This is a genomic window from Micromonospora sp. NPDC049662, assembly GCF_040675055.1.
GTDB lineage: Bacteria > Actinomycetota > Actinomycetes > Mycobacteriales > Micromonosporaceae > Micromonospora.
Genome location: NZ_JBFAOC010000011.1, coordinates 1 through 115343 on the forward strand (window position 1 = coordinate 1; position 115343 = coordinate 115343).

80 protein-coding genes, 1 tRNA gene and 3 pseudogenes (1 of these 84 running past the window's edge) are annotated in these 115343 nt (G+C 70.8%); 36 read left to right on the top strand and 48 right to left on the bottom strand.

The window, feature by feature from the left end; genetic code table 11:
- Positions 1–287 precede the first annotated feature (287 nt).
- The 5 genes from AB0J36_RS11270 (at position 288) to malQ (ending at position 6890) form a co-directional block, all read left to right on the top strand.
- On the top strand, positions 288–1580 hold the full coding sequence (locus AB0J36_RS11270; protein ID WP_357392371.1) for an ABC transporter substrate-binding protein: 1293 nt from the start codon (positions 288–290) through the stop codon (positions 1578–1580).
- Entirely contained in the window at positions 1577–2560 is a 984-nt protein-coding gene (locus tag AB0J36_RS11275; RefSeq protein ID WP_363660449.1) for a sugar ABC transporter permease, read from the top strand. Before AB0J36_RS11270 ends, AB0J36_RS11275 begins: the two co-directional genes overlap by 4 nt.
- Before the next feature lies 1 nt (position 2561).
- Positions 2562–3398: a carbohydrate ABC transporter permease gene (locus AB0J36_RS11280; RefSeq protein ID WP_357170963.1), complete on the top strand. Its 837-nt coding sequence runs from the start codon at positions 2562–2564 to the stop codon at positions 3396–3398.
- Positions 3399–3408: 10 nt separating this feature from the next.
- Positions 3409–4596, top strand: a complete 1188-nt coding sequence (gene ugpC, locus AB0J36_RS11285) for a sn-glycerol-3-phosphate ABC transporter ATP-binding protein UgpC (protein ID WP_357128272.1) — start codon at positions 3409–3411, stop codon at positions 4594–4596.
- A 164-nt stretch (positions 4597–4760) separates the two neighbouring features.
- On the top strand, positions 4761–6890 hold the full coding sequence (gene malQ, locus AB0J36_RS11290) for a 4-alpha-glucanotransferase (RefSeq protein WP_363660450.1): 2130 nt from the start codon (positions 4761–4763) through the stop codon (positions 6888–6890).
- Positions 6891–6950: 60 nt separating this feature from the next.
- On the opposite strand, the gene AB0J36_RS11295 is transcribed toward malQ, so the two are convergent.
- Positions 6951–8054, bottom strand: coding sequence for a winged helix DNA-binding domain-containing protein (locus AB0J36_RS11295; protein WP_363660451.1), 1104 nt, complete (start codon positions 8052–8054; stop codon positions 6951–6953).
- A gap of 124 nt (positions 8055–8178) precedes the next feature.
- Here AB0J36_RS11295 and AB0J36_RS11300 point away from each other — a divergent pair, with 124 nt between their 5' ends.
- Positions 8179–8571 carry a DUF4190 domain-containing protein gene (locus tag AB0J36_RS11300; protein ID WP_355047644.1) on the top strand — a complete coding sequence of 131 codons (393 nt, stop codon included), beginning with the start codon at positions 8179–8181 and terminating at the stop codon, positions 8569–8571.
- A gap of 53 nt (positions 8572–8624) precedes the next feature.
- Here the strand turns inward: AB0J36_RS11300 and AB0J36_RS11305 are convergent, their stop codons facing one another.
- A complete protein-coding gene (locus AB0J36_RS11305) occupies positions 8625–9575 on the bottom strand; it encodes a chlorophyllase (protein WP_357392375.1) in 951 nt (316 codons plus the stop codon).
- A gap of 157 nt (positions 9576–9732) precedes the next feature.
- On the opposite strand from AB0J36_RS11305, the gene AB0J36_RS11310 reads away from it, so the two are divergent.
- The 4 genes from AB0J36_RS11310 to wrbA all read left to right on the top strand — a co-directional run bounded on the left by AB0J36_RS11310 (position 9733) and on the right by wrbA (position 12366).
- Positions 9733–10296, top strand: a complete 564-nt coding sequence (locus tag AB0J36_RS11310) for a TetR/AcrR family transcriptional regulator (protein ID WP_357128598.1) — start codon at positions 9733–9735, stop codon at positions 10294–10296.
- Positions 10297–10322: 26 nt separating this feature from the next.
- On the top strand, positions 10323–11081 hold the full coding sequence (locus AB0J36_RS11315; RefSeq protein WP_357392376.1) for a HipA family kinase: 759 nt from the start codon (positions 10323–10325) through the stop codon (positions 11079–11081).
- Positions 11078–11446 carry a DUF3037 domain-containing protein gene (locus AB0J36_RS11320; RefSeq protein ID WP_357128287.1) on the top strand — a complete coding sequence of 123 codons (369 nt, stop codon included), beginning with the start codon at positions 11078–11080 and terminating at the stop codon, positions 11444–11446. Before AB0J36_RS11315 ends, AB0J36_RS11320 begins: the two co-directional genes overlap by 4 nt.
- A gap of 302 nt (positions 11447–11748) precedes the next feature.
- The gene (gene wrbA / locus AB0J36_RS11325; protein ID WP_355047649.1) at positions 11749–12366 is read left to right on the top strand and encodes an NAD(P)H:quinone oxidoreductase; all 618 of its coding nucleotides are present in this window, start codon (positions 11749–11751) and stop codon (positions 12364–12366) included.
- A 97-nt stretch (positions 12367–12463) separates the two neighbouring features.
- Here the strand turns inward: wrbA and AB0J36_RS11330 are convergent, their stop codons facing one another.
- The gene (locus AB0J36_RS11330; RefSeq protein WP_357128290.1) at positions 12464–14377 is read right to left on the bottom strand and encodes an anthranilate synthase family protein; all 1914 of its coding nucleotides are present in this window, start codon (positions 14375–14377) and stop codon (positions 12464–12466) included.
- Positions 14378–14640: 263 nt separating this feature from the next.
- Between AB0J36_RS11330 and AB0J36_RS11335 the strand changes: the two genes are divergently transcribed.
- From AB0J36_RS11335 to AB0J36_RS11345, 3 genes are all read left to right on the top strand, one after another.
- The gene (locus AB0J36_RS11335) at positions 14641–16053 is read left to right on the top strand and encodes an FGGY family carbohydrate kinase (protein ID WP_357170971.1); all 1413 of its coding nucleotides are present in this window, start codon (positions 14641–14643) and stop codon (positions 16051–16053) included.
- A 99-nt stretch (positions 16054–16152) separates the two neighbouring features.
- On the top strand, positions 16153–18699 hold the full coding sequence (locus AB0J36_RS11340; protein WP_357170973.1) for a nitrate- and nitrite sensing domain-containing protein: 2547 nt from the start codon (positions 16153–16155) through the stop codon (positions 18697–18699).
- Between the two features lie 5 nt (positions 18700–18704).
- Positions 18705–19118, top strand: a complete 414-nt coding sequence (locus AB0J36_RS11345; RefSeq protein ID WP_197281421.1) for a roadblock/LC7 domain-containing protein — start codon at positions 18705–18707, stop codon at positions 19116–19118.
- A gap of 77 nt (positions 19119–19195) precedes the next feature.
- Here AB0J36_RS11345 and AB0J36_RS11350 read toward each other — a convergent pair whose 3' ends face one another.
- Positions 19196–20539, bottom strand: a complete 1344-nt coding sequence (locus tag AB0J36_RS11350; RefSeq protein ID WP_357128299.1) for a GH1 family beta-glucosidase — start codon at positions 20537–20539, stop codon at positions 19196–19198.
- 851 nt (positions 20540–21390) lie between these two features.
- Here AB0J36_RS11350 and AB0J36_RS11355 point away from each other — a divergent pair.
- Together AB0J36_RS11355 and AB0J36_RS11360 are read left to right on the top strand one after the other, a co-directional pair.
- Positions 21391–24288: a glycoside hydrolase family 48 protein gene (locus AB0J36_RS11355; RefSeq protein WP_357128601.1), complete on the top strand. Its 2898-nt coding sequence runs from the start codon at positions 21391–21393 to the stop codon at positions 24286–24288.
- A gap of 485 nt (positions 24289–24773) precedes the next feature.
- On the top strand, positions 24774–25661 hold the full coding sequence (locus AB0J36_RS11360; RefSeq protein ID WP_357128604.1) for a phosphatase PAP2 family protein: 888 nt from the start codon (positions 24774–24776) through the stop codon (positions 25659–25661).
- A gap of 21 nt (positions 25662–25682) precedes the next feature.
- Here the strand turns inward: AB0J36_RS11360 and AB0J36_RS11365 are convergent, their stop codons facing one another.
- A complete protein-coding gene (locus AB0J36_RS11365; protein WP_357128302.1) occupies positions 25683–26546 on the bottom strand; it encodes a DUF1028 domain-containing protein in 864 nt (287 codons plus the stop codon).
- 89 nt (positions 26547–26635) lie between these two features.
- A complete protein-coding gene (locus AB0J36_RS11370; protein ID WP_357128305.1) occupies positions 26636–27856 on the bottom strand; it encodes a low temperature requirement protein A in 1221 nt (406 codons plus the stop codon).
- Positions 27857–28009: 153 nt separating this feature from the next.
- Here AB0J36_RS11370 and AB0J36_RS11375 point away from each other — a divergent pair, with 153 nt between their 5' ends.
- A complete protein-coding gene (locus AB0J36_RS11375) occupies positions 28010–28993 on the top strand; it encodes an LLM class F420-dependent oxidoreductase (RefSeq protein WP_357128607.1) in 984 nt (327 codons plus the stop codon).
- The gene (locus AB0J36_RS11380) at positions 28990–29796 is read left to right on the top strand and encodes an SDR family oxidoreductase (protein ID WP_357128308.1); all 807 of its coding nucleotides are present in this window, start codon (positions 28990–28992) and stop codon (positions 29794–29796) included. The genes AB0J36_RS11375 and AB0J36_RS11380 overlap by 4 nt, the downstream gene beginning before the upstream one ends.
- Before the next feature lie 50 nt (positions 29797–29846).
- Here the strand turns inward: AB0J36_RS11380 and AB0J36_RS11385 are convergent, their stop codons facing one another.
- The 5 genes from AB0J36_RS11385 to AB0J36_RS11405 all read right to left on the bottom strand — a co-directional run bounded on the left by AB0J36_RS11385 (position 29847) and on the right by AB0J36_RS11405 (position 39849).
- The gene (locus tag AB0J36_RS11385; RefSeq protein ID WP_363660452.1) at positions 29847–32234 is read right to left on the bottom strand and encodes a transglutaminaseTgpA domain-containing protein; all 2388 of its coding nucleotides are present in this window, start codon (positions 32232–32234) and stop codon (positions 29847–29849) included.
- Complete coding sequence (locus AB0J36_RS11390) at positions 32210–33364, bottom strand: DUF58 domain-containing protein (RefSeq protein WP_357392379.1); 1155 nt, start codon at positions 33362–33364, stop codon at positions 32210–32212. Before AB0J36_RS11390 ends, AB0J36_RS11385 begins: the two co-directional genes overlap by 25 nt.
- 14 nt (positions 33365–33378) lie before the next feature.
- Positions 33379–34374, bottom strand: a complete 996-nt coding sequence (locus tag AB0J36_RS11395; protein ID WP_357128317.1) for a MoxR family ATPase — start codon at positions 34372–34374, stop codon at positions 33379–33381.
- A 27-nt stretch (positions 34375–34401) separates the two neighbouring features.
- A complete protein-coding gene (locus AB0J36_RS11400; RefSeq protein WP_363660453.1) occupies positions 34402–37020 on the bottom strand; it encodes a fibronectin type III domain-containing protein in 2619 nt (872 codons plus the stop codon).
- A gap of 201 nt (positions 37021–37221) precedes the next feature.
- The gene (locus tag AB0J36_RS11405) at positions 37222–39849 is read right to left on the bottom strand and encodes a tetratricopeptide repeat protein (protein ID WP_357392380.1); all 2628 of its coding nucleotides are present in this window, start codon (positions 39847–39849) and stop codon (positions 37222–37224) included.
- Between the two features lie 208 nt (positions 39850–40057).
- Between AB0J36_RS11405 and AB0J36_RS11410 the strand changes: the two genes are divergently transcribed.
- Positions 40058–40141: transfer RNA gene (locus AB0J36_RS11410), tRNA-Leu, on the top strand.
- Between the two features lie 603 nt (positions 40142–40744).
- On the opposite strand, the gene AB0J36_RS11415 is transcribed toward AB0J36_RS11410, so the two are convergent.
- From AB0J36_RS11415 to pucL, 9 genes are all read right to left on the bottom strand, one after another.
- Positions 40745–41020 carry a hypothetical protein gene (locus AB0J36_RS11415; protein WP_357174189.1) on the bottom strand — a complete coding sequence of 92 codons (276 nt, stop codon included), beginning with the start codon at positions 41018–41020 and terminating at the stop codon, positions 40745–40747.
- Positions 41021–41038: 18 nt separating this feature from the next.
- Positions 41039–41365 carry a hydroxyisourate hydrolase gene (gene uraH, locus AB0J36_RS11420; protein WP_281593054.1) on the bottom strand — a complete coding sequence of 109 codons (327 nt, stop codon included), beginning with the start codon at positions 41363–41365 and terminating at the stop codon, positions 41039–41041.
- The gene (uraD, locus tag AB0J36_RS11425; protein WP_281593052.1) at positions 41365–41874 is read right to left on the bottom strand and encodes a 2-oxo-4-hydroxy-4-carboxy-5-ureidoimidazoline decarboxylase; all 510 of its coding nucleotides are present in this window, start codon (positions 41872–41874) and stop codon (positions 41365–41367) included. Before uraD ends, uraH begins: the two co-directional genes overlap by 1 nt.
- Positions 41871–43298 carry a guanine deaminase gene (locus tag AB0J36_RS11430; protein WP_357128414.1) on the bottom strand — a complete coding sequence of 476 codons (1428 nt, stop codon included), beginning with the start codon at positions 43296–43298 and terminating at the stop codon, positions 41871–41873. The genes uraD and AB0J36_RS11430 overlap by 4 nt, the downstream gene beginning before the upstream one ends.
- Positions 43295–44146: a xanthine dehydrogenase accessory protein XdhC gene (gene xdhC / locus AB0J36_RS11435; RefSeq protein WP_281593050.1), complete on the bottom strand. Its 852-nt coding sequence runs from the start codon at positions 44144–44146 to the stop codon at positions 43295–43297. The genes AB0J36_RS11430 and xdhC overlap by 4 nt, the downstream gene beginning before the upstream one ends.
- Positions 44139–46532, bottom strand: a complete 2394-nt coding sequence (gene xdhB / locus AB0J36_RS11440; RefSeq protein WP_357128421.1) for a xanthine dehydrogenase molybdopterin binding subunit — start codon at positions 46530–46532, stop codon at positions 44139–44141. The genes xdhC and xdhB overlap by 8 nt, the downstream gene beginning before the upstream one ends.
- A gap of 19 nt (positions 46533–46551) precedes the next feature.
- Positions 46552–48180 (bottom strand): FAD binding domain-containing protein, encoded by a 1629-nt coding sequence (locus AB0J36_RS11445; RefSeq protein ID WP_357128424.1) that lies wholly within the window; start codon positions 48178–48180, stop codon positions 46552–46554.
- A complete protein-coding gene (allB, locus tag AB0J36_RS11450; RefSeq protein ID WP_357128426.1) occupies positions 48177–49514 on the bottom strand; it encodes an allantoinase AllB in 1338 nt (445 codons plus the stop codon). Before allB ends, AB0J36_RS11445 begins: the two co-directional genes overlap by 4 nt.
- 87 nt (positions 49515–49601) lie before the next feature.
- The gene (gene pucL, locus AB0J36_RS11455) at positions 49602–50507 is read right to left on the bottom strand and encodes a factor-independent urate hydroxylase (protein ID WP_091606513.1); all 906 of its coding nucleotides are present in this window, start codon (positions 50505–50507) and stop codon (positions 49602–49604) included.
- Between the two features lie 357 nt (positions 50508–50864).
- On the opposite strand from pucL, the gene AB0J36_RS11460 reads away from it, so the two are divergent.
- The gene (locus tag AB0J36_RS11460) at positions 50865–51515 is read left to right on the top strand and encodes a TIGR00730 family Rossman fold protein (protein WP_091606509.1); all 651 of its coding nucleotides are present in this window, start codon (positions 50865–50867) and stop codon (positions 51513–51515) included.
- 320 nt (positions 51516–51835) lie between these two features.
- Here the strand turns inward: AB0J36_RS11460 and AB0J36_RS11465 are convergent, their stop codons facing one another.
- Positions 51836–52480: a 4'-phosphopantetheinyl transferase superfamily protein gene (locus AB0J36_RS11465; RefSeq protein WP_357128433.1), complete on the bottom strand. Its 645-nt coding sequence runs from the start codon at positions 52478–52480 to the stop codon at positions 51836–51838.
- Positions 52481–52602: 122 nt separating this feature from the next.
- On the opposite strand from AB0J36_RS11465, the gene AB0J36_RS11470 reads away from it, so the two are divergent.
- The 3 genes from AB0J36_RS11470 to AB0J36_RS11480 all read left to right on the top strand — a co-directional run bounded on the left by AB0J36_RS11470 (position 52603) and on the right by AB0J36_RS11480 (position 67528).
- Positions 52603–63099, top strand: coding sequence for an amino acid adenylation domain-containing protein (locus AB0J36_RS11470; RefSeq protein ID WP_363660454.1), 10497 nt, complete (start codon positions 52603–52605; stop codon positions 63097–63099).
- A gap of 270 nt (positions 63100–63369) precedes the next feature.
- Entirely contained in the window at positions 63370–64101 is a 732-nt protein-coding gene (locus AB0J36_RS11475; protein ID WP_357128439.1) for a kinase, read from the top strand.
- Positions 64102–64453: 352 nt separating this feature from the next.
- A complete protein-coding gene (locus tag AB0J36_RS11480; protein WP_357128442.1) occupies positions 64454–67528 on the top strand; it encodes a BTAD domain-containing putative transcriptional regulator in 3075 nt (1024 codons plus the stop codon).
- Positions 67529–67681: 153 nt separating this feature from the next.
- On the opposite strand, the gene AB0J36_RS11485 is transcribed toward AB0J36_RS11480, so the two are convergent.
- From AB0J36_RS11485 to AB0J36_RS11500, 4 genes are read right to left on the bottom strand one after another with little or no spacing between them, the layout of a single operon-like run.
- Positions 67682–68743, bottom strand: a complete 1062-nt coding sequence (locus tag AB0J36_RS11485) for a GntG family PLP-dependent aldolase (RefSeq protein WP_281593044.1) — start codon at positions 68741–68743, stop codon at positions 67682–67684.
- Positions 68727–70961, bottom strand: coding sequence for a pyridoxal-phosphate dependent enzyme (locus tag AB0J36_RS11490; RefSeq protein ID WP_357174176.1), 2235 nt, complete (start codon positions 70959–70961; stop codon positions 68727–68729). The genes AB0J36_RS11485 and AB0J36_RS11490 overlap by 17 nt, the downstream gene beginning before the upstream one ends.
- Complete coding sequence (locus AB0J36_RS11495) at positions 70951–72432, bottom strand: lyase family protein (RefSeq protein WP_357392384.1); 1482 nt, start codon at positions 72430–72432, stop codon at positions 70951–70953. The genes AB0J36_RS11490 and AB0J36_RS11495 overlap by 11 nt, the downstream gene beginning before the upstream one ends.
- A complete protein-coding gene (locus AB0J36_RS11500) occupies positions 72429–73658 on the bottom strand; it encodes a Zn-dependent hydrolase (protein ID WP_281594089.1) in 1230 nt (409 codons plus the stop codon). Before AB0J36_RS11500 ends, AB0J36_RS11495 begins: the two co-directional genes overlap by 4 nt.
- Before the next feature lie 550 nt (positions 73659–74208).
- Between AB0J36_RS11500 and AB0J36_RS11505 the strand changes: the two genes are divergently transcribed.
- Entirely contained in the window at positions 74209–74685 is a 477-nt protein-coding gene (locus AB0J36_RS11505) for a hypothetical protein (RefSeq protein ID WP_141714744.1), read from the top strand.
- 69 nt (positions 74686–74754) lie between these two features.
- Here the strand turns inward: AB0J36_RS11505 and AB0J36_RS11510 are convergent, their stop codons facing one another.
- From AB0J36_RS11510 to AB0J36_RS11540, 7 genes are read right to left on the bottom strand one after another with little or no spacing between them, the layout of a single operon-like run.
- Complete coding sequence (locus AB0J36_RS11510) at positions 74755–75006, bottom strand: phosphopantetheine-binding protein (protein ID WP_357128455.1); 252 nt, start codon at positions 75004–75006, stop codon at positions 74755–74757.
- 1 nt (position 75007) lies between these two features.
- Positions 75008–75889, bottom strand: a complete 882-nt coding sequence (locus tag AB0J36_RS11515; protein ID WP_357392385.1) for a 3-hydroxyacyl-CoA dehydrogenase NAD-binding domain-containing protein — start codon at positions 75887–75889, stop codon at positions 75008–75010.
- Positions 75890–75916: 27 nt separating this feature from the next.
- Positions 75917–77116, bottom strand: a complete 1200-nt coding sequence (locus AB0J36_RS11520; RefSeq protein WP_091606468.1) for a hypothetical protein — start codon at positions 77114–77116, stop codon at positions 75917–75919.
- Positions 77117–77156: 40 nt separating this feature from the next.
- Entirely contained in the window at positions 77157–78311 is a 1155-nt protein-coding gene (locus AB0J36_RS11525; protein WP_357128461.1) for an acyl-CoA dehydrogenase family protein, read from the bottom strand.
- Positions 78296–79579, bottom strand: a complete 1284-nt coding sequence (locus AB0J36_RS11530; protein WP_357128464.1) for an acyltransferase domain-containing protein — start codon at positions 79577–79579, stop codon at positions 78296–78298. The genes AB0J36_RS11525 and AB0J36_RS11530 overlap by 16 nt, the downstream gene beginning before the upstream one ends.
- Positions 79580–79608: 29 nt before the next feature.
- Positions 79609–79803: an MbtH family NRPS accessory protein gene (locus AB0J36_RS11535; RefSeq protein WP_091606459.1), complete on the bottom strand. Its 195-nt coding sequence runs from the start codon at positions 79801–79803 to the stop codon at positions 79609–79611.
- A gap of 16 nt (positions 79804–79819) precedes the next feature.
- Positions 79820–81649, bottom strand: a complete 1830-nt coding sequence (locus AB0J36_RS11540) for a non-ribosomal peptide synthetase (RefSeq protein WP_091606456.1) — start codon at positions 81647–81649, stop codon at positions 79820–79822.
- Between the two features lie 128 nt (positions 81650–81777).
- Between AB0J36_RS11540 and AB0J36_RS11545 the strand changes: the two genes are divergently transcribed.
- Together AB0J36_RS11545 and AB0J36_RS11550 are read left to right on the top strand one after the other, a co-directional pair.
- Entirely contained in the window at positions 81778–89424 is a 7647-nt protein-coding gene (locus tag AB0J36_RS11545; RefSeq protein ID WP_357392386.1) for an amino acid adenylation domain-containing protein, read from the top strand.
- A gap of 3 nt (positions 89425–89427) precedes the next feature.
- Positions 89428–90198 (top strand): alpha/beta fold hydrolase, encoded by a 771-nt coding sequence (locus AB0J36_RS11550; RefSeq protein ID WP_091606449.1) that lies wholly within the window; start codon positions 89428–89430, stop codon positions 90196–90198.
- A 39-nt stretch (positions 90199–90237) separates the two neighbouring features.
- Here the strand turns inward: AB0J36_RS11550 and AB0J36_RS11555 are convergent, their stop codons facing one another.
- The 5 genes and pseudogenes from AB0J36_RS11555 to AB0J36_RS11575 all read right to left on the bottom strand — a co-directional run bounded on the left by AB0J36_RS11555 (position 90238) and on the right by AB0J36_RS11575 (position 95078).
- Positions 90238–91506, bottom strand: a complete 1269-nt coding sequence (locus AB0J36_RS11555) for an MFS transporter (RefSeq protein WP_176730629.1) — start codon at positions 91504–91506, stop codon at positions 90238–90240.
- 83 nt (positions 91507–91589) lie between these two features.
- Positions 91590–92183: a helix-turn-helix domain-containing protein gene (locus tag AB0J36_RS11560; protein ID WP_357128476.1), complete on the bottom strand. Its 594-nt coding sequence runs from the start codon at positions 92181–92183 to the stop codon at positions 91590–91592.
- Positions 92184–92267: 84 nt separating this feature from the next.
- A pseudogene (locus tag AB0J36_RS11565) lies at positions 92268–92573 on the bottom strand (transposase); the annotation flags it as partial.
- A gap of 809 nt (positions 92574–93382) precedes the next feature.
- Positions 93383–94171 (bottom strand): ABC transporter permease subunit, encoded by a 789-nt coding sequence (locus tag AB0J36_RS11570; RefSeq protein ID WP_357128479.1) that lies wholly within the window; start codon positions 94169–94171, stop codon positions 93383–93385.
- Positions 94164–95078 (bottom strand): ABC transporter ATP-binding protein, encoded by a 915-nt coding sequence (locus tag AB0J36_RS11575; protein ID WP_357128482.1) that lies wholly within the window; start codon positions 95076–95078, stop codon positions 94164–94166. The genes AB0J36_RS11570 and AB0J36_RS11575 overlap by 8 nt, the downstream gene beginning before the upstream one ends.
- Positions 95079–95162: 84 nt before the next feature.
- On the opposite strand from AB0J36_RS11575, the gene AB0J36_RS11580 reads away from it, so the two are divergent.
- From AB0J36_RS11580 to AB0J36_RS11595, 4 genes are all read left to right on the top strand, one after another.
- Positions 95163–95615, top strand: a complete 453-nt coding sequence (locus AB0J36_RS11580) for a MarR family transcriptional regulator (RefSeq protein WP_357128484.1) — start codon at positions 95163–95165, stop codon at positions 95613–95615.
- A gap of 133 nt (positions 95616–95748) precedes the next feature.
- On the top strand, positions 95749–96543 hold the full coding sequence (locus AB0J36_RS11585; protein WP_357392387.1) for a potassium channel family protein: 795 nt from the start codon (positions 95749–95751) through the stop codon (positions 96541–96543).
- A 222-nt stretch (positions 96544–96765) separates the two neighbouring features.
- Positions 96766–98202 carry a hypothetical protein gene (locus tag AB0J36_RS11590; protein ID WP_357392388.1) on the top strand — a complete coding sequence of 479 codons (1437 nt, stop codon included), beginning with the start codon at positions 96766–96768 and terminating at the stop codon, positions 98200–98202.
- On the top strand, positions 98199–99179 hold the full coding sequence (locus AB0J36_RS11595) for a hypothetical protein (RefSeq protein WP_357174158.1): 981 nt from the start codon (positions 98199–98201) through the stop codon (positions 99177–99179). Before AB0J36_RS11590 ends, AB0J36_RS11595 begins: the two co-directional genes overlap by 4 nt.
- Positions 99180–99335: 156 nt before the next feature.
- On the opposite strand, the gene AB0J36_RS11600 is transcribed toward AB0J36_RS11595, so the two are convergent.
- From AB0J36_RS11600 to AB0J36_RS11615, 4 genes are all read right to left on the bottom strand, one after another.
- On the bottom strand, positions 99336–100019 hold the full coding sequence (locus AB0J36_RS11600; RefSeq protein WP_357128496.1) for a TrkA family potassium uptake protein: 684 nt from the start codon (positions 100017–100019) through the stop codon (positions 99336–99338).
- Positions 100012–101361 carry a potassium transporter TrkG gene (locus AB0J36_RS11605; RefSeq protein ID WP_357128499.1) on the bottom strand — a complete coding sequence of 450 codons (1350 nt, stop codon included), beginning with the start codon at positions 101359–101361 and terminating at the stop codon, positions 100012–100014. The genes AB0J36_RS11600 and AB0J36_RS11605 overlap by 8 nt, the downstream gene beginning before the upstream one ends.
- A 167-nt stretch (positions 101362–101528) precedes the next feature.
- Positions 101529–103157 (bottom strand): hypothetical protein, encoded by a 1629-nt coding sequence (locus AB0J36_RS11610; RefSeq protein ID WP_357392389.1) that lies wholly within the window; start codon positions 103155–103157, stop codon positions 101529–101531.
- Entirely contained in the window at positions 103154–104041 is an 888-nt protein-coding gene (locus AB0J36_RS11615; RefSeq protein ID WP_357128505.1) for an ABC transporter ATP-binding protein, read from the bottom strand. Before AB0J36_RS11615 ends, AB0J36_RS11610 begins: the two co-directional genes overlap by 4 nt.
- 223 nt (positions 104042–104264) lie before the next feature.
- Here AB0J36_RS11615 and AB0J36_RS11620 point away from each other — a divergent pair.
- Positions 104265–104576, top strand: a pseudogene (locus AB0J36_RS11620) (cation:proton antiporter); the annotation flags it as partial.
- A 478-nt stretch (positions 104577–105054) separates the two neighbouring features.
- On the opposite strand, the gene AB0J36_RS11625 reads toward AB0J36_RS11620, so the two are convergent.
- Positions 105055–105600, bottom strand: a complete 546-nt coding sequence (locus tag AB0J36_RS11625; RefSeq protein ID WP_357128508.1) for a helix-turn-helix domain-containing protein — start codon at positions 105598–105600, stop codon at positions 105055–105057.
- Between the two features lie 177 nt (positions 105601–105777).
- Here AB0J36_RS11625 and AB0J36_RS11630 point away from each other — a divergent pair, with 177 nt between their 5' ends.
- From AB0J36_RS11630 to AB0J36_RS11645, 4 genes are all read left to right on the top strand, one after another.
- Positions 105778–106620: an oxidoreductase gene (locus AB0J36_RS11630; RefSeq protein ID WP_357128511.1), complete on the top strand. Its 843-nt coding sequence runs from the start codon at positions 105778–105780 to the stop codon at positions 106618–106620.
- A 123-nt stretch (positions 106621–106743) separates the two neighbouring features.
- Complete coding sequence (locus tag AB0J36_RS11635) at positions 106744–107634, top strand: SDR family NAD(P)-dependent oxidoreductase (RefSeq protein ID WP_363660455.1); 891 nt, start codon at positions 106744–106746, stop codon at positions 107632–107634.
- A 61-nt stretch (positions 107635–107695) separates the two neighbouring features.
- Positions 107696–109144, top strand: a complete 1449-nt coding sequence (locus AB0J36_RS11640; RefSeq protein WP_357361519.1) for an aldehyde dehydrogenase — start codon at positions 107696–107698, stop codon at positions 109142–109144.
- A 249-nt stretch (positions 109145–109393) separates the two neighbouring features.
- Entirely contained in the window at positions 109394–109687 is a 294-nt protein-coding gene (locus AB0J36_RS11645; RefSeq protein ID WP_363660456.1) for a hypothetical protein, read from the top strand.
- Here the strand turns inward: AB0J36_RS11645 and AB0J36_RS11650 are convergent.
- The 4 genes and pseudogenes from AB0J36_RS11650 to AB0J36_RS11665 all read right to left on the bottom strand — a co-directional run.
- Positions 109644–110159 (bottom strand): alcohol dehydrogenase catalytic domain-containing protein, encoded by a 516-nt coding sequence (locus tag AB0J36_RS11650; RefSeq protein ID WP_363660481.1) that lies wholly within the window; start codon positions 110157–110159, stop codon positions 109644–109646. The two genes, AB0J36_RS11645 and AB0J36_RS11650, sit on opposite strands and share 44 nt — an antisense overlap.
- 177 nt (positions 110160–110336) lie before the next feature.
- Positions 110337–111158 carry an alpha/beta hydrolase gene (locus AB0J36_RS11655; RefSeq protein WP_363660457.1) on the bottom strand — a complete coding sequence of 274 codons (822 nt, stop codon included), beginning with the start codon at positions 111156–111158 and terminating at the stop codon, positions 110337–110339.
- Positions 111155–111583, bottom strand: coding sequence for a TetR-like C-terminal domain-containing protein (locus tag AB0J36_RS11660; RefSeq protein WP_363660458.1), 429 nt, complete (start codon positions 111581–111583; stop codon positions 111155–111157). The genes AB0J36_RS11655 and AB0J36_RS11660 overlap by 4 nt, the downstream gene beginning before the upstream one ends.
- Positions 111584–111724, bottom strand: a pseudogene (locus tag AB0J36_RS11665) (TetR family transcriptional regulator); the annotation flags it as partial. It lies immediately after the preceding gene.
- A gap of 534 nt (positions 111725–112258) precedes the next feature.
- Here AB0J36_RS11665 and AB0J36_RS11670 point away from each other — a divergent pair.
- Entirely contained in the window at positions 112259–112810 is a 552-nt protein-coding gene (locus AB0J36_RS11670) for a hypothetical protein (protein ID WP_357128532.1), read from the top strand.
- A gap of 265 nt (positions 112811–113075) precedes the next feature.
- Here the strand turns inward: AB0J36_RS11670 and AB0J36_RS11675 are convergent, their stop codons facing one another.
- On the bottom strand, positions 113076–114281 hold the full coding sequence (locus tag AB0J36_RS11675; protein ID WP_363660459.1) for an FAD-dependent monooxygenase: 1206 nt from the start codon (positions 114279–114281) through the stop codon (positions 113076–113078).
- Positions 114282–114386: 105 nt separating this feature from the next.
- On the opposite strand from AB0J36_RS11675, the gene AB0J36_RS11680 reads away from it, so the two are divergent.
- A complete protein-coding gene (locus AB0J36_RS11680) occupies positions 114387–114899 on the top strand; it encodes a MarR family transcriptional regulator (RefSeq protein ID WP_357128612.1) in 513 nt (170 codons plus the stop codon).
- A 54-nt stretch (positions 114900–114953) separates the two neighbouring features.
- On the opposite strand, the gene AB0J36_RS11685 is transcribed toward AB0J36_RS11680, so the two are convergent.
- On the bottom strand, positions 114954–115343 hold the 3' portion of the coding sequence (locus AB0J36_RS11685) for a class I SAM-dependent methyltransferase (protein WP_363660460.1). The gene runs 471 nt beyond the window's last position; the window shows 390 of its 861 coding nt (coding positions 472–861); the start codon falls outside the window, past its right edge; the stop codon is at positions 114954–114956.

Consider the following 115343-nt stretch of genomic DNA (forward strand, 5'->3'; position numbering starts at 1 on the left):
AGCAACACGCGGTGTGCGCCTCCACCGCCTTCTACCCCGCCCCAAACCTCTTGATCAACAGGGCTGAGAGGGGGGTTGGGGTGGGGGTGGGGTGGGGGTTGGGGGTTTGGTGGGGGTGGGAGCCTGCCGTGTTGCCGGCAGGTTTCGCGGCGTGGGGAGTGGGGCAGTGTAGCCGCACGGAGTACCCGAGCGGGGCGTTTTCGCAGCTCCTGGGCTCGGAGACAGCTCACCGTGCGCCGGGGCACGGATGCCCTCCCCGGTCCGTTGTGCACGAGAGGGGGAAGGCGATGACGGACCCCGAAACGGCCCGACACCGACACCGACGCCGGCCGGTTGCCCGGGTCGGGGCGGCTGCCGCCGCGCTGGCGCTGGTCGCGCCGCTCGCCGCGTGTGGCGCAGCCGATGACGGTGGACCACCGACGCTCAACCTGTACTACCCGCCCGAGCAGAACCTGCAGAAGGTCGTCGACGACTGCAACACGCAGGCCCAGGGACGGTACAAGATCGCCTACCGGGTGCTGCCCCGACAGGCCGACGACCAGCGGGTACAGATGGTGCGCCGGCTTGCCGCCGAGGACACCGGCATGGACATCCTCGGCCTGGACGTCACCTGGACCCAGGAGTTCGCCAGCGCCGACTGGATCCGCGAGTGGACCGGCCAGGACAAGGCCGAGGTCGAGCAGGGCACCCTCGCCGGGCCGCTGGCGACCGCCCGCTACGAGGACAAGCTCTACGCCGCGCCGAAGAACACCAACGTGCAGTTGCTCTGGTACCGCAAGGACCTGGTGCCGCAGCCACCGACCACCTGGGACCAGATGATCACCGCTGCCCGGCAGCTCAAGGACCAGGGCAAGCCGTACCAGGTGCTCACCATGGGCGCGCAGTACGAGGGTCTGGTCGTCCTCTACAACACCCTGGCCGAGAGCGCGGGCGGCAAGGTCCTCTCCGACGACGGCAAGAAGGCCGTGATGGACGACGGCACGGTCCGGGCGCTGGAGCAGTTGCAGAAGTTCGCCACGTCGGGCGTCACCTCGCCGTCGTTCAGCAACGCCACCGAGGACCCGGTCCGGCTGGAGTTCCAGTCCGGGTCGGGCGCGTTCCAGGTGAACTGGCCGTTCGTCTACCCGGCCCTTCAGGAGGCCAACCCGGAGCTGGCCAAGCAGGTCGGCTGGGCCCGCGTGCCGGGCGTCGACGAGGGCACCCCCAGCAAGGTCACCATCGGCGGGGTGAACCTGGCCGTCAGCTCGTACTCGAAGCACCCGGAGCTGTCGTTCGAGGCCGCGCGGTGCCTGCGCAGCGCGGAGCACCAGAAGTTCTCCGCGATCAACGACGGCGTGCCGCCGACCATCGAGGCCGTCTTCGACGAGCCGGAGATGGCCGAGGCGTACCCGATGAAGGACACCATCCTGGAAGAGCTGAAGGACCCGGCGACCCGCCCCCTGACCCCCGCCTACCAGAGCATCTCCACCGTCATGTCGGCGATCCTGTCGCCGCCGTCCGGGATCCGCCCGCAGCAGACCGCCGACGAGCTGCGCGACGCCATCGCCGACGCCCTGGAATCGAAGGGGGTGCTGCCATGACCCGGCCCGCCACCACTGAGTCGACCGAGGCGACCGAGGTGACCGACGGCCAGCGCGCCGCCGTACCCACCCAGCGCGGCGGTCGCCGCAAGCCGCCGCTGAGCGAGAACAAGAAGGCCGAGCGCCGGCTCGGTTGGCTGCTCTGCGCGCCCGCCGCGCTGGTCATGGTCCTGGTGACCGCGTACCCGATCATCTACTCGGTCTGGCTGTCGTTGCAGCGCTACGACCTGCGCTTTCCCGACCAGCGCGAGTTCGTCGGGTTGGAGAACTACGTCACCGTGCTCAGCAACGAGTTCTGGTGGACGGCGTTCGGGGTGACCGCGCTGATCACGGTGGTCACCGTGGCCGTCGAGCTGGTGCTCGGCATGGGGCTGGCGCTGATCATGCACCGTACGCTCGTCGGGCGGGGCATCGTCCGTACCGCGGCGCTCATCCCGTACGGCATCGTCACGGTCGTCGCCGCCTTCTCCTGGCGGTACGCCTGGACACCCGGCACCGGCTACCTGGCCGACCTGTTCAGCGACGGCGCTCCGCTCACCGAGCGGGCCAGCTCGCTGGCGATCATCATGCTGGCCGAGATCTGGAAGACCACGCCGTTCATGGCGCTGCTGCTGATGGCCGGGCTGGCCCTGGTGCCGGACGACCTGCTCAAGGCCGCCTCCACCGACGGCGCGACAGCCTGGCAGAAGTTCACCAAGGTGATGCTGCCGGTGATGAAGCCGGCGATCCTGGTCGCGCTGCTGTTCCGCACGCTCGACGCGTTCCGCGTGTTCGACAACATCTTCGTGTTGACCGCCGGAGGCAACGAGACCTCGTCGGTGTCGATGCTCGCCTACAACAACCTCCTGCGGGGTCTCAACCTCGGCATCGGCTCGACGATGTCGGTGCTCGTCTTCCTCACCGTGGCGATCATCGCGTTCGTCTTCGTGAAGCTGTTCGGTACCGCTGCCCCCGGTAGCGACGATGGGGAGAGGCGCTGACATGGCCGCGGAAACCACCACCCGCGCGAAGCTGCGCTGGGGCCTGCTGGACATCCTCGTGGTCGTCTTCGCGCTGGTCCCGGTGCTGTGGATCGCCTCGCTGTCGTTCAAGACGCCGGCCACCCTCACCGACGGGAAGTTCATCCCCCGCGAGTGGACGCTGGACAACTACCGGACGATCTTCGACACCGACCAGTTCGTCCGAGCGCTTGTCAACTCCATCGGCATCGCACTGATCGCCACGCTGATCGCGGTGGTCCTCGGTGCGATGGCCGCGTACGCCATCAGCCGGCTGGATTTCCCGGGCAAGAAGCTGCTGGTCGGTATCTCCCTGCTGATCGCGATGTTCCCGCAGGTGTCACTGGTGTCGCCGCTGTTCGAGATCGAACGGCAGCTCGGGATCTTCGACACCTGGCCCGGACTGATCCTGCCGTACATCACCTTCGCGCTGCCGCTGGCGATCTACACGCTGTCGGCGTTCTTCAAGCAGATCCCGTGGGACCTGGAGAAGGCGGCGAAGATGGACGGCGCCACGCAGGCCCAGGCGTTCCGGCGGGTGATCGCCCCGCTGGCCGCGCCCGGCCTGTTCACCACGGCGATCCTGGTCTTCATCTTCTGCTGGAACGACTTCCTGTTCGCCATCTCGCTGACCTCCACCGAGCGGTCCCGCACGGTGCCGGCGGCGCTGTCGTTCTTCACTGGCGCGTCCCAGTTCGAGGACCCCACCGGGGCGATCTGCGCCGCCGCCGTGGTGATCACCGTACCGATCATCTTGTTCGTCCTCTTCTTCCAGCGCCGCATCGTCTCCGGCCTGACCTCCGGCGCAGTCAAGGGATAGGTGGGTAGTCATGGCTGACATCGTGCTCGACAAGGTGAGCAAGAGTTTCCCGGACGGGACCGTCGCCGTGCAGGACGTCGACCTGGAGATCGCCGACGGCGAGTTCGTGATCCTGGTCGGCCCCTCCGGCTGCGGAAAGTCCACCACCCTCAACATGATCGCCGGGCTGGAGGACATCAGCTCCGGCGAGCTGCGCATCGGCGGCCAGCGGGTCAACGACAAGGCGCCGAGGGACCGGGACATCGCCATGGTGTTCCAGTCGTACGCGCTGTATCCGAACATGACCGTGCGGGAGAACATGGCGTTCCCGCTGCGGCTGGCGAAGCTGGACAAGGAGACGATCAACTCCAAGGTCGACGAGGCCGCCAAGGTGCTGGAGCTGACCGCGCTGCTGGACCGTAAACCCGCGAACCTTTCGGGTGGTCAGCGGCAGCGGGTGGCGATGGGCCGGGCGATCGTCCGCCAGCCCAAGGCGTTCCTCATGGACGAGCCGCTGTCCAACCTCGACGCGAAGCTGCGGGTGCAGATGCGCACGGTGGTGTCCCGGTTGCAGAAGCAGCTCGGCACCACCACCGTCTACGTCACCCACGACCAGACCGAGGCGATGACCCTCGGCGACCGGGTGGTGATCATGCGGGGTGGCGCGGTGCAGCAGGTCGGCCCTCCGCAGGAGCTGTACGACCACCCGCGCAACCTCTTCGTGGCGGGCTTCATCGGTTCGCCGTCGATGAACTTCCTGCACGCGGCGGTGCAGGACGGCAGCCTGCGGACCGCCCTGGGCGACGTGCCGCTCGACGACCGGTTGCGCCGGGAGCTGGAGGCGGCCGACGCGCCCCGCGAACTGATCCTCGGCATCCGGCCCGAGCACTTCGAGGACGCCGAGCTGGTCGACGACGAGACCCGCCGCCGGGGTCTGGAGTTCGAAGCCCCGGTGGAGATCGTCGAGTCGATGGGCTCGGACAAGTACGTGTACTTCACCGTGGAGGGTGAGCGGGCCAGCGCCGCCGAGTTGGAGGAGTTGGCCGCGGACGCGGGTGCGGGCGACTTCGCCGGCGGCGGCGGCAACCTGGTGACCCGACTGTCCGCCGAGTCCGGCGCCGCCGAAGGGCAATCCCGCCGAGCCTGGTTCAACCTGGAAAAGATCCACCTCTTCGACCCATCCACCGGCCGCAACCTAACCCTCGACAAGTCCCACTAACCCGGCCCCGGCCCCGGCCCCGGCCCCGTCGATCTTGCACTTTGTGTCGTCGACATGGAGGGGAAGGTCCTTTATGTCGCCGCAGAAAGTGCAAGATCGCGGGAAGGGGAGCGGGGGCGTGTGGTGCTGCGGCACGGGGGTGGGCGTGGCAGGGTGGGTTGGTGATGGATCGGGGACTTGTGGCGTTGGCCGCCGCGCACGGCGTGTCCACCTGGTACGAGGACTGGCGGCACCGCCGCGTCGAGGTCGCGTCGGAGACGGTCGTCGGCGTGCTCGGGCTGCTCGGCGTGGACGCCACCAGCCCCGCCGCGATCGCCGACGCGCTCGCCGCCGCCCGCGCGGTGGACCGGACCGCGCTGCCGCCGACCCTGGTGCTTGCCGAGGGCGCGACACACGTGCTGCCCGGCCCGGGTGTGGTGTCCCTGGAGGACGGTGGTCGCCGGACGGTTGACGCGCAGCTGCCCGCTGACCTGCCGCTGGGCTGGCACCGGCTGGCCTGTGACGGGCGGGACGTGACCCTCGTCGTGGTGCCCCGGCGGCTGCCCGTGCCGCCCCGCACCTGGGGTTGGATGCTCCAGCTCTACGCGCTCAGCTCCGAGCGGTCCTGGGGCATGGGCGACCTCGGCGACCTGGCCGACTTCACCGGATGGGCGGGCGGAACGGGCGCCGGACTGGTGCTGCTCAACCCGCTGCACGCGGTCGGACCGGCGCACCCGGTGGCCGCGTCGCCGTACTCGCCGGCCAGCCGACGCTTCGTGAATCCGCTCTACCTGCGCGTCAGCGACACCACCGCGTACACGGCGGCGGACCCGGCCACCCGGGCGGTGGTCGACGCGTTACGCCCCGACCGCCGGGACCTGATCGACTACGACGAGGTGTGGGCCGCCAAGCGGCACGCGTTGGAGCTGCTGCACCCGTACGCCCCGGCGGTGGACCTCGACGCGGACCCGGCGCTGACCAGCTTCGCCACCTGGTGCGCGCTGGCGGAGCGGCACGGCAACGACTGGCGGGCGTGGCCGGCGGAGCTGCACCACCCGGACGCCCCGGCGGTCGCCGAGCAGCGTCGCCAACTCGCCGACCGGGTGGCGTTCCACGCCTGGCTGCAACACCTCTGTGACGAGCAGCTCGACGCCGTGACGGCGGCGGCCCGGTCGACGGGCATGCCGGTCGGCGTGGTGCACGACCTGGCCGTCGGCATCGACCCGGGCGGCGCGGACGGCTGGCAGCTCGCCGACGTCCTGGCCCAGGGGGTACGGGTCGGCGCGCCCCCGGACGACTTCAACCAGCTCGGCCAGGACTGGGGCCTCGCCGCGTGGCGACCGGACCGGCTCGCCGAGACCGGGTACGCGGCGTACCGGGACATGCTGCGGCGGACCCTGCGGCACGCGGGCGGCCTGCGGGTCGACCACGTCGCCGGGCTCTGGCGACTGTGGTGGGTGCCGCCGGGCGCCGGGGCCGCCGAGGGCACCTACGTGCGGTACGACGCCGAGGCGATGCTCGGCATCCTGGCGCTGGAGGCGCACCGGGCCGGCGCGGTGGTCGTCGGCGAGGACCTGGGCACGGTCCAGCCGGCGGTGACCCGCGGGCTGCGTGGGCGCAACATGCTCGGCTCGACGGTGCTGTGGTTCGCCCGGGACGACGACGGCGAGTTCACCCCACCGACCCGCTGGCCCACGAACGCCCTCGCCACGATCAGCACCCACGACCTGCCGACCGCCCCGGGATTCCTGACCGGCGAGCACGTGCGGGTGCGTGACGAGTTGAAGCTGCTCGGCACCGACGTGGCCGTCGAACGCGCCCGGGCCGCCACCGACCGCGAGCGGCTGCTGGCGATGCTGCGCAACGAGGCGCTGCTGCCCGGCTCGCGCGCCGCCGAAGCAGGGGCCGCCGCCGGGGCCGAGGCCGCCGCCGAAGCAGAGGCCGCCGCCGGGCCCGAGGTCGGTTCCGGGGCGGGGGCCGACGGTGACCCGGCCGACGGTGACGTGGTGGTGGCGATGCACGCCGCGCTCGCGGCCAGCCCGTCACGACTGCTCGGCGTGTCCCTCTACGATGTGCTGGGGGAGGTGCGCCAACCCAACATGCCGGGCACCGTCGACGAGTATCCGAACTGGCGGCTGCCGCTGCCGGCCAGCGTGGCGCAGATCCGGACGGACCCCGGCGTGGCCCGGATCGTCCACCTGCTCACCGCCGCCCGTCCCCGGACGACCCCGCCCGACCGGGCCGGGGAGAAGGCCGGTCGGCGGACCACCCCGGACCCGGTCGGAGATAGGCCACCCGACCCGGCCGGCCCGTAGGCCACCCGGTCAGGCCGGCCAGTAGGCCGCCCCACCCGGGTCGGCCAGTAGCCCGCCCGTTCAGGTCAACCAGTCGAACCGTGGTGGCAGTCCGAGGAAGTCCGCGTACCGGGTCAGCGCCCGCTCGACCTCGACCCGTTCGGCGGCGGTCATCGGCACCAGCGGCCGTACCGTCAGGGTGACGGCCTGCCGGCCGACCTTGCGCTTCCACACGCCGACCACGCGACCGGCGCGGACCACGGTGGCCTGGAAGATGCCGTTGTTACCCGGCACCACGGCCGCCCGGTGCGCGGGGTCGAGCATCAGCGTGCGGTCCCGGTAGCCGAGGAGGTACTCGTCGAAGCCCGGCAACGCGAGCACCTCGGGCGCCGGGGCGCGCGGGATGTCGGCCAGTGCCGCGTCCACGTACATCGGCTCGCCGTCGACGCGTACCGTGCTCAGCAGGTCGGCGGCGGCGGTCAGGCCGCGCCGCGCGTCGGTCAGGGTGAGGCCGCTCCACCCGGCGAACTCGCGGTCGGTGACCGGCCCGTGGCCCCGGACGTAGCGGTGGGCGAGCAGCGCCAACGCCTCGTCCCGCTCCGGGCGGCGTTGCTCCGGCGCCCACTCGTCGAGCAGGACGAACGTCTGCTCGGTGCCGATGGTGGGCGCCACACAGGTCACCCCGCGCACGCTCGCGTACCAGAGCAGGTGGTAGCCGCGCTGGCCGTCGGTGCCGATGCCGGCCGCGCGCAGGGTGGCGAGACACTGCGCCCGGCTGAGCCGGCCGCCGCCGGCCAGCGCGACGCCGAGTACGTCGAGCGCCCGCGCCTCGTCGGCCTCGGTCAGCCCGAGCTGTACGCGCCGGGTCGCCGAGCCCGCCAGCGCGCGTACGCCGGTCAGCTCCAGCATCCAGCAGGTGTCGGCGGGCGGGATGAGGTGCACGGTGCCCCGCATCGGCCAGGTGCGCAGCGCCTCGCGGCGTTCCAGCGCGCCCTGCACGTCGGTCACCGTCCACCCCGGCAGCCGGGCGCCGAGCGACCACAGCCCGCTCGCCAGGTCCTGAGCCTGCATCGCCCCGAACCACTCGACCACCTCGGCGACGGTGCCCGGCCCGCCGGGCGGACGCAGCAGCAGGCTGGTCATCCGCAGTGCCAGCGCTTCGGCCGCGCTGAGGTCGGCAGTCATCGCACTCCTTCCGGTCGCCACGCCGCAGCCTAGGCCCGAGGACCGACACGCACGGTTAACCGCCGCGCCGGTGGGAATGCGGCCGGCCGGAAGTACGCGCGCCGCGCGTACGGAAGGGAGTCTCATGACTGCCGCAAGCCAACCGGCCCGCGGTGCCGGCGTACCGGCCGATTCTCGGGCCCATCGGGCGTCCACCGGCGCCAAGACCAGCGCGGCCGCCACCTTCGCTCTGGTCTTCGGTGTGGCCGGCCTGTTCAGCGTGTTGACGGCCATCCTCGCCTGGGTCGGACTGGTGCTCGGCATCATCGGCATCGTCCTCGGCATCGTCGGGCTGAAGATGGCCCGCCGGCCGGGCGTGACCGGCCGGGGCGTGTCCATCGGCGGCCTGGTGCTGAGCATCCTGGCGGTCCTGATCGGCCTGGGCCTCGCTGCGGGCATCACCACGTTCGTCAACAACAAGGGCGCGGTGGACCGCCTCCAGAACCAGGTCGACGACCTACGGGACAAGCTCGACTGACACCGGGCCCGGGTGGCTGGGGGCCAGGGCGTGCCGCTGGCCCCCACCCCGGCCTATTTGGACTCGACCCGTCCGACCGCGTCGACCCCCGAGGTGAGCGCCGCGCGGGTGGACTGCCACGCGGGATCTCCCGGGTAGAGCGTGCTGCGCAGGTACGCCGCGGTGAGCGCCGCGACCGCCGCCACCCGTCGCGGGTTCTCGTCGGTGGTCTCGGCGGCGTCGTAGCCGGAGATCCCGCCGAGACCGTGCTCCGCCTCGAAGAGGGTCAGGAGCGACTTGGGGGCGGGGGACAGGACGTACGGGTCGGCGTGCCACTGCGCGCCCCGCACCGTCAGGTGCTCGGAGGTGTCCCGGTCGCCGGCCACGACGAGCGCGGGCGTCGTCATCGCGGAGAAGTCCGTGGTCTGGAAGAACCCGTAGCTCCGGGCGAACTCGCTGAGCGCGTCCCCGCCCCGGCCGGGGGCGGCGAGGAGCACCCCCGCGCTGATCCGGGGTTCGGTCAGGTCGACGGGCGTCCCGTCGTGCGGGTCGGTGAGCCGCGCGCCCAACAGCAGGCTGGCGGTGTGCCCGCCCATGGAGTGCCCGGCCACGGCGACCCTGTCCCGGTCCAGACGGCCGTGCAGTTGTGTGACGGCGGCCTCGATCGTGTCGAGCGCATCGAGGATGCGCGTCATGTCGTGGGCCCGTGAACGCCAGTAGAGCGGTGCCTCGTTGTCGCCGGGGTTGAGGCTCAGGGTCTTCGAGTCCAGATGGGTCGGCTGGATCACGACGAAGCCGAGTGCCGCCCAGTGGTTGGCGAGGGGCCCGTAGCCGTTGAGCGAGGAGAGGTTGTTCGAGTGCCCGTGGCCGTGCGAGAGCAGGATGATCGGCAGCCGGGTGCCGGTCATCGGCGCGGAGACGCGTACCTGCAGGTCCACGGCGCGGCCGGGGGCCGGCAGCGTGATCGGGCCGACGGACACGATCGGGGTGCTGATGGTGTCGGCGACGAGGGTCGATGTGGTCATGGTTGCCTTCCCGTGGTGCGGAGGTGGCACGGCAGGGGTGTCCCCGCCTCCGCTACAGTTGAAGCGGATCGCCGTTCCACTAATATACGGAACGCTGATCCGTTTTCCAAACGGCGTGTGGAGGAGAACCGTGTCGGCGACGAGCCAGTCCCCGGAGATGCCGGCCCGAGGCCGCCGCGCCGACGCGGTGCGCAACCAGCAGACGCTCCTGACGGCAGCCGCCGCGGTCTTCGTCACCTCCGGCGTCGAAGCGCCGATCCGGGAGATCGCGGCCCGCGCGGGGGTCGGCATCGGGACGATCTACCGGCACTTCCCGACCCGGGCGGACCTCGTCGTCGCCGTCTACCGCCACCAGGTCGAGGCCTGCGCCGAAGCGGGCCCGACCCTGCTGGCGAACGCCGCCTCCCCGCTGGCGGCCCTCCGCCAGTGGGTCGACCTCTTCACCGACTTCCTGGTCACGAAGCACGGCCTGGCGAGCGCGCTGCAGTCGGACGCCGGCGGCTTCGACACGCTGCACGCCTGGTTCCTCGACCGCCTCGTGCCGGTCTGCGGGCAACTGCTCGACGCCTCCGTCGACGCGGGCGAGATCACCCCCGGCACGCGCCCGTACGAATTGATGCGCGGCATCGGCAACCTCTGCGTCAGTCGCGACAACGACCCGGACTACGACCCCCGCCGCCTCGTCGACCTGCTGCTGCGCGGCCTCCAGCGACCCCGCTGACCGGAGATCACAGTAGGGTGGGCGGCGTGCTCCGCCAGGTCACCGCGATCCGCTACGTCACCCCACTGCGGGAGGGTGGCTCACTGCCGGGCGTCGTGGAGGCCGACGACCTCGGCACGTACGTCGCGAAGTTCACCGGTGCCGGGCAGGGACCCAAGGCGCTCGTCGCCGAGGTGATCTGCGGCGAGCTGGCCCGCCGGCTGGACCTGCGGGTGCCGCCGCTGGTGGTCCTCGACATCGACCCGGTGATCGGCCGGGCCGAGCCCGACCAGGAGGTACAGGAGCTGCTGCGCAACAGCGGCGGCGCCAACTTGGGGATGGACTTCCTGCCGGGCGCGCTCGGCTTCGACCCGGTGGCGCACCCCGTCGATCCGCTGCTGGCCTCCCGGGTGCTGTGGTTCGACGCGTACGTGGAGAACGTCGACCGGAGCTGGCGCAACCCCAACCTGCTCATCTGGCACCGGGAGCTGTGGCTCATCGACCACGGCGCCGCGCTGTACTTCCACCACAACTGGCCCCGCGCCGACGCCGCCGTGCACCGCGCCTACCGGGCCGAGGATCACGTGCTCGCGCCGTACGCCGACCGGGTTGCCGAGGCCAACGACGAGCTGGCCGCCCGGGTCACCCCCGACCTCCTCCGGGAGGTGTTGGCGCTGGTGCCGGCCCAGTGGCTGACCGCCGCCGACTTCGACTCGGCCGACGAGGCGCGCGAGGCGTACGTGTCGCACCTGTCGCGGCGGGTCGCCGACCCGGCGGACTGGCTGCCGGCGGGGAGCGCGGCGTGAGGCATCCCTTCGAGTACGCCGTCATCCGGCTGGTGCCCCGCGTCGAGCGCGGCGAACAGATCAACGTGGGTGTGCTGCTCTACTGCCAGCAGCGGGACTTCCTGGCCGCGCGGACGCACCTGGACGCCGACCGGGCGCGCGCCCTGGCGCCCGACGTCGATCTGCCGGCCGTCGCCGCGGTGCTGGAGTCGCTGGACCGGACCTGCTCCGGCGACGGGCCGGCCACCCGTATGCGGCTCGGTGAGCGCTTCCACTGGCTGGTCGCGCCGCGCAGCACGATGATCCAGGCCGGTCCGGTACACACCGGCCTCACCGCCGACCCGGCGGCCGAGCTGGACCGGCTGATGACGATGCTGGTCCGCTGACCGGCCGGTGGGCTGAGCGGGCGGGGCCTTCGATGACGGCGGACCCCTGATCGCGCTGCGCCAGCGCCGTTGCCGGCGGAGCGCGATCCCCCGTTCAGGCGCCGGTGCCAGGGGGCGGCAGGATCGCACGCCGGCACCGGTTGGCATCAGGATCGCCGCCCGCGCGGACGGCCGGATCGGAACGTCCGGGAACTTGCGGAAAACTTGAACCCGGACGACCGGAACACCGCGATCCGTCGTTTGTCTCCGCACCGCCGGGGTAGTCGCGGGAGCTGACCCGAGACGAGAAGGGGACAACTCTGATGGCTGCCCAGACGAAGGTGGCGGTGATCTACTACAGCGCCACCGGCATCACCTACCAGATGGCGCAGGCCGCGTGTGAGGCCGCCGGGGAAGCCGGCGCGGAGGTGCGCCTGCGCAAGGTACGGGAGCTCGCGCCGGACGAGGCGATCCGCTCGAACTCCGGTTGGCAGGCGCACCATCTGGAGACCCAGGACGTTCCCGAGGCGATGATCGACGACCTGGCCTGGGCCGACGTGACGATCTTCGGCTCGCCCACCCGGTACGGCATGATCGCCGCGCAGTTGAAGCAGTTCATCGACACCACCGGCCCGCTGTGGGCGCAGGGCGCGCTGGCCAACAAGGTGTACGCGGCCTTCACCTCCACGGCGACGTCGCACGGTGGTCAGGAGACGACGTTGACGTCGCTCTTCAACGTCTTCTACCACTGGGGTGGTGTGGTGGTCCCTCCCGGCTACACCGACTCCAGCCAGTTCATCGCCGGCAACCCGTACGGCGCCTCGCACACCAGCAACAACGGGGAGATCGCCCCGGACGCGGTGGCGCTGGGCGCCTGCGCCCTCACCGCCCGCCGTGCGGTGCTGATCGGCACGGCGCTCAAGCAGGGCCTGGGCGGCTGAGGCGACCGGTGGCGCGGACGGGGGCTCTCGACCCGCCCGCGCCACCGGTCGCCTCAGCCCTACCCCGGGACGACGGTGACCATGCCGTGGCCGGGAGCTAACCCTGGCCGACCGGGCGTGACGCCGGCAGCAGGTCGGTCAACACCTCGGTCAGCACGGTCAGTCCGTCCGGGCTGAGCACCGACTCCGGGTGGAACTGCACCCCGGCGAAGCCCTGCCCACGCAGGGCGTGCACGGACCCGTCGCGGACGTCCCGGGCCAGCTCCACGGTCCCGTACGCGGTGTCCAGCCGGTCCACCTGGGCGCGGGCGGTGAACGAGGAGTAGAAGCCGACCCGGCGGGACCGGCCGAACAGCGTCACCTCCCGTTGCAGCCCCTGGTAGGGCGCGTCCCTGCGGTGCAGGGGCAGCCCCAGCAGCCCGGCCAGCACCTGGTGCCCCAGGCAGACCGCGAGGGTGGGTCGACCGGACGCCAGCAACTCGCCGAGCAGGTCCCGCAACGCCGCCATCTTCGGATCGTCCGGGCTGCCCGGGTCACCCGGGCCGGGCCCGGCCACCACCAGGTCGTACCCGTCGACCGGGCCGCCGGCGTGCCACGGGCGCAACGTGACCGCGAGACCCAACGCGCCCAGTTGGTGCGCCAACATGCCGGTGAAGGTGTCCTCCGCGTCCACGATCAGGGCCCGCAGCCCGGCCAGGCCGGGCAGCCCGGACGCGTCGGGCGAGCGCTGGTCCAACCAGAACCGGGCCAGCGGCGTGTTACGCGCGGCCAGCGCGTCGCGTACCTCCGGGTCGTCGGCCAGCCGCACGACCGGCCCGCGCTCGCCGGTGGACGCCGCCGGGCCGAGACCCAGCGCGGCCAGCACCCCGGCCGCCTTGGCGTGGGTCTCGGCCACCTCACCGGCCGCCGTCGAGTGCCGGACCAGGGTGGCGCCGACCGGCACCCGCAGCCGACCGGACGGGGAGATCTCGGCGGTACGGATCAGGATCGGCGCGTCCAGCGTCTGCCGGCCGGCGTCGTCGTGGCCGAGCAGCGCCAGCACGCCCGCGTAGTAGCCCCGACCCCGGCGCTCGTGCCGGGCGATCACCCGGCAGGCGTTCTCCATCGGACTGCCGGTCACGGTGGGCGCGAACATCGTCTCCCGCAGCACCTCCCGCACGTCGCGGGTGCCCCGGCCGGCGAGCAGGTACTCGGTGTGGGCCAGGTGCGACATCTCCTTGAGATAAGGGCCGATGACCTGGCCGCCGTGCTCGGCGACGGTCGCCATCATCTTCAGCTCCTCGTCGAGCACCATGTACAGCTCCTCGATCTCCTTCGGATCGGCGAGGAACCGCAGCAGCGCCGCCCGGTCCGGGATGCCGCCGGTGGGCCGGAAGGTGCCGCTGATCGGGTTCATCATGACGAGCCCGTCGTCGACGCTGACGTGCCGTTCCGGGCTGGCCCCGACCATGGTGCGGGCGCCGGTGTGCACCACGAACGTCCAGTAGGCGCCGCGTTCGGCGACCAACAGCCGGCGCAGCGCGGCCAGCGCGGCCACCAGCGGCGCACCCAGCACGGTGGCGTGCAGGGTGCGGTGGATGACGAAGTTGGCGCCCTCGCCGCGACCGATCTCGTCGGTGAGCACCTGCTGCACGATCCGCGCGTACTCCTCGTCGCTGACGTCGAAGGCGGCGTCCCGGGTGCGGACCGGCTCGTCGGGCAGCGCGGCAAGCGCCTCGGCCAGCGGAATCCGATCGTGTTCGCGGACCTGGAGACACTCCAGCGGGGCGTCGTCGTCGACGCAGGCGAAGCCGCGCTCGGCGATCTGCCGGTACGGCACCAGGGCCAACGTCCGCGCCCCGGGCTCACCCGGGGTCAGCGGGATGTCCGCCAGCCGGTCGACGGTGCCGACCGGGCCGGTGAACAGTTCCAGGTCGTCGGCGCCCTCGCGGCGCAGCAGCGCGAAGGGGCCGGGATCGTCGCCCCGGGAGATGGCGGCGAGCAGGTCGGTCAGGGGGTTCTGGCTGGTCATCGTGGTCTCCGTGGGCGCTGGGCGCCGCCATCGGGGGCGGCCATCCGGGCCGGAGATCCGGCGGCCGCCTCGGTGGCGGCCGCGTGGATGAAGCTACGCGCGGGGGGTGGCCGCCGGGTCGGCGGGCCACCAGGAGGTTGGGTGCGCGAGCATGCGCATCACCTTACGCGGTCGAGGCCTCACTCGGGACCCCTTCCGGCGTACGGGTGTGCCGGGCCGGACCCTCGTCCCGGCGCGGCCGGCACCGGGTAACTTGACCGGCGATGAACATTCTCGCGCTCGACCTGGGCACCTCCTCCGTACGCGGGCTGGTGCTGGACGGGGAAACCCGGCCGCTGCCCGGCGCCCTGGCCCGGCGCAAGGTCAAAATCGCCATCGGGGACGACGGCACGGGCACCCTCTCCGGCCCCGACTACCTCGCCAGCCTCGTCGAGTGTCTGGACGAGTTGGCCGAGGCGGGGCACCTGCACGACGTGGGCATGGTGGCGACGTCCGCGCAGTGGCACTCGGTGCTTCCGCTCGACCGTGACGGCACCCCGCTGGGCCCGGTCGTCACCTGGTTGGACACCCGGCCCGCGCCGGTCGGCGACACGTCCGGCCCGGCCGACCCGGACGGCTTCCACCAACGCACGGGCTGCTGGTGGCACCGCTCCTACTGGCCGGTGCGCCTGCCCTGGCTGCGGGACCAGTCGGGCACGCCGATCACCCGGTTCGTCGGCCTTCCGGAGTACGTGCTGGGCGAGTTGCTCCAGACGGCGCCCATGTCGATCTCGCAGGCCTCCGGCACGGGCCTGCTCGATCTCGTCACCCTGCGCTGGGACGAGGAGGCGCTGACGCTGGCCGGCGTACGACCCCGCGACCTGCCGCCGCTGGGCGAGTTGGACTGGCACGGCCGGCTCCGCCCCGACCGGGCCCGCCGCTGGCCGCAGTTGGCCGAGGCCCGGTGGGCGCCGCCGGTGGGCGACGGTGGCGCGTCCAACGTCGGCTCGGGCTGCGCCGACCCGAGCCGGGCCGCCGTCACGGTGGGCACCTCCGCGGCGGTACGCCTGATGCAGCGCATCCCGGCCGGCGAGCCGCTGCCGCGGCTGCCCGAGCGGCTCTGGCGCTACCGGGTCGACCACGACCACGTGGTGACCGGGGCGGCGTACTCCAGCGGTGGCAACCTGTTCGCCTGGGCGGACCGGGAGCTGCGGCTGCCCCACGGGGACGAACTGGACGCGGCGCTGGCGCTGGTGCCGGTCGGTGGTGGCCGGCCGGCCGATCCCCGGTTCGGCGGCGACCGGGCGCCCGGGTTGGCCCCGGCGGGCACCGGCGAGCTGCGCGGTCTGAGTTTCAGCACCACGGCGGTGGACATCCTGGCCGGGCTCATGCAGGGGCTGTGTGAGCTGGTCGCCGAGGACCTCGCGGTGCTGGAGTCCACAGTCGACAAGCCGGTCGGGGTGGTGCTGGGCGGCGGCGCGGTGGCCGCGTCGGTGTGGTGGCGGCAGGCGTTCGCCGCCGCGCTCGCGCCGCGACCGGTGTCGCACCAACGCAACCCGGAGATCGGCGCCACCGGAGCCGCTTTGGTGGCCCTGGGTCACTTTGATGCGGCGGCGGCGCTCGCCGACATCGGCCGGACGGACGAACTGGTCTCACCGACCACGACAGGACGTTCCCACCCGCAGTATCCTTCCTGAACTTTCGCCCTGCCCGGGCCGTTGACAGCGCCACCGAGCCTGGTTGGATGGACTCCGCTCCCCGGGTCGCGGTGGACGCGGCAGGACGGAGGAGGCAGGGTGGCGGCAGGTCCCGACCCGTCGATCGGTGCGGTGTCGAACCACCGTCGGCGTCGCTTCGACGTCCGGGTCGTCCCGCATCGACGCCGCTCGCCGTTCCGGCTGCGGGACTGGCGGATGAGCACCAAGCTGGCCACCGTGCTGCTGGTGCCGTCGATGGCGTTCCTGGTGCTGGCGGGCGTGCAGACCAGCGCGCTGGTCGGTCGGACGGCCACGTTGAACGACTTCTCCCGGCAGGTCGGCATCGGTCGGCAGATCACCGCCGTGGTCGACCAGCTCCAGCAGGAGCGGGACCGTTCGGCGGGTGAGCTGGGCGAGTTGCGCCGCGGTGGCGACCGCGAGGCGGCGGCCACCGCCCTGCGGCCGTTGCAGTCGGCCACCGACCGCGCCGTCGAGGACCTCCGGCGGGCGGCCGAGCCGTTGGCCGACGCCGACGCCTCCTGGCGGGTCGCCTACTCCGAGGTGCTCGAGGCGTACGACCAGGTCGTCGACATCCGACCGGCCATCCCGCCGGCGGTGCTCAGCAACGACACCATCCTGAGCAACTACCACCGGGCGGTCGACGCGCTGCTGGACCTGCTCGCCGAGCCGACACCGGGCCAGGACCGACCGGGGCTGAGCGACGCGGTGCTGCGCTACGTCCAGATCGCCAGGGTCAAGGAGCTGTCCTCCCGGGTCCGGGCGCAGCTCTACGGCGCCGGCCGGGCCGGCCGGTACGGCACCGAGGACCGGGTGATCCTCTCCGACCTGCGTGCCCAACAGCTCACCGCGCTCGGCGCGTTCCGGGTGTCCGCCACCAGCGACCAGATCCGCCGGTACGACGAGACCTCGGTGAACCCGGGGTTCCAGGTCGCCACCCGCCTGGAGGAGCGCAGTCTTCCGGTCGGCGACGCGGCGCCGGAGGTGCTGCCCTCGGAGCAGTGGTGGTCGGCGAGCCAGCAACGCCAGGAGCTGCTGCGGCAGGTCGAGGCGAGTGTGCTCGACGACGCGGTGCGCCAGGCCGACGACGCGAGCAGCGGCCAGCTCCGGACCACCCTGCTGGTGGTCGGCGGCGTCGTGGCGGTGCTGCTGGTCGCCCTGCTGATCTCTCTGCTGGTCGGTCGCTCCGTCGCCCGGTCGATGCGCCTGCTGCGCAGCCAGGCGCTGCGGATCGCGCAGGTGGAGCTGCCCGACGCGCTGGACCGGCTGCGCACCGTCACCGGTGGTGTGCCGACCATCGACGTGTCCCCGGCGGTCGTCCGTTCGCTCGACGAGATCGGCGAGCTGGCCGAGGCGTTCGTCGCGGTGCACCGCAGCGCCGTGACGGTCGCCGTCGAGCAGGCGCTGATGCGCCGCAACGTCAACGCGATGTTCGTCAACCTCGCGCGCCGCAGCCAGGTGCTGGTGGAGCGGCAACTGGAGCTGCTCGACGACCTGGAGCGTGAGGAGAGCGACCCGGACCAGTTGGAGAACCTCTTCAAGCTCGACCACCTGGCCGCCCGCATGCGCCGTAACGACGAGAGCCTGCTGGTGCTGGCCGGCACGGACTCCACCCGCCGGTGGAACCGTCCGGTGGGCCTGGGCACCGTGCTGCTGGCGGCCGCCGCCGAGATCGAGCAGTACCAGCGGGTACGGCTTGAGTCGATGGGTGCCGTCAACGTGGTCGGGCACGCGGTCGGCGAGCTGGTGCACCTGCTGGCCGAGCTGCTGGAGAACGCCACGGCCTTCTCCCGTCCGGACACCTTCGTCGTGGTGACCGCGCGGGTCGAGGCGTCGACCGCGCTCATCGAGATCGTCGACGACGGTCTGGGCATGAGCCCGTCCGCGCTCGCCGAGGCGAACGCGGTGCTGGCCAGCCCGCCGGCCGCGGACGTCGCGGCGGTCGAGCGGATGGGCCTGTTCGTGGTCAGTCACCTGGCCAGCCGGCTCGGTGTGCGTGTGCAGCTCGACGGGCGCCACAGTGGCCTCGTCGCGCGGCTCGTGCTGCCGGCGACCCTGCTGGCGCCCGGCGGCGCGGTCGAGTTGGATCCGCCGGCGTCCGCCCGGATGCTGGCGTCGAACGCGGCCCGGGGCGCCGCGGCGCAGCGTGGGGCGGGTGTGCCCCCGTCCGGCTCCGTCCACGGGACAGCGACCGCGCCGCTGGACCTTCCGGTGGCCGGTCGTCCGCCGGCCGCGGCCGTGCCCCGCCAGACCCGACCCGTGCCGGTACGCGCCGAGGACGTGTTGGCTCCGGCTGCCGCTTCCGCCGGCGACGGCGGTGGCTGGTGGTCCCGGCAGGGGCCGACCGCGTCGGCGGCCCCGGTCCAGCCCGTGCCGCCCGCGACTCCGGTGACGGCCGGCACGAACGAGCGGGGCCTTCCGGTACGCGTACCCATGGCGCAGCTCTCCGCGGTCACCCGCCCCGCCCAGCCGGAGTCGTCGCCGCGGCGCGCCGACCTCGACCCGGACGCGGTCGGCGGCATGCTTTCCCGGCTCTACAGCGGGGTACGGCGTGCCGAGGCCGAGGACACCACCGAGATACCGGTGCCACCCTCGTGGGGGCACGACGAAGGAGGACGACGACAGTGACGACGTTGAGCCAGGAGGCACGTGACCTGAGCTGGCTGGTGAGCGCGTTCGCGGAGCGGGTGCCGGGCGTGGCGCACGCGGTGGTGGTCTCCTCCGACGGGCTGCTGGTGGCGATCTCCGACCACCTGCCCCGCGACCACGCGGACAAGCTCGCCGCGGTGACGTCCGGGCTGATGAGCATCACGGCGGGCGCGGCGCAGATGTTCGACGGCGACATCGTCAAGCAGACGGTGGTCGAGATGGGCCGGGGCTATTTCCTGGTGATGCAGGTGCGCGACGGGTCCATCCTGGCCACGCTCGCGGCCGGGGACGCCGACATCGGCGTGGTGGGCTACGAGATGGCCCGGTTGGCGAAGCAGGCGGGGGAGATGCTCACCCCGGCGCTGCGAGCGGAGTTGCAGCAGGCGCTGCCCCGCTGAGTCTTCCGGCCGTGACCCGGACGGTCACCGGCTCACCCGAGCCGAGCCGTCCGGGCCCGGCCGTCCGGGCGAGCCGTTCAGAAGCCACCCTCGGTGATGACGGAGCGGTACCAGTGGGCGCTGCGCTTGAGCACGCGCCGTTGGGTCACGTAGTCCACGTAGACCAGGCCCCAACGCTGCTCGTATCCCTCGTCCCATTCGAAGTTGTCGAGCATCGACCAGACATGGAAGCTCTCCAGCGGCACCCCGTCAGCGATGGCGCGGTGCGCGGCGGCCAGGTGGTCGCGCAGGAAGGTGATCCGGCCACTGTCGTCGACGGTGTCGTCCGCGGCCAGGGTGTCGGGGGTGGGCAGACCGTTCTCGGTCACGGTGAGCGGGATCGGGCCGTAGTCGCGGGTGACCCGGGTCAGGATGTCGTACATCCCGTCGGGGTAGATCTGCTGCCAGCCGGCCTCGGAGGTGGGCCAGCGGTGTTCGGTGCTGCCGTCGGCGGCGACGTAGATGGGCGTGTAGTACTGCACGGCCAGCAGGTCGACCGGTGACGAGATCACCGCCAGGTCGCCGTCGCGGATGCCCCGGACCATCCGGCTCTGCGGGCCGAGGTCGGCCAGGACGTCCTGCGGGTAGCTGCCCTTGAGCACCGAGTCGAGGTAGAGGCGGTTCTCGTAGCCGTCGTAGAGGTGCGCGGCGGCGGCGGCCTCGGCGGAGTCGTCGGTGGGGTAGCAGGGGTGCAGGTTGAGCGCGGGGCCGATCCGGGCGGTGCTGTCCGAGGCCCGTAGCGCGCGCACCGCGAGGCCGTGCGCGAGCTGCAGGTGGTGGGCGACGAGGTAGGCGGCCTCCGGGTCCTGTCGACCGGGCGCGTGGTGGCCGGTGAGGTAGCCGTTCTGTACGACGGTCTTGGGCTCGTTGATGGTGAGCCAGACCGGCACCCGGTCGCCGAGGGCGCTGAAGACGGCGTTGGCGTAGTCGGCGAAGCGCAGGGCGGTGTCGCGGGACTCCCAGCCACCGGCGTCCTGCAACGCCTGCGGCAGGTCCCAGTGGAACAGGGTCGCCATCGGGGCGATGCCGCGTTCGTGCAGACCGTCGAGGAGGCGACGGTAGAAGTCGAGCCCACGCTGGTTGGGCGCTCCGCTGCCGTCGGGCTGGATGCGGGGCCAGGAGATGGAGAAGCGGTAGCTGCGCAGACCCAGGTCACGCATCAGGTCGAGGTCTTCGACGTACCGGTGGTAGTGGTCGGCGGCCACGTCGCCGGTGTCGCCGTTGCGGGTACGACCGGGGATGCGGCTGAAGGTGTCCCAGACCGACTCGCCGCGGCCGTCCTCCTTGGCGGCGCCCTCGATCTGGTAGGCAGAGGTGGCCGCGCCCCAACCGAAGTGGCGGGGGAAGCGCAGCGGGCCGGCGGGCCCGGTAGGTATCGACATGGATTCTCCTCGTGGATACGGGGCCCACCGCCCAGATTCGGGAGCGCTCCCAGGATAGGCCAGAAGCGCTCGACCCGGTGAGCCGGCCGTCACGGCGGCCGACGATGGCGGGTTGAGGCGGTTGAGGGCCCCGGACAGCGAACGAGGCCGACCGGGCGGCGCTTCGCGCCTGTCCCGTCGGCCTCTTTTCCCATCGTGTACGGGGGTTTAGTGTGGGGACGGGGGAGGGCAACCCCCGTCCCCACCGTAACTGCACACACACGGGCGGAATTGGGTCCTGCCGTGCGTGTCGCGCGGGAGCCGGGCCACGCGAGTGGCTCTGGTTCCACCTCCCTCCCTGTGGCGGGATGATGGCTGACGGCGGCGTCCGGGCTGGCCCGCCGTCGGCCTTCGGATGGTTCCCCGGGCCCGCCACGAGGACGGTCCCGGCGATCTTCCAGTTGGAACCTTTGTCGATGGAAGCGCTCCCATCGACCGATGTTGCGACTGTAACGCCCGTCACGCCTTTGTGAAAGACCCAAAACGAGATCGAAACAAGTGGGTGAACCAGCTCGCTCCGCGCTTGTTGTGGGAGCGCTTCCATGGCACACTGTCGATTCAACGCGACAGGAGCCAGATCGCGTGGGCGCGGGACCGCCGAGGGCAGCCGGAGCACCACCTCCGGTCACGGCACCCGAGCGAGCCGGCGGGACCCCCTCCCGCGCGGGCCGCATCGCCGCACCCCGGCCGGGCCCGGGGCTACCACCTTCCCGGGCGCCTCGAATCCCCCGCGTACCACCACCACCTGCGGGCAGGCGCCTCGCCGGGAACCACCCGGCCTGGTCCGAGGAGACACCGCGCACATGAGACATCTGGCACGACGCCGTCGAGTGGCGATCCTCGCCGCCGCCGCGCTCGCCGTCGGCGGGGTGATGCTGCCCGCTGGCGCCGCACAGGCCGCACCGGCCTGCGACGTGGTCTACGCGACCAACGACTGGAACACCGGCTTCACGGCCAACGTGACCATCAAGAACCTGGGCGACCCGATCAGCAACTGGACGCTCAAGTGGACCTTCCCGAACAGCGGACAGCGGGTCACCCAGGGCTGGTCGGCCCGGTACAGCCAGTCCGGCAGCGAGGTCACCGCGACCAACGAGTCGTACAACGGCAACCTCGGCACCGGGGCCTCCACCACCATCGGCTTCAACGGCTCCCACACGGGGAGCAACCCGAAGCCCACCTCGTTCACCCTGAACGGCACCCCCTGCAACGGCACCCCGGCCAACCAGCCGCCGACCGTCTCGCTGAACCTGCCCTCCGGGCCGTTCACCGCGCCTGCCGACGTGCCGCTGACCGCGACCGCCAGTGACCCGGACGGGACGATCAGCAAGGTCGAGTTCTACCGCAACGGCCTGCTCATCAACACCGACACCACCGCGCCGTACTCCTACACGCAGGAGGACCTGCCGGCCGGCAGCTACACCGTGCAGGCCAAGGCGTACGACAACGCCAACGGCATCGGGGTCGCCGAGAAGTCGTTCACCGTCGGCGCCGCCAACGGCCCGACGCTGGTCGCCACGCCGTCCGCGGTGAGCGTCAACGAGGGTGGCACGTCCACCTTCAACCTCAAGCTCAGCGCCGCGCCGACGACCAGTGTGCCGGTCACCCTCACCCCCTCGGGCGACAGCGACATCACGGTCTCGCCGAGCACCGTCACGCTGACCCCCACCAACTGGAACACCGGGGTCACCGTCACGGTCGCCGCGGCCGAGGACACCGACACCGTCGGCGGTAGCGCCACCATCACCGCCGCCGCCACCGGTCTCGCCTCGCTGGCGGTCGCCGCCACCGAGATCGACAACGACACCCCGGGCGGCGACAACGCCTACATCAAGAAGTTCCTCGACCAGTACGGCAAGATCAAGAACTCGGGCTACTTCAGCCCCGAGGGCGTGCCGTACCACTCGGTCGAGACGCTGATCGTCGAGGCGCCCGACTACGGCCACGAGACCACCTCGGAGGCGTTCAGCTTCTGGATCTGGCTGGAGGCCCAGTACGGCCGCGTCACCCAGAACTGGGCGCCGTTCAACAACGCCTGGACGGTGATGGAGAAGTACATCATCCCGTCGCACGCCGACCAGCCCACCGCGGGCTCCGCCGGCACCCCGCAGTACGCCGCGGAGTACAACCTGCCCAGCCAGTACCCGTCGGCCCTGAACCCGAACATCTCGGTCGGGCAGGACCCGCTGCGCTCGGAGCTGCAGTCCACCTACGGCACCGGCGACATCTACGGCATGCACTGGCTGATGGACGTCGACAACACATACGGCTTCGGCCGCTGCGGCGACGGCACCACCAAGCCGGCGTACATCAACACCTTCCAGCGGGGCACCCAGGAGTCGGTGTGGGAGACCATCCCGCAGCCGTCCTGTGACACCTTCAAGCACGGCGGTCAGTACGGCTACCTCGACCTGTTCGTCAAGGACACCGGCGCTCCCGCCAAGCAGTGGAAGTACACCAACGCGCCGGACGCCGACGCCCGTGCGGTGCAGGCCGCCTACTGGGCGCTGACCTGGGCCAAGGCGCAGGGCAAGCAGGCCGACGTCGCCGCCACCGTGGCCAAGGCCGCCAAGATGGGCGACTACCTGCGGTACGCGATGTTCGACAAGTACTTCAAGAAGATCGGCAACTGCGTCGGGGCCAGCACCTGCCCCGCCGGCAGCGGCCGGGACTCGGCGCACTACCTGCTGTCCTGGTACTACGCCTGGGGTGGCGCGTACGACACCAGCCAGAACTGGTCCTGGCGGATCGGCTCCAGCCACAACCACTTCGGCTACCAGAACCCGTTCGCGGCCTGGGCGCTGACGAACACGCCGGAGCTGAAGCCGCAGTCGTCGACCGCGGTCTCCGACTGGACCAAGAGCTTCGACCGGCAGCTGGAGTTCTACACCTGGCTGCAGTCCTCCGAGGGCGGCATCGCCGGCGGCGCGACCAACAGCTGGGACGGTAGCTACGCCCAGCCGCCGGCGGGCACCAGCACCTTCTACGGCATGTTCTACGACGTCGACCCGGTCTACAACGACCCGCCGTCGAACCAGTGGTTCGGCATGCAGGCGTGGTCGATGCAGCGGATCGCCGAGCTGTACCTGCAGACCGGCAACACGAAGGCCAAGGCGCTGCTGGACAAGTGGGTGCCGTGGGCGATCGCCAACACCACGCTCGGCACCAACTGGTCGATCCCGTCGGACATGAAGTGGACCGGCCAGCCGACCACCTGGAACCCGAGCAGCCCGCAGCCCAACACCAACCTGCACGTCGAGGTGATCAGCAAGGGCCAGGACGTCGGCGTCGCCGCCTCCTACGCCCGGATCCTGATCGCGTACGCGGCCAAGTCGGGCAACGCGGCGGCGAAGACCACCGCCAAGGGTCTGCTCGACGCGCTGGACGCCGCCAGTGACTCGAAGGGTGTCTCCACCACCGAGACGCGTGGCGACTACAAGCGCTTCGACGACGTCTACGACGCCTCCAGCGGTCAGGGCCTCTACGTCCCGCCGGGTTGGACCGGGAAGATGCCCAACGGCGACGCCATCTCCGCCGGGAAGAGCTTCCTGGACATCCGGTCGTTCTACAAGAACGACCCGGACTGGCCGAAGGTGCAGGCGTACCTGAACGGTGGCCCGGAGCCCACGTTCAACTACCACCGCTTCTGGGCGCAGGCCGATGTGGCCATGGCGTACGCCGACTACGGGAGCCTTTTCCCGAACGGCTGAGAGCGACCCGGGGTGGGTGGAGTGCCCCGCCCACCCCGGGGTTCGGCCGGGTCCGGGGGAACGACGGGACCCGGCCGGCGGACGGCCTGACACCCACGGTCAGGCCGGGGTGGGCCGGTCATCTGGTCAACGCAGCGGGTCGACCGGCCCACCCCACCGCCCGGACTGAAGACTGCCGCGAAAAAGCCCAGAAATTCCGGCTGTCACGGGATCACACCAAGGACGTTCACGGAGTAACGTACGTCACCGGAGAGGCCGCTCCCCCCGTGGCGGCCTCTCCACTTTTATGCCCGAGCGCGGCCGGTCACCCCGCCGCGGTCGTACGCCGGCCACGCCGACGCCGACGGCGAGCGCCGGGCCGGGCTCGACCTGGCCGGACTCGCGTTCCGGTGTGTCGCTCACCGCCACCTCCTGACCCCCGCCACAACCTGACCGCCAACAGCCGGTGGGCCACCGACCGCCCGGTCCGGTCCGGCCGCTACGGTGTGCGGATGCGCGCGACGGCACGGGGTTGGACCGCGGTCTGGTTGGTCGTACTGGCCCTCGTCCAGGCGGCCGCCTTCCTCGCCGTGTGGCGGGTTGCCGTGCACACCGAGATCGGTCAGTGGGTCGACACGGTGGCCCTCACCGGCAACGAGATCGGTCACGACCGCATCGACGGGCCGGTGGACCGGATCCTGAACGCGATGTCGGTGGTGTCGCTGCTCGCCGCCACCGCGATGATCGGCTTCATCGCGCTCATCCGGGGGCGGATCGCCCTGGCCGTCACCGCGACCCTGCTCATCGCCGGGGCCAACGTCTCCACCCAACTACTCAAGTACGGGCTGAGCCGGCCCGACTTCGGCGTCGACCCGGAGCGGGCCGCGGTGGGCAACAGCCTCCCCAGCGGGCACACCGCGGTGGCCGCGTCGGTGGCGGTCGCGCTGATGCTCGTCCTGCCCCGCAAGGTGCGGGCCGTCGGAGCCTTCGTCGGCGCGCTCTACGCCGCCGTCGCCGGGGTGGCCACCCTCTCCGCCGGTTGGCACCGGCCCAGTGACGCGGTCGCCGCCTATCTGGTGGTGGGTGTCTGGGCGGCGCTGGCCGGGCTGCTCCTGCTGATCACCCAACGGGAGCAGGCCCAGATCGAGCCCGGCGACGCGCACCGCGTCGCCGCCGCCGTGCTCGGTGTCGCCGGAGTGCTCGCCCTGATCGCCTCCGGGCTGGCGCTCACCTGGCTGGTGGATCTGCGCGGGACCGGCCCGGAGGAGTTGGCCCGCCGACCGCTGTTCGCCGGGTACGCGGGCAGCGCCGCCGGCATCGCCGGGACGATGGCGGTGGTCATGGCGCTGGCGCTGACCGTCGTGCACCGGCTGGTACCCCGCGTGAAGGGTTGACCCGGCGAGCGTCCAGTGTGATCAGGCGCCCTGGCGGGGCGCGGGCACGTGCGGGGCGACGCCACGCAGGTGGGTGAGCACCACCGGATCGATCCGCCCCGGCACCAGGCGCTCCTCCAGATTCTCCAGCCCCGCCCAGGAGACCAGCGCCGCCTCCGGCCCGGCGTCGCCCACCGGGTGACCCAGCGCGGTGAGCAGCGCCGCCACCTCGTCGGCGAGCGCGCCACTCAGGTCGAGCAGCGTCGCCGGGTCGGGCCGGCTGAACAGCATCGTGTGCACGGTCAGCAGCCGACCGAGCTCGGCGACCGGGTCCGGATGGTCGTCCACCCGCAGGTCGACGACCACGTCGCTGGTGCCGCCGTACCCGCCGCCGCGCTCGACCACCAGCAGGCCGGCGCTCTGCCGGCCGCGCCGGTCCCCGCCGGCCTCGTCACCGGCCCGCAGCGCGGCGACCAGCCGCTCGGCGAACGGCAGCGCCGAGGCGCCCTGCCACGTCTCGCCCATCGCGTCGACCACCTCGGGGCCGGCCAGGATGTTGCCCTGCGCGGCCCAGCCGTCGCCGACGCGTCCGCCCGCCCAGGGATGGCAGGCCGGCCCGGTCCAGCTCGCGCCCGGCCCGCTGACGCCCACCACGGCGAGCTGCCGGTGCTGCCGCTCGGGGTCGGCGGCGACCAGGCCGGCCACCACGTCGGCGGCGGGCACCCCGGTGCGCAACAACGCGAGCCCCTGCGGACGATAGGCCAGGTTGACGTGCGCCTGGGTGGCCAGCGCGCCGACCTCTGCCGCGGCCGCCGGCACCAACGCTCCGGCGGCGAGGAACTTGCTGGCCACGACGACGCCGTGGCGGCGGCCGTCGGCGGAGCGGGCGACGAGGGAGAAGGTCACCCGCCGAGACTAGGGCGTGTGTCCGGTTCCTCGGCCGGCCAGGGGCTGTGAGACTCGACCCAACCGACCTGGTCGCGTACACCGGTGCTTCAGAACGGCGTCGCGGCGGCCTCCGGCGGCGCGCCGCGCGCCCGACGGGCGTCCGCGACCGCGACGCCGCCGAGCACGATCGTCCCGGTGGCGGTGGCGACCACCCCCGGCAGGAACAGCAGCGGTACGACCGCCGCCGCGAGCGCTCCGATGGCGATCCACCGGGACGGCGACACCCGCCCGAAAACCTCGTACTCGAAGCGGGCCCGGCCGGCCAGGAACAGCGCGGGTCCGCCGAGCACCATGACCACCCACGGCGCCGGGGCGTGGCCGAGTGGATGCTCGATCACCAGTTCGTAACCGATCGCCGTCGCGGCCAGACCGATCACCATGATCAGGTGAGTGTCGGCCGCCGAGCGGCCGATGTTGGCGGGGTGACGGGCCATCTGCACCGCCTCGCCCAGGATCTGCCCGGCGCGTTGCACATAGATCCGCCACAGCATGATCGACGTGGCCACCGCGAACGCGAACGCCCACAGGTGCCCCGACCCGTACGGACCCTTGCTGTACGCGAAACCGGCCACCAGGATCGTCTCGCCGAGCGCCACGAGGAAGAACTGCTGGTACCGCTCCGCCAGGTGCTCCCCGGCGATCTCCCACTTCGAGACCGTGGAGCGGCCCAGCCCCGGCACCGGCCAGCCGCACCGCGCGGCCAGGTACTCGGCCGCCAGGGCCACCGACCAGAGCACCACCTGCGTGTTGGTGTCCAGCAGCGCCCCGCTGATCCAGAGCACCCCCGTGACGGCGAACACGACCGCCATGCGCACCTTCAGCCGGCGGTACGGGTGCGGCCCCAACGCGATCGACAGGATCACCGGCCGGGTCACCTGCGCAACCACGTACGCCGTGGCGAACATGAGCGACGTCTCGGAGAACGCCCGAGGAACCGCCACCCCCATCACCATGCTGCTCACGAGCGCGGTCAACACGACGATCTGCAACGGCGCGCGGTACGGGTCGTAGCGGCTGGTCGTCCACGCGGTGCCCTGCCAGACCGACCAGAGCGCCAGCAGCAACAGCAGCGTCTTGCCGCTGCCGGTGATCGCCGCCGCGGCGTGGTCGCGGGCCGGCTCCCGGCTCAGATCCTCGAACGCCCGCGCGGAGATCCGGGTGAGCGCGAAGACGTACACCAGGTCGAAGAAGAGTTCCAGGAACGTCGCCCGGCCGGGCGCGGCCGCCGCCGGGACCGGCTCCAGGTGTCCTGCCGCCCTGGAACCCATGGTCAGCGGCCTGCGCCGGTGCTCCGGTCCACCTCGCAGTGGTAACACCTTCGCGGGCTGGGGCGCGGCGAACCGGCGATTAGGCCCACTAAGGGGATCTTGCTCAGGGGCGCCGTCACCAGGCAGGATCGATCGGTGACGAATCGATGGGGCATGACGGTGCCGTTGGGCGGAATTCCGCTGGCCGAGCACCAGGGGGTCTACGCGACCCTCGAGCGATCCGGGTTCACCGACGTGTGGTCGTCCGAGGTCGCCGGGACCGACGCGTTCACCCCGCTGGCCCTCGCCGCGGCGTGGCAGCCGCAGCTACGGCTGGGCACCGCGATCACCCCGGTCTTCACCCGTGGACCCGGGCTGCTCGCGATGAGCGCGGCGGCGCTGGCCGAGGCGGCACCGGGCCGGTTCGCGCTCGGCATCGGCGCGTCCTCCCCGGTGCTGGTGCGGGACTGGAACGCGGCGCGGTTCGACGAGCCGTTCCGGCGTACCCGGGACGTGCTGCGTTTCCTGCGGGCCGCCCTGCGCGGTGAGACGGTGGACGAGGTCTACGACACCTTCACCGTGCGCCGGTTCACCCTCGAACGCCCGCCCACGGCGCCGCCGCCGATCCTGCTCGCCGCGCTGCGCCCGGGGATGCTCCGGCTGGCCGGCGCCGAGGCCGACGGGGTCATCCTCAACTGGCTCAGCGCCGACGACGTGCCGCGAACCCTGGCCGAGCTGGGCGAGCGCCGGGCCGGCTTCGAGGTCGCCGCGCGGATCTTCGTCTGCCCCACCGAGGACGCCGCGTACGCCCGTACCCTCGGCCGCCGGCTCATCACCAGCTACCTGACGGTCCCGGCGTACGCCGAGTTCCACCGCTGGCTCGGCCGCGACGAAACGCTCGGGCCGATGTGGGCGGCGTGGGCGGCTGGCGACCGCCGCGCGGCCAGCGCGGCCGTGCCCGACGAGGTGGTCGACTCCCTGGTGCTGCACGGCTCACCCGAGCGGTGTCGGGCCCAGGCGCGGCGCTACGCCGAAGCCGGCGTGGACGTGCCGATCCTCGCGCTGCTGCCCACCCCGGAGGTGACCGCCGGGGGTGCCGCCGCGCTGACGACCCTCATCGCCCAACTCGGCGCCGAGCCGGCGGGAGCGTCCGCGTGAACCTGACCGACCGGGTCGTGGTCGTCACCGGAGGCGCCGGTGGCATCGGAACGGCCCTCGCGCGCCGCTTCGCCACCGAGGGCGCCGCCGCCGTGGTCGTCGCCGATCTGGACGCCGAGGCCGCGCGCGCCGTTGCCGAGGGCATTGGCCCGGTGGCGCACGCCGTCGCCGTCGACGTCACCGACGAGACCCAGGTACGGGCGCTCGTCGACGACACCGAACGGCGGTTCGGCCGCATCGACCTGTTCTGCGCCAACGCCGGGGTCACCACCGGCGGGGGAGTGGAGGTCGACGACGCGGGCTGGGACCGGGCGTGGCGGGTCAACGTGCTCGCCCACGTCTACTCGGCCCGTGCCGTGCTGCCCGGCATGCTCGCTCGCGGTGGCGGTCACCTGCTGCACACCTGCTCTGCGGCGGGGGTGCTGACCGCGGTGGGCGACGCCGCGTACACCGCCACGAAACACGCCTCGGTGGGCTTCGCCGAGTGGCTGGCCATCACCTACCGGGACCGGGGCATCCGGGTCAGCGCCCTCTGCCCGCAGGGGGTGGACACCCCGATGCTCGCCGACGGGATCGCCGAGGGGCACCTCGGCGCCCGGGTGATCACCGCCTCCGGCGCGGTGCTCACCCCGGACCAGGTCGCCGACGCGGCGATCGCCGGGCTCGCCGAGGAGCGGTTCCTGATCCTGCCGCACCCGGAGGTCGCCGACTACGCCCGCCGTCGCGCCGAGGACCCCGACGGCTGGCAGGCCGGCATGCGCAAACTCATCCGCCGTCTGACCGCCCGACAGTCTCCGAGTTGACCAAGAGGTTCGCGTCAGAAAGACGTCCACCGATGACGCGAACCTCTTGATCAGCGCCGGAGCCGGCGGGCGCGCCGGAGCCGGCGGGCGCGGCGGAGGGGATCGGGGTGGATGGACCAGAGCAGGCGACGCCACCACGGACGGGCCTCCCGCAACGTCGTCACGTAGGCGGTGGCCACCTCGGCGGCGCGGACCGCCTGGTCGGCCGTCGCGGTGCCCGGGGCGAAGCCCACCTGGTTGAGCAGCGTCGCCAGCTCGTCCACCGCCGGGTCGGTCGTCACCTCCGGTGGCGAACCAGCCGTGCGACGGGCGTCGACGAGGGCCTGCCGGGCGCGTCCGGCCACCTCGGTGGCCGCCAGGTCGTCGCCGACCGGCCGACCGGCCAGCCGCAGCGCGTCGGTCACCTCCCGCCAGGCGCCCGCGATCCGTTGGCCGGGGTCACCCCGCACCAACCGGCCCCGACTCAGCGAGCGGCGCATCGCCAGCAGGGTGAGCAGCAGCGCCCCCACCAGCAGCAGCAGCGACCCGCTGCCGCCAGCGACCAGCACCGGCCTGGACACCCCACCGCGCGCCGGCGGCCCGTCACCAGCGGCCACCGGCTCCGGCGACGCGCTCGGCTCCGCGGTGGGCGCGGGCACCTCCGACGGCGGCGGATCCTCGGGCGTGGGGCGGAAGTCCTCCTCCACCGGCCGCGGCTCGTTCTCCGGGCGGGGCAACGGGTCGAACGCCACCCAACCCAGCCCGTCGAACAGCACCTCCGGCCAGGCGTACGCGTCACCCGCCCGCACCGGCCCCTGACCACCCGAGGAGAAACCGACCACCACCCGCGTCGGCAGCCCGGAGAGCCGGCCGAGCACCGCGAACGCCGCCGCGAACTGCTCCGACGTGCCCCGCTGCCCGCCACCGTTGCGCGGGCCGAAGAGGAAGAAGGCCAGGTTCGGGTACGCGTGCCCGCTCGGCGCGTCCGCCACCACCCGGTAGTGCTCGGCCAGGAACTGCTCGATCGCCGCCGCCCGCGCGTACGGGGCGCCGTTCTCCTCGGCGAGCTGGGTCGCCAGCCGGCGCAGCGGATCCGGCACACCGTCCGCGACCCGCAGCACCCGGGCCACCTCCTCGCCGGCGGGCACGTTCGCGGTCGCCAGCAGGTTGTTGTCCGGGCGCTCCCGGACCGACGTCACCTCGTACCGCAGCCCCGGCGTCAACCCCTCCGGCCGGATCAGCGTCCCCGTCGCCGGGTCGTACGCCACCCGCGCGCCGCTGACCTCACGCGGCGTCGCCACGGCCGGGAGCAGCCGCCCCGTCAGCTCGGCCACGGTGATCTGCTGCCGGACGGTCTGCACCGTGCTGTCCCGGGCCGGCTCGCCGGCCGGCAGGATCCGCCCCGCGTTGCGGTACGTCGCGCCGACCCGCCAGGTGATCCCGTCGTAGTCACTGAGCACCGCCAGCCGGATCCGCACCCCGGCCGCCCTCGGCTCGTCCGCGTCGCCGGCCGGAGCGGTGGCGCCCGACGTACTCACGTCGAGGAGCTTCTGTTCCGGGTGCAGCGCCCACCCCGAGATCCGGATCAGCGGGTTCTCGTCGAGCGTCTCGACCTGCGGCGGCTCCACATAGCGGCGCGGGTCGACCGGCCGCCCGTCGACCTGACCGGCGACCACCGGGCCGAGCAGCGCCACCAGCCCGATCACCAGGACGACGCCGAGCGCCGCCGACGCCGCCAGCCGAAGTCGCACGGCCGCCCGTACCCCGGGGGCGAGACCGGCCGCCGGGTCGCCGCCGGCCGGTGACGCGCCGGTCGGCACGGCCAGCCCGACCGCCGCGACCGCGACGAACGCCACCGTCGCGCCGATCGCCGGTTCGGCGTTCGGGCCGACCACGTAGAGGGCCGCCGCGTAGAGCCCCGCCGCCGGCAGGTAGCCGAGCAACACCCGGCCGGTGCGCAACGCCACCTCCGCCCCGGCCAGACCGGCGAGCCAGGCCGCCACCACCGGCACCAGCACCGTGTCCGGAGTGGGCTCCACCGGGATCATCGCGGTGAGCAGGCGGGGAATGCCGTTGCGCGCCGCGTCCGCGCTCACCTCGAGCAGGCTGCCCGGCAGGTCGGCGCGGGCGGCGGCCAGGCGCAGCGACCACAGTGTCCACCCGGCCAACGCCACCATCGACACCGGCGCCACCAGCCACGACGGCAGCCGCCGGGCAGCCACGCTGGCCAGCACCGAACCCACCGCCGCGCCGATCACCAGCCGGGTCAGCAGGTCGCCCGCGTACACCCGGCCGAGCACCACCCCGGCGAGCGCGATGAGCGCGATGAGCGCCAGTGGCACGACGGCCGCCCGCAGCGCGCGCACCACCCGCCCCGCCGCGCTCGGGCCGCCCGCAGTCGCCTCCTGCGCCTCGCGCCGCGGCGCGAGGCCCGTCACCACCGGCGTACCCCGTCCCACTCGGCGGCGAACTGCGCGCCGTCCACCGCGTCGACCACCACCAGGCCGCCCGTGCCCGCCGGCGTCGGCTCCGCCGCGCCGAACACCCCGACCACCACCGACGGGTACGCGCCGCGCAGCGCACCGACGTGCCCCAGTCCGTCCCGCCCACCGGGGCCGGTCAGGAAGATCAGCGTGTCGCCGAGCCGGTCCTGACGCAGCCGGGTGGTGACGGCGCGCAGGGCGTCGTCGGAGTCGGACAGTTCGGCGGCGGCGAGCCGGTCCAGCGGCCCCACCCCGGCCGGCCCGCCCTCGATCGGCTCCGGGCCGACCAGCAGCAACAGCACCGGCAGGTCCGCGCGGTGCGCGGCGGTGACGACCGACGCCGCCGCCTCGCACGCGGACTCGAACGACTCCGCCACCCCGCCCGTGCGGTGCGGATGCGCGGCCGACCGGTTGTCCAGGAGGACGACCAGACTGGGCAGGCTGGTGTCCACGTTCTCCCGCACCATCAGCTCACCGACGCGGGCGCTCGTGCGCCAGTGCACCCGCCGCAGCTCGTCGCCGACCACGTACTCCCGCAGCGAGTCGAACGTGATCGACCCGTGCGGCACCCCGTCCACCCGACCGTCGAGGCTGCGCCCCGCACCGGTCGGCACCGCCGACAGCGGGTGGATCCGAGGGTGCACCCAGACCGGTGCCGTCTCCCCGTACGGTCGGGCGAGCGCCACCAGACCCAACGGGTCCCGCCGGGTCACCCGCAGCGGACCGACCGCCACCACCCCACGACGGTCGGTCGGCACGTCGTAGCGGACCTCGGTGTCCCGACCGGGACGCAGGCGCAGCAGCGGCACCGGCACCGCGCGGCTCCCGCACCGATCCTCGGCCAGCAGGTTCGCCGAGCGCAGCCGGCCGGCGTTGCGGACCGTCAACGTCATGCTCGCCGGTTCGCCGCGCGCCACCCGATCCGGGTCGGCGCGGCGCGCGACCACCAGCCGGGGCCGCCAGGCCGCCGTCAGCGCCGCGTAGCCGACGGCCGCGCCGGCCGCCGCGCCCAGCAACGTCAACTCGGGGTACGCGAACCGGAAACCGGTCCCCAGCAACACGACGGCGGCGACGAGCAGCCCGACCCCTCGGGCGGTGATCCCCATGGCGCTGCTGCCGGTCAGCCCTGCACCGGGGCCGGCTGCCCCGACGGCAGCGGCACCGGCACCGAGGCGATGGCCTGGCGCAGCACCTCCCCGGCGGTCATCCCGCGCACCTGCGCGTCCGGCGTCAGCAGCAGCCGGTGCGCGAACACCGGTTCGGCGAGCGCCTTGAGGTCCTCCGGCATGATCCAGCCCCGCCCGTCGATCAGCGCGTACGAGCACGCCGCCCGCGTCAACGCGATCACACCCCGAGGGCTCACCCCGACCCGTACCTGCGGATGGGTGCGGGTCGCGGCGGCCAGCCGGACCGCGTACGCGTACAGCGGCTCGGCGATGTGCACCCGACGCGCCATCCGGACCATCTCCCCGACGGTCGCCGTATCGGTGATCGGGGCGAGCGCCTCGGGGGAGCGGACCGTCGCGCCGCGCAGCACCTCCACCTCGACCGCCTCGTCCGGGTAGCCGACGGACAGCTTCACCAGGAAACGGTCGAGCTGCGCCTCGGGCAGCCGGTACGTGCCGTCCATCTCCACCGGGTTCTGGGTGGCGACCACCAGGAACGGCGCCGGCACCGGGTGTCGGACCCCGTCCACGGTGACGGTGTGCTCCTCCATCACCTCCAGCAGCGCCGACTGCGTCTTCGGCGACGCCCGGTTGATCTCGTCGGCGATCACGATGTTGGCGAACACCGGCCCCGGGTGGAACTCGAACTCCCTGCTCGCCTGGTTGAAGATCGTCACGCCGGACACGTCCGACGGGAGCAGGTCCGGGGTGAACTGGATGCGCCGCCACTGACCCTGCACCGTCGCGGCGATGGCCCGTGCCAGCGTCGTCTTACCGACCCCCGGCACGTCCTCCAGCAGCACGTGCCCCTGGGCGAACAGCGCCGTCAGCGCCAGCCGGACCACCTGCGGCTTGCCGAGCACCACCGCGTTGACGTTCTCGGCCAGCCGGGCGGCCAGGGCGGCGAAGCCCTGGACCTCCGGTTGGGTTAGCGGCTCGTGGGTGTTCACGGTCGGTGGTGCTCCTCGCCTGGTGGTTCAGCAGGTGGGCAGGACGTTGATGTTGTCGCCGCCTTCCAGGTTGAGCCAGGCCCAGGGGATGTAGTTCTTCCCCTTGTAGTCCACCTGCACCCACCAGGTGCTGCGCTTGTCGTTGTTGTAGATGTACGCGTAGACCTCTTCACCCGACTTCTTGCAGTACGCCTGCAAGCGTTGCCCGTTGGGCACCCAGCCGGCCTGCCGGTCGTTGTCCTGCCGCGGCACCTCGAAGATCTCGTTGCCGTTGCGTTCGCCGGGGATCTCCCGCGTGCAGTAGCTCGCCTCCGGGCCGGACGCGCCGTTGCGGCACGTCGCGATCCCGTACAGCGCCTGGGTGGTCTGCGCCCGCTTGGCGGTGCTACTGCCGGCGGCGTTGGTCGCCGTCACCGTGAACGTGTACGCCGTGCCCGGCGTCAGACCCGACATCGTGATGCTGGAACACGCCCCGGCCTTCGCCGGCTCACCCGACGTGCTCAGCGAGCAGGTGGCCCTGCCGCCGCCCGCGTCCACGGTGAACGTGACGGTCGCTCCCGTCGCCGTCGCCGACGAGCCGGTCACCGTCACCCGGGGCGCCGCGACCGTGCGGGCCGTGGCGGTGGCCTCCGGGCCCGGCCCGGCCTCGTTGACCGCCTTCACCTTCACCGTGACGTTCTGGCCGTTGCCCAGACCGGTGACGGTGGTGCGGGTCTCGGTCACCTCGGTGGTCTTGCCACCGACGTCCACCTGGTACTTCGTCACCGGTCGACCGTTCGCCTCGGCCGGCGACCACTGCACCGTGACCGCGCCCGGCTGGTCGGCGACCGTGCCGGCCTGCAGGTCGAGCGGACGACCCGGCGCCGCGAACGGCACCACCGTGTTGCTGACCGGCGAGGCCGCCGAGCCGGCGCCCTTGTCGTTGACCGCCACGACGGTGAACGCGTACTGCGTCCCGTACTCCAGCTCACCCGCCGGAACCACCAGCTCGGTCTTGGTCGACTCGCCGGCCGGCGCGTTCGTCCCCGCCGACGTGGCCGTCACCGCGTACTTGGCGATCTTGTTGCCCTGGGCGTTCGCGGCCGGCCACTTGACCACCACCGTGCCGTCCGGCCGCTCCTGCGCCGTGATGCTGGCCGGCGGATCGGGCACCGCGGCGGTCGGAGTGACCGGGTTGCTGCTGCGCGGCGGGCCGTCACCCTTGGCGTTCACGGCGTGCACCGCGAACCGGTACGTCTCGCCGTTGGTCAACCCCTTCACCTCGACCGCGCGCTGGTTGGCGCCCACCTCCAGGCGCTGACCGGCGCCCTGCACGACGTACTTGATGATCTCCGCGCCGTTCGCGGCGGCCGGCCGCCAACTCACCCGGGCCTGGGCGTTGCCGGCGGCGGCCGTGACGCTGCGCGGCGCGCTCGGCTTGCTCACCCGGGGCTTCTTCGGCGGCGGGGGCGCCGGCGGCGGGTCACCGCCCAACACGTCATTGGCGTACTTGTCGACCTCGCGCACCTGGTGCTTGTCGTCCACCACCCGAGCCGTCGCCGAGTCGGGCGAGTTGATGAACAGGTGGTTCTCCCGGACCTCCATCTCCAACGGTCCGGTCGCCTTGCCCTTGATGGTGTCGACCAACTGGCCGCCCGCGTCGAAGGAGTAGATGGTGCCGGTGGCCTCGTCGGCACAGTAGAACCGATCGGCCCACGCCACCGCCGGGCTCAGCCGGTCGCCGCTACCCGGCACCGTGAACGTGCGCTCCTCACCGACGTCCCCCACCACCAGCACCCGCCGCTCGGCCGGCACCGTCACCGGCACCCGCGGCCCCGACGTGCGGGCCGGCAACGCCGCGGGGCCGGGCAGCGTCAACGGCGTCGGGCGCACCTCGCCGCGCTGCACTCGCAGCAGCCGGCCGGCCGTCCGGTCCAGCACCGCCACTCCGTCGTCCAGCGTGGAGACCACCAGATCGTGGCTGGGGTCGGCGACGTCGTACGTCTCGACCCGCTCCGGGCTGAGCCCTCCGCCGGCCGGCGCGGCCGAGGCCGGCGCGGACGGCAGCTTCGCGGCGGTGACCGCCGAGACCGTGCCCTCGCTGGGCACCGCGATCCAGAGCCGGCCCGTACCGTCGAACGCGCCGCCGGTGATGCCCGGCGGATAGCGCACCGGTTCACCCACCGGGCTCAACGAGCGGGGGTCGAGCTGCCGCACGATGCCCTGCACCGCGTCGACGACGAACGCCGCGTCCTCGTGCAGGGCGACGCTCACACCCAGGCCGGGCGTGGTCGGCGTGGTCGCCGTGAGCTGCAACGTGGCCAGGTCCAGTGAACTGATCTGCCCCGTCTGCAGGTCCCGCAGGATCAGCAGCCGGTCGGTCTGAGCGACCTGCATCGGGTGCCGACGGGCACCCGGAATCTCGGTGCGGGTGTCCACCCGGGCCGTCACCCCGTTGACCCGGGCCAGCTCGCTGCGCACCCCGCTCCACAGCCAGGAACTCGCGTCGTAGTTGGCCACCGCGTTGTCCGCCGCGCCCAACCCCAGGACGGTCAGCCCCATGGCCGCCAGCAGCGCGGTGACCGTGCCCACCGTCACGAGCCCGCCTCGCAGTCGGGACCGGGAACGGGGGGCGTCGGTCCGCTCGGCGTCGTCGATGCTGGCCACAGCCGGCTGCCTTCCCTGAGTCGTGGCAGGTGGCGTACGCCTCGCGGCGACCCCTCCCCTGAGCCGGGTGCCATCATATGGCCCGGCCGGGAACGGGGGAACCCGCACCGTCACCCCTGTGGATACCGAGCGTGGGCGGCGGACGCCCAGCTCAGCTCCACAATCGTCAATCCGACGATGACCAGCTCCACGGCGCGGTGCTCAGCTCGGGGGTGTGGACCGCTCACGATCCGTGCACACCTGACCCGAGGTGGCGAAGCTGTCGGTCGAGTAGACGGCCAGCACCGTGAAGCAGTAGTCCACCCGGGAGCTGAGCCCGTTGACCGTGTGGCGGGTCCGCCCCGGCTCCACTGTCGCCATCACGCCGAGCGCCGACCCGGCCCGCCCACCCGCGACCATGAACGGCACCGTGCCCCCGGACGGATCCGTCCAGCTCAGCGTGATCGTCACCGCATCGTCGCTCAGCTTCAGGTCGCCGGGAGGGGGACCGGTCGTCGCCGGTGCCACCGTCACCGGTGTCCCGGACGGCGGCGGCGCGTCGTCACGGCTCAACACCACCGCGCCCAGGCCCGCGACCGCCACCAGGGCCACCCCGGCGGCCACCGCCGCGCCGATCACCGTCGCCCGGTTGCGGCCCGTCGAGCCAGTCCCATCGGTGTACGACGGCGCGTACGCCTCCTGCGGGTAGTACTGCCCCGGGTACACCTCGTGGCCGGCCGGGGCCTGCTGCGCCGGGTACCGCTGGCCGGCCGGGTACTGCTCGGCGGCCCGGTACTGCTCGGCGGCCGGGTAGGCGGGCGTGACCGGCGGGCCGTAGGGCGCGGCCAGGCCCGGCACCAGATCGTCCACCGGAGTCGACGCCGAGGCGCCATGTCCGCCGGTGAGGTGCGCCGGGCCGCCATGTCCACCCGGGACGGGTCCCGGTCCGCTGTGCTCGTTCAGGATCGGGGCGACAGGCGTCGTCGGGGCCCGTTCGAGGTTCGGTGCCCGGTCGGGCGGGGTAGCCAGATCTCCGGCGTCGGGCCTGCCCGGCTGGGGGGTCGACGGCCCGACGGCCGGGAACACCTCCGTCGACGCGGACGCGAAACCTGACGCTTCACCGGGTCCGGCCGACAGCGCTTCCGTGCCGCTGTCGCCCGGTCCAGGCCGCTGGGGCACGCCCGCCTGGCCGTCCCCGGTGCCCGGTGAACCCGGTGTGCCCCCAACGGCCGGGGTGGGCCGGACGTCCGTCGACCCAGGGGAGTCAGCATTCGACGCGGGCAGCGGTTGCGGAGGCGCGCTGCTGCTCCACGGCGGCGCGGTCAGTCCCCACGGCGGTGCGCTCACCGGAGGCGCCGACACCGGCTGGCTCTGCCCAGGTGGTGCCGATACGGGAAAGGCGGGCGGCCCGGATACCGGGAACGCTGAGGCCGGTGGGCCAGAAGCGGGGTGCGGCGGCGCGGACGTCGGGAATGCCGAGGCCGGGGGACCGGACACGGGGTAGGGCGGTGCGGACGTCGGGAATGCCTGGGCCGGCGGACCGGAGACGGGGTAGGCGTGGCCGGGTGGTCCGGACACCGGATTGGTGGGCGGCCCGACCAGCGGTTGGGGTTGGGCGGGCGGCCCGGAGACGGGTTGGTCGTACCCGGGCGGAGCGGACACCGGGCGGCCGGGCGGTACGGCTGGTCCGGAGGCCGGCGCCGAGGGCAGGGGTGGCCCGGAGACCGGCAGCGATGGTGCGGCGGGCGTCGCACCGGATGCGTGGTGCGTGGGCGTGCCCGCCGGACCGTTGGTCGTCGGGATCGCACCAGACGGTGCCGTACCTGCTGCCGTGACGGCCGGGCCGCTCGGCCCTGCCGCCGCGAGCCGAGCCGCCTCCTCGGCCAGCAGGGGCTCGATCTGCCGTACCTGAATCGTGGGTTCATCCCACCGCGGCGCTGGCGGGGGGCCGGTGTGCGGACCGGCGGAGGTCGGCGCGGTGGCGGGCGGTCCGGTCATGGGCGGTGTCTGCGGCCCGCCGGAGGCCGGGCGGATCGGCCCGTCGTTGGTGCGCTGGCGCGGCGGCGCGGACGGAGGCTGCTGCCGCAGGTGTGGGGTGGGCTGGGCGGCTACCCCGGGTGGTGGGCCGGCCACTGGCCGGGGTGTGGCCGCCTGCTGCTCGACCCGCTGGCGGGGCGGCATCGGCGGTGCGGCCGGCACCGGGGGGACGGCCGACGCGGGCCGCGTCGGACCGGCAGGGGTCGGGGAGGGCTGCGGCGCCCAGGGCGACGCGGGCGCTGGCGGACCGTCCGTTGTCGGGCGCATCGCGGCCAGGGTCGCCAGAGACAGCGTCGGGCCGGAGAGCGCCGAGCGGGCCCCGGAATCAATCGAGGTGCCGGTGGCGGAGGCCGGCGGTCCGACGTACGTCTGCTCCACGGCAGCGCTGCCCTCGCCGAGGTAGTCACGGGCGGCGCGTACGACTGGGTGGTTCTCCCCGAGCGCCGCGGGCCCGGCGCTGGCGACCCTGGTGTAGTTACGGCGGGCCTCGTGCCTGTTACCCAACTCCTCGGCGACCTCGGCCAGCTCGAAGGCGAGCGCGAGCATCGTCGGTTCGGAATGGTCCCAGCGCCGCTCGCCCGCCGCGAAGGCCTCCTCGAGCACCCGGCGGGCGGCGAGCGGGTCGTCCGCCTCGCGGTGCAGGCGGGCCAACAGGTGAGCGGTGTGCAACGTCTCGGGATGGTCCTCGCCGTACGGCGGACGGGCGGAGTCGACGGCGTCCGCGAGCAACGTCCGGGCGGCGTCGTGGTCGCCCGCCGCGCGTAGCGCGAGGGCCCGTTGCTGTACGGCGGCCAGGGGAGAGGGATGGGACACAGGGCAATGCTGCCGTCACCGGGCCGTCGACGCTACCCGGCCCTGCGCTCGAGCCGACTCTGGTGACCCTCAGTGGCGGTGTGAGCGGTGGCGGGAGGGTGATGTGCATGATCCATGGGCGCCGTGTACAGTAACTCCCCGTGCGGCCCGCTGGGCCGGCCTTCGGATGCAAGATCATCTGGGTCGGCAAGGTAGGCTGAACGAGCAAGTCCGGGTGGCGGAATGGCAGACGCGCTAGCTTGAGGTGCTAGTGCCCGTATAGGGCGTGGGGGTTCAAGTCCCCCCTCGGACACGAACCGAATCCCAACGGTGCGTGGCAAGATCGACATTTGCCCGCACCGTTTGTGATTCCGGGTCGTAGGTCAGGTGCAACCCGAGGCTGCGGTAGACCTCCAGCTTGTGTTCCGGCTCGGCGTCCCGCAGGGCGTCCACGAGGTCTCCGAGCTCCTCGACAATGGCGATGATCTGATCCTCGTTGAGGCGAGCGGGTATGCGGGGTTCTTCTTCGGCTGGCGCTTGGTGGCGTTGCTCGGCGCGTTGCCGTTCTGCCTGGGTTTCTCGCCGCGCTCGCCAAGACCAGCCAAGATCCCGATCACTGCCACTGGATCCCGATCGCACTATTTGCGGCCGCCAACCAGGACCACAACGCCGGCGCCTGGGTTGCCTCTGCCGACATGGCCACCATCGCTGGTCTCGCCCATCTCGCCTACGCGCCACGACCCGAAGCCCTCGAGGAGCACAGCTACCTCATCGAGGCGGCAAGACCCGCTGTTCGCGGGCGTACAGCTTCACGAGGTCGTGCGGGTGCCGTCCGCTGCGTCACGCCGAGCAACGTGCTACTTGGTGCCACCCACAGGCACTTGTTGGGCGGCCGCCGCAGGCGCTGCCAGATCGCTCAGGGTGACTGCTCGGTCTCCGGCTGAGGGTCGGTGTCGCCGCGAGGACGCTCGTCGCCCGCGACGAGGTAGCGACTTGCGCCGTCGCTTAGGAGCACGCCGAGCATCCACGACAGACCCGCGACGAACGCGAGATCAAAGGTCGCAACTCGTGTGAAGTGGCCGAGGGCCCAGCTGATCGCAGCAATTATTCCTGCTGGCCATGTCAGCCAGAACGATCGCACCGGAGTAGTCGTGAAGCCCACGGAACCTCCTGAGTTGTAGGTGTCGTTCATGACGACCATCCGCGCCCATCAGCTCCCCCGGTAGGTCGAGTAGCCGAACGGCCCGAGCAGCAGTGGTACGTGATGGTGCGCCCCTTTGTTGACGACCTGGAAGGTGACCACGATCTCGGGGTAGAAGGTATGGACGCCGCGATCGACGAAGTACCGCCCAGTGTCGAACCGGAGTCGGTGTACGCCCGCTTGGGGTGCGTACAGCTCGCGGACGCGCCCGTCGGCGTCGGTACAAGCCCGGGCGAGGTGCTGCCACGCGTCGCCATGACAGCGCTCGACGACGACCGCGAGTTCCGGCGCGGGGAGGCCGGTGGTGATGTCCAATACGTGAGTCGAGAGACTCATCAGCCCTCCGATCGCAGGAGTTTGCCCAGCCGGAGGCGGTTGATCGCGGCCAGGTCTGTGAGCGCTACCCGGCGCTCGGTCGCCGGGTCGTTCGCTAACCGGGAGCGGCAGATGGCGAGCAGCTCCGCCGCTGATCGTCCGTTCGCGTAAACCAGGTACAGGTGCCCGAAGCGCTCTTCGTAGGCCGCGTTGGCCTGGCCGAGACTCGTCAGCAGCTCCTCGTCCGCGGTGCCGACTCCTGCCTGCTCTCGCCGCGACCACTGTCCACCGCTGCCGCTCGTTGGCTTGCCGATCTGTGGGTGACCGGCCAACGCCTCGGCAAAGCCGGCCTCGTCGAGCATGGCGGTGCCGGCGTCGGAGGCCGCACAGAGCTCGTCCTCATTGGCGTAGGGCCGCCCGACGATGACCTCGGTCACCCATGCCTCTGCCGAGCAGCACCGGCGTAGGGCCGACCGGAGGCGCTCGTCTTCGGGCGCGGTGTTTAACCGATCCAGACTCCAGGTCGTCATCGGCTCACGCCACCGTCGGTGCCGGCTCGACTGCGATGACGCGTCCGCTCGTCGCTGTCGGTGCGCTGGGCTGCCTTGTTCGCCGCAAAAATGGTCAGGTTGCCGACGGGGCGAGGGCGTAGGGTGCGAGCGTCGATGGCTTTGGCCCTGACCGGTGCTCCGTCTATCCACACCTGCCCCAGGTCGTCCGCCGTGGCCAGCGCAAATACCTTCGCAAGTGCATCCTCTGGTCCGTTCGAGTGGCGTATGCCAATCTCCAGGACCGTGCCCGGACGGGGTCGTATCCAGATCGCGTCGAACCGCCTGCCGGCGCTCAGGTCGCCGATTTGGTCCCGCAGGCCCAGGGCCTGTGCCCCCGCCGCCGTGGCCATGTGCAACAGATGGGCAGCAGTGAGTGGCACGCCGTCCGCGCCGCGCAAACGTTGCAGGAGGTACGTCTGCAGCCCTTCTTTGAGAAGCGAGAAGCCGGTGCCCGCACCCACGTCGCAGCCGAGTGCCACAAGGACGCCGTGGGCGAGGTGGCGGTTGAGCGGGAACATGCCGCTGCCCAGCGCCGCGTTGCTCGTCGGGCAGTGCGCCACGCTGGCCTGGGCCTCGGCCAGCCGGGTCAGCTCGGTGTCAGTCGAATGCACGTTGTGTGCGAAGACGCTCTGTCGGCCGACCAGTCCGTGCCGGTCGTAGCAGTCCAGGTAGTTGGTGGTGCCGGACAGTCGCCGGACCGTGGCGACCTCGTCGAGGTTCTCGTTCAGGTGCGACGTGAACCAGCTGCCCACCACATCCCGGTGCAACTCCCCGCATGACGCGAGCAGTTCGTCGCTGCACGACAACGCGAACCGGGGGGTCACCGCGTACCGACTGCGTCCGACGCCGTGCCAGCGCCGTGCCAGCTCGCGGCCTTCGTCGTAACTGCGCTCTGCGGACGTGTGCAGCTCCGGCCGCAGCATCCGGTCACCGACGACCAGGCCGCTGGTGATCCGTAGGCCGTGCCCCGCGGCCGCCTGGAACAGTGCGTCCACCGCCGGCGCGAAGTGCGAGCCGAAAACCAGAGCGGTGGTCGTGCCTGCCGAGGTGAGGGCCGAGACGAACTCGCCGGCTAGCACGCGCGCGTAGTCGATCTCGGCGATCCGTGCCTCCTCGGGCAGCGCGCAGCGTTCCAACCATTCCAGCAACGGCATCCCGAGCGCACCGATGACGCGGACCTGCGGGAAGTGCACATGGGCGTCCACCAGGCCGGGTAGCAGGACTCCATCGGAGAGCTCGACCAGCTGTGCCTCCGGGTGTCGGGAGCGCAGCGTGGCAAAGGCATCCCGCTCGACGATCCGCCCGTCCTCGACGAGCAGCCCCGCATCGCCGTCACAGCGGAGCGCGCCGCCGCGGAACGGGTCGTCGGGAGTGTCGACGACCTGAGCGCGGTAGAGGGTCATGGCCGGGCCGCCGAGGGAGCGCGGTCGTCGGCCATCGCCTGGTGATGTTCCATCCTGCCCAGGAGATCGGCGGCGACGCTGACGGCGATCGTCGCGGGCTCCTTGCCGTGGATGTCGGCGAGCCCGATGGGCGTGGTGATGCGGGCGATGGCCGTGGCGTCGTGGCCCTGTGCGGCGAGTTCGGTGCGGAACCGGGCCCACTTGCCCGCCGAACCGATGAGGCCGATGGTGCCGAATTCACCGCCGCGCAGCATCGCGTCGCAGAGGGAGAGGTCCTCCGCATGGTCGTGCGTCATGATCAACGCGTAGGTGCCTGTGGGCAGCTCGCCGAGCACGGTCTCCGGCAGCACTGCCACCCGGTGGACGTGCACCCGGGCCACCGCATCGGAGAAGACCGCCAACCGGTCCTCGGTGAGCTGCTCCGGGCGGGTGTCGATGAGATGTAGGTCGATATCATGCCGAGCCAGGACACGAGCCAGCTCCAGGCCCACGTGCCCTACGCCGAAGACAGCCACCACCGGCGCCACGGGTAGCGATTCGAGCAACACCGTGACGGTCCCTCCGCAGCACTGCACCCCGTGCTCGTAGGGCGCTTTGTCGGACAGCGCGAGCGTGAACAGCTCGGGCGTCGGGCCGCCTGCGGCCAGCAGCGTACGGGCCCGGTCGATCGCGACCGCTTCCAGCTTGCCGCCGCCGATCGAGCCCCACGTCTGCGTTTCGCTCACCACGAGCTTCGCGCCGGCCGCGCGAGGGGCATGGCCGCGGACCGTCACGAGCGTGACGAGTACACCGGGCTCACGGACGCTGCGCAGGTGCGCCACCGCTGCCAGCCAGGTTCCCTCAGACATGACTCACCGTCCGCGGGGCCCGCTCCGGCGTCGGGTGCCCGGCGTTCGCCGCCCCACCCGGAGCGAGGTCCGCGTCCGCCGTGGGGCCGTGCCCGCCGCACGCCCGGGCCCGCTCGATCGCCCAGAAGACCGCCTCGGGGGTGGCCGGCGAGGCGAGGTCGATGCTGATGCCGGCGGGCCCGAACGCGGCCGCCGCCTGGCGCAGGGCCTCGCGCACGGAGAAGGCGAGCATCAGCGGCGGCTCGCCCACCGCCTTGGCGCCGTAGACCGCCCCCTCCTCGGCCGCGTCGGCCAACATCGTCACATTGAAGACCTCCGGCATCTCCGAGAAGCTGGGCAGCTTGTACGAGCTGGCCCCTCGCGTGGCCAGCTGGCCGCGCGCGGCTCCCGTGCCGGTGTTCCAACGGAGGTCCTCCAGGGTCAGCCAGCCCGCGCCCTGTACGAACCCGCCCTCGATCTGTCCGATGTCGATGAGCGGTGACAGGCTGTCCCCGACGTCGTGCACGATGTCCACCCGTCGCGTTCGGTACGTGCCCGTGAACCCGTCGACTTCGACCTCGGCGGCGGCCACCCCGTACGCGAAGTACTTGAACGGCGAGCCCTGCATCGCCGCTGAGTCCCAGTACAGCCCCTCGGTGCGGTAGAAACCCGCCGCGAACAGTTGCACCCGCTGGAAGTACGCGGTCCGCACCAGATCGTTCCACTCGACGCCGGTAGGGGCCCCGGTACCCCGCGCCACACCGTCGACGATGCTGATGTCGGCGGCGTTCAGCCCCAGCATGGTGGCGGCCACCCGGGTCAGCCGCTCGCGAAGCTGTTCGCAGGCCTGCCTGACCGCGCCACCGTTGAGGTCGGCACCGCAGCTCGCTGCGGTCGCCGAGGTGTTGGGCACCTTGTCGGTACGTGTGGGCGCCAGCCGCACCCGGCCCAGTGGAATGCCCAGCTCGGTTGCTGCTACCTGCAGCATCTTGGTGTGCAGGCCCTGACCCATCTCGGTGCCGCCATGGTTGATCAGCACCGACCCGTCCCGGTACACGTGCACGAGTGCGCCGGCCTGGTTGAACGCGGTGAGGTTGAACGAGATGCCGAACTTGACCGGCGTGACGGCCAGGCCACGTTTGGCATGCGGATGTGCGGCGTTGAAGGCCGCGACCTCCCGCTGCCGGGCGGCAATGTCACCGGTGTCGACGACCTGACGCCAGAGCCTGTCCAGCCGTTCCGGGTGCCGGACCAACTGGCCGTACGGCGTGGTCTGCCCGCGGCGGTAGAAGTTGCGTCGGCGCAGTTCCATCGGGTCGATGCCGAGCAGTGGGGCGCAGCGGCCGAGGATGTCCTCGATGACCAGCATCCCCTGCGGGCCCCCGAAGCCCCGGAAGGCAGTGCTGGATGTCTTGTGGGTGCGCACGATGCGGCCGTTGAGTCGTACATGTGGCAACCAGTACGCGTTGTCAACGTGGCACAGCGCGCGGGCCAGCACCGGCTCGGACAGGTCGAGGCTCCAGCCGCCGTCCGAGGTCAGGGTCGCTTCGAGCGCGAGCAGCCGGCCCGCCGCATCGAACCCGACCCGCCACTCGACGAGAAACCCGTGCCTCTTGCCCGACATGGTCAGGTCCTGGGCGCGGGTCAGGCGCACCCGTACCGGGCGGCCGGTGCACGTCGCGCCCAGCGCGGCGATGGCAGCGAGGCCGTGTGGCTGCATCTCCTTGCCGCCGAAGCCGCCGCCCATGCGCAGGCACTGGACGGTCACCTCGTTGCTGGCCCGGCCCAGCACGTGGGCGACTATCTCCTGGGTCTCCGAGGGGTGCTGGGTACTGCTCTGCACGAAGACCTGCCCGGCTTCGTCGACGTGGGCCAGCGAGCTGTGCGTCTCCAGGTAGAAGTGCTCCTGCCCGGCGATTTCGAGTTCCCCACCGAAGACGTGCACGGCGTCGGCCAGACCGGTCTCGACGTCGCCCCGCACCAGTTGCGGCATGGCGCCCTGGAAACTGTCGGCGGCGATCGCCTCCCGCACGGTCACGTAGGAGGGCAACGGCTCCGTCTCGACCTCCACGGCGGCCGCGCCCACACGTGCCGCCTCGTACGTCTCGGCGAGCACCCAACAGACGGCGTGGCCGAAGAACATGACTTCCTCGGGGAACAATGGCTCGTCCTGCTTGATCCCGGCGTCGTTCACTCCGGGCACATCGGCGGCCGTGAGCACCCGGACGACACCTGGCACGCGGAGCGCCGGGGCGACTCGCAGCGCGGTGACCCGGGCGTGCGCCTGGGGCACCTGTACCGGGTGGGCGTGCAGCACATCCTTGGTACGAGGGATCAGGTCGTCGGTGAACTGTGCCGCACCGGTGACGTGCAGCCGCGCACTCTCGTGCGGGACCGCTGCACCCACCGCGGGACTCTCCGGCCTCTCAGACAGCGCGCTCATTCCGTGGCCTCCTCTCGGCCTGGTGCTCGGTGGCCGCGGCGATCCGTCCGCCGGGGACTGCGGCGATCTCGTACGGGGCCGGGTTCTCGGCGTAGAGCTTGAGTAGGCTCTGGCCGAGCATCGCGGCTCGATACTCGGCGCTGGACCGGTGGTCGTCCTGCGGTGTGCCCTCGCGGCGCAAAGACCGAGCGGCGGCAGCGACGGTGGCTGCGGACCAGGGGTTGCCCTCCAGCGCCGCCTCGGTCGCCCGGGCCCGGATCGGTGTGGCCGCCACCCCACCCAGGCCGATGCGTGCGCGGGTGACCGTTCCACCGACGACGTCGAGGGCGAAGCCGACGGCGACGCTGGTGACGTCGTCGAACCGCCGCTTCGCAATCTTGTGGAAGGCGACGAGGCCGGCGAGCGGGCGTGGGATCCGCACTGCCCGGATCAGCTCGTCGGAGCGACGAACGCTGCGCCGATACCCGGTGAAGTAGTCCGCCAGCGGCACCCTGCGTTCGCCGTCGACGCTGACCAGGATGACCTCGGCGGCAAGCGCGAGCAACACCGGCGCGGTGTCGCCCACCGGGGATCCGGTGCCCAGGTTGCCGCCAATGGTGGCTCTGTTGCGGATGAGCCTGGAGGCGAAGAGGGGGAACATGTGGGCGAGCAGCGGCACCCGGCCCGCGAGGCGGCGCTCGATCTCGCTGAGGGTCAGTCCGGCACCGACCTCGATGCTCTCCGGCGTGATCATCAGCTTCCGCAGCTCCGCGAGGCGGTCGATCGCGAGGACCGACTCGGCCCGGGCGCCCTGCAGGTTCACCTGCACACCCCAATCGGTGGAGCCGGCCACCACGGTGGCAGTGGGCTGCTCGCGAAGCCGTCGCAGGGCGTCGGGCAGCGAGGCCGGCCGGACGAACTCCCGGCCCCCGTGCCGCAGCCGAACGGGCCGGGGCGGCGCCGTGGGCGCCTGCTGGCGTTGCACAAGCTGGTCGTCGGGCACCGGTGGACCGAGTGCGAACGCGGCGTCGCGAATCGGCCGGTATCCGGTGCAGCGGCACAGGTTGCCGCTGAGGGCGTCCAGGTCGAAGCCGTTGGGCCCCTTGTCGTGTCCGGTCACGTCGCCGTCCGGGGACGCCCGTCTTCCGGCCCGGTAGTACTCGGCAGCCATGCTGCAGACGAAGCCGGGTGTGCAGTAGCCACACTGCGATCCACCGCGGACGGCCATCTCGTGCTGGACCGGGTGCAGGCGGTCGGGGCTGCCCAGCCCCTCGGCAGTGCGGATCTCCTGGGCATCCAGGGCGGCGACCGGCAACAGGCATGCGTTGACCGCCACCCATTCGGTGGGCGAATCAACGCCGGGTCGGGCGACGAGCACCGCGCAAGCGCCGCACTCACCCTCTCCGCAACCCTCCTTGCAGCCGGTGAGGCCTCGTCCACGCAGCCATTCCAGCGCCGTGGTGTGTGGCGTGACATCCCCGAGTGGAGTGATCCGGCCGTTGACCGTGATGTCGCCGCCGCTCCGCGTGGTGTCGTCAGGCAGCGGGGGCGTGTCGGTCGACACCGCTCGGCCCGCGGTCGGCTCCTGCCGACCGGGTAGGTCCGGTCGGAATGCATGGTGCGTCCCGGTCATCTTCTTCCCCTCATCAACAGCTTCCCGAGCGGCTGTCCCTCCGTACGTACGCGCCGCCCGCGAAGCCAGGTCTGCCGGACGATGCCGGCCAGCCGTCGACCCGAGTACGCCGTCAGCTGGTGACGGTGCAGTAGGCTCGCCGGATCGACCACGAAATCGGCGTCCGGGGCGAAAACACACAGATCCGCGTCGGCGCCGGCGGCGATGCGACCCTTGTACGGCAGCCCGACGCGCTCGGCTGGGCGCTGCGCCATCCAACGCGTCACGTCGGCCAGCGAGTGCCCGCGCGAGCGGGCCGCCGTCCATACCACCGGCAGTCCCAGCTGCAGGCCCGCGATGCCACCCCACGCTTTGCCGAAGTCGCCGTGTTCGAGCAGCTTGAGCTCGGGCGTACAGGGTGAGTGGTCCGAGACGACCATGTCGATATCTCCGGCGGCGAGCGCCTGCCACAACCGGTCCTGGTTGCCGCCGTCGCGGATCGGCGGGCAGCACTTGAACTGGGTCGCTCCATCCGGGATATCGGTATCGGACAACGTCAGGTAGTGCGGGCAGGTCTCCACCGAGACATCGACACCGGCAGCCCTGGCTGCGGTGAGCCCTGACAGCGCGTGGGCGCTGGACAGGTGCAGGACGTGGGCCCGGCCACCGGTCGCGCGCGCGGCGTTGATCACCTGGTCGATCGCGCGATCCTCGGCCTGGTGCGGGCGGGAACGCAGGAAGGCCGCGTACTCCGGCCCGGTGGGGCGTGGCGCCAGTGCGACCACCTCGGCGTCCTCGGCGTGCACGATCAGCATCGCACCGAGGCGAGCCGTCTCTGCCATCGTCGCGACGAACTCCGCAGCGTCCAGCGGTGGAAACTCCGGCACCCCGGAGTCGAGCAGGAAGCACTTGAAGCCGAAGACTCCGCCGTCGTGCAGGGCCGCCAGATCGGTGATGTTGCCCGGCACTGCCCCGCCCCAGAAGCCCACGTCGACGTAGGTCTGGCCGCGGGCGCAGCCCTGCTTGGTGGCCAGCGCGGTGGGCGTGGTCGTCGGTGGAATGCTGTTGAGCGGCATGTCCACGATGGTGGTCACTCCGCCGGCTGCGGCTGCCCGGGTCGCGCTGGCATAGCCTTCCCACTCGGTACGACCGGGCTCGTTGACGTGCACATGGGTGTCGACCAGGCCGGGCAGAAGCACCTCGTCATCAGCGAGAGTGATCGACTCCTGGGCTTCCAGCTTCGCGTCGAGTGGTGCCACGACGGCGATGCGCCCGTCACGCACACCGATCACACCCGCGGTCTCGGTGCCCTCGATGACCACGCGTCGACTGCGAAGGACGAGATCCAGCATCATGATCGCGCCTCGTCGGGCCGTCCGGCGATCAGCGGACAACAGATGGCGAGGCGGTGACGCCCGGAGTCGGCCATGTCGCTCGTCAGTTCACAGGAAGGACGGCACGGCGAGCCAGGCGTCGCCCGGCTCGGGCGCGTCGTCGCGGGTCACGGCGGCCTCGATGAGCCCGTACGGCCGGTCGGTGGCGGTGAACACCTCGCCGCTGTTCTCCAGGCCGAATCGGGCGAGGTCAACGGGGAAGTGATGCTTGTTGGGTGCGGAGAAGCGGATCTCGGCCACCTCTTCGTGAGCCTTGAGCACGTGCGCTCCCATCAGATAGAGGGTCTCCTGTAGCGCCCGGCTGTAGGTGGTGGCGAAGGTCTCCAGCAGCGACGCACTGATGGCGCCGTACGTCGAGTTCCAGTCGACCTCGGTACCCGCGTACCGCCACCTCGCGACGAGCGAGGTGGCGAGGATGCGGTCGTCGGTCTCCTGCAACGTCGTGTATTCGTCCCGGAGGAAACCCTTGAACTCCGAACCGGTCGACTTGAGCAGGACCAGGTCACGTAGGCCGGAAACCACGCGGACCAGCTGCTCGGCGTTCCGCCCGGAGAGCGTGACCACGGTCGTCCGGACGGCTCCGCCGCGGCGGAGGAACGCGTGGTCGTGGCCGGCCCCGTCGACGTCGATTCGGTCCCAGGCGTACTGCTCGACGCGGACCTGGGCGCCGGACGCCTTGGGGGACGCCTCGATCAGCCGTTGGCCGACCGCGATCGCGTAGTCCTCGGGAGACGTGACGCCGTGCTTCTTGGCGTACACGAAGGCGGTGTTCTTCTGGGTGTCGGTCGGTAGCACATCCCGCTGGTCTCCCTCGACGTGCGCCGCGGCGAAGTCACCGCGTAACGCCGTGGAGACGTTCAGATCCCAGATCTCGTGTCGCGGGTTGTCCCGGTAGATGCGCACGACGCGGTTCTCGGCCTTGCCGTACTGGTCGAAGCTGAGCACGGTACCCATGACGTCCCTCCTACGTGTCGGTCGGTCGTCCTGTCGATGTCCGCATCGTGGTGGCCGTCCAGCCGGTGGCCGTCCCCGATCAGCTCCCCACCCGGGGCGCGGATCGGGTGCGAGCCGCCGGATCCCGTCTCGTGCTGATGCCGACGGCAACGAGGCAGGGCCAACGCGTAGGAGTCGAGGCGATCCCCAAGTGGATCTCCACCGCGCCCGAGAGGGACGGGGCTCGTGGACGTCGGGTTTCCTTCATCGTGGGATCACCGTCCACCGCTGACCTGTCGCCGCCCTATCGGCGATCTCTTGTCGTCCTGCTCGCCGTCGATATCTTGGTGATAGACGCGGCGTCCCCAATGCAGTGTCATGAGCCTGCGAGTCATGTCGGCGGCGCCGACCGAGCCTGATCCCCGAGGCGCTGCGGCGCGTCCCCTGACCATCTGTGTCTTCTGCGGCGCCCGGCCGGGCCGGCGGGCGGCCGACACCGAGGCGGCCCGGCACCTGGGTCTGCTGATCGGCCGACGCGGTCACCGGTTGCTCTACGGCGGTGGTGGTTCGGGGCTCATGGGCGAGGTGGCGTGGTCCGCGCAGCGGCACGGTGCGCCCGTGACCGGGGTCATTCCCACGTTCCTGGTCGAGAAGGAGCGAGGCATCGCGGCACCACCGCAGCAGACGGTGGTCACCTCGACGCTGGGCGAGCGCAAGGTGGCGTTCCTCACCCAGGCCGACGCGTTCGTCGCCCTGCCCGGCGGGTTCGGGACTCTCGACGAGGTGCTGGAGGTGATAAGCCTCAACCAGCTGAAAGTGTTGACCAAGCCGATCGTGCTGGTCAACACCGACGGGTTCTGGGATCGGTTCCTCGGAATGGCGCAGGAGCTGACCGACTGGGGCTTCACCGATCCCGACCTCGGCTCGCTCTGCTCGGTGACCGGCACCACGGAGGACGCGCTGCGGTGCGTGGAGAGGCACGCGAACCACACCGCGGGACTGGCCGCCGTCGACGCGGAGCGGCTCTGAGCCGAGTTCATCGGTTGCCGAGTCCCATAGGCGGGTCGTGACCCACTCTTCGTACCTCGACGGTCCGCGCATGCTGCACGACAGCGACACCGCCGACCGAGGTGCGACCGACCGCTCGGGTGGCCGCCCGGCGGCACCTCGGCCGCCGCCAGGTCACCTGCCGCGAGGGCCGTGTCACGGGCAGCCGCCGGGTCGGCCCAGGGTGTCTGTTCAACGGACGTCCGCCGCCGGCGCCCACTGTCGATCAATGCGTACCGGAGCGTTCAGAGGTCGACCGGCCGCCCGTTCGGGGCGTCCGTCGAGCGGGCGGGGTGGGCTTGTCAATCGCCTGACCCGACCGCCACCGCGGTCAGGATCAACCGGTCGGTCGCCAGGAAGCGTCCGGAGAACCGGGACCGCGGTCCGTCGACGAGCAGTTGCGCGCTGAACCGGCCCGCAGTGGGGTCGATGGTCAGCCGGGCGTCCGGCAGTCCGAGCCACCGTCCGGTCAGCGGAAACCACGCCTTGTACACCGCTTCCTTCGCGCTGAACAGCAGCCGGTCCCAATGCGTCCGAGGATGGGCACTGCGCAGGTCGCGCAGCATGTCGGCCTCGCCGGGCGCGACGATGTAGTCCTGGGTTCCGGCCGGCAGTGTCTGGTGCGGCTCGGCGTCGATGCCAACCGACATCAGGTCGGCCGAGCGCGCGACGGCGGCCGCTCGGTAGCCGGTGCAGTGCGTGATGCTGCCGACCACCCCGGTCGGCCAGACCGGCGCCCGTTCGGCACCGATCCGGATCGGTGCCGGAGCCACACCGAGCCGCCGCAGGGCTTCGCGCGCGCAGCGGCGGGCGGTGACGAACTCCCGGCGCCGGAGGTCGACGACGTTCGCCACCAGGTCCTCCTCGCCAGGGAACACCGGCTCGCCGGGTATGTCGGAGAACGCCTCAGCGGTGCGTACGGCGGCCGGGAGCAGAGTCGCGAGCATCGACCAGAGTCTACGGCCTGAGCGCGGTGGACACCCCCTATCGTCCACGTATCCCGGACCGGCGCCTCCAACCGGTAACGGCGGGACAGCGGGCCGATAGGCGACCGGCCGAGAGTCGGCCCATGACCATCACTCCTGACGAGCGCGAGGATCTGCTGGCCGCGGCACGGCGCAGTGTCACGGAACGGCTGCTGCGCGGAGCCGCGCCGACCGCGAGCCCGGTGCAGACACCGGACGCCGCACGGTCGCCCGAGGAGCCCGTCCCGCTGTCGCCGGAGCAGCATTCTCTGTGGCTCGTCGGAGAGATGCTCGGCGCACACGAGGGGCTCTACAGCGTGCATGAGGTCGTGCGACTGCACGGGGCCGTAGAGGTCAGCAGATTGCGGACCGCGCTGGATCGTCTGGTGGCCCGGCACGAGGCGTTACGTACCGTCGTCGTCGAGACCGAGGACGGACCGATGCAAATCGTCCGCGCCCCGGGGCCGGCCGCCTTCACCGTGGTGGACCGGACCGAGCACGGAGGCGACCCGATGGCCTCGGTCCGGGCCGAGCTGGCGCGGCGCTTCGACCTCGAGGCGGGACCGCTGTTCCGCGCTGCTCTCGTCGAGGCGGACGGCGATCACCTCCTGGTGCTGCACCTGCACCACCTGATCGCCGACGAATGGTCCTGCCAGATCCTGGCCACCGACCTCAGCCGGCTCTATCGCGGCGTCGCGGACGTCGCGGCGCCGGGTCGCTACACCGACTACGCGCGCCGGGCCCTCGAAGGCGCTGCCGACGGCCGGCAGACCCACCTGGACCATTGGCGCCGGGCCCTCTCGGATGTCGACCCGTACCTGGAACTTCCCATCGACCGGCCGCACCCGCCCGAACCGACATACCGCGGCGACGGGGTCGTGATGACCGTGCCCCCGAACACGGCGAACCGGCTACGGCAGGTCGCTGCCGAGGCCGGCGTGACGCCCTTCGTCGCGGTGCTGGCGGGGCTCGCGGCCACCCTTGGTGGCTACAGCGGGCAAACGCGTTTCGCGGTGGGGACGCCCATGTCGCGCCGTGGCACGGCCGGCACCGACGAGACTGTCGGGCTCTTCGTCAACACCGTCGCCGTTCCGGTCGATCTGGCTGACGGGCCGGAGCTGCGTGACCTCATGATCCGCCTGCGCCGGACCGTGGCCGGGGCGCTGGACCATGCCGACGTCAGCATCGAGGAGGTGGTCCGCGCGCTGAACGTGCGACGCGCGCCGGATCGCAACCCGCTGTTCCAGGTGTTGTTCCAATACCTGGACGACCACGAGGACTGGTGGGACCTTCCGGGTATCACCACCGAGCCGGTCGACCTCGACGAGGCCACCGAGAAGTTCGAACTCACGCTGGTGGCGCGCGACGACGACGGCGCGATCCGCCTGGAGCTCCGGTACGCCACGGATCTGTTCGAGGCCGATACCGCACGGCGGCTGCTGCGCAGTCTGGTTGCCGTCCTGGAGCAGATGGCCGCCGATCCCGCACGCCGGACCGGCGACCTTGATCTGCTGGGGGCCGACGACCTGCACCGGCAGCTCCGGTCCTGGAACGACACCGAGGTGCCGCTGCGCGAGACGACCCTGGCGTCCCTGTTCGCCGAGCAGGCGGCCCGGACCCCGGATGCCTGCGCCGTCGTCGACGACCAGGAGACGCTCACGTACGCGGAACTGGCGCACCGAGTGAGCCGGGTAGCCGCGGGGCTGCGGCGAGCCGGGGTAGGACCCGATGTGCCGGTCGGGGTCTGCCTGCAGCGCTCGTTCAGGCTGGTGACCGCGCTGCTTGCTGTCGAGTGGGCAGGTGGCGCGTACGTGCCGCTCGATCCCGATCATCCCGACGGCCGACACGCGATGATCGTCGCCGACACCGGGATGTCCGTCGTCCTGGTCGACCAGGAGACCGCCGGTCGTTGGACCGGCGACGAGGTCGTCGTGCTGGACGTGGACCGGCAGGCGGCGATCACCGACGACGGCACTTCCGGCCTGACGGCAGTGTCACCGGACGACCTCGCATACATCATCTTCACCTCCGGCTCGACCGGGCGGCCCAAGGGCGTCTGTGTACCGCACCGGGGTGTGGTCAACCGGCTGCAGTGGATGCAGAAGGCCTACCCGATCGGCACCGGCGACACTGTCGTCCAGAAGACGCCGTTCAGCTTTGACGTGTCGGTGTGGGAGTTCTTCTGGCCGCTGACCGTCGGCGCGCGTCTGGTGGTCGCCGAGCCTGGTGGACATCAGGACCCGGCGTACCTGGCGGACCTCATCCGCCGCAGCGCCGCGACCGTCGTGCACTTCGTGCCCTCGATGCTCGCGGAGTTCCTCGCCGATCCCACGGTCGACGACCTTCCCAGCCTGCGCCACGTCATCTGCAGCGGCGAAGCCCTTCCGGCCGGGCTGGCGGATCAGGCTCGCTCCCGGCTCACGGCCGAGTTGCACAACCTGTACGGCCCGACCGAGGCGTCGATCGACGTGTCCGCGTACACCTGTGTGTCTGCGCCGGGCGAGGCGACCGTCCCGATCGGCAGGCCGATCGACAACACGCGGCTGTACGTCCTGAACGACGCCCTGCGCCCGATGCCCGTCGGGGTGCCCGGCGAGCTGTTCATCGGTGGTGTCGGCCTCGCCCGCGGATACGTCGGCCGGCCCGTACTGACCGCTGGCTCCTTCGTGCCCGACCCGTTCCACGGCGGCCGGATGTACCGGACGGGCGACGTCGCGCGGTGGCGTACCGACGGATCCCTCGAATTCCTCGGACGGATCGACGATCAGGTCAAGGTACACGGCCACCGCATCGAGCTCGATGAGATCGTTTCGACCCTGCTGGCCCGCCCCGACATCGCGCAGGCCGCAGTGGTGCCACAGCAGACCTCGGCCGGCGCTCTGCGGCTGGTCGCCTATGTGGTGCCGACGCCCGGGCACGTGCTGTCGGCGAGCGATCTGACGGCCCATCTGCGCGGCACGCTGCCGGAGTACATGGTCCCGGCCACGTACGTGCCCCTGGACGCGCTGCCGCTGACCTCGAGCGGCAAGGTGAACCGGAAGGCGCTGCCGGACGTGTCACCGGCAGCCGCATCGCGAGCGGAGCCGACCAGGCCACGCGACGAGACCGAGCGGGTGCTGGCCGCGATCTGGGCCGAGCTGCTCGATCTCGACTTCTGTGGCGTGCGGGACAACTTCTTCGACATCGGTGGCGACTCGATCCTGGCGGTGCGGATCGCCAACCGGGCTCGCGCCGCCGGCCTGCCGGTGACCCCGCGTCTGCTGCTACGGCACCAGACGGTGGCCGAGGTGGTGGCGGCGCTCCGCGCCACGGACGGCCCGGCCGCTGACGGCCACGGCGCCGCCCCGGCCCGCGCTGCCGAACCGCTACCGGACGGCGTGGAGTCCGTGCACCGGCTCTCCGCCCTCCAAGAAGGGATGCTGTTCGAGACGATCGCCTTCCCGGCGGAGAACCGGTACGCGCAGTACCACGCCTTCGATGTGGACCAGCCGCTCGACGAGGAGGCGCTGGCCTCGGCGCTGCGCGAGGTCTGCGCCCGGCACCCCGCGCTGCGCAGCCGGTTCGCCTGGCGCGGGCGGCCACATCCGGTCCAGGAGGTGCACTGTCGCGCAGAGCCGGAACTGGTCGTCCTCGACTGGCGCGCCGACGCGTCTCCGCGGCGGTACGAGGACTTCCTCGCCGAGGACCGGGCCGAACCGATCGAGCTGACCGGTCCGATCAACCGATTCACCGCGCTGCGCACCGGTGACTCGTCCTACCGGCTGGTGTGGCGGACCCACCACATCCTGCTCGACGGATGGAGCACCGAGATAGTGGTCCGGGAACTGTTCCAGATCGTCGGAGGCCTCCGCAACGGCACGTCCGTCGACCTCCCCGACCCGGTGCCGGCGGCAGCACATCGGGCGTGGCTCGCCGGACGCGACCGCGACGCGGACGCCGTGCACTGGCAGAAGGTGCTCGGCGGATTCACCACGCCGACCGCGCTACCGGTCAACCGGTTGCCGACGGAGGAAGGCGGCCGGGCGGGTACGGCGCTCGAACTGCTGAACCTGGACCGGGGCCAGCTGGATCGGTTGACCGAGGTGTCGCGCCGCTGGCGGGTGTCGCTGGGCTCGCTGGTGACCGCGGCCTGGGGACTGCTGCTGCGTCGGTTCGGTGGCGGGGACGACGTGGTCGTCGGGGTCACCGTCAACGGGCGGTCCGGGGACTTCCCTCGGATCGAACAGGTCGTCGGCCTGCTGATGAACACCCTCCCGGTCCGGATGCGGATCGAAGAGGGGATCACCGCCGGCGCGGTGGCCCGCGCAGTCCAGGATCAGATGGCCGAGTTGCACGAGCACGTCCACTGCTCGCTGGTCGACGCCAAGCGGCAGAGCGCGGTGCGGGCGGACGAGCGCCTGTTCGACAGCATCGTGGTGTTCCAGCACGAGGAGCGCGAACCGGCGCTGCCGCCGGAAGTGTCCCCGGTGCCCGGTAGCACCGCGCTGGACAGTGGCTACCCGCTGGTGCTGGACGTGACGGCGGGGGACGGGCTGTGCCTGCAACTGGCGTACCAACGCACCTGCGGCGAGGCGGAGACCATCCGGCGGCTGCTCGCGCACCTGGCGATCATCCTCGCCGCGATCGCCGATGACCGGTCCGGCTCGATCGACACGCTCGACGCGTTGCCCGACGTCGAGCGCGAACGTGTGCTCCGGACATGGAACGACACCGACGCGTGGTACCCGTCGGAGACGTGCCTGCACGAGTTGTTCGAGCAGGCGGCTCGCGAGAATCCCGCCGCTACGGCGATCGTCGATGTCGACGGATCCTCGGTCTCCTACGCCGACCTGGACGAGTCCGCGAACAGGCTGGCGCACCACCTGCGTGCCCGAGGCGTCGGCCCCGAGCAGATCGTCGGCGTGCTCCTGGACCATTCCGTCGAGATGTTCGTGGCCCTGCTCGGCGTGCTCAAGGCCGGCGGCGCCTATCTCCCCCTAGACCCCGGCCATCCAAGTGACCGGCTGAAGTACTACCTGCGGGACAGCGGTGCCCGGCTCGTGGTGACCCGGGCCGACCTCGCGGCGCTGGCCACCGACGGCGAGAACCTGCCCGCGGTGCTGCTCGACGCCGAGGCCGCGCAGATCGCAGAGCGACCGGCCACGTCGCCCCAGACGGGTGTCACGGCGCGCAACCTGGTCTACATCATGTACACCTCCGGCTCGACCGGACGGCCGAAGGGCGTGCTGATCGACCATCGAGGTCTGATCAACTATCTGTGGTGGGCGCGTTCCGGCTATGGGATCGACGGCGCGGACGGCGCTCCGATGGTCGGCTCCATCGCGTTCGACCTCTCCGTTCCCAATTTCTTCCTGCCGCTGACGGCCGGGCTGAGCGTGACACTGTTGCCGCCCGACGAGGGCCTCGGAAATCTCGCCGACCTGCTCACCGAGCCGGCCGACTTCAGTCTGCTCAAGATCACGCCGGGGCATCTCGACGTGCTGCGTCGGATGGTGCAGCCCGACAGCGTCCATTCGGTGCGCACCTTCGTGGTGGGCGCCGACGAGGTGCGTACGGAAACCGCCCTGGGCTGGCGTAAGGCGGCTCCACGGGCACGGATCATCAACGAGTACGGCCCGACCGAGACGGTGGTCGGCTGCTCGACCTATGTCCTGCCGGACGAAGTCGATCCGGAGCTGCCGCTCCCGATCGGCCGGCCCATCGCCAACATCCGGATGTACGTGCTCGACCGTCACCTCTCCCCGGTACCGATCGGTGTGACGGGGGAGTTGTTCATCGGCGGTGACGGTGTCGCCCGTGGTTACCATCGCAGGCCGTCGGTCACGGCGGAGCGGTTCCTGCCGGATCCGTACGCGTCGGAGCCGGGCGCCCGGTTCTACCGGACCGGGGATCTGGCCCGGTGGCGCGCCGACGGGAACCTCGACTTCCTGGGCCGTTGCGACGATCAGGTGAAGATCCGCGGATACCGGGTCGAACTGGGGGAGATCGAGGCCCGGCTGCTGGCTCATCCCGACATCGTCGAGGGTGCGGTCGCCGCCTTCGCCCACGAGTCAGGCGATCGTCGGCTGGTCGCGTACCTGGTGCCCCGCCCCGATGGGCAGCTGCCGAGCGCCGTTGACCTGCAGGAATGGCTGGCCCGCGACCTGCCCACCTACATGCGTCCCGCACAGTTCGTCTGTCTGCCGGAGCTGCCGCTCACGGCGGCCGGCAAGGTCGACCGCAGCCGGCTGCCGGCACCGGGCCCGGTCACCCGGGATGAGGAAGCCGGGTACGTCGCTGCCCGCACCGAGACCGAGCGACGCCTGGTCAGTGTCTGGGAACAGGCGCTCGGTGTGACCGGGGTCGGCGTGCACGACGACTTCTTCGGGCTCGGTGGCGACTCCATCGTCTCGGTGCGGTTGGTCGCTCTGGCACAGGAGTACGGTCTCGCCGTCAACCCGCGTGACGTGTTCCGCCATCCGACCGTCGCCGGTCTCGCGGCCGTGGTGACCCTCGCGGAGCCGGCAGCGGCGGAGCCCGCTCCGGAGCGATCGGCTGCGGAGCCACCGGTGGCCGGGCCCGACCCGCTCACCGGGCTGGACGACGAGGCTGCCGCCGTCCTGCGTACCCAGCTGAGGGAGTTGGACACGGCCGAGGTGTACCGGCTCACCCACCTGCAGACCGGCATGCTGCTGCACCGGCTCGCCGACCCGCAGCGGGACGAGTACTTCCGCCAGTTCATCTGGGACCTCGACGGCGATCTCGACGTGGGAACGTTCGTGACGGCGTGGCAGCGGGTCATCGACCGGCATGCGGCCCTGCGGACCCGGTTCATCTGGCAGGACCTGCCGCACCCGGTGCAGGTCGTCGTCCGCGCCCAGCCGATCGTGGTCGAACGCTGGGACTGCCGTTCCACTCCTGACGGCGAGCGCGTGGGCTGGCTGGAGCGGCTGGCCGCGGACGAACGGGAGCGCGGGATCGACCTCACCGCCGGACCGCCGATGCGGCTGGTTCTGATCCGAACCGGTTCGACGCGCCACCGCCTGCTGTGGAACGTCCACCACCTGGTGCTGGACGGCTGGAGCCGGTCGATCGTGAGCCGTGAGGTGCTGGAGACATACGCCGCTATGCGTACCGGCGGTGCCCTGCCGGCCGATCCGCCGGCACCGTTCCGTGACTACCTGTCCTGGCTCGACCGCCACCCGGCGAACCGGGACATGGGTTACTGGCGGCGAACGTTGGCCGGCCTGCGCGGTCCCACGCCGCTACCCGCCGTCGCAGCGGGTCGACGCCCGGGAACCGGCATCGGCGTCGAGGAGAGCACTCTCGCCGATTCGCTGTTCCAGGCTCTGCGCGACACCGCAGCTCGTTACCGGATCAGCCTGCCGAATCTGTTGCAGGGGGCGTGGGCGTTGCTCCTGAGCCGGCATTGCGGCACCGATGACGTCGTCTTCGGCACCACGCTGGCCGGCCGGTCCGCCGACGTGCCCGGCATCGACCGCATGGTCGGGATGCTGATGAACACCCTGCCCACCCGGATCGGCGTGTCCCCGGACATGTCGATCGGCGACTGGCTCACCGAGGTGCACCGAGGCCGCCTGACCCAACAGGAGCATGCCGGCGCATCCCTGGTGGAGATTGCCCGATGCGTCGATGTGCCCCGCGGAGAACGGCTGTTCACCAACCTGTTCGTCCTGGAGCGCGCCGCCGACGAGGAGGAGGGCGAGTGGGCCGGCCTGCGGGTCGACCAGAGCGACGGCGCTCCGGGCGAGACCGCGTTCCCGTTGGTGCTCACCGTGAGCGTCGCCGGTCACCTCGAGCTCGGACTGAAGTTCGAGCACGCAGTCTATGACCGGGACGCGGTCGCGGAACTCCTCGGGCACTACCGAATGCTGCTCGAGGCCGTCACCGTTGCGCCCGCCGACGACCCGGTCGCCGCGTGGCGCGAAGTCGTACCCGCGCCGGTCGTTCCGGAACCGGCTCCGGCCGCGTCGTCGGGCGCCGCCGGGCCGGCCGGGACGGGGCTCGCCGCCGCCGTCACGGAGGCCGAGCGGGTGCTCGCGGAGATCTGGAAGGGCGTGCTGCGCCTCGACCGGGTGGGGCCAGAGGACGACTATTTCGCCCTCGGTGGCGATTCGGTCCTCGCCTTCCAGGTTGTCACCCTGGGGCGGCGTGCCGGCCTGTCGATCACTGTGCAGGACGTGCTGCGCGACACCAGGCTGCGAGACCTGGCCGCCACCGTGGCGCCGGGCGCGGCGGTGGAGGTGGCGGCCCCGCGTGCCGAGCACCCGGACCCCTGGTCGGCGGTACCGCTCACTCCGGCGCAGCATCGTCTGCTCGACCAACGTGTGCCGCACGACCACTACAACCAGTCGGTGCAGGTGGACTGGCACGGCGCCGCCGATCCGGGCCGCCTGGGACGGGCTCTGCGGGCGCTGACCGCCCAGCACGACGCGCTGCGGTTGCGTCTCGACCGCGCCGCGCCCGACCGGCGCCAGCGGGTCGCGCCGGTGTCGGACACCAATCCGCTACGGGTGGTCGATCTCGGCACCCGGACAGCCGATGAGCGACGGGACGAGATCCGGGCCATCGCCGATCGGCTGCACACCGGTCTCGACCTGGCCGACGGCCCCCTGCTCAGGGCGGCACTGATCCGGGCCGACGGATTCGACGACCGCGTCGTGGTGGTGGTCCACCACTGGGCCGTGGACACGTATTCCTGGCGCATCCTGCTCGACGACCTCGCCACCGTGTACCGAACCGACGATCCCGCCGCGCTCACGCCGGTCCCGACCTCGTTCGGGCAGTGGGCCACGCGGCTCGCCGCGTACGCGAGCAGCGGGAAACTGGACGAGGAACGCGAGTTGTGGCAGGCGGTGGCTCGCGAGCCGGTGGCGCCACCGCCCGCAGTTGATGTAGGCGGCATCAATCGTGAGTCGGCGACCCGCACGGTCGAGGCGGTGCTCGATGAAGCGGACACGAGCCGGCTGACCCGCAGGGCGGCGCACGGGGTGCCGATGCAGACGCTGGTGCTGGCCGCTCTCGGGGACGTGCTGGTGGAATGGGCCGGCGGCGGCCTCCCGGTCTCGGTCGACATCGAGGGCCACGGCCGCGAGCCGCTGTTCGATGATGTGGATCTCTCCCGCACCGTCGGCTGGTTCACCGCCAGGTACCCGGTGGTCGTCCGGCCGGTCGGCCGGGGTGGCGTCGACACGGCGGTGGACGCCCTGGCCGACACCCTGGCGGCGATTCCGCACCATGGGATCGGACATGGACTGTTGCGTCACCTGGCGGGCCAGGCCGATCTGGCATCCAGGTCGTGGGTCAGCCTGACCCACTTCGGTCATCTGCTCGACCAGGGCGACGGTGCGGGCCTGTTCCACGGCGTGGACGACGACTCGACGGCCCGGGCCCCCGCCGGTGAGCGCCGCTGCCTCCTGGACGTCAGGTCGTGGGTGCGAGACGGCCGGCTGCACGTCGACTGGACCTTCCCGGCCGGAAACGTCGAGGAGCGGGTGGGCCGCCGGCGTCTTCAGGAGCACCTGCAGCGACTTCGAAAGCTGGCGGCACCGGCCGACCGGCCGGTTCCGGCGTCCTGGCAGCGCCTCGAGCCGGGCTCGGCACTGATGGCCGCCGCGCGTCGGCGGTGTCAGGCGCCGGCGGTGAGTGTCGCGGTGATCGCCGACGGGCAGGTCGCCCGGGCCTGGGGTGAGGGAACGACCGACGCCCGTGGGGGTGCGGCGGTCGATGCCGAAACGATCTTCCAGGCCTGTTCGGTGAGCAAACACGTCACCACGGTGGGCGTGCTGCGGCTGGCCATGGACGGCGTGCTGGACCTGGACGCGGACGTGCGTACCCACCTGACAGGCGGGTTGCGCGGCGCGTCGGGACCGGTCACCCTGCGGGGCCTGCTGGGCCACGTGGCAGGGCTGGTGCAGTACGGCCACCCGGGCCATGAGCAGGCGGACCCGCTGCCCACCCTCGCCGACATGATCCTGGGTCGGCCGCCGGCCGCGACACCGCCGATCGAGATGACGGGCGCGGCAGGGACGTTCGGCTATTCCGGAGCGAACTTCACCGTGGTGCAGAGCGTCCTCCAGGCGGTCACCGGCGAGCCGTTCGCCGAGACGATGCGACGGTTGGTGCTCGATCCGCTCGGCATGCGTGACAGCAGCTTCGACCAGGCGTTCCCGCACCTGCGGCCGGGCCGTGTGGCGCACGGCCACCGGGACGACGGCACGCACCTGCCCGGCGGCTGGCGAGTCTTCCCCCAGCAGGCCGCGAGTGGCCTGTGGACGACCGCCGCCGATCTGGCCAAGGTAGCGGTGGAGATCCGGGCAGCTGCCACCGGCGAACCGTCGCGGGTGCTCGACCGGGCGTCCGCGCAAGCCATGATCACGCCGGAGGTGCCGGGCGGTCGGTACGGCCTGGGCTGCGTCAGCAAGGTCGTCGACGGTCACCGGTGGTTCGGTCATCCCGGCGATCGGCACAGCTTCCAGTGCATGACCGCGACGGATCTCGACGACGGAGCGGGTCTGGTCGTCCTCTCGAACATCGGGGGGAGGCCATTCCTGGCCGATCTGTTCGCGGAACTGGAATTCCCCATGCCGCCGACGCTGTGACCAACGATCCGGTAACGCGCCGACCAAGGGAGAAAAATGATCATCGCATCGGGATCGGCCCGCGCCGCGTTCGATGGCCGGCCGGTGCAGGTCGGCCGTGGCTGGGCCTATGGCACCTTCGGTGAGCTGCTTCAGGGCGTGTTGCCGGAACCGGGTACGGATTTCCTGGTAACGCTGCCGATCAGGCGGGGATGTTCGGCGTACTTCGAGTTACACCCAGGCGCATCGAGGGTCGAAGTCGCACCACGGAGCAAGACGAAATCACGGGCAGTGGCCGAGGCCATGCTGCGCCGGTACGGCGTGTGGGGCGGTGGTCGGCTCACCCTCGACGGCGATCTCACCGAGGGCAAGGGCCAGGCGAGTTCCTCGGCCGATCTGGTGGCCACCGTGCGGGCGGTGAGCGAGGCGATCGGGGTGACGCTCACCCCGGCCGACATCGAGTCACTGCTGCGCCCGATCGAGCCCACCGACGGGGTGATGTATCCCGGTGTGGTGGCCTTCCTGCACCGGCAGGTCCGGCTGCAAGCGATGCTGGGTCATTTGCCGGCAACGACGATCGTGGGCGTGGACGAGGGTGGCCAGGTCGACACGGTCGACTTCAACCGCATTCCCAAACCGTTCGGCCGCGCCGAGCGGCGGGAGTACCGCAGCCTGCTCGATGAGATCACGGTGGCGATCGGCAAGGGGGATCTCGCGACGGTCGGCGCCGTGGCCACCCGGAGCGCGCTGCTCAACCAGCGGCTGCGTCCCAAGTCGATGCTCGGCGACCTGGTGGCCCTCTCGGCCGCGACGGGCGCCCTCGGGGTGGTCGCCGCGCACAGCGGAACGATCCTCGGCCTGTTGCTCGCCGACGACGACCCCGACTACCCGGACAAGCTCGCCCGGGTACGGTACGGCTGCCGCGCCCTGGCCGGCCGGGCCTGGGTCGACCGATCCATGCCGACGATGCCGCAGTCGACCGATCTTCCCACCGGGTCCCGCTCTGGGCCGGGAGCCCGTTGACGGTTCGCCGGTCGGTCCGCCGCCCGATGTCGTCCGGTCAGGTCGGTGATCGCTATGGGTCTACTCAGCCTCCCCGGTTTCTGGAAAGCGAATCTTCGGGTCGGCATACCGGCCGCTCAAAATACATAACGCCGCCGCGTAGTCAGGGCTCATATTCGGACCGAGAGTGATCGCTGGTCCTACACAGCGGATTGTTGAACGCTCGACGGCCCCGCTCCGAGCTGTTACGCTCACGATTCGGACAGTGATCAACGGCAATGCCCTTGCCCATCGCCAGGGGTGCGAGGGCGATTTCGCCGCGCGTCGCAAGGTGTAACAGACGGAGCCGAGACCACGGGGGACTGCGGCTGTGATGAACTTCGAGATCCTCGGCACGCTGGGGGTGAAAGGCCCGACAGGCACAGCCACCATCCGAGCGGCGCGGCAGCGCATCGTCCTGGTGATGCTGCTGCTCGAGGCGGGCCGGGTCGTCCCGGTCGACCGGCTGTCCACAGCCATCTGGGACGACGCCCCACCGCAGACCGCGCGAGGACAGATCCAGATCTGCGTCTCCGCGCTGCGGCGGGCGCTCGCCGACGTCGGCCTGCCGGACCGGCTGGAGACCTGCGCTCCGGGCTACCTGATCCACGCCGGGCCCGACGAGGTCGACCTGCTCGTCTTCGAGCGGCTCGTGGCAGAGGGCCGACAGAGCGCCGAGGAGCAGCGGCTCGATGAGGCGATCGGCCGCTACGAACGCGCGTTGAAGCTCTGGCGGGGCGACGCGCTGGCCGGGGTGGAGAGCCGGCTGGTGGCAGCTGCCGGCGCTCGCCTGGAAGAGATGCGGTTGCGGGCGGTCGAGGAGTTCATGGACCTGAGACTGCGCCAGAGCGGCCACCAGGAGATGATCGCCGAACTCGCCGACCTGGTGGCGTCCAACCCGCTGCGCGAACACCTGCGGGCGCAATTGATGCTCGCGCTGTTTCGCAGCGGTCGCCAGGGGGAGGCCCTGGCCTGCTACCGCGACGGTCGCCAGACACTCGTCGACGAGCTGGGCATCGAGCCGAGCGCCGAGCTGCGCGAGGTCGAACGTGCGGTCCTGGGCGGTGAAACCGACTATGAGCTGGATCCGAGGGCCGCGACCCAGCCTGCCGACGTCACGCCGGCCGACTACCGCCCGGCCCGGCTGCTCCCGCCCGACATCGGTGACTACACGGGCAACCGGCCGTTGCTCGACCGGCTCCAGGAGATAGTCACCGCGGAACCGGATGACGGGAACGCGGCGCCCCGGATCATCTCGGTCTCCGGCACCGGCGGTGTCGGCAAGTCCGCCCTGGCGATCCGGGTGGCACACGCGACGAAGGACTTCTTTCCCGACGGGCAGCTCTACGCCCGGCTCAACGGCAACAACACCCCGCTGGGCGCCGCCCAGGTCCTGGAGCGGTTCCTGCGTGCCCTCGGCGTACCGCACGTGATGATCCCCGGCGGCATCGAGGAGCGTGCCGAGACATTGCGAGCCCTGCTCTCCGGGCGGCGCGTGCTCATGGTTCTCGACGAGGTCGCGGACGAGGAGCAGGTCCGCATGCTGGTGCCCAACTCCGCCCCCAGCGTGGTCATCCTGACCAGCCGCCGCCGGCTCACCGCCTTGCCGGCGGCTCACCACGTGGAATGTCCCTTGCTCGAACCCAGCGACTCGGTCGAGTTGCTGGCACAGATCGCGGGGCCCGGTCGGATCTATGCCGAGCCGACCCAGGCGCTGCGACTGAGCAGTATGTGCGGCCACCTGCCGCTGGCGCTGCGCGCGGCAGGCGGGCGACTCCTCATCCGGCCCCACTGGACAGTGGCTCGGATGGCCGAGCGATTCGCCGACACGAGCCGGCGCCTCGACGAACTGTCGCATGGCGAACAGAGCCTCCGGGCCAACATCGCTCCCAGCTACGAGTGGCTCAGCGACCCGGCACGCCGACTGCTTCGGCTGCTCGGCGTGCTGGAGGCACGCGATTTCCCGGAATGGATCTGCGCACCCCTGCTCGGCTCGGACGACGACGCAGGTGCGGAGGCGCTCAGCGAGCTGGTGACGGCGCAGCTGCTGGAGGTCGAGACCCCGGTCGGCGGCCGAGCCCGGTTCCGGATGCACGGCCTGATCCGGATCTTCGCCGCAGAACGCCACGACGCGGAGGACCGAGCCGAGGATGGGGCCGAGGCGCTGCGCCGGGCTCTGGGCGCGTGGCTGTATGTCGCGGAAAAGGCCCACCGCAGCGAGTACGGAGGCGACCACACCGTCCTGCACAGTGACGCGGTTCGCTGGAAGGTCGATGAGACTCTCTGCGAAGAACTACTGGCCGACCCGCTCGAATGGTTCGCGGTCGAGAAGGATGCCCTGGTGGCGATGGTCGGTCAGGCCGCTGACCTCGGCGCCGACGACCTCTGCTGGGACCTCGCGGTGACGCTGGTGACCATTTTCGAGGTGCGGTCGGAATTCGTCGAGTGGCGGGCCACGCACGACAGCGCGCTCGCCGCGGTGCGGCGATCGGGCAACAAGTACGGCGAGGCCGCGGTCCTCTACTCCATGGGCGCCCTGGCTGCCGCGGAGTACCGCCTGGACGACGCGGCCCGGTTGTCCCGTGCCGCCGACGAGCTCTTCGTCGACCAACGGGTGCTGTACGGCCGGGCGCTCGTCCTGCGCAACCTGGCCTTCATCGATCGGGCGCAAGGCCGCCACGAGGAGGCCCGGCGCAAGTACGAGCAGGCGCGTGAGTGGTTCAGGTTCGCCGGTGACGTGATCGGGGAGGCCCACGTCTTGTCCGGGTTGGCCCAGCTGGCCGTCATCGCCCACGACCGGCGTGCTGCGCTCGGGCATCTCACCGAGGCGATCCGGCTCACCGAGGGACGGAGCCGCCGGATGGAGGCACAGTTGCGGTACCGCCTCGGCGAGGTGGCCCTGAAGGGTGACGACATCGGCACCGCGCTCGACTGCTTTCACGATGTCCTGGAGATCGTCGTCGAGTACGGCGACCGGATCGGCGAGGCCTACGCGCGCTACGGCCAGGGCCTGGCGCAGACCGCGGCCGGCGATGCGGATCGTGCCGTCGGCACGCTGCGCCAGGCGGGCAAGGTCGCCGCGGAGAGCGGCGACCGGATGGTGAGTGCCCGCATCCAGCTCGCCTGGGCAGAGGCCGAGTACGCGATCGGTTCGCGGGACATGGCCGCGCGCCTGGCCGGCGCCGCGCTGCAGAGCTTCCGTCAGTTGGGCGACCAGGTGTGGCAGGCCCGAGGTTTGCGCCTGCTCGGCGACACCATCGCGGACACCGCGACGGCGATGGCGGCCTGGCGGGAGGCGCTGACCATACTCGGTAAGGTCGATTCACAAGATGCCCGTGACCTCGCCGAGGAACTGGTACGCAGGCTCACCTCGGCCTCCTTGGCGTTCCAGGTCGGCGAGGCCTCCTGAGCGGTCCGGCGGGGCCGGGCAGATCTGCGGTCACCCCCAGTTGGTGTCAGTGCGGCCCGGGGCGGTGGCGTGGTGCGAGCGGGCCGGGGTGTTCGGGATCGAGTACATGGTCGTCACTCCTCGACGGGTGGGGCGGTGTGATCGCACGACTGTCTACCGTGGGCTCCCGGCGCCGTTCAGCCTCGGCTCGGAATGGGTGATCACCTTGGCGAGGCGGCTCACCGCCTCGTGCACGTCACCGGTGGTGACGCCGCAGTGGATGACCGCGCGGATCCGGCCGTGCCCGAAGGTGTTGACGGCGACGCCGGCACTGGCGGCCATCCGCACGACCTCTTCCGGGTCCCGTCCCGCGACCCGGAAAAGAATGCTGTTGGTCTGTGGTGGGTCCAGCGTGACACCCGGGATCGCGGCCAGCCCCTCGGCCATCAGCCGCGCGTGGGCGTGGTCCGTGCTCAGGCGCTCGGCCGCCTCGTCGATCGCCAGGATGCCGGCAGCGGCGATCACGCCCGCCTGTCGCATTCCGCCGCCGAGCATCTTGCGGATCCGGCGGACCCGCAGCAGCGTGGCCTCGTCGCCGGCCACCATTGAACCGATGGGTGCGGCGAGCCCCTTGGACAGGCAGAACTGCACCGTGTCGGCGTGCTGGGCCAGCTCGGCCGGCGGTACGCCGCGCGCCACCGCGGCATTGAAGATCCGGGCACCGTCCAGGTGCACCGCGACGCCGCGGGTCCGGGCCAGCGCGGCGACCTCGGCCGCGTACCCGTCCGGTAGCACCACCCCGCCGCAGCGATTCTGCGTGTTCTCCAGACAGATGACCGCCGCCGGGGCGAACTGTGGATCCTCGTCGTCCTCCGGGAACGCCGCGGCGATCGAGGCCAGTGGCAGAGTGCCGTCGGGAAGGTTGCGGATCGGCTCGTAGGAGATGCCACCGCATACCGTCGCGCCGGCCGCCTCGTACAGATAGATATCGGATTCCGACCCGACGATCGCCTTGGCCCCGCGCGGGGCGTGAGCCATCAGCGCAGCCAGATTGGCCATCGTCCCGCTCGGCATCAAACAGGCGGCCGCCTTGCCGAGGCGGTCGGCGGCCAGTCGCTCCAGTCGCAGCACGGTGGGGTCCTCGCCGTAGACGTCGTCACCGAGCGGGGCGGTGGCCATCGCCGAGCGCATCGCGGCAGAGGGCAGCGTGAAGGTGTCACTACGCAGTTCGATCATGGTTGACCTCGATTCGCAGATATCCGAGTGCGGCGTCCAGCGCCTTGCTGACCTCGTGGCCGGAGCTGCCCACCGCAATGACGTGCCCGAGCCGGTCATAGGCGTTACGCGGCGGACGAACGGCGGTCCCGGGTGCGGCCGTCACCGCCACGTCGACCACGCCCGGCGTCCGGCGGGCCGCAGTAGTGCCCTCGACGGCGGTGAGCCGGCCGGTGCGACCGGCGGTGAGGAACGCGATCCCGGCGGTGCGGTCCCGTGCCGGACTGAGCTGGACCGGGAGCCGGCACGCCGCGCGCAGGTGTTGCTCGACGATGTCCACCCCGGTGGCCAGCCGCACGAGCTCGGGGATCATGCCGCCGGCGGGGCGCGCGTTGATCTCGACGATGGACGGGCCTGCCGAGCCGAGCCGTACCTCGGTGTGCGTCGCGCCTTCCCGGATACCCGCCGCGGACAGGGCACGGGTGACCAAGGTCAGCACCTCGGCGTGCAGGGCCGGCGGAAGAGCCGCGGGGAAGACGTGCCGTGCCTCGACGAAGTGCGGCGGTGCGAGCGTGGACTTCGCCGTGACGCCGAGACAGGTGACCGTGGCGTCGTGGCTGAACATCTCCACCGACACCTCCGGCCCCGCCACGTACTCCTCGATCAGTGCCAGCCTGGCGGTCGCCTGGCCGCGCACGTTCGTGGTGACCGCCAGGATGCACTCGACCTGGTCCGCCGTCTCGGCGAGGTCGTGGCAGAGCCGGACGTTGTTCGAGCCGGAGTCGTCGATCGGCTTCACCACGCACGGCAGGCCGGTCACGGCGATCGCGGCCGGGATCTCGTCGGTGGCGGCGACCACGGCGTACCCGGGCTGGCGCACCTCGGCCGCGCTCAGCATCCGCCGTGTCGCCGCCTTGTCGCGGCACACGGCGATCGCCTCCGGCGGGTTGCCCGGCAGGTCGAACGAGGCGGTCAGCTCGCTGACCTGCGGCAGGTAGAAGTCGCTGGTGGTCGCGATGCCGGCGGGCGACGAGAGGTTCGCCTTGATCGTCCGGGCCAGCTCCGCAGTGTCGTCGGTGTCGCAGACCACGGTGCGGACGCGGACGTCGGGCAGCCCGCGGTAACGCTGGGGCGAGCTGGTGAACAACACCGGCTCCACGTCGAGGCGGGCGGCCGTCCGAATGGCCGTCATGCCGGTGCCCGTGGTGTTCGCCTCGATGAAGCCGAGCTGACGGCGGTGGTTCCGCCCGAGTTCGGCGAACGACCAGGCGGTCACCACGGTGCCGTACGGAACCTGCACCGGGTGGCTACGAGGCTGCGTCTCCGGCCGGTGCCGATAGACCGACTCCACGTACCGGTCGCCGCGGTCGGGGAAGATGCCCACCAGCGTCGTCCCTTCGGCGGCCTGCCGGGCCAGGTGGGTGAGGACCCGGTACACCGAGCCAGAAGTGTTGCCGGCGAAGATCTGCTGCTCCCGGGCCAGCGCCCGGGTCGCGGCGAACGCCTCGTCATCGGACAGCCAGTGCACCTCGTCGAGCACGGCGTAGTCGATGTTGTCCGGTTGCAGGCTGTTGCCCAGTCCGCTCTGCAGGCGCTCGGGACGGTCCGGTTGGGCGAACAGCATGCTGCCGACGGCGTCGACGCCGACGGAGGTCAGCTCCGGCCGGTCGGCGCGCAGCGCCGCCGTGGTCCCGCACAGCGAACCGCCGCTGCCCACCGCGCCGACGAGCACATCGAGGCCATCGATGTCCTTCAGGAGCTCGTCCGCCAGGGCGCGGTACGCCAGCGGGTTGTGCGGGTTGTGGTACTGCTGCGGCCAGAAGGCACCGGGCAGGTCGTCCATCAGGTGAGCGAGGCGTTCCAGCCGGGCACTCTGCCAGCCCGCTCCGGTCATCGCCTCGACGACGTGCACCGCGCAGCCCAGCGCCTCGAGCTTGGTCAGGGTGATCGGATCGATCCGGGGATCGGTGACGATGTGGACCGGATGACCGAGATGGTTGCCCACCAGCGCCAGCCCCAGCGCCATGGTGCCGGACGAGCTCTCCACGATCGGCGCGCCGTCGACCAGCGTGCCGGCCTCGCGTGCGCGCAGGACGACCTCCTTGGCCACCCGGTCCTTCATCGCCATCAGGTTCTGCATCTCGAGCTTGGCGTACGCCCGCACCCCGGGGGCTGCCGGAATCCGCAGCCGGACCAGCGGGGTATGTCCGATCGCCGCCGTCACCGAGTCAAACAACATGGTGTCCTCGCAGTTGGTCTTCCACGGCGTTCACCGCAGAGGTCGTCGCGGAGCGGCGGTGCCGTCCCCATGCCGCGTGCTCGTCGAGTTCGGCGCACTGGACGGCCAGGAGGCGACGTACCGCGTCCGCACCGGTTGATCCGTCGGACGTCCGTGACGCCAGGTCGGCGTCCACGTCGAACGCCTCGGTCAGCAGGTCCGTCGGCTCCGTCACCGGGTAGCCGGCGGCCAGCCGGCGCAACAGCGGCCCGTCGGGCTCGCCGGGGGAGCGGCCCGCGTCGACGGCCGCCGCGATGTACCGGCCGGCCACCACCTGCGCGTGCCGCCATGGCAGTCCCGCTCTCAGGGTGAGCAGATTGGCCAGCCGGAAGCCGCCGAGGTGGTCACCGGCGCACGCATCCCGCATCTGCTCGGGCCGGAAGCGGAGCTCGGCGAGCACGGTGCTGGTCAGCCGGAACACCGATCCAGCCTGGGCGAACAGCGCATTCAGGTGACTACCAGCCTCCTTGGAAACCTCGACCATGTTGGCGTACGGAGTCGCGCGCTGGACCATGGCCACATCGAGGTGCAGCGCCGTCAGGTGTGCGCTCCGGCCACGGATCCGTTCGAGCACCGGGAAGTTGCGCTTCTGCGGCATGGACGAGGAGATGCCCACCATCGAGTCCGGAAGGTCCACCAGGCGGTAGGCGCCGCTGGCCCACGCCATCAGGTCGGTGGCGAAGCGGCTGAGGACCACCCCGTAGGCGGACAGATCCCCGCTTACACGCAGCGCCCACCCACGGGAGGCCACCGCCATCAGGGCGTGCCGGGTCGGCCGATCGAAACCCAGGAGCGTCGCCATGCGGGGCAGGTCCCAGTCCAGCTGTTGACCGGCCATCGCACCGGCGCCGAGCGGGCACTCGTCGACCGCGTCGTAGGTCGCACGCATCTGCCGGATGGTCCGCAGCGACTCCTCGACCAGGGCGGCAAGGTAGAAGCCGGGCGTGACGACCTGAGCGGCCTGCAGGTGTGTGTATCCGGGCATCGGCAGGTCGACGCCGGCCGCCGCGCGGTCGGCGGCGGCCCGAGCCAGACCGACCAGACTCTCAATGAGCGCGGCGAGCTGCGATCGGCCGTACAGCAGTTGGGCGCAGGCCTGGAGATCGTTGCGGCTGCGGTCGACGTGCCATGCGGCCGGCACAGGTTCCGGTCCGCCCTGGACGTACCGTTCGATGGCGAACGCGAGGTCGGACATGTTGCCCTCCGGATCGGCGGTGATCTGTTCCGGGGTCAGCTCGTTCAGCCGAGAGACCAGCGCGGCCGACTGGGTGTCGTCGATCAACCCCATTCGCCGGTACTCCAGCAACAGGACCTTTTCGATCAGCACGTACCAGGGCAGGAGCGTGCGGGCTTCCTTCTCGAACTGCGGGCGCAGGATCTCTTCGTGCAGGACGTCGGCCGGGGGAGCGTCGACACGCCCGGTGAACCTCACCGGTCCGCCCCCTCCAACAGGCGACGCACCGTGGTCAGGAGTACGTCCGCCCCGGCCAGCAGATGTTCCGGCTCGGTGTGCTCACGGGGGGAGTGGCTGATCCCGTCCCGACTGGGTACGAAGATCATTCCGACCGGGCCCGCCGCAGCGACGATCTGCGCGTCGTGACCGGCGCCGCTGTGCATCGTCAGCACGGGAAGTCCGTGCTCGGCCGCGGCGTCGGTGATCGCGGCGCTGAGCCGGTGGTCGGTGCGGACGGGAGCGGCGCGCATGCGGACGTCCACCCGCGCGTCGATGCCGGGTCCCAGCGCGGCCACCGCCGCCAGGACGGCGCGTTCGGCGTTCGCCAGCCGATCGAGTGAGCCGTCCCGGATCTCCACGGTCAAGGTGACGGCGCCCGGGATCACGTTGGTCACGTTCGGCCGGACATCGAAACGGCCCACCGTCGAGACGGCGCAGAGCCGGCGCACCCGGGCGATGTCCTCGATGGCGAGCGTCAGGCGGGCACCGGCTACGAGCGCGTCGTGCCGATCGTCCATCGGGGTGGTTCCGGCATGATTCTGCTCGCCGGTGACCGTGATCTCGAAGATGTGGCGCCCGGTGATCGCCTCGACCAATCCGAGCGGGACACCGGCCCGTTGCAGCACCGGGCCCTGTTCGATGTGCAGCTCGAGGAAGCCGCCGAGCCGGCCGGCCGGCCACACGGCCGAGGACAGGGCGTCGATATCGCCCCCGGCAGCCCGCAAGGCGTCGCGCAGGGGAAGCCCGGCGCTGTCCACCAGACGCTCGGCATGTTCGATGGGACCGACCATCGCCTTCGATCCGAAGAAGGGGTACCCGAACTCGGCGCCCTCCTCGTTGGCGAAGGCGACCGCCACCGGCTCGTACGCAAAGGAGCCGTCTCGTTCGTCCAGCCGTGCCAAGGTCTCCAGGGCGGCCACGACGCCGTATGCCCCGTCGAGCCGGCCGCCGTGCACCACGCTGTCGAGATGCGATCCGAACAGCAGGACCGGCCGGTCCCGGTCCGCCTCCCGGCGTCCGATGAAGAGGTTCCCGGCCGCGTCGACGGTGGCGCGCAACCGGAGCATCCGCGAGCGCTCGCAGAGGTATCGCCGGGCGGCGTGATCCGCCTCGCTGAAGCCGGTCCGAGACACTCCGCCCAGCTCGTCCGCGCCGAATCGGGCCAGCTCCGCCAGGTGGGACAGGAACCGCCGACGGTCGATCATGGAAGCCGTCTGGTTGAGTTTCAGCACCGTGCACCTCCAGCCGCCTGGACTCCCTCGACCGCGGTCAGCGCGGAGGTGGTGTCGGGGCCGGCCAGGTGCGCGGACCACGCCACGAGATCCGTCAGCCCGGACCTGCCGCCACAGGTGATGCGGTGACCGCGTCCACCCGACCGGCGCCCGAATCGGTCGGCGGCGGCGGGCGCGCTGCGGTCCTGACTGCTGTTCGCGCCGCCGAGTACGCAGACCGACAACGGCGTTGGTGCTGCTGCCGCCATAGTGAACATGTCTATCCGCCGCCCTCTCGACAAGCCGGTTCACCCCAGCCGGTGGGTGGTGCAGCACCGATACTCACTGCCGGGCCTATCGGCGTGCTGTCGGCTCGTGCCGTCATGAGGACGCGATCGCAGGCCGACGGTCGACCGAGGCGGAAGCCCGGCGAAAGCCATGGTTCGTACAACAGTCGTGACGGTCGTGGTGTCGGTGGGACGGCTTCAGCAGCGACCGCCGGCCACCGCGTCGGACCGCATCGCCGAGGGGGAGTGACCACCGTATGCGCTATCTGGAGCCGCCGGAGGTCGATCTATTCCTGCAGGATCTGCGGGACGGGCCGTCGCGGCGGTTCCGCCGGGTCGTCGTCCGCTATGCGTCCGACGGGATAAGTGTCGACAGTCTGGCGGCGGCCCAACAGCGATTGATCGACGACGTACCCGAACTGGCCGATCGGGTCCGTCGTGACCAGGGTGGCTGGCGCTACGAGCCGTGCCCCGTAGCGCCGGAGGTCTATGTGGAGACCCATCAGATCGACATCGAGGACGAGGCCGCCCGCACGCGGCTGAACCTCGAGCGTGACCGCCCGCTGGATCCGGTGATGGGCCCGCTCATCCGGATCAGTGTGCTGCGTTACCGCTCCGGTGACGCGCACCTGCTGCTGGCGCTGCACGAACTGGCCGCCCGGATGCGCTCGTCCAGGGCGGTGATGCGGTCGTTACTGGCAGTCGCCACCCCGGTTTCCCCGCCGGCTGGGTGACCTCACCGCCACAGACCAACTGGCCGGCTGCTCACGGGCAGCCGGCCAGTTCGTCGTGCGGGACGAGGGCTACAGCGGGGCGACCAGCCGATCACCGGCGTGGTCGACCACGAACTGGTCGATCGCGGCGATGGACCGGAAGTTGCGGATGTCGAGGTCGTCCCCGGCCACCGTGATGCCGAACGTCTGCTCCACGAACATGATGACCTGCACGGCGAAGAGGGAGTTCACGTAACCGTTGGCGAAGATGTCCTCGTCGTCGGCGATGCCGTCGGCCTGCCGCCGGACGAACGCACGGATCGCGTCCAGGTGGTTCTGCATGTCAGTTCCTTTCCGGAACGGTTGTGGGGTCCGTGGTGCGGTAGTCGAAGAGGCCCTGCCCGGTCTTGCGGCCCAGGTGACCGGCGTCGACGAGCTTCCGCAGCAGCAGGCTCGGGCGGTACTTGGGTTCGTTGAAGTTCTCCAGGAGGACGTCGAGCGAATAGAGCACGGTGTCCAGGCCGATGAGGTCGGCGGTGGCCAGTGGTCCCATGCGGTGCCCGAAGCACTGGACGAAGAGCCGGTCGATCTCGGCCGCCGGTGCCACGCCTTCCTGCAACAGGCAGATGGCCTCGTTGACCATCAGCATCATGGCGCGATTCGTGACGAAGCCGGGCGAGTCCTCGACCACCGCAGTGTCCTTGCCGAGCCGGGAGATCAGGTCACGGGTGAAGACGATGGTCTCGGGCGAGGTGTGGAAACCGCGGATGACCTCGACCAGCGGCTTGAGCGGCACCGGATTCATGAAGTGGGTGCCGACGACCCGGTCGGCCCGCTCGGTCAGCCCGGCGATGCGGGTGATCGGGATCGCGGACGTGTTGACCCCGAAGACCGCGGCGGGCTTGCACATCTCGTCCAGCTCTCGGTACACCCGCTGCTTGAGCGAAAAGTTCTCGGTGATGTTCTCGACCACGAAGTCGGCGTCGGCCACGTCAGCGAGCTCGGTGCTGAACGTGATCGCCGCCAGCGTTGCGCCCGGTGTGCTCTCCGGCGTACCACCGAACATGCCGAAGAGCCGCACGTTACGCGCTATCTCTTCGGCCGCTCGGTCGAGAGCGGGTTTGCCGATGTCCACCAGGGTCACGTGGTGGCCGCCGGCGGCGAAGGCGTGCGAGACGCCGATCCCCATGGTTCCCGCCCCGATGACGGCGATGTTCTCTAGCACGGGTAATCCCCTGTCAGTTGTCATGACTTATCGGCCGTCAGGCGCGGCGAGCAACTCGGCGACCCGGGCGGGCCAGCCGGCCGGGTCGAGTCCGTGCTGACACACGACGGCATAGGCCAGCCGCTCCAGGCCGAATCCGGCACACGCGGAGTGCGCGACCTCCCCGTCGGACATGTGGATGCCGAAGGCCGATCCGAAGGTGCGCTCGTGGAGGTTGAACGACCCGACCGCGATGTCCCGGCTGCCGCCGACGTCGAGCCGCAGCTCGTACTTGAGCTCGAGCAGACGCTGCGAGGTGGCGCGGGCGGCCACGTCGAGATCGCCGAAGAACGGATCGCTCGCCACCTCGCACCGGCCGCTGAGGCCGAGATCCTCGGTGAGACCCAGAATGCGGTCGAGGAGGCGCTGCCGGCCGGCTGTCACATGGTCGCGGTCGCCCAGGAAGACGATCTCCCGGATGGTGAAGTCCCAGAGCCGCTCCAGACCGCTGTGGTACTTCTCCTCGTGGCGGAACGACTTGCCGCGGGCGGTCACCACGCCGGCGTCCTCCGGCAGCGTTCCGTCGGCGTGCTGGTGGAAGGTGTGATAGCACATGGTCGGAGGGAGGCAGTAGTCCACGCCGGCGCACCGGTCGAGCACATCGGGCACCATCGCTCCGCCGGTGCTGGTGTCCGTCACGAAGTCGCGGTAGACGTCTCGATCGCTGTGCAGGCGGCTGACGAACATCAGGTACTGCGGGAAGGACGTCAGGTAGCCGCAGCGGTGCATCACGGATGCCGGGATCAGCGTCGGGTAACGCTGTTCGCGCGCGCGGAACTCGTCCACGACGATGTCGCGAATCGTGTCGTCGAGGGCGTCCATCAGGTGCAGCATCTGTGGGCCCAGCGCCACCTGGCCCTGGCCGGAAGGCGACGCCTCCCCGTCGGCCATGAGCCGGTCGAAGGTCCCGTCCGGGACGGGACGCTCGGCCGGGGAGGACCAGATGACCTTCGGTGGACGGGTCAGCTGGCTCAGGACATCGTCGTTCAGTACAGCGTTGACCTTGCGCCGGACCTGGTCGACGTCTCCCTGGTCGGCCACTGTCAGGTCGACGGCGGTGACCTCATCGCCGTTCCGGACGAAGCGGAAGTTGAGGATGTCAGCGGTGGCGAAGAAGATCCGGCGGCCGAACTCCTCGGCGGAAACAGACGACAGCGGCTGTTCCATGGCGATGGTGAGGGTGGTCAAGAGATGCCTCCTCGGGCATGACAGGTCGCGAGCCGGCTGTTCATGCGGGCAGGCCGATCAGCGAAGCGATGATGTTGCGCTGGATCTCCGAGGTGCCGCCGTAGACCGTGCCGGCCAGCGCGTCGCGTACTTCACGTTCGATCGGCTGGTCCTCGACATAGCCTCGGGCGCCATGGATCTGCAGGGCTGCCAGAGCGGAATCGACGAGACCTTCGCTGGCGTACAGCTTGAGCATCGCCGCCTCCAGCATCGCCATCCGGCCCTCCCGCTTGAGCCAGCCGACCTTGTACAGCAGCAGGCGGGCCAGCTCCAGACGGACTCGCATGTCAGCGATGGGATGTGAGACGCCCTGGAAAGCGGCGATCGGTCGGCCGAACTGCCGGCGCGCACTGGCATGCGCCACGGACCGCTCCATGACCCGCTGGAGGGCGCCGACCTGGGCGGCGAACATGAAGCCGCGCTCGTACTCCATCGCCGACGTGAAGAGCCGGTATCCGCCACCGGCAGCGCCGAGCAGGTAGTCCTCCGGGATCACGCAATCCTCGAACCTGACCTCGCCCATCGGGGTCCCGCGCAGACCGGCCTTACCGATCTCGCGGACGACCCGGACGCCCGGCGTCGACGCCGGGACGATGAAGGCCGACAGCCGCCCCTGCGGCGCCGCATCGGGTTCGGTAACGGCGAAGACCACGAACAGATCGGCCACCGGTGCGTTGCTGATGAAACACTTGGTTCCGGTGAGGAGGTACTGACCGTTCTCCTCGACGGCCCTGGTGGTCACCGACAGGGCGTCAGAGCCCACGTCCGGCTCGGTGAGCGCGTGTGCGCCGATCGTCGAGCCGTCGATCAGGCCCGGCAGGAACTGCTTGCGCTGCTGCGGGGTGCCGTGCTCAGCGATGTACACGGCGCAGGCCCAGACGTGGTTGTTGATCGCGAAGACCAGACCATTGTCGGCGCATCCGTAGGCGAGCGCCTCGAAGGCGACGACGCAGCTGAGTGGATCCAGTCCGGCGCCTCCGTACTCGGCCGGGAAGGGCCAGCCCAACACCCCGAACCGGGCACACTCGTCCCACCCCGCACGGTCGAACCGTGCCTCGCGGTCGTTCGCACCGGCCTGCTCGCCCAGGCTTGCCTGCGCGAATTCGATGATCTCGGTGCGCAGCCGGCGTTGGTCCTCGTTCAGCGCGAAGTCCATGATTTTCCCCTCTCGGCGTCCGCCGGCCCGGATCCGGCCGCGGTGGGTTCCCAGGCGCCGTTCGCCCAGGCGTGTGCCAGCACCCGGGCCATCGCGGCCACCTCGCCATGGTCGTTGCCGCGGCTGGTCAGGGTGGCGACGACCGGTGGTGTCCCCGGGCCGCGGGGACGCGCGGGGTGCTGGTTGGCGAGCGAGGTGAGCATCTGCCCGGCACCGACCTCGACCGCCAGCACGCGCGGCATCCCCCACATGCGCGCCAGGTTGCCGGCGAACTGGACCGGCTGGCAGAGGTGCCGGGCCCAGTAGCCGGGCGAGCAGGCTTCCTCGTCGGTCAGCCAGTCACCGGTGACGTTGGAGAGCACCGGGATGCTCGGCGGCGTGAGGGGAATGTTCTCCAGCAGACGCTCCAGCGGCCGGGCGACCGGATCCATCAGCGGGGAGTGGAAGGCGTGCCGGGCCGGCGCCGGAAGAGTGGCGACACCCGCAGAGGTCAGCCGTTCCGCCAGCCGGGCGACGGCCGAGGGCGTCCCTGACACCTGACACAGCCCGGCGCCGTTCACTGCGGCGAGCCACAGGTCGTCTCCGAGATGCTCGGCCAGGTCGCCCGGATCCAGCATCACGACCAGCATGGCGCCGGCCGGTACCTCCTCGATCAACGCCGCTCGGCGCGTGACCAGGGTCAGTGCGTCCCGGATGTCCAGCACTCCGGCCACGCAGGCCGCAACGTACTCCCCGATGCTGTATCCGACCAGCGCGGCGGGTCGGACGCCCCAATGCAGCAGGAGCCGCGCGAGGCAGTACTCCAGGGCGAAGACCAGCGGTTGCGCGAGGCTGGTCCGGCTGAGAGGACCGCCGGCATCCCGCTGGAGGAGCTCCCGCAGGGACCACCCGGTCGGGCCCGACTCGTCGGTGAGCAGCAGCTCGCGCAGATCCTGATCGAGAAGGGGGCGGAGCATCTCGCTGACCCGGTCGAGCTCGGCCCGATAAGCGGGTACGGCGTGATAAAGGTCGCGGCTGAGACCGGGACGCTGGTCGCCCACGCCGGGGAACATCAGCACCACCGAAGCAGGCGGGACGGGCCGGCCACGGGCGACGAGCCACGAATCCCCGCCGTCGAGCAGTTCGGTGCAATGTGCCGCATCGCGTCCGAGCGCCACGACACGATCCTCGTCCGGCACACCGGGTCGTCGCCGCAGGAGCCAGCCCTCGGCGGCCACGGTGCTGGGGCCCGTGGCTTCTGGCGATGGGATGTTCGTCGTGTCGGTCATTCGGGATTCCCCTTCGCGCGCCGGGTCGGTTATCCGTCCATGCTTCGGCGCAGCGACAGCGGGCGCATGTCCGACCACACCTCGTCGATGTGGCTGAGGCAGTCATCCTTGGTGCCGGTCGTGCCGTCGGGCTGCCAGCCGTCCGGAGGGGTCCGGTGCAGCGGCCAGATGGAGTACTGCTCCTCGTCGTTGATCACGACCTGGAACTGCTCCGTGGTGCTCATCTCGTTGTCCTTCCGGTCAGCTGCGCGCCATGCGCAGCACGTCCTCGTCACTCAGGGCGGCGACCTGGCGCTCGACCAGCTCCTCGATACGGGCGGCCACCGCCTCCACCGTCGGATGCTCGAAGAGCAGGTTCATCGGGATGTCGGTGCCGAAGGTGCGGATCATCTGGCTGGTGGTCCGGATGGCCAGCAGGGAGTGCCCGCCGAGAGCGAAGAAGTTGTCGGTGGCGCCTACCCGCGGGGCACCCAGCATGTCCTCCCAGATCCGGGCCACCACCTTTTCCGGTGGTGTCCGGGGGGCCACGTGCTCGTCCTGCTCGACCGCCGCAGGCGTCGGCAGTGCCTGCCGGTCGAGCTTGCCGCTGGGCAGTCGGGGCAGGTGGTCGAGCAGTTCGATGGCCGACGGCACGGCATATCCCGGAAGGGTCGCGGCGGCATGCTCGCGCAGCCGGGCGGCCGTCAGGCCAGGCTGGTCGACCACCAGGAACAACGCGATACGGGCGTCGCCGGACGGCCCGCGCCAGGTGGTCGCGGCGGCATCGGACACTCCGTCGCATCCCCGCATCACGGCCTCGATCTCGCCCAGCTCGATCCGTACCCCGCGGATCTTGACTTGCCGGTCCTGACGGTCGAGATAGTGGAGCCGGCCGGCACGGTCACGGCGGCCGCGGTCGCCGGTGCGGTACACCCGTTCGCCGGGCCGCCACGGATGAGGCAGGAAGGCTGCCGCCGTGCGCCCGGGCGCGTGGAGGTAACCGCGGGCCAGGCCGATTCCGCCGATGTAGAGGTCGCCCGCTTCGTCGTCCGGGACAGCCTGCATGCGGTCGTCGAGGACCAGGACCTCGTTGCGGTCGATCGGACGGCCGATGCTGACCGAGGCGACCGGCCCGGAGCGGTCCTCAGGCGTGCAGGTATGACAGGTCGAGTCGATCGAGACCTCGGTGGCGCCCCAGGTGTTGTCGAGGGTCACCGTGTCCCCGAAGCGGGCCAGGAACCGCTCGGCCAGCCGGGCGGGCAGCGCCTCGCCGCTGGACAGCACGCTGCGGAGTCGGTGCAACCGGTGGACATCGGCGTCGGTCAGCTCGTCGAGGACCAGCTCCAGCATCGACGGTACGAAGTTCAGGTGTACCGCCTCGTACCTGATCGCCGCGTCGATGATCGCGCGAGGGTCACGGTGCGCGCCCGGCGCCAGCATCGCGGTCCGGCCACCGGCGGCCAGTGGCCAGAACAGCTCCACCGCGGCGTCGTCGAAGGTCAACGTCGTCTTGTGCAGAACCGTCTCGGCGGGACTCAGCGGGTGGTGCCGCTGCATCCAGTCCATCCGGTTCGTCCAGCCCCGGTGCGTGCAGGCCACCCCCTTCGGGTGCCCCGTCGAGCCGGACGTGTAGTAGACGGCGCAGAGGCCGTCCGGGTGGACGTCCGGCAGTGCGGGTCCCGGGGTGGGCCCGGCGACGCTGAACGGCAGGACGACGGCGACCGACCGGAGCGCCTCGGCCGTGCTGGCGATCTCGCCGGGCCCGGCCAGACAGATCCGGGCCCGCGCGTCGGCGACCAGTTGCCGGGTCCTGGCCGGTGGGGTGCCGGGCTCGATCGGCAGGTAGGCCGCGCCGGCGCGGAGGATCCCGAGCAGCGCCGTCACCATGGCCGCCGACCGGTCCGGCACGATCGCCACCACGTCGTCCGTACGGGTTCCCCCGGCGACGAGGGCGCCGGCGATCCGATCCGCTCCCGAGACGAGGTCGCGGTAGGTGAGGGCGGTGTTCCCGTCGATCACGGCGATCGCATCCGGCGTCCGGTCACTCTGCGCCACGACGGCCGAGTGCAGGATGGCCCTTGGCTTGGTCATGCCGGCGACGTTGCCCGGTCGACCTATCGAGGCCCTGTTCGATCCCTGTCGGCACCGGATGCCGCTCCGGTCCCGGGGGGATAGGGCGCCGATAGACCGTGGATAGCCGGCCTCGGGATGGTGCGGCCATGCGAGCGAACCCCCATGACACGGTCGACAGTCTGTTTCGAGCCCAGGTCGCGGCCACGCCGCAGGAACCGGCCATCACCGCGGACGGTGTGACGTTGTCGTACACGGACCTCGACGCACGGGCTTCGGCGGTCGCCGCGGCCCTGCGCCGGCGGGGGTTCGGGCCGGAGACCCCGATCGGTCTGTGCGCCGAGCGGAGTGTGGCGATGATGGCCGGCCTGCTGGGCATCATCCGGGCCGGCTGCGCGTACGTGCCGCTGGACCCGGACTATCCGGTCGACCGGCTGGCGTTCATGCTGACCGACACCGCGGCGCCGGTGGTCCTCACCCACGACGGTCTGATGAACGGTAACGGCGCCGGCGTACCGGTGCTCGACATCGACTCGCTTCCGCCGGGCGAGGCACCCCCGTCGCCCGCCGATCCGGACAACTTGGTCTACGTCATCTACACCTCGGGATCGACCGGCCGCCCGAAAGGGGTGCTGGTCCCCCACCGCGGGGTCGTCAACCGGCTGTTGTGGCACCAGCGCGTGCGACCCATCGGCCCCGGCACCACGATCCTGCAGAAGACACCGATCAGCTTCGACGTGTCCGCCTGGGAGTTGTTCTGGCCGCTGGTGAGCGGTGCCCGGTTGGTCCTTGCCCGGCCCGGCGGACACCGCGATCCGGCCTATCTGGCGCAGATCATCGCAGCCGAGAGAGTGGACATCGTCCATTTCGTACCGTCCATGCTCGCCCAGTTCGTCACCGAGCCCGCCGTGGCGAATCTCGACTGCGTCAGCGATGTCTTCTGCACCGGCGAGGCACTGCCGCCCGATCTGGCCGACCGGGCCGCCAAGCTGATGTCGGCGCAGGTGCACAACATGTACGGGCCGACCGAGACCTCGATCGAGGTGTCGGCGCACACCTGGCAGCCGGGCAGTGACGGGACGAGCGTTCCGATCGGTGACCCGATCGACAACGTGACCTGGTACGTGCTGGACGACAACTTCGAACCGGTGCCGGCCGGTACAGAGGGTGAGCTGTACATCGGCGGCGTCGCCGTCACCCGCGGGTATCACCGCCGGGCCGACCTGACCGCCGACCGGTTCCTGCCCGACCCGTTCGCGGGCGGCGGGCACCGGATGTACTGCACCGGTGACGTGGTCCGCGCGCTGCCGGGCGGGCAGTTGGACTATCTGGGTCGCGTCGATCACCAGGTGAAGATCAATGGAAACCGGATCGAGCTGGGAGAGATCTCCGCCGTACTGCGCGGTCACCCTGCGGTGGCCGATGCCGTCGTGGTGACGCACAGCGAGAACCAGCACACCCGCCTGGTGGCCTACGTCGTCGGTACGGGTGACCGTCCCCTGCCCGGTCGCGACGAGCTGGAGTCGTGGTTGTCCCGCGACCTCCCGGCCTACATGCTGCCGGCGATGTACCTGCCGCTGGCGCACATTCCGTTGACCACCAGCGGCAAGGTCGATCGGGCGGCCCTGCCCGTACCCATGCTGACCCGCGCCGACCTGCGATCGCCGTACTCACCCCCGGAGAACCCGACGCAGCGGACCCTGACCGCGGTCTGGAGCGAGGTGCTCGGCCTGGCCGAGCTCGGCATCGACGACGACTTCTTCGCACTGGGTGGCGACTCGATCTCCGCGCTGCAGATCATCGTCCGCACCCGGGATGCCGGGCTGCAGACGACTGCCGCGCAGATCCTCGGTCTGCGGACCGTCCGCCGGCTTGCCGACGAGGTCGTTCCGACCACGGGTGCCCCGGCGGTCGCCGGTCACGTCGAGGACCCGGCGCTGGCCGAGCTACGCAACCGCGCCGACATCGCCGACGCGTACCCGCTCACCTCGATGCAGGCCGGCATGCTCTTCCACAGCGAGCTGTCCGAGGACAGCGGGGACTATCACCAGCAGACGGTGATCGACGCCGTTGCGCCCGTCGACGACGAGGCGCTGACCGCGGCCCTCCAGGACCTGGTCGACACGCACCCGGTGCTGCGGAGCCGGGTCCAGCTCGAGGGGGTCGCCGACCCGACCCAGGTGGTGCTGCGGCGGTTCGCGCTTCCGGTCCGGAAGATCGACTGGCGAGACCGCCCGGACGCCGAACGCCCGGCTCTCTTCGCCGCGTTCCTCCGGGAGGACCGGTTAGCGTCGTTCGATCTCGTCTCGGCGCCACCTGTGCGCGCCACTCTCATCGACTTCGGAGCCCACACCCGGCTGGTCCTCAGCCACCATCACCTGATCCTGGACGCCTGGAGCCTCGCCACGCTGACCGAGCAACTCGGCGTCGCATACGCTGCTCGGCGTGCCGGGCGCCGCGCGGAGATCCACGGCGTGCCGTACCGGCGTCTCACCGACTGGCTCCGCGCTCAGGATCGCGGACCCACCGAGGACTTCTGGCGCGCGTACCTGGCCGGCCTGACCGAGCCGACGGCCTGGGAGGTGCACGGTTCGGGCCACGACACCGCCACGGACGGGACGATCGGCGAGGTCACCATGGACGTCGACGGCCCGCTGCTGGCCCGACTGCGTGCGGCCTCCCGGAACGCGGGGTTGACCGCCAGCACGCTGGCGCACGGGTTCTGGGCGCTGCTGCTGGTGGTCTACAGCGGACAGGACGAGGTGGTGTTCGGGTCGACGGTGGCGGGGCGACCGGCCGACCTGCCCGCGGTGGAGGACATGGTCGGCCTGTTCATCAACACCATTCCGGTACGTGCCTGCTACCACGGGAGCGACACCCTGGCCGGCTGGCTGAACGACCTGCAGACCGACCTGGTGCGGATGCGCGATCACGCGCACGCGGCGCTGCCGGACATCCAGGCGGTGAGCGACATGCCGAGGGGCACGCCGTTGTTCGACACCATCGTCATCGCCCAGAACCAGCCGGGCACCGGTCCGGCCGCGCACGCTGCGGGTCTGCGCCTGGCCGAGACGTACGAGCGCACCGGCTATCCGCTGATCCTGATGGTGGAGGAGCAGCCGGACCGGATCCGCTTCCTCCTTCGCCACCAGTTGCGCGCCGTGCAGCCCGAGACCGCGCGACGCATCGCCGACCACCTGCGTACGGTGGCCGAAGCGTTCGCCGAGGAACCCGGCCGGCTGCTCCGCGACACCTCCGTGCTGAGCCGGGCCGAACACGACCGTCTGCTGAGCATCAACGACACCGTGGTGCCCGGCCCCGACGATGCCACCATCCATGGCCTGTTCGAGGAACAGGTCCGCCGCACGCCGAACGCCGCTGCGCTGCTCTGGGGCGAGCAGACGATGACGTACCGGGAGCTGAACGCCAGGGCGAACCGGCTGGCCCGTCACCTGAAGGGCATCGGTGTCGGTCCGGAGAGCCTGGTCGGCGTGATCGTCGAGCGCAGCCCCGAGCTGCTGGTCACCCTGCTCGCGGTGCTGAAGGCGCAAGCCGCGTACGTGCCCCTGGCGCCGGACAACCCGGCCGCGCGGGTCCGCACCATCATGGCCGACGCCGGGCTGTCCCATGTGGTGTCCCAGGACCAGTACCAGACCTTGCTGACCGACCCACCTGGACAGGTATGCCTGCTCGACCGCGACGCCGAGCTGATAGCTGAGCAGGACGACACCGACCCGCCCGGGGCCCGGCACGCCGACCAGCTCGCCTACGTCATCTACACCTCGGGCTCGACGGGACGACCCAAGGGGGTGGCCTGCCACCATCGCGGCCTCGTCAACTACTTGCGGTTCTGCGCCGATCGGTACACGGGCGGGCGCGACGGCGGCACGGCTCTCTTCTCATCCGTCGGATTCGACATGATCGTGCCGAACCTCTACACCCCACTGCTGCTCGGCCGACCGGTCCGCCTGCTGCCGGAAGGGCTCGACCCGGCGCAACTGGCCGCGGAACTGGTGCGCGGTGGCCCGTACAGCTTCCTCAAGATGACCCCGGGTCACCTGGAGCTGCTCACCCAGCAACTCACCGCCGCGGAGGCGGCTGGACTGGCGGGGGTGCTCGCCGTCGGTGCGGACGCGTTTCCGTCTTCCGCGTTGCGCCGCTGGCGGAGCCTCGCTCCGGACAGTGACATCCTCAACGAGTACGGTCCGACCGAGGCGTCCGTGGCGAACTCGGTGTACACGCCGGTGGGTGATCCAGTCGATCGGGATCTGCTGCCGATCGGTAGTCCGATCCCGCACACGACGATGTACGTACTCGACCGAAATCTGGCCCCGGCGCCGGTCGGCGTGCCGGGGGAGATCTACATCGGCGGCGTCTGCCCGGCCCGGGGTTACCTGCACCAACCCGGCTTGACCGCGGAGCGTTTCCTGCCCGATCCCTACACCGGTCGCCCCGGCATGCGGATGTACCGCACCGGCGACCGGGGCTACCAGCTGCCCGACGGCAACGTGCAGTTCCAGCGCCGACTCGACGACCAGGTGAAGATCCGCGGGTACCGGGTCGAGACCGGCGAGATCGAACAGCATCTGGCCACCCATCCCGGCGTCGAGCGGGCGATCGTGTTGGCCCGGTCGGATCAGCAGAATCGCCGCCAGCTGGTCGCCTACGTCGTCGGTAGCGGTACCGGTACCGACGACGCAGGCGGCGTGCCCGGCGCGGGTGAACTGCGCGAGTTTCTCGGCCGGCTCCTGCCCGGCTACCTGATCCCTTCGCTGTTCGTGGCGATCGACGCGGTGCCGCTGGACGCCAACGGCAAGGTCGAGCGTCGGGCGTTGCCCGCCCCGGACCTCGTCGCGGAACCCGCCGACCGGGGATACGACGCCCCTCGCGACGAGGTGGAGGTGCGGGTCGCGGCCATCTGGGCCGCAGCACTGGGCCTCGATCGGGTCGGTGTCCACGACAACTACTTCGAACTCGGCGGCGACTCCATCCTGACGATCCAGATCATGGCCGCGGCCCGCGCGGAGGGCCTGGAGATCACGCCGAGGCTCATCTTCCGGTATCCGACGGTGGCCACCCTCGCGGCGCACACCGAGCCGGTGGCGACCGCCTCGGACGCGGCCGGGGCGGAGGCCGGCGACATCGGCGGCACCCTGCCACCGACGCCGATGCAAGCCTGGTTCCTGAATTGCGACCTGGCCGACGCACACCACTACAACCAGTCCGTCCTGCTGGAGACCGAGATCGAGGACCCGACGGTGATAGCCGAAGCGCTGCGCGCCGTCGTGAACAGGCACCCGGCGCTGCGGGCGCGCTTCACCCGGACCGATGCGGGCTGGCAGCAGCACATCGAGCCACCCGGGGATGCCGACCTGTTGATCCACGAGTCGATCGCCGACGACGAGGAACTCTCGGCCGTCGCGGACCGGGTGCAGGCAAGCCTCGATCTGACCCGCGGACCCTTGCTACGCGCAGCGCTCGTCACGCGCCGGGACCGGCCGGCCAACCTGATCGTCGTCGTCCATCACCTCGCGGTCGACACGGTGTCCTGGCGGTTCCTGGTCGAAGACCTGGCGGCGGCGTGTGACACCGACGGGCAGGACGCCGCCCTGCCGGCCACGGAGGTGCACCCCGGCGTGTGGGCCGCAGCGCTCAAGCGGCGCGCTGACGACCCGACGGTGCTGGCTCTGTGTGACCGGCTCACCGTGCCGACCGGGACCGCGCTGCCCGGCGACCCGGACGCGGGCTCCGACCTCGTCGGCGCCGCCAGCACCGTGCGCGCCGAGCTCGGCGTGAAGGACACCCGGCTGCTGCTGAGCGGCGCCCCCGCCGCCCGGCACGTGCAGGTCGAGGACGTGCTGCTGACCGCCCTCGCCCGGGCCCTGCGGGACTGGGCCGGTGGATCGGTGCGGGTGGACGTCGAGCGGCACGGCCGCGACCATCCCCTGCCCGGCATCGACATCTCCCGTACGGTCGGCTGGTTCACCTCGGTGGTGCCGTTCGCACCGTCGATCGACGGCGATGACCTCGGCGCCGCACTCGACACCGTCAAGGAACATCTCCGCTCGATGCCCCACGGCGGCTTCGACCATGCCCTCCTGCGTCACCTCAGTACCAGCCCGCAGGCGGATCGGTTGCGCGCCGAGCAGGACGCCGAGGTGGTGTTCAACTATCACGGCCGGGTGACACCGCCGTCCGCCACCGGTCCGCTGCGCATGCTGGCACCGGTGTGCGGCGCCGACCGTGCACCCGGGCAGCGCCGTACCCATCCGATCGAGATCGAGGCCGAGATCCGCGAGGACCGGCTCCTGGTCGATTGGACCTACCCTCCGGAGCGGCTGGCGGAGTCGAGCGTGGTGACGGTGGCCGAGCGGTTCCTCGACCACGTCAACGAACTGGTGCGGTACTGCGTCGCACACCCCGGCGGGCACACTTCCTCCGACTTCCCGCTCGCCCGCCTGACCGACGACGAAGTCCGCCTCATCACCTCCGGGCCCGGAGTCGTCGAGGACGTCTATCCGCTCACCACCACCCAGGCCGGCATGCTGTTCCAGACTCTTCTGCGCCCGGACGAGGGCGTCTACATCGACCAGCAGAACCTCCGGCTGACCGGTGCGGTGGACCTGGCTCTGTTCGAGCGGGCCTGGCGCGAGGCCGCGGGCCGGCACGCAATCCTGCGGACCACCGTGGACTGGCAGAGCGGGCAGGAACCGGTTCAGGTCGTCTGGCGGGAACCGGAACTGTTCATCCGTACGGTGGACGATGCGGCCGGAGTCGCGGTCGCCGAGCGGAGTACGGGCATGACCCTCGACCGGGTGCTCTGGAAACTGGTGCTGAGCCGTTCGGAGGACGCCGTCACCGGCATCCTCACCTATCACCATCTGCTGCTCGACGGATGGAGTGTCGATCTGCTCCTGCGCGACGTGATGGCGGTCTACACGGCGTTGCTGGAGGGACGACCGGCCCGCCTGGAGCCCGCGACGGCCTTCCGCCAGTACGTCGGCTGGCTCGGGACGTTGGATGCCGTCGAATCGGGCCGGTACTGGGCCACCCAGCTGCACGACGTCACTGAGCCCACCCCGATGCCGGTTCCGGCACCGCAGGCGGAGCGCCGGGGGAGCGACTACGTGACGCTCAGCCTCACCGACGAGCAGACGCGGACCGTCCGGGCATACGCGCGCGGACACGGGCTCACCCTGGCCAGTGTGGCCACTGCCGCCTGGGCGACAGCGCTCGGTCACCTGACCGATCGCGACGACGTGCTCTTCGGCTGCACCGTCTCCGGGCGCACCGCCGCATTTCCGGGGGCCGACCGGGTCGTCGGGCCGATGCTCAACACGTTGCCCGTCCGGGTGCGCCTCGACGCCGGAATGGCGGTGCCCGCCTGGCTCGACGACGTCCAGGCGCAGATGGTGCGTATGCAGGAGCACGAGAACTCGCCCCTCAGCGAGGTCCAGGAGTGCACCGGGATCCCGCGCGGGGTGCCGCTGTTCCACAGCATCGTGGTGACCGAGACGCTGTCGCCGACGGTCTGCACCGGCCGGGCCACGCTCACCGTGGCCGGCGCAGTGGAGAGCACTGAGTATCCGCTGGTCGTCAACGTGGTTGACGCTGATCGGCTGCGGTTGGAGCTGCTCTACGACCGCCGCTGGTACGACGCCCCAGCCGCTGCGACCGTTGCGCACACCTTCCTCGAGGTGCTGCGCGCCCTGTGCGCCGGCGACGCCGAGACCCTCGGCGAGATCATGGTCGGGTCGATGCCCATGCCGATGTCCATCGCCAACGGGCAGGGGTGACCCATGGACACCGGTCTCCTGCCGTACCGCCGATCCACTGCGACGCCGCGGATCCGTCTCTACTGCCTGCCGTTCGCGGGCGGCAGCGCGGCGGCATATCTCGGCTGGGCCGATCGGCTGCCACCGGACGTCGAGCTGTGTCCGTTGCAGCTGCCCGGACGGGGCGCCCGGGCTGATGAGCCGCCGCGCACCCGGATCGCCGAGTTGAGCGCCGAGATCGCCCACGGCATAGCGGACGAACGGTACCGGCTGCCGTTCGTCCTGTTCGGGCACAGCATGGGCGGTCTGCTCGCGTACGAGACCGCCCAGATGTTGCGGGACAGGGGCGGTCCGGAGCCGCGGCGCCTGGTGGTCAGTAGCGCGCGCAGCCCGGACCGCTGGAACCGGCTCCGGACATCGTCCCACCTCGGCAGCGATGCCGCCTTGACCACGATGTTACGGGCGCAGGGCGGCACGCCGCCCGAGTTCTTCGATCACCCCGACCTGGTCGCCCGCGCCATTCCGATCCTGCGGGCGGACCTGGAGGCGTGCGAGCGCTACCGGTACGCCGAACGGCCCCCGCTCACCGTGCCGATCGATGTGCTGGGCGGGCGTGACGACCCCGAGGTCGACGAGGCTGACCTGCTCGGCTGGCGGAGGCACAGCACCGCGCCATCGTCGCTGCACGTGTTCGACGGGGGCCACTTCTACCAGGAGAGTTCGACGGACGCGATGTTCACCGTACTCACGGCCGTATTGTCCGGCATCTGCCTGCCTCGCCACTCCTCCTCGTGACCCGGCACCTCGCTGCCCCGCTGATCGGTCCTCGACCGGTCAGCGGGTCGTAGCGGGTTGCGGCGTCACCGGGCGGCGGTCGTTGCGCGCCGCGAGGTACAGCGGGGCGGCGACGGCCAGGATGATCGCACCGATCACCATCGCCGCGCTCAGGCTGATGGCGTCGGCCAGCGCGGTCAGCGTGACGAGTCCGAGTGCGGCGGCCGGCTGCGAGACCATCGAGTTCAGCGACAACACGGTGGCGCGCTCGTCGGTGCCGACCTGGCGGTGCAGCAGCGCGTTGTGCAGCGGGTTCGACGCGCCGTGCACGAGATAGCAGGCGAGGAACGCGGTGATGATGCCGGCGAGCCCGCCGAACAGTGCCATCGCGGCGACGGCGAGCCCCTGCAGGACCCGCATCAGGGCGGCGGCGAGCGGCGTGCCGACGCGTTCCGCAACCGGGATGATCAGAGCCGCGCCGGCTGCCGAGGCGATCCAGGCGAACGCTGTCAACGGCCCCATCAGCGAGGCGATCTGTTCCGTGTCTCCGGTTACCGCGGTCAGCCGGACCGCGGTAAGCGTCTCGAAGCTGACCATCCCGAATCCCCACAGGATCTCCACGGCGAGCAGGCAGATCAGCACACGGGAGCGGGTCATGAGCCGCGTTGCACTGGCGACCGTCCGTCCGAATCGGACCGACGGGCGGTCTCGTCCGGACCGTTCCGGCCGGTTCCGCGGCTCCTCGCGCAGCAGGACCGTCACGAACCCGAGCTCGATCACCCGCACCACGATCGCGATGACGACCGGCGTGACGATGCCGGGAACGCCGGGAATCGGCTGAACCGCAACGAGGAGGCCGCTCAGCAACGAGCCCGCGCCGATGGCGATGCTCATCACGGTGCCACCCAGACCGAGTCCGCGCTCGATGGAGGTGTCCGGGTCCCGGGCCAGGGTGCTGTCCACGAACCAGGCATCGAGCGGTCCGCTGTCGAGGGCCCGATAGACGCCCTGGATCAGGAAGTAGACGGCGAAGGCGGCAACCGACGACGCGAAGGCGAACAGCAGCAGGGAGCAGATGTTGACCGCGGAGGCGAAGAGCAGTACCGGTCGCCGACCGAACGTGTCGGCCGCGCCACCCGTCGGCACTTCGAGGCAGAGGATCGTCAGTCCCTGGATCGCCATGACCACGCCGAGTTGGCCGAGGCTGAGTCCACGCTGAAGCGGCAGGAGCACCAGCACCGGAATGATCAGGCCGCTGGGGAACCACCGAAGGGCGAGCAGGATCAGATAGTCGCGGCGGATCCTCGAGGCGTTGGTCGGCGGTGGCACAGCATTCCCTCCTTCGATCGGTGCACCCATCGAGCGCACGGGTTGGCCCTCGCCGGAACACGAAGGGGGAGCCGAAGCGTCGGTCAACCGCCTGACGCGGTCGGCGGCAGCGGCGCGATGATCAGAGTGATGTCGATCGGTACGGCACCCTCGGGCCGGCTCGCGGTGTCGCCGAGCGGACGGCGCTGCACCCAGAGCGAGATGAGGGCCTCCCAGGCGCGGTGCAGCTCGGCCAGCTCGTCGACGGTCAAATAGGCGAGGTTCTGTGAGACCCCGGTGTGCTCACTCCAGCGGGAATCCATCTCCGGGCGGCGTTGCTGCCACTCGGCCAACTGAGCGGCGCTGCGCTCCAGCACGAACCGCTCCAACATGCTCAGTCCCTCGTGGCCCTCGGCTGTCTCGCCGGGCTCCCAGTCCTGGGAAACGGCGGTCACCCGCCACGGGCGCTCCCGGTTGTCGCTGCGGCCGGCCTGCTCGACGAAGCCGTACTTCCCGAGCTGGCGCAGGTGATGGGAGGCGAGCGCCTGGCTGATCCTCAGCGCGCGCGCGGCCGTCGCAGCCGTCATGGTGCCCTCACGGCCGACGAGTGCGTGGAGCTTGAGTCGAAGCGGGTGGGCCAGAGCGCGCATGGCTACCGGGTCGCCGATGACGCGCCGCCGCCCACTTTCCAAGGACATGCTTGGAGTCTCCTCGCTTTCTGCCGAATGTCAAGCAGATGCTTGGGAATATCCCGCCCGGCGGGCTGCGGGCGGGCGGCGAACCTGGCCGGCCTTCTCCCGCGCCTGGCAACGCAGCAGATCATGGATCACCTGGTCGGTGCCGTCATCACGCCACAGGGCGAAGTAGTAGTAGGTGGCGGACTTCGGCGGCAGGTCGTGCGGCAGGTACGCCCACTGACACCCGGTCCGGTTCTGGTAGAAGATCGCGTTCACGATCTCCCTCAGCTCGTAGCGACCCTGATGCCCCGACACCGACGGGTGGCGGTCCTTCCACGCCTGCAGGAACGGTCCGACCACCGCCCACTGCTCATCGGTCAGGTCACTCGGATACGCCGCACGCTCACCCATGATCAGCCCAACGCGGCCGGACCCCACCGGTTACGACCACGGCTCACATTCCGCGCCAGGCCAAGGTGAACGATGAATCTCTCGCCGCTTCACGCTGAGGAGCCTCTCGTGCCGACCGGATCCCGGGCGGTCAGCCCGGGACCCTACAGGTAGCCTGATTTCAGGCGAGTGGAATAGCGCCGATAAGGCGCAACCCGTGTTGGGTATCGGTTCGTGTCGATCCTAGGACACGTTATTTCCCCACGAAGCGTGATTTCTCTTCGCGTTTCGAGCAATACCCGTCCCGTTGGACGGGGATTTTTGCTGTGGTGGCGAGGAAGCTCCCCGCCGGGGTGAGCGGGTAGATCGCGGGCTCGACTTCGATGGTCCACGCGTGGTGGTCACACACAATGATCATGTTGTTGGTGCTGCGGTGGTGCCGGCGAGCGGATCGGTCGTGCTCCGCTCAGTTCGTTGCGTCCTTTCCAACCCGGCGCTCTGTTTGTGCCCACAGGCGTGATGACATGCGGCTCTTTGTCTTCTTCCCGCCTGCACCTGCGGTCGCAGCGGTGCGGTGCTGTGGTTGTCTGGTGAAGATCGGCCCGGCGCGTTCAGCACGGTCCGACCGACTCGCCACGATCGCCGCCGTTCATGGCCCGTGCGCCAAGCGCAGCAGGGCTGTCTCACACATCGTGTCCGAGGTGCCGGTCAGTGACGGCGGCAGGATCGGGGCTGCCGTGCCCGCGGGGGCCGCGGCGGAGTTGATGCCCGTGGCTGCATGACGTCCAGTGCGTCGGGCCACACCGCTGGCGTGGTGAGGGCGGTCGCGGTCAGCTGGTCAGGTCGCGGCGGTTGAATGCCGCTACGGCGCCGGTCAGCAGGACCGCGGTGGTGGCGGTCAGGATGGTCAGGTCGGCCCATTGGAAGCCGTTACGCAGGGGTTCTCCGCCGATGTAGTAGTGGAAGGGGGAGGCGTAGCGGAGGGCGTCGGCGCCGATCTGGCTGGCGAAGGTGCTGGCGGCGTAGGTGAGGACGGCGATGCCCGCGCTGCCGGCGAGGGCGGCGGGTCGGCTGCCGGTGGCCGCGCCGACGGTCATCGCGACCGTCCCGAAGACGATGATCAGCAGGGCCAGGGCGAGACACTGGGCGGTGAACTCGCCGACGGTGATGCTGTCGAGTTGTGCGCCGGGCCGGATGGCCAGCAGGGCCAGCAGGACCACCACCGCGATGAGGATGGCGCTGACGGTGAGCGCGGCGAAGCGGTGCAGCAGCAGCCGGGTGCGGCTGACCGGGTGGGCGAGGAGTAGGTCGAGGTAGCCGGCTTCCTCATCGCCGGCGACTGCGCGGGTGCCGGTGACGATGCCGAAGATGACGGCGACCAGGGGCACGATGATGCCGAACACGCTGGAGCCGAGATACCCGGCGGCGGAGGAGAGGTCCTCCATCCGCAGCGCCTGCCGCAGCCCGGGGGAGAAGCCTTGGACGGTCTGTCCCATCGCGCGGTCGGCGACCTGGGGATAGAAGCCGGCATACATCGCTGCGAGCAGGGCGATGCCGGCGGTGAAACCGGCCAGGGCCCGCCGGCCGTCCCACAACGTCTTGGTCAGCAGGTTAGGCATGCGTGGTCTCCTTGCTTGCAGCGTCGGGCTGGTAGTAGGTGAGGAACAGCTGTTCCAGGTCGGGTTCGGTGGCACGGAGGCTCACGACCCGCTGCTGGGCGAGTACGCGGATGAGCCCGTCGGGGCTGCCGGCGAGGCGGAACCTCGCGGTCGGGCCGTCAGCGGTCAGGCCGGTCACCTCCGGCAGGGCGGCGAGTGCGGTGTCATCGACCGGGTCGGCGAAGGTGACCAGGAATTCGTGCACGCTGCGGTCGCGGAGTCGAGCCACCGTGTCGAGGGCGACGAGCTGGCCGTCGCGGATGATGCCGACCCGGTCGGCGACCGCCTCGACCTCGCTCATGATGTGCGAGGACATGAACACGGTCTGCCCGTCGGCTCTGGCTTCGCGGACCAGGTCGAGGAACGTCTGCTGCACCAGGGGGTCCAGCCCGGACGTCGGCTCGTCGAGGATCAACAGTTCGGGGCGGTGCATGAATGCCTGTACCAGGCCGATCTTCTGCCGGTTGCCCTTCGACAGGGTCTTGATCCGCGCGGTCAGATCCAACTCCAACCGCCCGGCCAGCTCGCCGATGCGGGCCTTCGGCACGCCTCCGCGCAGGTCGGCCAGGAACGTCAGGCACTCACCGACGCGCTGGCGGGGGTTGACCACGAACTCCCCGGCGAGATATCCGATCCGCCGGTGCAGCGCCACCGCGTCCCGGCGCGGGTCGTGCCCGAACACCAGCGCGTGTCCGCTGGTCGGTCGGATCAGGTCCAGTAGCACGCGGATGGTGGTCGACTTGCCAGCCCCATTCGGACCCAGGTAGCCGAACACCTCACCCTCGGCGACGGACAGGTCGAGGCCGCGCAGTCCCGTGCGGCGGCCGTAGGTCTTGGTCAGCTTCTCCAGCTGGATCACATCAGCCATGGCTTGCAGAGTATCGAATGTTCAAAGATTTCTGAAGATTGCAAGATGTTAGGCTTCTGGTCGATCGAGCGCGGGAGGGCGCGGATGGCTTTGAGTGGTCCAGCGGAGAAGCTGGCACTGACCCTCGCCGAGGGCGGGTTGCAACGGATGACGGCGCGAGTGCTGGCGGCGTTGCTGTTCACCGAGCAGGAGACGATGACCGCTGGCGAGATCGCGGACACCCTGGCCATCAGTTCCGGCAGCGTGTCCACCGCCATCAAGTCCCTCGGAACCGTCGGGTTGATCGAGCGAGTGCCCGCTCCGGGTAGTCGCCGCGAGCACTTCCGGCTTCGTGACGGCGCGTGGGCGACCCTCATGTCCGGCCAGAACGCGATGATCGGAAGCATGCGGGAAGCCGCCGAAGAAGGCATCACGGTGGCCGGCGTGGGCAGCCTCGCCGCAACCCGCCTTACCGAGATGCGCGACTTCTACGACTACCTCTGGCGTGAACTGCCGGCGCTCATCGACAGATGGCGGGACAAGAAGGACGATCAGTAAGTCCCCACTGCGCGCCGACATGGTTAACCACGGGATCCTGGCCGGGTTTGACGTGATGACCGAGTGAGCCCACGCACGCTGGAGGGTGATCATTGCCGATATGAGCGGACCGGATCTTCGGGCGGAGCCAGAGATGCAGGGTGGGGCAGATCGGCGGTTGGCCCGGTCGGCGAACTGGGAGCGGCTCACCGCAGCGCCGTTGACGGTGTTGTCGATGGTCTTCCTCGGGGTGTACGCGGCGCCGATCCTGCGCACCGATCTGGCGCCGGCGTGGCGGGACGCCTGCGCTGTGACGTCGGTCGTCATCTGGTTGCTGTTCTGGCTCGACATGCTGGTACGCCTGAAGCTGGCCACCGACCGGCGTCGGTTCCTGCGGGGCCACCTGTTCGACCTCGTCGTGCTGGCACTACCGGTGCTGCGCCCCTTGCGCGCCGTACGGCTGATCATGGTGGTGTTGACGATCAGCCGGCGCACGGAGGTCTGGGCGCGGGGCCGACTCGCCGTCTACGTCGCCACCACCACCGTGCTGCTGGTTCTGGTGTCCGCGCTCGCGGTGTTGGATGCCGAACGGTCCGGGGCCGATCCGAACATCACGTCGTTCGACGACGCCCTCTGGTGGGCGACAGTCACCATCACCACCGTCGGGTACGGCGACCACTACCCGGTCACCTCGATGGGGCGGTTCGTCGCGCTCGGGTTGATGATCGGGGGGATCGGTCTGATCGGTTTCGTCACGGGTTCGCTAGCGACCTGGATCGTGGAGCGGGTCGCTTCAGCCTCCGAGCAGCCGGCCGCCGCGACGAGCGCGGACGTCGCGGCGCTGCGGGCGGAGATCGCGGCGCTGCGTCAGCACGTCGAGGCGGCTGCGCCGAAAGGATTCTTGACCGAGCCGGACGGGCGGGCACCCGCACCGAGGCCCTCGCCATGACCGCTCGACTCCTCACCGGTGCGCCGGCTGGTCAGAAGTGTTTACCTTCCTGTGTCGGCTGCCGTCGAGCAGTCTGGCCAGACGAACGAGTCCGGCCTGGTTGGCCGCCGTGACCCGCGCAGCACACATCGCCTCCGGTTCGGTATCGCCCTCAATGACCTTCCACCGATGGAGGCGGGCACCGTATCTCGACCCCGTGCTAGCGAGGGGTGAGGTGGGACCATGAGCCCGGCCACCGCCCGCCTGTCTGCCCTGCGCGGCTGGATGCTTGTCGCGGCCATGACCGCCCTCGCGCATCCGGCCGTCCTCCTGTTCGGCTTGGCCGTGCTCGCCGCTGTGGCGGTCTTCCGCGACTGGGTGCCGTTCGTGTGGATCGTGCTCCCGGTGCTCGCATTCAACGTGATCCCCTTGTTGACGCATCGGCCACGATTCACCGGTCACGCCGTGCGTCCGGCCGATGAGCCCGAGCTGACCACCCTGGTGCGGCAGGTTGCCGAGCGCCTCGGCTTTGGCTTTCCGCTGCTCGCGCGGATCGTGGCCGAGCCGGAGGTCGCCGTCCTGCCCACCCGGACGTCGGGGTTTCGTACCTTCACCCTCTTCCTGGGTCTGCCGCTGGTGCGCCGGCTCACCGCTGCCGAAATCGCCGCCCTCGTGGCACGCGAGTTCGCTGAAGAACAGCATGCCGGGGACCGGCGGACCCAACTGCTGCTTCGCGCGCGGGGATCCCTGGTGGCCAGCATCGAGAACCGCCTCCGGGCTCCGGCCGTCCTGGTCGAGCGGTTGCTGCGGGCGAGCCGGGCTCGGGTCTGGCCGCTGGTCTTGGCCGCGGATGCCGATGCCGCCGCGGTTGCCGGCACGCCGGCCATCCGCGGTGCTCTCGTCGAGATCGGCATCATCGATGCGGCCTTCCACGCGCTCGGCGACACCTGGACGGAGGTGCTGGGCGAGGACGGGAACTACCCGGAGGACCTGTACGAAGCACTCGACGCGGCACTCGCCGATCCGTACGTCGCGCCGCGCCTAGCCGCCGCTGCTACTGCGGCCGACGAGGACGACCCGATGGGCATCGCGATCGAGCCCCCGCTGGCCGTCCGACTCGCCGCGCTACCCGAGCACCTCGGCCTCGGCTGGGACGCGAGCTCACCGGTGCCCCTGCGGAACGCCGACACGCTGGAGCGATGGTGCGTGCGGGACCTCGTCAGCGCACACGAGGTTCCGGACGAGCCTCGACCGGTTCGTCTCCTCGACCTCGCACCAGACCGCTTCGAGGCGAGCACGCGGGAGGTCGCGTCGCGTCTCATGCAGGTGACGGGTCAGGATTCCGTACGCGCCGCGGTGGCCATCGCGGCCGACGCCGTGGCGGACAGCACGTGGGCGCAACTGGCTCGGGCGCTCGACCCGGAGACGGGAAGGCTGCCAGCGCCGATGCGGGCCGCTGCGGCACGCGCCGTTCTGGTCGGCTACGTCGGGCATGTGATCAGCGGGGCGCTCCAGGAGGCCGGGTGGCCACGTGCCAGCCGGTGGACATCGAGCGTGCTGGTCGACCCCGCCGGTGGGCTGCTCGACGTCGAGGAACTGGTGGAGCACGTCGTCGACAGCGGTGATCCGGCTCGGGTACGGCAACTGCTGCCGCGCTTCACAGAGTGGGCCGTGCGATGAATGGTCAGAGGCCGGTTCTGCGCGTCGCGCTTCTGGCGCTCGCCGCCACCATGCTCGCGTTCGCCATTGTCGGGAGCGTCCTCGGCTGGAAGGGGTACCGGTACGCCAGCGCGCAGGCACGAGCCACTGCGGTGGTCGAGGGCATCGTCGTCGAGGACGGGATCGGGGACCTCGACGACATCCGTGTCCGATGGGTGGACCAGGCGGGCCAGGAACACGTGCAGCGCTTCGGCATCTACGACACCGACCGGTACACGAAGGACCGACCGTTCCCGGTCGCGTACGACCCGGCCGAGCCCACGCCCCGTGGCTTCCCGGCCGACCCGGACGAGACCAGCAACGAGGACGATCTGACGGTTCCGATCGTGATCTCGGGCTTCGTGGCCGTATTGGTCGTGCTGACCTGGGCGCTACGTGGCATCCTGTTCCGACGAGCCGCGGGTCGGCCGAGTTCTCTCCTGGAGGCATCGGTACTCGCCGGCGACAGACCGGACGGCCCACCGATATCGGTCGGTAACAGCACCTGGATCGCCCTCGCAACGAACAGACACCGCGGTCCCGACCGCTGGCAGCGGGTCATGTGGCACCCGGTCGTGGACTCGGTGAGCGGCACCGTTCACGTCACGGTCCACGGCGACGTCTCGACAAAGCGCCGAGTGGTCATCGAGATGCCGGGCCAGGTGCGGCTGGTGCCGATTGGCCGGCTACGACATCAGCCGCCGAAGCGAGTGGTGCTGGACGAACGAGCCGACGTCAGTGACGCGCTCCGCGACCTCGTCATCCTCCCGGCCGGGGCGTCGCCGCCCCGGGCTCGACCATGGTGGTGGCGCGCGGCGGTCTTCGCCCTGGTAGGAGCAGCATTCGGCGGGATATGCGGCGTGTTGTTCCTCGGCAGCGGCACGGGCGTCCCGCTGGCCGCCGTTGTGGGCGCGGCACTGCTGATCAACGTCTGGGCATTTACCGGAGCTGAGCCTTGAATCCTGGCCCACCGCCGCCTCGATGCCGGTGAGATGAGCAGGAGGAGAAGCCCGAGGGTAGCCATCGACCCCGCAATCGTTCAGGAGCGCCCCGGCAAGCCCGCAGAAGACGGAACCGTGACCGGCATCTAACGTCCACTGACGGACAGTGGCGTGCTAATCGGTGGTGGCGAAACGTTCGACGTTGTCCAGGGTGCCGACGACGAGGATGAGGTCGCCGTAGGCGAGGACGGTCTCGGGGGTGGCGTAGGTGAAGGCGCGGGGTTTGCCGCCGGGTACCGCTGCCTGGGGTTTGACGGCCACGACGGTGACGCCCCATTTGCTGCGGAGGCGGGATTCGCGTAGTGGCAGGCCGACGATGTCCCGGGGTGGGGTGGTCTTGATGACGGCGAAGTCGGCGTCGACTTCGACGTAGTCGAGGATTCTCCCGGAGAGCAGGTGGGCGACGCGTTCGCCCATGTCGTGCTCGGGTGCGACGACGTGGTGGGCGCCGACGCGGGTGAGGATGTTGCTGTGCTGGCCGCTGATTGCTTTGGCCCAGATGTCGGGGATGCCGAGTTCGGCCAGCAGGCTGGTGGTGAGGATGCTGGCCTGGATGTCCGTGCCGATGGCCACCACGGCGCGGTGGAACTCGGCCAGGCCAAGTTGCCGCAGGGCTTCGATGTCGGTGGAGTCGGCGGTGACGACGTGTGGCAATTGTCCGGAGAGGGCCTGGACGGCCTTCGGGCGGTGGTCGATGCCGAGAACCTCGGTTCCTCGGCTGACCAGTTCCAGGGCCAGGGCGGAGCCGAACCGGCCCAGCCCGATCACGACCACGGGTTCGGTGCGTGCCTCAGCCAACGATCGTCCTTTCCTCGGGTAACTCGAAGCGGCGGTTGCGTTCGCGCAGCGCCAGCGCCGAGGCCAGGGTCAGCGGACCGACCCGGCCGGCGAACATCAGCACCACCAGCAGCAGGTCCGCCTGCGGCGGTAGGTTTCCGGTGATGCCGGTGGACAGGCCCACGGTGGCGAACGCGGACACCGCCTCGAACAGCACCACGTCGAGCCGGTACGAGGTGATAGCCAACAGCGCGAAGGTGGCGGTGACCACCGCGCCGACCCCGAGCAGGGCGACCGCGAGCGCCTGGCGCTGGTTGCTCGCGGGGATGCTCCGCCGGCCGACGTTGACGTGGAGCTCGCCGCGCATCTCCGACCAGAGCACGAATGCCAGCAGCCCGAAGGTGCTGACCTTGATCCCGCCGGCGGTGCCGGCGCTGCCACCGCCGATGAACATCAGCACGTCGCTGGCGAGCAGGCTCTCTGGCCGCATCCCGCCGATGTCGACGCTGTTGAACCCGGCCGTGCGGGTCATGGCCGAGGCGAAGAACCCGGCCAACAGTTTCTCCCCGCCGCCGAGCGGGCCGAGGGTACGCGGGTTGGAGAACTCGGCGAGGGTGAGCACAAGGGTGCCGAGCACGAGCAGCGTACCCGTGAGGGCGAGGGTGATGCGGGTCAGCACCGACCAGAGCGCGGGGCGGCGCCAGCCTTTGAGCAGTTCGAACACGACCGGAAAGCCCAGCCCGCCCAGGATGACCGCGGCGGCGATGGGCAGGCAAATCCAGGGGTCGGTGGCGTAGCCGACGAGGCTGTCGGCGTTGGTGGAGAAGCCCGCGTTGTTGAACGCCGACACCGCGTGGAACACCCCGTCGTACAGCGCCTCGCCGAACGGCTCGTCATAGCCGGTGATGAACCGGAGCGTCAACACCACCGCGACGACGGCTTCGCTGGCGAGGCTGAACAGCACGATCCGGCGGACCACCGCGCGCACGTCGGTGAGGTCGAGGCTCTTCGTCTCCGCCTGTGCCAGGAACCGGGCCCGTAGGCCAAGTCGCCGCGACAGCAGCACGGTGAACAACGTCGCCAGCGTCATGATGCCCAGGCCGCCGGCCTGAATGAGCAGCAGGATCACCGCTTGGCCGAAGCTGGACCAGTAGCTGCCGGTGTCGACGGTGACCAGGCCGGTCACGCACACCGCCGAGGTCGCGGTAAAAACCACATCCATCAGTTCGGCGCGCTGGCCGGAACGGGTGGCCACGGGCAGCGACAACAGGCCGGTACCGACCGCCACCGCCGTGCCGAAGCCGACCGCGATGACCTGCGCGGGATGCCACAGTCGCCTACTTCGCCGCTGCCACGTCGGCACCGGGTCTAGCATCCGTCGGCCGCGCCGGTGCGCCGGGTGCCCACGCCGGCGCCCCTAGCGCGCACGCCCCATGGGGTCATCTGGCCGGTCCGGATCATGAACCGCATGCTCTCACGGCCGTTCGGGACGGTCGCCCCACCCATCAGCTCACCGCGCGGACCGGTGGGCTACAGCCGCAGGTCGCGTCTCCGGTATGTCGCCAGGCCGACCAGGAGGGCCAGGGCCGCCACCGCGACCATGGCGGCCATCGCCGGCCAGTCCGGCGTCGTCGAGGGCACGGCCGCGAGATGGGTGTACGGCGAAAGCCCGCGTACCCAGCCCGGCGCGTCGACGCTGTCGGCGACGACCGTGAGCAGGAACCCACCAGCGGTCGGCACCACGCCCCACGCCACCACACCCTGCGTCGTGTGACCGAGTGTGACGACCGCTGCGGCGAGGCTGAGCAGCACGACCGGGAGGACGTTCCAGGCGCCGGCGAGCGCCGCCGGCAGTGGCAACCCGGCACCGACCAGGTTCGAGCCCAGCCATGCGGCCACTGCGGCGACGGTGACGAGGACCGCCGCGCCCGCCGTGGTGGTGAGGATCTCGGCGCCGAGCAGCCGGACGCGGGTGGTCGGCCCGGCGTGCAGCAGGGTCAGGCGGCCGCTGGTCTCCGCTGCGGCGAACGCGCCGAGACGGACGGCGGTGAACGCGCCAACCGGTATGGCGAGCAGGGCGAAGAGCGTGGCCGCGTACCCGCGGACGGTGTGCAGGCCGGCGAAGCCGGCCTGCGCCGCCAGGTCCGCGAAGCGCGGATTGTCTGCGAGGAACGTCGTCAGCGACTCGGCGAGCAGACCGATCAGCAGGAAGTACCCGCCGACCCCGGTCGACCAACCCGCCAACGACCGCAGTAGCCGTCGAACGCTGAAGGCCGTTACCGAGCCGAGCAGCCGCAGCCGTGCCGGCCGTCCGGAAGCGGGGGAGAGGAGTCCTTCCCGGACGTCCCGCCGCCGCATCAGGGCGAGCGCGCCGACGGTGAGCGCGATCGCGGTGAACCCGAGAACGGCCAGGGGCGCCAACCGGTCGTTCCGGTACGGACCGACCAATGCCAGTGGACCGTATGGTGGCAGCCAGCGCAGCCAACCGAGGACGGTGACTCCGTCGCCGACCATCCGTGTCAGTAGTCCCACCCCGAGAAACGCCAGCGTGGCTCCGGTCGCCGCGGACCTGGCCGGGAAGACCTGCGCGGCGAGGGCCGCCGCCGCGACCGCCACCGCACCGGCCAACGCCAGACCGGTGGCGTGTACGACCGCCCCCCGCACCGGCGTGCCGACCGAGGCGAGCGCCGTGGCGAGCGCCGCCCCCACAAGGATCATCGCGGCCGTCAGCACCGCGAGGTGCCGGGCGAGTAGTGCGCTGCGGCCCAATCGTCCGGCGAGCAGCAGGTCCCAGCGACCGGCTTCCTCCTCGCCCCGGGTGACGCGGGTGGTGACGAGCGCTCCCCACACCGACAACAGCACAGCAAGGACGGTGCCGGTGCGCCAGACCGTGAAACCGCCGACGGTGTCGAGGCCGACGGGCTCGCCGAACAGGGTGCGGATCGCCGGATTACCGGCCAGCGCGGCGAGGGCCTCGGCGCCGCCACCGTCGCTGATCGTCTCGGTGTAGGTGACGGCGACGAGCACCGACATGCCGACCACCACGGTGAGCACGATGGCCGTTCCACGACGTACCTGCCGGACGACCAGGCGGGTAACGGTCCCACCAGCGCTCGCGCGGACCGGCCGGGCATGCTCCGGTGCGACGATGACGGTCATCGGGACGTCTCCCCGTAGTAGCCGAGGAAGATCTCCTCCAGGCTCGGCTCCCGGACGGTGAGCGCGGTGACGTCGGTGGCGGCGAGGGCGCGCAGTGCCGGTGCCGGCGGTCCGGTCATCGTGAAGCGGAGCATGCCGCTGTCCTGAGCGACGAGTTCCACCCCGGCTACGTCGCGCAGGTCGGGTACGGAGCCGCTGAACCGGGCGGTCACCTCGGTGCGCCGCAGCCGGCGCAGTGCACTGACGCCCGCGACGTCGACGAGTCGACCACTGCGCAGGATGGCCACCCGGTCGCAGACCGCTTCGACCTCGGCGAGCTGATGCGAGCAGAGGAAGACGGTTTGCCCATTGTCCCGGGCGACCGCGACAGCACGGCGGAACTGAAGCTCCATCAGCGGGTCCAGGCCGCTGGTCGGCTCGTCGAGGACCAGCAGTGGGGCGCGGGTGGCGAACGCCGCGATCAGGGCGACCTTCTGCCGGTTACCGGTGGAATAGGCGCGAGCCGGGGTGGACAGATCGAGCGCGAAGCGTTCGACCAACTCGTCCCGGTAAGCGCGATCGACCGCCGGCCCGGTCGCGGCGAGTAGCTCCAGGGTCTCCGCGCCGGTGAGCTGCGGCCACAGCGCCACGTCGGCCGGCACGTACGCCAGCAGCCGGTGAGCCGCGGAAACGTCCCCGGCATCGGCGTCGAAGATCCAGGCCTGGCCGGCGGTGGGCCGGGCCAGTCCGAGCAGGAGCCGGATCGTGGTGGACTTCCCGGCACCGTTCGGGCCGAGGAACCCGAACACCTCGCCCGCCGGCACGTCGAGGTTCAGCTCGTCCAGGGCCAGCAGTTTGCCGTAGCGTTTGGTCAGGCGATGGGTGCGGATGGCGGACGCAGTCATACGGTCCCTCCGGTCGACGACGTTGCACGACTGCCGACCAGGCTTCCCGGCACACCGGCCATCACGGTACTCCGGTATGTCACCTCGGGGATAGGGCAGCGAATCCGGCTGGCGCTGGCCGTAGTCGCGTCTCGTGTCGGTGGCCGTTACGATCACCGGGATCCGTGGAGCGCCGGGAAGTCTGGTCGGCACCGTGCTGGTTCGCGCTCTCGGAGGGGTTTCCTTGCTGCTGCTGTGCTTCGCCGCCGTCCTGCTGGCCGCTGTGCTCGTCTCGGCACTGGCACACCGCACCATCCTGTCCACCGCGGCGCTGTTCCTGCTTGCTGGGTTTTTGCTCGGCGAGGACACCACCGGTGTGCTGCACCTGCGCGCCGACTCGCCGATCGTGGCGCAACTCGCCGAGCTGGCGCTGTTCGCGGTGCTGTTCACCGACGGGATGCGGGTCGGTTGGGCAGACCTCCGCTCGGCGTGGCGGCTGCCCGGACGCGCACTCGGTTGGGGACTACCGCTCACCCTGCCGATCACCGCGGTGCTTCCGCCGCCGACATTGGCAACTCGACCAGGGGGATTGCCAGCCCTGGGAGCCTCTCGGCCGGTCGCTGAGAGTGTCACATCCCAGCGGTAACTTCGGCGCGGTGGCCAATGGGGGAGCAAGTCGTCCGTGGCAGCACCGAAGAAGTACCCCGACGAGCTACGTCATCGCGCTCTGCGCTTGTATCGCGAGTCGTCGGACTCGAAGCGCGGGTCGAACTACACGCAAACGCTCCCGACGAAGCCGGTGCACCGGGCCGGTGGAGCTCTCGCGGGTCACAGTGATGGCATCGAGCTGCGGCTGCGCCGTCGCCTTGGGCCCGATCCCAGGTCGTGTCGCCGCCGCAGGTGCGGCGCTGGCGATTGAGGAAGCAGCCCACTGCAACAACCAAGATCAGCCGTCAATGTGACACCGCCGACCCCTGGTGCCGGAGAAGCGGGATCCCGGACCTAGGCCGAACTTCGGTGGCGGCTCCCGGTTGTCACGACGGGCCGAGGCCGTTGAGGAAGGTCTCCACGACCAGGTCGGCCGCCCGTGGGGGAGCCGTTTCGGGGAAGTGATGGGCGGCGGTCTCCACCAGTTGGTCGAGGACCGCCCGCGCCCAGGCCGGGGAGGTGTCGGGGCGAAGGTAGCCCTCATCGGAAGCGCGTTTGAGGAAGTCATTCAGTCGCTGACTCTGCTGCTGACGTCGTCTGTCGGCGGCGGGATCCGCGCGCATCATGTGGCGCGTGTCGACGGGCCAGTCACGGCTGACCGGAATGATCCCTTCCACGTAGCGGTGCAATGCGACCGCTACCGGCGCCTCCGTAAGCCGCGAGTCGTCGAGGACTCGCTCCGCCGAGTCGAGCTTGGCCTGGAAGACGGCGCTGAGCAGGGCTTCGCGATTGGCGAAGCGGCGGTGAACGGTGGTGCGGTCCACTCCCGCCGCGCTGGCTATGGCGGAGATCGAGGTGCTCGGGTCCTCCGCCAGCAGGCGGGCCCCGGTGCGCAGGACGGCAGCGAGGTTGCGGGCGGCGTCAGCTCTCATGATAGCTCCAAGCGTAACAGTGGTAGTAGATAACCTCACGATCATCCTCATAGAGGAGCTGCTCAAGTCAGTTAGTGCTACAGTCAAGTGGTGGTTAGGTGAGAATCTGCTACGCACATCTCGTGGCACAGGCAGGCTGAATCCGAGTGGGTTCAGTTCTAGACAGAAGGAGGCACCATGGCACGGACATGGCTGATCACCGGCGGTTCCCAGGGTCTCGGGAAGGCCCTGACCCTGGCGGCACTCGGGGCAGGCGATCGAGTTGCGGTGACCTCGCGCAACCCAGATTCGCTGACGGACCTGACTCGGGAGCACCCGGAGCGGCTCCTGACCCTGCCGCTGGACGTCACCTCGCCTGAGGCGTGCCGCGACGTGGTCGCGGCGGCCGTCGACAAGTTCGGCTCCCTCGACGTGGTGATCAACAATGCCGGTTACGCCGCCAGCAGTTCGGTGGAGGACTTCCCGGAGGATGAGTTCCGGGCACAGGTCGACGCAAACCTGTACGGAACCGTCAACGTGACCAGGGCGGCGCTGCCCGTCCTGCGCCGCCAGCGCGCCGGACACATCGTGCAGATCTCGTCCATCGGCGGGCGGGTCGGCGGCACCCCAGGCCTCAGCGCCTACCAGACGGCGAAATTCGGCGTCGAGGGCTTCTCCGAGGTGCTGGCGAACGAGGTCGCCCCGTTGGGCATCAAGGTGACGATCGTCGAGCCGGGCGGCATCCGTACCGGTTGGGCCGCCGGGGCCGCGACCGCCTCCGGCCAGCTCAGCAAGGGCTACGAGCAGACCGTCGGCGCGTGGTTGGAGCGGTTCGCGGCCTACGCCGGCAACGAGCCTGGTGACCCGGCCCGGATGGCAAAGGCGATCGTCGACATCCTCGACGTGCCGGAGCCCCCTCGCCGACTGCTGCTCGGCAGCGACGCCCTGGAGATCGCGTTGCAATCGGGCGACGAGCGCAACACGGAGGCCCGGACGTGGGCCGAGGTCAGTCGTTCCACGGACCACCCGGTTGAGTCCTGACCGCCAGAGCCCGGCGACCTGCGGACTGTTCGTGGCCGAGCATGCGCTCAGGCCGCTTGTCGCGGCTCGGTGTGGAGGGCGCAGCCGTGCCCCGAAATTCCGTGAAAGTGTGGGTGAGACGCAATGACAAAGACACTCTTGGTGACCGGAGCGGGCGGAGGCCTCGGTCGGCACCTGGTCGATGCCGGGCTGCAGGCCGGGCACAACGTGCTTGCGACGGATTTGACCACCGACGTCCTGCCGGTGCCCGACCAACAGCAGGACCGGTTGCGCGTACTCGCAGTCGACGTGACCTCCAGCGCTGACGCACAGACGGCGGTCCAGTACGCGGTCAGCGAGTTCGGCCGCCTCGACGTGCTGGTGAACAGCGCCGGATACCGCAGCGTCGGCTCGATTGAAGACATGCCGGAGGACGAGTTTCGCCGGATCGTCGAGATCAATTTCTTCGGTGCGGTCAACATGGTGCGGGCCGCCCTGCCGGTGTTACGCCCACAGCGCTCCGGCAGCATCGTGAACGTCTCGACGATTGGCGGCCGACGCGCCCAGGCCGGCCTGGCGGCATATCAGGCGGCCAAGTGGGCGCTGGGCGGTTTCACGGAGATCCTCGCCCGCGAGGTGGAGACGATCGGCATCCACGCCACCCTGGTCGAGCCGGGCGGCATTCGGACGCCGTGGGCGGCTGCCCCGATGTCCGTGCCGCCCATGCAGGACGAGTACGACGAGACAGTTGGCGCCTTCGTACGGACGTACCATAACAATCCGGACGTGCAGCGCGGCGATCCAGCAAAAATGGCGCGGGTAATCCTGCGGATCACGGAGGAGCCGCAGCCGCCGGCGCGGCTCCTCCTGGGCTCGGACGCGGCCTGGCTCGCGCCATTGATCGCCGAGGCCCGGGCCACGGAGGACGCCGCGTGGCGCGAGGTGAGCCAATCCACGGATCTCGACGGTCTCGGCGACTTCACCGAGACCTCGGTCGCCAAGATGGTCCGCCCCCCAACTTCCCCAATCAGCTAGGGCGCACGCCCCACCGCGCCTGACGCCCGATTTCCCTCCCCTCACTAGAAAGACGTGACTGATGATTGTTCGCGACAAGCTCTACATCGGCGGTACCTGGATGACGCCCAGCAGTTCGAAGCTGCTGGAGATCCGCTCCCCGCACGACCAGTCCGTGCTCGGCCAGGTGGCCCAGGCCGCCAACGCCGATGTGGACGCGGCTGTCGCCGCCGCCCGCACGGCGTTCGACAACGGGCCGTGGCCGCATACGATCCCGGAGGAGCGCCAAGAGGTCATCCGCCGCTACGACGCGTTACGCGCCGCGCGGGCCGACGAGATTGCGGCAGCGATCTCGGCCGAGAACGGATCGGCCGGCTGGTTCACGAAGGCCGGCCAGCCTTTCCTGACCCGGCAGGTCAACGCCTACCTCAAGGCGGCCGAGGAGTTCGGCTGGGAAGAGGTCGTCGAGCCCTCCGACCCCACGGTGGCTTTCGACACCATCGTTCGGCGCGAGGCGATCGGCGTGGTCGCCGCGGTCATCCCGTGGAACTCGCCGTTCTCCGCCGCCACCGCCAAGCTGGTCCCCGCGCTGCTGGCCGGCAACACCGTGGTACTGAAAGTCTCCCCGGAGAACTCGCTGAGCATGATGCTGCTTGCCGACCTCTGGCACGAGGCCGGCCTCCCCGATGGCGTGCTCAGCATTCTCCCGGCGGACCGGGAGACCAGCGAATACCTCGTCTCGCACCCGGACGTTGACAAGATCTCGTTCACTGGGTCGACCCGGGCCGGCCGTCGTATCGCCTCGATCGCCGGGGAGCACCTCAAGCGGGTTGGCCTGGAGTTGGGCGGCAAGTCCGCCGCCATCATCCTGGCCGACGCCGACCTGCCCGCCGTGATGCAGGGGCTGCGCTTCGGTTCCCTGGGCAACAACGGCGAGGCCTGCATCCTGCAGACCCGGATCCTGGCGCCGCGCAGCCGCTACGACGAGGTCGTCGCGGCGCTGAAGGAGATGGTGGAGTCGCTGAAGGTCGGAGATCCGTCAGAGCCGGACACCTTCGTCGGCCCGATGATCCGGCCGGACCAGCAGCACCGCGTGATCGACTACATCAAGCTGGGTATCGCGGAAGGCGCCCGCCTGGTGACCGGTGGCCCCGAGGTGCCCCAGGGCCTGGAGCAGGGCAACTACGTCACCCCGACCGTTTTCGCCGATGTCACCAACAACATGCGCATCGCGCAGGAGGAGATTTTCGGCCCGGTCCTGGCCGTGATCGCCTACGACGACGAGGACGAGGCAGTGCGGATAGCCAACGACTCCGACTACGGTCTCTCCGGCGGAATCTGGACGACGAGCCCCGAGCGGGCACTGGACATGGCCCGCCGACTGCGCACCGGCACTGTCACATTGAACGGCTCGCCGATTAGCTTCGATGGCCCGTTCGGCGGCTACAAGGCCAGCGGCCTCGGTCGCGAGTACGGCCAGGTCGGCCTGACCGGCTACATCGAGCACAAGACGGTCACCCGCCTGCGGTGACAGCCGACGGCGGGCTTTGAATCGCTGGTGCGCCCCGGTCCCCGCCGGCCGCATCCGTGGCGCTCACCACCTGCGCCCCCGCTCGGCCGCAGGCAAGGTGCCCCAACTCCTCGCGACTTTCGTCGGGCAGGTAATCCAGTGCCAGGCCCCGGAGGAGATAGCCCAGCGGCGGCGCGCAGGTCTCCTTCGAGGATTAGCCTCGGTCTTTCACTAGAGTGGGAATCCATAGCTGCTGTTCGATGAAGTTGGTTGGCGTTTCTGTTGCCGCTTTGTTGGCATGCTGAGGGCCCGGCGCGGGGCCTGGCCGACCTCGTCCGCGACGCCGACCTCGCCACCATCCTCGAAAGCCGACTCAACGAAGCATGGATCTGCGACCGCAACGGCGCCTACTCCAGTGCCGTCATCATGCTCGGCAGCCTCCTCGAAGGCGTTCTCCTCGACGCCGTCAAGGCCCGCCTGCCTGGCTCGAGCGAACCGCTCAAGCTAATCGCCACGGCATCTATAAACTTCTCAACGCGCCACTCAATGGGGACGCGTCTTTGAAACAGGGCGTGAGCTGGTACGTTAAGCACATGAACACCCACGCTAAGCGTGGATGCTCTAAATAGATTATGATCCGCGCAGGTTGACCTGCGCGGATCTTTCTGTTGTTGGTGTGCAGTGCTCCTGGTGGCAGACGATGGTGATCTTCCTGCTGCGCAGGAGCGTGACCAGGTCGTGTGGAGTCTGGATCCGCTGGGGAGGCGGGGATGGTCGGCGAAAGCCCTTCCGGCCGCAGGGTCAGATTCATGTCATCGACCACGACGAACTCCGCATGGCTCGCCCTGGTGTGGGTGAAGCCGAGGACCTCGTCACCCACTGCGATGCCACGAACCTGGGGGCCGGCCTCTGCCACGACGCCGGCCAGATCGCTGCCCTGCCTAGAGCGGAACCTCGCCAGCCACCGCCCATGCCGCGCCCTGCGGATCATCACCTCGCCGGGTTGGACCGCAGCCGCGCGGACCTTGACCAGCAGCTACCCGGGGCCGGGGGTCGGTCGCCTCACCTCATCCATCCGCAGGGCATCGATCCCGCCGTACTCGTGGAATCGCACCGCCTTCATCGCGTGATCACCGCTCCTCGCCGTTCGGACAAGCTCTGGCGGTCGCACCTCGGGTGGTCACGCCGTGTCATGCGGTGCTCTCGGTGCCGCTCAGCGACTGTCGGGTCCTGCGAAGAAGTCGCGGAGTGCATCGGCCACCAGGTCGGGGGCGGTCATGGTCGCGAAGTGGGACTGGCGTGACCAGATGACCCGGCGCGCTGTGGGGATAGCCGCGGCCAGCTCGTTCATGGTGGTAGGCGTCGGCCCCCAGGTGTCGGCGCCCTGCATCAGCAGCGTCGGGACGGTGATCGACGACCAGCGGGCTGTGCCTGTGCTGTCGTCGGTAAGCGCTTCGAGGTCGTGCAGCCATCCGATCGCCGAACGCCGGGCCTCGGCCGGGTCAGGTCGTTTGTCGCCTGGGGCGGCCGCGAAGGCCGCGGCGATTGCGGGTGGCCCCCGGGTCACGTCGTTGAGCACGGTAGACATCTCACCCGCGTCCTCCCGCTCGAGGGCCGCCTGATAGCGGTCGAGCAGTGGCGCGATCGACTGTCCGGCCGCGAACAGCGGCGGCTCGAAGACGGCCAGCGATTGCAGCCGGCTCTGCTCGGCTGCCGCCATGTGCAGCGCCAGCGTGGCTCCGTACGAGCCGCCGACCAGGTGCACCGGTCGCCCGATCGTCTCGACCACGGCCAGCAGGTCGGCGACGTCGTCCTTGAACGACTTGCGGCCTTCCGGGACGTCGCTGGGACCATATCCGCGTCGGGCCGGCATCCACAGCTCGTACGACCCAGCGAGCCGCGCGGCGACCGAAGCCCACGAGTGCAGGCCGCCGCCCGAGCCGTGCAGGAGGACCACGGGGTCGCCTGCACCTGCCCGCCGGACCAGTAGCCTGGTGCCGTCCGCCGATCGGATCTCCTCGTCGTTGCTGTTCATCGTTGCTCTCCTTCTGTCGTTTCCCAGTTCGAGAGCGCGGTGTGGATGGCGCACAGGACACCGCGCCAGGACACGTCGAGGTCTCGGGGATGCCCGAACCCCTCGGCCGTCTCGAGCGCCGCGAACCCGCGGAGCGTGCTCCGCACGAATCGGATGGCGTCGGTCAGGTAGGGCTCCTTGAGGCCGAACCCCCGCAGAGTCGCGTAGCTCAGCTCGATCATCCGTAGGTGCCCGACCGAGCACTTGCCTATTTCGGCTGGGAGTTGGAGCTGGGTCGCCGCGTACTGCCCAGGCTGGGCCACCGCGAACGCCCGGTAGGCGTCGGCGAAACCGATCAGGATCTGACGCCCGGAGTGGCCGGCTACGGCGAGCGCGAGACGGTCGCCGAACGCCGCCGCGGCCAGCACCGCGACCTTGTGCAGCAACGCCTCGCGGCTGCGAACGTGCCCGTAGAGGCTGGCGTCGGCAACCCCGAAATGACGGGCGACGGCCGCGACCGTGAGGCGTTCCAGGCCCAGCGTGTCGGCCAGCTCGGCCGCGGCCTCGGAGACGCGCTCAGTCGTCAGACCCTGTCCCCTGCGAGAGCTCCGCGACCGCGATGCCGCGAAGGGGAACCGACATGAGCCGCACCAACGCCCAGATTGAGGCCATGTTCAAACCGGCGCGCTGCAGGCGCTGCCGCAGCGGCGTGTACGACGTCGGCCCCGTGCCCGTCACCGAACGCTACACGGATCGCACAATGTGGAAGACACCGTGCGGCGATGCCACTTGGACGATTACGGCGAGAAGGGATGGAAGTCGTTCCAGGAATACCGGGCCATCGAAGGAGCCGCGTCGACCCGGGCGACCTGACGCCGTTCCGGGGGTCAAAGATCGGAACGATCGTCGCCGCCGGTTGCGCCGGTACGCAGCTGCTCGGTCTGCCGGGGGTTGGGCCGGCGGGATCGCCCCCTTCGGCCGTTGGCCCGAGCCTTGCGGGCCGAACCGCAGACGTCCGCACCTGACCAGCCACAACCGCAGTCACCAACCCGACAGTTTGTAGCCCGGCGAACAAGATCCAACCAACATCAACAAGTTAGCAACCACGTGGGGAGCAGTCCTTGACCGACCCGTACCACACCCAGCAGCCGCAGCATTCCAACCAGCAGGAGGGCACCGGCTACCCGCCGCAGCAGTACCAGCCCGGCCAGGTCGGCGCCCATGAACCCGGGTTCGGCTATCCCGGGCAGGCCGTGCCGCCGCAGCCGGCCAAGTCGAGCCGTAAGCCGCTCATCGTCGCCGCGCTCGCGCTCGCCGCCGTTCTCGTGCTCGGCGTCGGCGGCTACGCCGTCTACGACGGGTTCATTCGCGAGGACTCGGGGATCGCCGCCTGCAAGGCGATGGCCGACGGCAAGCAGATGGACGGCAAACCGAAGTCGGCGGATGACGACAAGTTGACGGAGGCCGAGTACCGGGAAGCGCGGAAGATTTTCGAGGATTCGCGGAAGCCGAAGATCCGGGAGCACGGGACGGCGCTGATCGACATTCTGTGGCAAGTGCAGGGCATGGAGGACGGCGGGGGTGCGTTGGCGCTGATCGGGCCGATGGGGACGCACGTGTCGGGGTTGCAGACGGCGTGCGCTGACGAGGGGTACATCGTGAAGCTCGACTAGCTGATTTTCGTGGTGGCCGGTCGTCTGGTCTCGGTGGTAGGGGCGGCCGGCTCCTTCGTTTCGTCCGAGCAAGGCCATGGGGAACGTGGTCAGGACGCGATCATGCTGAGGTCGACGGAGTCAGCCAGGGCACTCATCCCAGCGTCGGTGAGCAGAGGCGGCGCGACCCCACGGCCTGCCGGCCCTTGCACTGGCTGTCGGGCGTGGTGGTCGCGGCTTACGCCGTACCCACGCTGGCAGGTGGACTGACCTCGCATCAAACGCCTTATGGACGCTGCTGATCGTCTATCGGTCGGTCGAAGTCGATGCGGTGGTCGTACAGCCAGGCAAACGCCTCAGGGGTGCTGAATTTCCTCACGAACAGGGGGAACGTCACGTCGCGCAGGACTCGACTCACGCCGGTGGCCGCCTTGCTGCGGTTGACCTGCTTGGCTCCCGCCAGCACCTTGCTGACTCGGTCGGCGCGCAACCGTTGGTACGCGTGGAACGCCGCAGGCGGATCGTCTCGATCTCGCAGACAGCGGGCCAGTTGCACGGCGTCCTCGAAGGCCATCGACGCGCCTTGGCCGGAGCTGGGTGAGCTCACATGTGCGGCGTCACCGATCAGGACGACGCGTCCGCGGTGCCACCGCTTCGGGGCATCCATGTCGTGCATGGGAAACCACGTGTAGTCCGGCGGTGTCGCGCGGATGAGCTGCGCGGCCGGCGACCTGTCCCCGGCGAAGACTTGCAGTAATCGCTGTTGCCATTGCGCGCCGGAAGTCGCGGCAAGGTCGGCTGCGGTGGGTTCGTCGGCCCGGGGCAGATTGGCGAACCACCAGACGCTGCCGTCCGGACTGGCCATGGAGGCGAAGAACGCCCGCCTGCCGAAGACCATGTTCATCACACCGGGATCGGACTGCGGTGTGGCGATGCGGGTGATCCCGCCCGTGCCGACGAGCCCGACGTATCGGGGTTGTGGTGCGTGCGGGTCGACAAAGTGCCGGGTCGTCGAGCCGATGCCGTCGGCGCCGATGAGCAGGTCGCCGACAGCTTCCGTGCCGTCGGTGAAAACTGCGGCGACCCGGTCATCGCGTTGTCCGATGTGGGCCAGGCGCTTGCCGTGGTGGATGGGCACGCCACGGCGGAGGGCCTCCTGACGCAGCGCGGCGTACAGGTCGTAGCGGCCGATGACGATGGGGAGTGTCCCGTCGGGCAGTGGAGTGCCGGTGTGTCCTTCGCCAAGGCATCTGCCGTTGCCGAGCCACATGACGCCTCGGGGTACGGGAAATCCGGCGTCGCGGACGACTGTGTGCGCGTCGAGGGTGCGTAGCGCGTCGAGACCGTTGAGGGAGATGCCCATGCTGGCACCCACGTCGTGAGCCGCGGTGGCGTACGCCTCGTAGACGCTGGCGTCGACTCCGACTTTTTGGAGTGCGATGGCGGCGGTGAGACCCGCGACACCGCCGCCGATGATCAGTGCGTGAGCCATGCCATCTCGTTCCTGTTCTAGGCTTTCGACGGGGTGTCATCCCACTCAGCAGGTAGCTTCTTCAAGAAGTAACTTCCTGAGGAAGTTATCCTGATGGAGGTGAGCATGTCAACGGGGCACGAGGCGCTCGTTGCGGCTGCCTGGGTGGAGATCCCGCAGTTCGTCAGTGCCACCGCGCTGTTCCAGTCGGCGGTCGCCGACCAGCTCGGCGTACCGGTCAACGACCTGCACTGCCTCAACCTCGTCAGCGCGGGTCTTGCCGTCACACCCACTCAGCTCGCCGAACGGATGGGCATGACCACCGGCGCGGTGAGCAAGATGCTCGACCGGATGGAGGCGCAGCGCCTGGTCCGCCGCAAGCATGATCCGCACGACCGCCGCCGGATCACCGTGCACGCCAGGCCCGACCGGACCGACGAACTGTCCGCGCTCTACCAGCCGATGGCCGCGTACCTGACCGAGCGCATCGCCGGGTTCACCGACGACCAACTGCGCCTGCTAACCGACTTCGCCCGTACCGGCCGCGAAGTGGCGCTGCGCGAGGCCACCCGGCTCCGTGAGGGTGGCAGGCCACATTCGACGCGGAAACGCCGGCGGTCGGATGGTCTACCAAGCTGAACGTGCGAGGTGTCGCAGGTTTCGATCAGCAGACCTGGGGCGAACACCGCTCCGCTAAACGGCGCTGCTGCTGTGCGGACGCCGTGCGCGAAGGAACGCGGTGGCCATCGTGCGGCGCGTCGGCGTGCCGGCCGCGGCCAGGGCGGTCATGTACGTGTCGAGACGTTCGCGTTCGTCGTCGGTCAGGGCTGCGGCGGTCGCTTCGCCGTACGTGGGGACCAAGGGGTTGGGTGCCACGCGCTTGAGTGTCTCCCAGTCCTCGATGGGGTCGGCGGGCACGTCGACCTGGGCGCGGTAGTCCAGTTCCACCGCCTCGAAACCGGCGGTCACCGCCCAGTCGACAATGTCACGTTCGTCGAAGTCCATCATCGGTCGCGTGGTCTCCTCAGTGGTGCCCCGGTAGACATCGCGTACCTTGGCGATCAGGTCGTGCACAGGTGCGGT

What these genes read in the sequence shown, in the direction of transcription:
- AB0J36_RS11270 (WP_357392371.1), top strand. Translation starts at nt 288, where the DNA reads ATGACGGACCCCGAAACGGCCCGACACCGACACCGACGCCGGCCGGTT.
- AB0J36_RS11275 (WP_363660449.1), top strand. Translation starts at nt 1,577, where the DNA reads ATGACCCGGCCCGCCACCACTGAGTCGACCGAGGCGACCGAGGTGACC.
- AB0J36_RS11280 (WP_357170963.1), top strand. Translation starts at nt 2,562, where the DNA reads ATGGCCGCGGAAACCACCACCCGCGCGAAGCTGCGCTGGGGCCTGCTG.
- ugpC (WP_357128272.1), top strand. Translation starts at nt 3,409, where the DNA reads ATGGCTGACATCGTGCTCGACAAGGTGAGCAAGAGTTTCCCGGACGGG.
- malQ (WP_363660450.1), top strand. Translation starts at nt 4,761, where the DNA reads ATGGATCGGGGACTTGTGGCGTTGGCCGCCGCGCACGGCGTGTCCACC.
- AB0J36_RS11295 (WP_363660451.1), bottom strand. Translation starts at nt 8,054, where the DNA reads ATGACTGCCGACCTCAGCGCGGCCGAAGCGCTGGCACTGCGGATGACC.
- AB0J36_RS11300 (WP_355047644.1), top strand. Translation starts at nt 8,179, where the DNA reads ATGACTGCCGCAAGCCAACCGGCCCGCGGTGCCGGCGTACCGGCCGAT.
- AB0J36_RS11305 (WP_357392375.1), bottom strand. Translation starts at nt 9,575, where the DNA reads ATGACCACATCGACCCTCGTCGCCGACACCATCAGCACCCCGATCGTG.
- AB0J36_RS11310 (WP_357128598.1), top strand. Translation starts at nt 9,733, where the DNA reads ATGCCGGCCCGAGGCCGCCGCGCCGACGCGGTGCGCAACCAGCAGACG.
- wrbA (WP_355047649.1), top strand. Translation starts at nt 11,749, where the DNA reads ATGGCTGCCCAGACGAAGGTGGCGGTGATCTACTACAGCGCCACCGGC.
- AB0J36_RS11330 (WP_357128290.1), bottom strand. Translation starts at nt 14,377, where the DNA reads ATGACCAGCCAGAACCCCCTGACCGACCTGCTCGCCGCCATCTCCCGG.
- AB0J36_RS11335 (WP_357170971.1), top strand. Translation starts at nt 14,641, where the DNA reads ATGAACATTCTCGCGCTCGACCTGGGCACCTCCTCCGTACGCGGGCTG.
- AB0J36_RS11350 (WP_357128299.1), bottom strand. Translation starts at nt 20,539, where the DNA reads ATGTCGATACCTACCGGGCCCGCCGGCCCGCTGCGCTTCCCCCGCCAC.
- AB0J36_RS11370 (WP_357128305.1), bottom strand. Translation starts at nt 27,856, where the DNA reads ATGGGTTCCAGGGCGGCAGGACACCTGGAGCCGGTCCCGGCGGCGGCC.
- AB0J36_RS11375 (WP_357128607.1), top strand. Translation starts at nt 28,010, where the DNA reads ATGACGGTGCCGTTGGGCGGAATTCCGCTGGCCGAGCACCAGGGGGTC.
- AB0J36_RS11390 (WP_357392379.1), bottom strand. Translation starts at nt 33,364, where the DNA reads ATGGGGATCACCGCCCGAGGGGTCGGGCTGCTCGTCGCCGCCGTCGTG.
- AB0J36_RS11415 (WP_357174189.1), bottom strand. Translation starts at nt 41,020, where the DNA reads ATGAACGACACCTACAACTCAGGAGGTTCCGTGGGCTTCACGACTACT.
- uraH (WP_281593054.1), bottom strand. Translation starts at nt 41,365, where the DNA reads ATGAGTCTCTCGACTCACGTATTGGACATCACCACCGGCCTCCCCGCG.
- uraD (WP_281593052.1), bottom strand. Translation starts at nt 41,874, where the DNA reads ATGACGACCTGGAGTCTGGATCGGTTAAACACCGCGCCCGAAGACGAG.
- AB0J36_RS11430 (WP_357128414.1), bottom strand. Translation starts at nt 43,298, where the DNA reads ATGACCCTCTACCGCGCTCAGGTCGTCGACACTCCCGACGACCCGTTC.
- xdhC (WP_281593050.1), bottom strand. Translation starts at nt 44,146, where the DNA reads ATGTCTGAGGGAACCTGGCTGGCAGCGGTGGCGCACCTGCGCAGCGTC.
- AB0J36_RS11445 (WP_357128424.1), bottom strand. Translation starts at nt 48,180, where the DNA reads ATGACCGGGACGCACCATGCATTCCGACCGGACCTACCCGGTCGGCAG.
- allB (WP_357128426.1), bottom strand. Translation starts at nt 49,514, where the DNA reads ATGATGCTGGATCTCGTCCTTCGCAGTCGACGCGTGGTCATCGAGGGC.
- pucL (WP_091606513.1), bottom strand. Translation starts at nt 50,507, where the DNA reads ATGGGTACCGTGCTCAGCTTCGACCAGTACGGCAAGGCCGAGAACCGC.
- AB0J36_RS11460 (WP_091606509.1), top strand. Translation starts at nt 50,865, where the DNA reads ATGAGCCTGCGAGTCATGTCGGCGGCGCCGACCGAGCCTGATCCCCGA.
- AB0J36_RS11465 (WP_357128433.1), bottom strand. Translation starts at nt 52,480, where the DNA reads ATGCTCGCGACTCTGCTCCCGGCCGCCGTACGCACCGCTGAGGCGTTC.
- AB0J36_RS11470 (WP_363660454.1), top strand. Translation starts at nt 52,603, where the DNA reads ATGACCATCACTCCTGACGAGCGCGAGGATCTGCTGGCCGCGGCACGG.
- AB0J36_RS11480 (WP_357128442.1), top strand. Translation starts at nt 64,454, where the DNA reads ATGAACTTCGAGATCCTCGGCACGCTGGGGGTGAAAGGCCCGACAGGC.
- AB0J36_RS11485 (WP_281593044.1), bottom strand. Translation starts at nt 68,743, where the DNA reads ATGATCGAACTGCGTAGTGACACCTTCACGCTGCCCTCTGCCGCGATG.
- AB0J36_RS11490 (WP_357174176.1), bottom strand. Translation starts at nt 70,961, where the DNA reads ATGTTGTTTGACTCGGTGACGGCGGCGATCGGACATACCCCGCTGGTC.
- AB0J36_RS11500 (WP_281594089.1), bottom strand. Translation starts at nt 73,658, where the DNA reads ATGATCGACCGTCGGCGGTTCCTGTCCCACCTGGCGGAGCTGGCCCGA.
- AB0J36_RS11505 (WP_141714744.1), top strand. Translation starts at nt 74,209, where the DNA reads ATGCGCTATCTGGAGCCGCCGGAGGTCGATCTATTCCTGCAGGATCTG.
- AB0J36_RS11510 (WP_357128455.1), bottom strand. Translation starts at nt 75,006, where the DNA reads ATGCAGAACCACCTGGACGCGATCCGTGCGTTCGTCCGGCGGCAGGCC.
- AB0J36_RS11525 (WP_357128461.1), bottom strand. Translation starts at nt 78,311, where the DNA reads ATGGACTTCGCGCTGAACGAGGACCAACGCCGGCTGCGCACCGAGATC.
- AB0J36_RS11530 (WP_357128464.1), bottom strand. Translation starts at nt 79,579, where the DNA reads ATGACCGACACGACGAACATCCCATCGCCAGAAGCCACGGGCCCCAGC.
- AB0J36_RS11535 (WP_091606459.1), bottom strand. Translation starts at nt 79,803, where the DNA reads ATGAGCACCACGGAGCAGTTCCAGGTCGTGATCAACGACGAGGAGCAG.
- AB0J36_RS11540 (WP_091606456.1), bottom strand. Translation starts at nt 81,649, where the DNA reads ATGACCAAGCCAAGGGCCATCCTGCACTCGGCCGTCGTGGCGCAGAGT.
- AB0J36_RS11545 (WP_357392386.1), top strand. Translation starts at nt 81,778, where the DNA reads ATGCGAGCGAACCCCCATGACACGGTCGACAGTCTGTTTCGAGCCCAG.
- AB0J36_RS11550 (WP_091606449.1), top strand. Translation starts at nt 89,428, where the DNA reads ATGGACACCGGTCTCCTGCCGTACCGCCGATCCACTGCGACGCCGCGG.
- AB0J36_RS11560 (WP_357128476.1), bottom strand. Translation starts at nt 92,183, where the DNA reads ATGTCCTTGGAAAGTGGGCGGCGGCGCGTCATCGGCGACCCGGTAGCC.
- AB0J36_RS11570 (WP_357128479.1), bottom strand. Translation starts at nt 94,171, where the DNA reads ATGCCTAACCTGCTGACCAAGACGTTGTGGGACGGCCGGCGGGCCCTG.
- AB0J36_RS11575 (WP_357128482.1), bottom strand. Translation starts at nt 95,078, where the DNA reads ATGGCTGATGTGATCCAGCTGGAGAAGCTGACCAAGACCTACGGCCGC.
- AB0J36_RS11580 (WP_357128484.1), top strand. Translation starts at nt 95,163, where the DNA reads ATGGCTTTGAGTGGTCCAGCGGAGAAGCTGGCACTGACCCTCGCCGAG.
- AB0J36_RS11585 (WP_357392387.1), top strand. Translation starts at nt 95,749, where the DNA reads ATGCAGGGTGGGGCAGATCGGCGGTTGGCCCGGTCGGCGAACTGGGAG.
- AB0J36_RS11590 (WP_357392388.1), top strand. Translation starts at nt 96,766, where the DNA reads ATGAGCCCGGCCACCGCCCGCCTGTCTGCCCTGCGCGGCTGGATGCTT.
- AB0J36_RS11595 (WP_357174158.1), top strand. Translation starts at nt 98,199, where the DNA reads ATGAATGGTCAGAGGCCGGTTCTGCGCGTCGCGCTTCTGGCGCTCGCC.
- AB0J36_RS11610 (WP_357392389.1), bottom strand. Translation starts at nt 103,157, where the DNA reads ATGACCGTCATCGTCGCACCGGAGCATGCCCGGCCGGTCCGCGCGAGC.
- AB0J36_RS11615 (WP_357128505.1), bottom strand. Translation starts at nt 104,041, where the DNA reads ATGACTGCGTCCGCCATCCGCACCCATCGCCTGACCAAACGCTACGGC.
- AB0J36_RS11625 (WP_357128508.1), bottom strand. Translation starts at nt 105,600, where the DNA reads ATGAGAGCTGACGCCGCCCGCAACCTCGCTGCCGTCCTGCGCACCGGG.
- AB0J36_RS11630 (WP_357128511.1), top strand. Translation starts at nt 105,778, where the DNA reads ATGGCACGGACATGGCTGATCACCGGCGGTTCCCAGGGTCTCGGGAAG.
- AB0J36_RS11635 (WP_363660455.1), top strand. Translation starts at nt 106,744, where the DNA reads ATGACAAAGACACTCTTGGTGACCGGAGCGGGCGGAGGCCTCGGTCGG.
- AB0J36_RS11640 (WP_357361519.1), top strand. Translation starts at nt 107,696, where the DNA reads ATGATTGTTCGCGACAAGCTCTACATCGGCGGTACCTGGATGACGCCC.
- AB0J36_RS11655 (WP_363660457.1), bottom strand. Translation starts at nt 111,158, where the DNA reads ATGAACAGCAACGACGAGGAGATCCGATCGGCGGACGGCACCAGGCTA.
- AB0J36_RS11675 (WP_363660459.1), bottom strand. Translation starts at nt 114,281, where the DNA reads ATGGCTCACGCACTGATCATCGGCGGCGGTGTCGCGGGTCTCACCGCC.
- AB0J36_RS11680 (WP_357128612.1), top strand. Translation starts at nt 114,387, where the DNA reads ATGTCAACGGGGCACGAGGCGCTCGTTGCGGCTGCCTGGGTGGAGATC.